General features: G+C 69.9%; 110 protein-coding genes (1 of these 110 running past the window's edge). 53 read left to right on the forward strand and 57 right to left on the reverse strand.

The window, feature by feature from the left end; all coding sequences use genetic code 11:
• Positions 1–521: 521 nt before the first annotated feature.
• The 3 genes from ON26_RS11560 to ON26_RS11570 form a co-directional block, all read right to left on the reverse strand.
• Complete coding sequence (locus ON26_RS11560; RefSeq protein WP_157171864.1) at positions 522–1487, reverse strand: SDR family NAD(P)-dependent oxidoreductase; 966 nt, start codon at positions 1485–1487, stop codon at positions 522–524.
• Positions 1488–1811: 324 nt separating this feature from the next.
• Positions 1812–2111, reverse strand: a complete 300-nt coding sequence (locus ON26_RS11565; RefSeq protein ID WP_040796082.1) for a hypothetical protein — start codon at positions 2109–2111, stop codon at positions 1812–1814.
• Between the two features lie 149 nt (positions 2112–2260).
• The gene (locus ON26_RS11570; RefSeq protein ID WP_040796083.1) at positions 2261–3043 is read right to left on the reverse strand and encodes a DeoR/GlpR family DNA-binding transcription regulator; all 783 of its coding nucleotides are present in this window, start codon (positions 3041–3043) and stop codon (positions 2261–2263) included.
• A 345-nt stretch (positions 3044–3388) separates the two neighbouring features.
• Between ON26_RS11570 and ON26_RS11575 the strand changes: the two genes are divergently transcribed.
• From ON26_RS11575 to ON26_RS11605, 7 genes are all read left to right on the forward strand, one after another.
• Positions 3389–4417 (forward strand): extracellular solute-binding protein, encoded by a 1029-nt coding sequence (locus ON26_RS11575; protein WP_040796192.1) that lies wholly within the window; start codon positions 3389–3391, stop codon positions 4415–4417.
• 18 nt (positions 4418–4435) lie between these two features.
• A complete protein-coding gene (locus ON26_RS11580; RefSeq protein WP_157171865.1) occupies positions 4436–5296 on the forward strand; it encodes an ABC transporter permease in 861 nt (286 codons plus the stop codon).
• Complete coding sequence (locus ON26_RS11585; RefSeq protein ID WP_157171866.1) at positions 5293–6147, forward strand: ABC transporter permease; 855 nt, start codon at positions 5293–5295, stop codon at positions 6145–6147. Before ON26_RS11580 ends, ON26_RS11585 begins: the two co-directional genes overlap by 4 nt.
• A complete protein-coding gene (locus ON26_RS11590; protein ID WP_157171867.1) occupies positions 6144–7238 on the forward strand; it encodes an ABC transporter ATP-binding protein in 1095 nt (364 codons plus the stop codon). Before ON26_RS11585 ends, ON26_RS11590 begins: the two co-directional genes overlap by 4 nt.
• Positions 7235–7975, forward strand: coding sequence for an HAD family hydrolase (locus ON26_RS11595; protein WP_051026963.1), 741 nt, complete (start codon positions 7235–7237; stop codon positions 7973–7975). The genes ON26_RS11590 and ON26_RS11595 overlap by 4 nt, the downstream gene beginning before the upstream one ends.
• Positions 7972–8787, forward strand: coding sequence for a metallophosphoesterase family protein (locus tag ON26_RS11600; RefSeq protein ID WP_040796085.1), 816 nt, complete (start codon positions 7972–7974; stop codon positions 8785–8787). Before ON26_RS11595 ends, ON26_RS11600 begins: the two co-directional genes overlap by 4 nt.
• Before the next feature lie 419 nt (positions 8788–9206).
• Positions 9207–9644, forward strand: a complete 438-nt coding sequence (locus ON26_RS11605; RefSeq protein WP_040796196.1) for an SRPBCC family protein — start codon at positions 9207–9209, stop codon at positions 9642–9644.
• Between the two features lie 59 nt (positions 9645–9703).
• Here ON26_RS11605 and ON26_RS11610 read toward each other — a convergent pair whose 3' ends face one another.
• Positions 9704–11197: a bifunctional aminoglycoside phosphotransferase/ATP-binding protein gene (locus ON26_RS11610; protein ID WP_051026964.1), complete on the reverse strand. Its 1494-nt coding sequence runs from the start codon at positions 11195–11197 to the stop codon at positions 9704–9706.
• A 313-nt stretch (positions 11198–11510) separates the two neighbouring features.
• Here ON26_RS11610 and ON26_RS11615 point away from each other — a divergent pair, with 313 nt between their 5' ends.
• Both ON26_RS11615 and ON26_RS11620 read left to right on the forward strand, forming a co-directional pair.
• A complete protein-coding gene (locus ON26_RS11615; protein WP_040796086.1) occupies positions 11511–12782 on the forward strand; it encodes a lipase family protein in 1272 nt (423 codons plus the stop codon).
• Between the two features lie 372 nt (positions 12783–13154).
• Positions 13155–14402, forward strand: coding sequence for an esterase/lipase family protein (locus ON26_RS11620; protein ID WP_040796087.1), 1248 nt, complete (start codon positions 13155–13157; stop codon positions 14400–14402).
• A gap of 99 nt (positions 14403–14501) precedes the next feature.
• On the opposite strand, the gene ON26_RS11625 is transcribed toward ON26_RS11620, so the two are convergent.
• The gene (locus ON26_RS11625; RefSeq protein WP_040796088.1) at positions 14502–15062 is read right to left on the reverse strand and encodes a TetR family transcriptional regulator; all 561 of its coding nucleotides are present in this window, start codon (positions 15060–15062) and stop codon (positions 14502–14504) included.
• Positions 15063–15154: 92 nt separating this feature from the next.
• Between ON26_RS11625 and ON26_RS11630 the strand changes: the two genes are divergently transcribed.
• Positions 15155–16051: an SDR family oxidoreductase gene (locus ON26_RS11630; protein ID WP_040796089.1), complete on the forward strand. Its 897-nt coding sequence runs from the start codon at positions 15155–15157 to the stop codon at positions 16049–16051.
• A gap of 111 nt (positions 16052–16162) precedes the next feature.
• Here the strand turns inward: ON26_RS11630 and ON26_RS11635 are convergent, their stop codons facing one another.
• Genes ON26_RS11635 through ON26_RS11645 form a run of 3 tightly spaced genes read right to left on the reverse strand, consistent with a single transcriptional unit; the run spans position 16163 to position 19620 of the window.
• The gene (locus tag ON26_RS11635; protein ID WP_083884017.1) at positions 16163–17431 is read right to left on the reverse strand and encodes an MFS transporter; all 1269 of its coding nucleotides are present in this window, start codon (positions 17429–17431) and stop codon (positions 16163–16165) included.
• Positions 17428–18489, reverse strand: coding sequence for an LLM class flavin-dependent oxidoreductase (locus ON26_RS11640; protein ID WP_040796090.1), 1062 nt, complete (start codon positions 18487–18489; stop codon positions 17428–17430). The genes ON26_RS11635 and ON26_RS11640 overlap by 4 nt, the downstream gene beginning before the upstream one ends.
• Positions 18490–18516: 27 nt before the next feature.
• On the reverse strand, positions 18517–19620 hold the full coding sequence (locus ON26_RS11645) for an acyl-CoA dehydrogenase family protein (RefSeq protein WP_040796091.1): 1104 nt from the start codon (positions 19618–19620) through the stop codon (positions 18517–18519).
• Positions 19621–19874: 254 nt separating this feature from the next.
• On the opposite strand from ON26_RS11645, the gene ON26_RS11650 reads away from it, so the two are divergent.
• Complete coding sequence (locus tag ON26_RS11650) at positions 19875–21482, forward strand: serine hydrolase (protein ID WP_040796199.1); 1608 nt, start codon at positions 19875–19877, stop codon at positions 21480–21482.
• Between the two features lie 10 nt (positions 21483–21492).
• On the opposite strand, the gene atzF is transcribed toward ON26_RS11650, so the two are convergent.
• From atzF to ON26_RS11675, 5 genes are all read right to left on the reverse strand, one after another.
• Positions 21493–23118, reverse strand: coding sequence for an allophanate hydrolase (atzF, locus tag ON26_RS11655; protein WP_040796092.1), 1626 nt, complete (start codon positions 23116–23118; stop codon positions 21493–21495).
• Between the two features lie 168 nt (positions 23119–23286).
• On the reverse strand, positions 23287–25467 hold the full coding sequence (locus ON26_RS11660; RefSeq protein WP_083884018.1) for a 5-oxoprolinase/urea amidolyase family protein: 2181 nt from the start codon (positions 25465–25467) through the stop codon (positions 23287–23289).
• 35 nt (positions 25468–25502) lie between these two features.
• Positions 25503–26120: an urea amidolyase associated protein UAAP2 gene (locus ON26_RS11665; protein WP_040796093.1), complete on the reverse strand. Its 618-nt coding sequence runs from the start codon at positions 26118–26120 to the stop codon at positions 25503–25505.
• Positions 26117–26869 (reverse strand): DUF1989 domain-containing protein, encoded by a 753-nt coding sequence (locus ON26_RS11670; protein WP_040796094.1) that lies wholly within the window; start codon positions 26867–26869, stop codon positions 26117–26119. The genes ON26_RS11665 and ON26_RS11670 overlap by 4 nt, the downstream gene beginning before the upstream one ends.
• Positions 26870–26914: 45 nt before the next feature.
• Positions 26915–28435, reverse strand: coding sequence for an amino acid permease (locus ON26_RS11675; protein WP_040796095.1), 1521 nt, complete (start codon positions 28433–28435; stop codon positions 26915–26917).
• Between the two features lie 223 nt (positions 28436–28658).
• Here ON26_RS11675 and ON26_RS11680 point away from each other — a divergent pair, with 223 nt between their 5' ends.
• Entirely contained in the window at positions 28659–29324 is a 666-nt protein-coding gene (locus tag ON26_RS11680) for a TetR/AcrR family transcriptional regulator (RefSeq protein ID WP_281032390.1), read from the forward strand.
• Positions 29325–29513: 189 nt separating this feature from the next.
• On the opposite strand, the gene ON26_RS11685 is transcribed toward ON26_RS11680, so the two are convergent.
• The gene (locus ON26_RS11685; RefSeq protein WP_040796097.1) at positions 29514–30716 is read right to left on the reverse strand and encodes an acyl-CoA dehydrogenase family protein; all 1203 of its coding nucleotides are present in this window, start codon (positions 30714–30716) and stop codon (positions 29514–29516) included.
• 160 nt (positions 30717–30876) lie between these two features.
• Between ON26_RS11685 and ON26_RS11690 the strand changes: the two genes are divergently transcribed.
• Positions 30877–31926, forward strand: a complete 1050-nt coding sequence (locus ON26_RS11690; protein ID WP_245545818.1) for a TetR-type transcription factor C-terminal domain-containing protein — start codon at positions 30877–30879, stop codon at positions 31924–31926.
• Positions 31927–32249: 323 nt separating this feature from the next.
• On the opposite strand, the gene ON26_RS11695 is transcribed toward ON26_RS11690, so the two are convergent.
• Complete coding sequence (locus ON26_RS11695) at positions 32250–32975, reverse strand: MerR family transcriptional regulator (RefSeq protein WP_040796098.1); 726 nt, start codon at positions 32973–32975, stop codon at positions 32250–32252.
• 62 nt (positions 32976–33037) lie between these two features.
• Here ON26_RS11695 and ON26_RS11700 point away from each other — a divergent pair, with 62 nt between their 5' ends.
• Complete coding sequence (locus tag ON26_RS11700) at positions 33038–33505, forward strand: DUF6194 family protein (protein ID WP_040796099.1); 468 nt, start codon at positions 33038–33040, stop codon at positions 33503–33505.
• Between the two features lie 19 nt (positions 33506–33524).
• Here ON26_RS11700 and ON26_RS11705 read toward each other — a convergent pair whose 3' ends face one another.
• Positions 33525–33755 carry a hypothetical protein gene (locus ON26_RS11705; protein ID WP_040796100.1) on the reverse strand — a complete coding sequence of 77 codons (231 nt, stop codon included), beginning with the start codon at positions 33753–33755 and terminating at the stop codon, positions 33525–33527.
• A 316-nt stretch (positions 33756–34071) separates the two neighbouring features.
• Between ON26_RS11705 and ON26_RS11710 the strand changes: the two genes are divergently transcribed.
• Positions 34072–34662, forward strand: a complete 591-nt coding sequence (locus ON26_RS11710) for a carboxymuconolactone decarboxylase family protein (protein ID WP_051026965.1) — start codon at positions 34072–34074, stop codon at positions 34660–34662.
• A gap of 19 nt (positions 34663–34681) precedes the next feature.
• On the opposite strand, the gene ON26_RS11715 is transcribed toward ON26_RS11710, so the two are convergent.
• Positions 34682–35656 (reverse strand): AraC family transcriptional regulator, encoded by a 975-nt coding sequence (locus ON26_RS11715; protein WP_051026979.1) that lies wholly within the window; start codon positions 35654–35656, stop codon positions 34682–34684.
• 68 nt (positions 35657–35724) lie between these two features.
• The gene (locus ON26_RS11720) at positions 35725–36345 is read right to left on the reverse strand and encodes an NAD(P)-dependent oxidoreductase (RefSeq protein WP_040796101.1); all 621 of its coding nucleotides are present in this window, start codon (positions 36343–36345) and stop codon (positions 35725–35727) included.
• Between the two features lie 250 nt (positions 36346–36595).
• On the opposite strand from ON26_RS11720, the gene ON26_RS11725 reads away from it, so the two are divergent.
• Positions 36596–37843 carry a PucR family transcriptional regulator gene (locus tag ON26_RS11725; protein WP_040796204.1) on the forward strand — a complete coding sequence of 416 codons (1248 nt, stop codon included), beginning with the start codon at positions 36596–36598 and terminating at the stop codon, positions 37841–37843.
• An 85-nt stretch (positions 37844–37928) separates the two neighbouring features.
• Here the strand turns inward: ON26_RS11725 and ON26_RS32240 are convergent, their stop codons facing one another.
• Positions 37929–38129: a hypothetical protein gene (locus ON26_RS32240; protein ID WP_083884020.1), complete on the reverse strand. Its 201-nt coding sequence runs from the start codon at positions 38127–38129 to the stop codon at positions 37929–37931.
• Between the two features lie 152 nt (positions 38130–38281).
• Between ON26_RS32240 and ON26_RS11730 the strand changes: the two genes are divergently transcribed.
• Positions 38282–38629: a histone-like nucleoid-structuring protein Lsr2 gene (locus ON26_RS11730; protein ID WP_040796102.1), complete on the forward strand. Its 348-nt coding sequence runs from the start codon at positions 38282–38284 to the stop codon at positions 38627–38629.
• 25 nt (positions 38630–38654) lie between these two features.
• Here ON26_RS11730 and ON26_RS11735 read toward each other — a convergent pair whose 3' ends face one another.
• The gene (locus ON26_RS11735) at positions 38655–39476 is read right to left on the reverse strand and encodes an alpha/beta hydrolase fold domain-containing protein (RefSeq protein ID WP_051026966.1); all 822 of its coding nucleotides are present in this window, start codon (positions 39474–39476) and stop codon (positions 38655–38657) included.
• Positions 39477–39950: 474 nt separating this feature from the next.
• Between ON26_RS11735 and ON26_RS11740 the strand changes: the two genes are divergently transcribed.
• The 3 genes from ON26_RS11740 to ON26_RS11745 all read left to right on the forward strand — a co-directional run bounded on the left by ON26_RS11740 (position 39951) and on the right by ON26_RS11745 (position 42567).
• Complete coding sequence (locus ON26_RS11740; protein ID WP_245545819.1) at positions 39951–41522, forward strand: flavin-containing monooxygenase; 1572 nt, start codon at positions 39951–39953, stop codon at positions 41520–41522.
• Positions 41523–41644: 122 nt separating this feature from the next.
• Positions 41645–41809, forward strand: a complete 165-nt coding sequence (locus ON26_RS33310) for a hypothetical protein (protein WP_157171868.1) — start codon at positions 41645–41647, stop codon at positions 41807–41809.
• A 329-nt stretch (positions 41810–42138) separates the two neighbouring features.
• Entirely contained in the window at positions 42139–42567 is a 429-nt protein-coding gene (locus ON26_RS11745; RefSeq protein ID WP_040796105.1) for a GAF domain-containing protein, read from the forward strand.
• 36 nt (positions 42568–42603) lie between these two features.
• Here ON26_RS11745 and ON26_RS33315 read toward each other — a convergent pair whose 3' ends face one another.
• A complete protein-coding gene (locus ON26_RS33315) occupies positions 42604–42771 on the reverse strand; it encodes a hypothetical protein (RefSeq protein ID WP_157171869.1) in 168 nt (55 codons plus the stop codon).
• A gap of 1052 nt (positions 42772–43823) precedes the next feature.
• On the opposite strand from ON26_RS33315, the gene ON26_RS34515 reads away from it, so the two are divergent.
• Positions 43824–45704, forward strand: a complete 1881-nt coding sequence (locus tag ON26_RS34515; RefSeq protein ID WP_040796106.1) for a hypothetical protein — start codon at positions 43824–43826, stop codon at positions 45702–45704.
• A gap of 46 nt (positions 45705–45750) precedes the next feature.
• On the opposite strand, the gene ON26_RS11755 is transcribed toward ON26_RS34515, so the two are convergent.
• Positions 45751–46734: a TIGR03557 family F420-dependent LLM class oxidoreductase gene (locus tag ON26_RS11755; protein ID WP_040796107.1), complete on the reverse strand. Its 984-nt coding sequence runs from the start codon at positions 46732–46734 to the stop codon at positions 45751–45753.
• Positions 46735–46928: 194 nt separating this feature from the next.
• Positions 46929–47480: an LppA family lipoprotein gene (locus ON26_RS11760; protein ID WP_040796108.1), complete on the reverse strand. Its 552-nt coding sequence runs from the start codon at positions 47478–47480 to the stop codon at positions 46929–46931.
• 245 nt (positions 47481–47725) lie between these two features.
• Here ON26_RS11760 and ON26_RS11765 point away from each other — a divergent pair, with 245 nt between their 5' ends.
• Positions 47726–48256, forward strand: a complete 531-nt coding sequence (locus ON26_RS11765; RefSeq protein WP_157171870.1) for a hypothetical protein — start codon at positions 47726–47728, stop codon at positions 48254–48256.
• A 189-nt stretch (positions 48257–48445) separates the two neighbouring features.
• Here ON26_RS11765 and ON26_RS11770 read toward each other — a convergent pair whose 3' ends face one another.
• Positions 48446–49000: a DUF8020 domain-containing protein gene (locus ON26_RS11770; protein WP_040796110.1), complete on the reverse strand. Its 555-nt coding sequence runs from the start codon at positions 48998–49000 to the stop codon at positions 48446–48448.
• 333 nt (positions 49001–49333) lie between these two features.
• On the opposite strand from ON26_RS11770, the gene ON26_RS11775 reads away from it, so the two are divergent.
• The gene (locus tag ON26_RS11775; RefSeq protein ID WP_051026967.1) at positions 49334–50809 is read left to right on the forward strand and encodes a DHA2 family efflux MFS transporter permease subunit; all 1476 of its coding nucleotides are present in this window, start codon (positions 49334–49336) and stop codon (positions 50807–50809) included.
• A 105-nt stretch (positions 50810–50914) separates the two neighbouring features.
• Here ON26_RS11775 and ON26_RS11780 read toward each other — a convergent pair whose 3' ends face one another.
• Complete coding sequence (locus ON26_RS11780) at positions 50915–51349, reverse strand: type II toxin-antitoxin system Rv0910 family toxin (protein WP_040796112.1); 435 nt, start codon at positions 51347–51349, stop codon at positions 50915–50917.
• Positions 51350–51464: 115 nt separating this feature from the next.
• On the opposite strand from ON26_RS11780, the gene ON26_RS11785 reads away from it, so the two are divergent.
• The 6 genes from ON26_RS11785 (at position 51465) to ON26_RS11810 (ending at position 56592) form a co-directional block, all read left to right on the forward strand.
• Positions 51465–52559: an LLM class flavin-dependent oxidoreductase gene (locus tag ON26_RS11785; protein WP_040796113.1), complete on the forward strand. Its 1095-nt coding sequence runs from the start codon at positions 51465–51467 to the stop codon at positions 52557–52559.
• Positions 52560–52642: 83 nt separating this feature from the next.
• Positions 52643–53194, forward strand: a complete 552-nt coding sequence (locus tag ON26_RS11790; protein WP_040796114.1) for a YceI family protein — start codon at positions 52643–52645, stop codon at positions 53192–53194.
• 642 nt (positions 53195–53836) lie between these two features.
• On the forward strand, positions 53837–55234 hold the full coding sequence (locus ON26_RS11795) for an ATP-binding protein (protein ID WP_040796115.1): 1398 nt from the start codon (positions 53837–53839) through the stop codon (positions 55232–55234).
• The gene (locus tag ON26_RS11800; protein WP_040796116.1) at positions 55234–55665 is read left to right on the forward strand and encodes a roadblock/LC7 domain-containing protein; all 432 of its coding nucleotides are present in this window, start codon (positions 55234–55236) and stop codon (positions 55663–55665) included. The genes ON26_RS11795 and ON26_RS11800 overlap by 1 nt, the downstream gene beginning before the upstream one ends.
• Positions 55662–56012 carry a DUF742 domain-containing protein gene (locus ON26_RS11805; protein WP_040796117.1) on the forward strand — a complete coding sequence of 117 codons (351 nt, stop codon included), beginning with the start codon at positions 55662–55664 and terminating at the stop codon, positions 56010–56012. Before ON26_RS11800 ends, ON26_RS11805 begins: the two co-directional genes overlap by 4 nt.
• A complete protein-coding gene (locus ON26_RS11810; RefSeq protein ID WP_040796118.1) occupies positions 55987–56592 on the forward strand; it encodes a GTP-binding protein in 606 nt (201 codons plus the stop codon). The genes ON26_RS11805 and ON26_RS11810 overlap by 26 nt, the downstream gene beginning before the upstream one ends.
• Before the next feature lie 67 nt (positions 56593–56659).
• On the opposite strand, the gene ON26_RS11815 is transcribed toward ON26_RS11810, so the two are convergent.
• Both ON26_RS11815 and ON26_RS11820 read right to left on the reverse strand, forming a co-directional pair.
• Positions 56660–57631 carry a proline dehydrogenase family protein gene (locus ON26_RS11815; protein ID WP_040796119.1) on the reverse strand — a complete coding sequence of 324 codons (972 nt, stop codon included), beginning with the start codon at positions 57629–57631 and terminating at the stop codon, positions 56660–56662.
• 94 nt (positions 57632–57725) lie between these two features.
• A complete protein-coding gene (locus ON26_RS11820) occupies positions 57726–58544 on the reverse strand; it encodes a uracil-DNA glycosylase (protein ID WP_083884023.1) in 819 nt (272 codons plus the stop codon).
• Between the two features lie 204 nt (positions 58545–58748).
• Here ON26_RS11820 and ON26_RS11825 point away from each other — a divergent pair, with 204 nt between their 5' ends.
• On the forward strand, positions 58749–59372 hold the full coding sequence (locus ON26_RS11825; RefSeq protein ID WP_157171871.1) for a hypothetical protein: 624 nt from the start codon (positions 58749–58751) through the stop codon (positions 59370–59372).
• Positions 59373–59424: 52 nt separating this feature from the next.
• On the opposite strand, the gene ON26_RS11830 is transcribed toward ON26_RS11825, so the two are convergent.
• A complete protein-coding gene (locus ON26_RS11830; RefSeq protein WP_051026969.1) occupies positions 59425–60063 on the reverse strand; it encodes a TetR/AcrR family transcriptional regulator in 639 nt (212 codons plus the stop codon).
• 106 nt (positions 60064–60169) lie between these two features.
• Here ON26_RS11830 and ON26_RS11835 point away from each other — a divergent pair, with 106 nt between their 5' ends.
• From ON26_RS11835 to ON26_RS11850, 4 genes are all read left to right on the forward strand, one after another.
• The gene (locus ON26_RS11835; protein WP_040796121.1) at positions 60170–60622 is read left to right on the forward strand and encodes a MaoC family dehydratase; all 453 of its coding nucleotides are present in this window, start codon (positions 60170–60172) and stop codon (positions 60620–60622) included.
• A 112-nt stretch (positions 60623–60734) separates the two neighbouring features.
• Complete coding sequence (locus ON26_RS11840; RefSeq protein ID WP_157171872.1) at positions 60735–61178, forward strand: hypothetical protein; 444 nt, start codon at positions 60735–60737, stop codon at positions 61176–61178.
• 73 nt (positions 61179–61251) lie between these two features.
• A complete protein-coding gene (locus tag ON26_RS11845; protein ID WP_040796123.1) occupies positions 61252–62799 on the forward strand; it encodes a phytoene desaturase family protein in 1548 nt (515 codons plus the stop codon).
• Positions 62800–62880: 81 nt separating this feature from the next.
• Entirely contained in the window at positions 62881–63672 is a 792-nt protein-coding gene (locus ON26_RS11850; RefSeq protein WP_040796124.1) for an SAM-dependent methyltransferase, read from the forward strand.
• A gap of 19 nt (positions 63673–63691) precedes the next feature.
• On the opposite strand, the gene ON26_RS11855 is transcribed toward ON26_RS11850, so the two are convergent.
• Positions 63692–65533 carry a serine/threonine-protein kinase gene (locus tag ON26_RS11855; RefSeq protein ID WP_040796125.1) on the reverse strand — a complete coding sequence of 614 codons (1842 nt, stop codon included), beginning with the start codon at positions 65531–65533 and terminating at the stop codon, positions 63692–63694.
• A gap of 141 nt (positions 65534–65674) precedes the next feature.
• On the opposite strand from ON26_RS11855, the gene ON26_RS11860 reads away from it, so the two are divergent.
• Positions 65675–66166, forward strand: a complete 492-nt coding sequence (locus ON26_RS11860; RefSeq protein ID WP_040796207.1) for a gluconokinase — start codon at positions 65675–65677, stop codon at positions 66164–66166.
• Positions 66167–66209: 43 nt separating this feature from the next.
• On the opposite strand, the gene ON26_RS11865 is transcribed toward ON26_RS11860, so the two are convergent.
• Together ON26_RS11865 and ON26_RS11870 are read right to left on the reverse strand one after the other, a co-directional pair.
• Positions 66210–67007: a M50 family metallopeptidase gene (locus ON26_RS11865; protein WP_040796126.1), complete on the reverse strand. Its 798-nt coding sequence runs from the start codon at positions 67005–67007 to the stop codon at positions 66210–66212.
• A gap of 63 nt (positions 67008–67070) precedes the next feature.
• A complete protein-coding gene (locus tag ON26_RS11870; RefSeq protein WP_040796127.1) occupies positions 67071–67823 on the reverse strand; it encodes a siderophore-interacting protein in 753 nt (250 codons plus the stop codon).
• A gap of 130 nt (positions 67824–67953) precedes the next feature.
• Between ON26_RS11870 and ON26_RS11875 the strand changes: the two genes are divergently transcribed.
• Entirely contained in the window at positions 67954–68790 is an 837-nt protein-coding gene (locus ON26_RS11875) for an NADPH-dependent oxidoreductase (RefSeq protein ID WP_051026970.1), read from the forward strand.
• 45 nt (positions 68791–68835) lie between these two features.
• Here ON26_RS11875 and ON26_RS11880 read toward each other — a convergent pair whose 3' ends face one another.
• Both ON26_RS11880 and ON26_RS11885 read right to left on the reverse strand, forming a co-directional pair.
• Positions 68836–69828, reverse strand: a complete 993-nt coding sequence (locus ON26_RS11880) for an LLM class flavin-dependent oxidoreductase (protein WP_040796128.1) — start codon at positions 69826–69828, stop codon at positions 68836–68838.
• Positions 69829–69912: 84 nt separating this feature from the next.
• On the reverse strand, positions 69913–71328 hold the full coding sequence (locus tag ON26_RS11885; RefSeq protein WP_040796129.1) for an MDR family MFS transporter: 1416 nt from the start codon (positions 71326–71328) through the stop codon (positions 69913–69915).
• A 165-nt stretch (positions 71329–71493) separates the two neighbouring features.
• Between ON26_RS11885 and ON26_RS11890 the strand changes: the two genes are divergently transcribed.
• From ON26_RS11890 to ON26_RS11905, 4 genes are all read left to right on the forward strand, one after another.
• Entirely contained in the window at positions 71494–71817 is a 324-nt protein-coding gene (locus ON26_RS11890; protein ID WP_040796130.1) for a hypothetical protein, read from the forward strand.
• A complete protein-coding gene (locus ON26_RS11895) occupies positions 71814–73166 on the forward strand; it encodes a hypothetical protein (protein WP_040796131.1) in 1353 nt (450 codons plus the stop codon). The genes ON26_RS11890 and ON26_RS11895 overlap by 4 nt, the downstream gene beginning before the upstream one ends.
• Complete coding sequence (locus ON26_RS31610; RefSeq protein ID WP_157171873.1) at positions 73153–74715, forward strand: DUF8176 domain-containing protein; 1563 nt, start codon at positions 73153–73155, stop codon at positions 74713–74715. Before ON26_RS11895 ends, ON26_RS31610 begins: the two co-directional genes overlap by 14 nt.
• A 146-nt stretch (positions 74716–74861) precedes the next feature.
• Positions 74862–75137, forward strand: coding sequence for a GlsB/YeaQ/YmgE family stress response membrane protein (locus ON26_RS11905; protein ID WP_040796132.1), 276 nt, complete (start codon positions 74862–74864; stop codon positions 75135–75137).
• An 85-nt stretch (positions 75138–75222) separates the two neighbouring features.
• Here ON26_RS11905 and ON26_RS11910 read toward each other — a convergent pair whose 3' ends face one another.
• Positions 75223–75840, reverse strand: a complete 618-nt coding sequence (locus ON26_RS11910; protein ID WP_040796133.1) for a TetR/AcrR family transcriptional regulator — start codon at positions 75838–75840, stop codon at positions 75223–75225.
• Positions 75841–75995: 155 nt separating this feature from the next.
• Here ON26_RS11910 and ON26_RS11915 point away from each other — a divergent pair, with 155 nt between their 5' ends.
• From ON26_RS11915 to fadD1, 3 genes are all read left to right on the forward strand, one after another.
• Positions 75996–76991, forward strand: coding sequence for an NAD-dependent epimerase/dehydratase family protein (locus ON26_RS11915; RefSeq protein ID WP_040796134.1), 996 nt, complete (start codon positions 75996–75998; stop codon positions 76989–76991).
• Between the two features lie 127 nt (positions 76992–77118).
• The gene (locus tag ON26_RS11920; RefSeq protein ID WP_040796135.1) at positions 77119–77463 is read left to right on the forward strand and encodes a histone-like nucleoid-structuring protein Lsr2; all 345 of its coding nucleotides are present in this window, start codon (positions 77119–77121) and stop codon (positions 77461–77463) included.
• A 422-nt stretch (positions 77464–77885) separates the two neighbouring features.
• Positions 77886–79493, forward strand: coding sequence for a fatty-acid--CoA ligase FadD1 (gene fadD1 / locus ON26_RS11925; RefSeq protein ID WP_040796136.1), 1608 nt, complete (start codon positions 77886–77888; stop codon positions 79491–79493).
• A gap of 25 nt (positions 79494–79518) precedes the next feature.
• Here the strand turns inward: fadD1 and ON26_RS11930 are convergent, their stop codons facing one another.
• The 5 genes from ON26_RS11930 to ON26_RS11950 all read right to left on the reverse strand — a co-directional run bounded on the left by ON26_RS11930 (position 79519) and on the right by ON26_RS11950 (position 84273).
• Positions 79519–80463, reverse strand: a complete 945-nt coding sequence (locus tag ON26_RS11930) for an alpha/beta hydrolase (RefSeq protein WP_040796137.1) — start codon at positions 80461–80463, stop codon at positions 79519–79521.
• The gene (locus ON26_RS11935) at positions 80460–81830 is read right to left on the reverse strand and encodes a flavin-containing monooxygenase (RefSeq protein WP_040796138.1); all 1371 of its coding nucleotides are present in this window, start codon (positions 81828–81830) and stop codon (positions 80460–80462) included. Before ON26_RS11935 ends, ON26_RS11930 begins: the two co-directional genes overlap by 4 nt.
• A 99-nt stretch (positions 81831–81929) precedes the next feature.
• The gene (locus ON26_RS11940) at positions 81930–82457 is read right to left on the reverse strand and encodes an SRPBCC family protein (protein WP_245545821.1); all 528 of its coding nucleotides are present in this window, start codon (positions 82455–82457) and stop codon (positions 81930–81932) included.
• Positions 82458–83093: 636 nt separating this feature from the next.
• The gene (locus ON26_RS11945; RefSeq protein WP_040796140.1) at positions 83094–83855 is read right to left on the reverse strand and encodes a 3-hydroxyacyl-CoA dehydrogenase; all 762 of its coding nucleotides are present in this window, start codon (positions 83853–83855) and stop codon (positions 83094–83096) included.
• Between the two features lie 160 nt (positions 83856–84015).
• A complete protein-coding gene (locus ON26_RS11950) occupies positions 84016–84273 on the reverse strand; it encodes a hypothetical protein (RefSeq protein WP_040796141.1) in 258 nt (85 codons plus the stop codon).
• A 272-nt stretch (positions 84274–84545) separates the two neighbouring features.
• On the opposite strand from ON26_RS11950, the gene ON26_RS34185 reads away from it, so the two are divergent.
• A complete protein-coding gene (locus ON26_RS34185) occupies positions 84546–84767 on the forward strand; it encodes a hypothetical protein (RefSeq protein WP_040796142.1) in 222 nt (73 codons plus the stop codon).
• Positions 84768–84829: 62 nt separating this feature from the next.
• A complete protein-coding gene (locus ON26_RS11960) occupies positions 84830–85171 on the forward strand; it encodes a hypothetical protein (protein WP_040796143.1) in 342 nt (113 codons plus the stop codon).
• A 67-nt stretch (positions 85172–85238) separates the two neighbouring features.
• On the opposite strand, the gene ON26_RS11965 is transcribed toward ON26_RS11960, so the two are convergent.
• Together ON26_RS11965 and ON26_RS11970 are read right to left on the reverse strand one after the other, a co-directional pair.
• On the reverse strand, positions 85239–85976 hold the full coding sequence (locus tag ON26_RS11965) for a TetR/AcrR family transcriptional regulator (protein WP_040796144.1): 738 nt from the start codon (positions 85974–85976) through the stop codon (positions 85239–85241).
• 6 nt (positions 85977–85982) lie between these two features.
• Complete coding sequence (locus ON26_RS11970) at positions 85983–87209, reverse strand: cytochrome P450 (protein ID WP_040796145.1); 1227 nt, start codon at positions 87207–87209, stop codon at positions 85983–85985.
• A gap of 192 nt (positions 87210–87401) precedes the next feature.
• On the opposite strand from ON26_RS11970, the gene ON26_RS11975 reads away from it, so the two are divergent.
• From ON26_RS11975 to ON26_RS11985, 3 genes are read left to right on the forward strand one after another with little or no spacing between them, the layout of a single operon-like run.
• A complete protein-coding gene (locus ON26_RS11975) occupies positions 87402–88346 on the forward strand; it encodes a metal ABC transporter substrate-binding protein (protein WP_040796146.1) in 945 nt (314 codons plus the stop codon).
• On the forward strand, positions 88343–89101 hold the full coding sequence (locus ON26_RS11980; RefSeq protein WP_040796147.1) for a metal ABC transporter ATP-binding protein: 759 nt from the start codon (positions 88343–88345) through the stop codon (positions 89099–89101). Before ON26_RS11975 ends, ON26_RS11980 begins: the two co-directional genes overlap by 4 nt.
• A gap of 41 nt (positions 89102–89142) precedes the next feature.
• On the forward strand, positions 89143–89982 hold the full coding sequence (locus tag ON26_RS11985) for a metal ABC transporter permease (protein ID WP_373280936.1): 840 nt from the start codon (positions 89143–89145) through the stop codon (positions 89980–89982).
• Positions 89983–90158: 176 nt separating this feature from the next.
• Here ON26_RS11985 and ON26_RS11990 read toward each other — a convergent pair whose 3' ends face one another.
• From ON26_RS11990 to ON26_RS12025, 9 genes are all read right to left on the reverse strand, one after another.
• Entirely contained in the window at positions 90159–90899 is a 741-nt protein-coding gene (locus tag ON26_RS11990; RefSeq protein WP_040796149.1) for an LGFP repeat-containing protein, read from the reverse strand.
• A gap of 172 nt (positions 90900–91071) precedes the next feature.
• Complete coding sequence (locus tag ON26_RS11995) at positions 91072–91425, reverse strand: hypothetical protein (RefSeq protein ID WP_040796150.1); 354 nt, start codon at positions 91423–91425, stop codon at positions 91072–91074.
• 74 nt (positions 91426–91499) lie between these two features.
• Complete coding sequence (locus ON26_RS33320; protein WP_157171874.1) at positions 91500–91646, reverse strand: hypothetical protein; 147 nt, start codon at positions 91644–91646, stop codon at positions 91500–91502.
• Positions 91647–91965: 319 nt separating this feature from the next.
• Positions 91966–94665: a fumarate reductase/succinate dehydrogenase flavoprotein subunit gene (locus ON26_RS12000; RefSeq protein ID WP_051026972.1), complete on the reverse strand. Its 2700-nt coding sequence runs from the start codon at positions 94663–94665 to the stop codon at positions 91966–91968.
• Positions 94662–95414: an ABC transporter ATP-binding protein gene (locus tag ON26_RS12005; protein ID WP_040796151.1), complete on the reverse strand. Its 753-nt coding sequence runs from the start codon at positions 95412–95414 to the stop codon at positions 94662–94664. Before ON26_RS12005 ends, ON26_RS12000 begins: the two co-directional genes overlap by 4 nt.
• Entirely contained in the window at positions 95411–96217 is an 807-nt protein-coding gene (locus tag ON26_RS12010; protein WP_051026981.1) for an ABC transporter permease, read from the reverse strand. The genes ON26_RS12005 and ON26_RS12010 overlap by 4 nt, the downstream gene beginning before the upstream one ends.
• A 95-nt stretch (positions 96218–96312) precedes the next feature.
• Positions 96313–97740, reverse strand: coding sequence for an ABC transporter substrate-binding protein (locus ON26_RS12015; protein ID WP_040796152.1), 1428 nt, complete (start codon positions 97738–97740; stop codon positions 96313–96315).
• A gap of 45 nt (positions 97741–97785) precedes the next feature.
• Positions 97786–98013 carry a 4Fe-4S dicluster domain-containing protein gene (locus ON26_RS12020; RefSeq protein ID WP_040796153.1) on the reverse strand — a complete coding sequence of 76 codons (228 nt, stop codon included), beginning with the start codon at positions 98011–98013 and terminating at the stop codon, positions 97786–97788.
• On the reverse strand, positions 98013–98768 hold the full coding sequence (locus ON26_RS12025) for a GntR family transcriptional regulator (protein ID WP_040796212.1): 756 nt from the start codon (positions 98766–98768) through the stop codon (positions 98013–98015). The genes ON26_RS12020 and ON26_RS12025 overlap by 1 nt, the downstream gene beginning before the upstream one ends.
• A 348-nt stretch (positions 98769–99116) precedes the next feature.
• Here ON26_RS12025 and ON26_RS12030 point away from each other — a divergent pair, with 348 nt between their 5' ends.
• The 3 genes from ON26_RS12030 to ON26_RS12040 all read left to right on the forward strand — a co-directional run bounded on the left by ON26_RS12030 (position 99117) and on the right by ON26_RS12040 (position 101853).
• Positions 99117–99716 carry a metallophosphoesterase gene (locus tag ON26_RS12030; protein WP_040796154.1) on the forward strand — a complete coding sequence of 200 codons (600 nt, stop codon included), beginning with the start codon at positions 99117–99119 and terminating at the stop codon, positions 99714–99716.
• A 203-nt stretch (positions 99717–99919) separates the two neighbouring features.
• Complete coding sequence (locus tag ON26_RS12035) at positions 99920–100894, forward strand: GlxA family transcriptional regulator (protein WP_040796155.1); 975 nt, start codon at positions 99920–99922, stop codon at positions 100892–100894.
• 125 nt (positions 100895–101019) lie between these two features.
• Positions 101020–101853: a dienelactone hydrolase family protein gene (locus ON26_RS12040; RefSeq protein WP_040796156.1), complete on the forward strand. Its 834-nt coding sequence runs from the start codon at positions 101020–101022 to the stop codon at positions 101851–101853.
• A gap of 10 nt (positions 101854–101863) precedes the next feature.
• On the opposite strand, the gene ON26_RS12045 is transcribed toward ON26_RS12040, so the two are convergent.
• The 4 genes from ON26_RS12045 to ON26_RS12060 form a co-directional block, all read right to left on the reverse strand.
• Positions 101864–102061 carry a hypothetical protein gene (locus tag ON26_RS12045; protein ID WP_040796157.1) on the reverse strand — a complete coding sequence of 66 codons (198 nt, stop codon included), beginning with the start codon at positions 102059–102061 and terminating at the stop codon, positions 101864–101866.
• Between the two features lie 167 nt (positions 102062–102228).
• The gene (locus ON26_RS12050) at positions 102229–102423 is read right to left on the reverse strand and encodes a hypothetical protein (protein ID WP_040796158.1); all 195 of its coding nucleotides are present in this window, start codon (positions 102421–102423) and stop codon (positions 102229–102231) included.
• A gap of 128 nt (positions 102424–102551) precedes the next feature.
• Complete coding sequence (locus ON26_RS12055; protein ID WP_040796213.1) at positions 102552–103175, reverse strand: LysE family translocator; 624 nt, start codon at positions 103173–103175, stop codon at positions 102552–102554.
• A 920-nt stretch (positions 103176–104095) separates the two neighbouring features.
• Positions 104096–105892 (reverse strand): acyl-CoA dehydrogenase, encoded by a 1797-nt coding sequence (locus ON26_RS12060; RefSeq protein ID WP_040796159.1) that lies wholly within the window; start codon positions 105890–105892, stop codon positions 104096–104098.
• Positions 105893–106417: 525 nt separating this feature from the next.
• On the opposite strand from ON26_RS12060, the gene ON26_RS12065 reads away from it, so the two are divergent.
• Both ON26_RS12065 and ON26_RS12070 read left to right on the forward strand, forming a co-directional pair.
• Positions 106418–107755: a TerD family protein gene (locus tag ON26_RS12065; RefSeq protein WP_218000570.1), complete on the forward strand. Its 1338-nt coding sequence runs from the start codon at positions 106418–106420 to the stop codon at positions 107753–107755.
• A 47-nt stretch (positions 107756–107802) separates the two neighbouring features.
• Positions 107803–108378 carry a zinc-binding dehydrogenase gene (locus tag ON26_RS12070; RefSeq protein ID WP_051026973.1) on the forward strand — a complete coding sequence of 192 codons (576 nt, stop codon included), beginning with the start codon at positions 107803–107805 and terminating at the stop codon, positions 108376–108378.
• Positions 108379–108478: 100 nt separating this feature from the next.
• Here ON26_RS12070 and ON26_RS12075 read toward each other — a convergent pair whose 3' ends face one another.
• From ON26_RS12075 to cysD, 3 genes are all read right to left on the reverse strand, one after another.
• Positions 108479–109225: a dienelactone hydrolase family protein gene (locus tag ON26_RS12075; protein WP_040796216.1), complete on the reverse strand. Its 747-nt coding sequence runs from the start codon at positions 109223–109225 to the stop codon at positions 108479–108481.
• Between the two features lie 160 nt (positions 109226–109385).
• Positions 109386–111224, reverse strand: coding sequence for an adenylyl-sulfate kinase (gene cysC, locus ON26_RS12080; RefSeq protein ID WP_040796160.1), 1839 nt, complete (start codon positions 111222–111224; stop codon positions 109386–109388).
• On the reverse strand, positions 111224–112136 hold the 3' portion of the coding sequence (gene cysD / locus ON26_RS12085) for a sulfate adenylyltransferase subunit CysD (protein ID WP_040796161.1). Its footprint extends 20 nt past the window's final position; 913 of the gene's 933 nt are visible here — the last part of the coding sequence; its start codon lies off the right edge, out of view; the stop codon is at positions 111224–111226. The genes cysC and cysD overlap by 1 nt, the downstream gene beginning before the upstream one ends.

Below are 112136 nucleotides of genomic sequence, written 5' to 3' on the forward strand. Positions count from 1 at the left end.
AGGAAGAAGGGCTGCCAAACGCTGACGAGTCGTCGTGTCATACCGAAACCCTAGGACTTGCGATGCCGTACCTCGTGCGATGCCTCCGGGACACTCCGATACTCGATCACAGCGAACGCGTATGCCCACGCACGGACAGCTCCGCCAGTCCGGCAGTTTCGGGTGGATCGGCGGCGTTGAGCCTGAGCAGGAGCTCACCGACCGGCCTGGCTGCCGATATATGACGGCGACGCAGATCAGCTCGGCGAGCCGAAGTTGACCTGCACCTTGGGGGCGGCGGCACTCTCGACAACGAGGATATTCCGTCGAGTATGGAGACGATGGTGGAGCTGCTTGCTATCAGTGGGTTCGGCCGGCTGGCTGGGCTGTCCAGGAAGGCGTTACTACTGTATGAGGAATCGGGGATATTGCTGCCCGCGCGGGTCGATTCGCATAGCGGCTATCGGTGGTATGCCCTGACGCACTCGAGGTTGCGTGCCCATGCCGGTATATCTGGCGGAACCACGAAGAGTTGCCGAGCGCTAACGCAGTTGTGTGGGTTCCTCGTCGGGAAGGAGACCGGCGAGCCGCTTCGAGTCGTTCCACAACGTCAGCGCGCGCTGCTCGTCGTAGGACGCTTCCGACGACCGCACCTTCGAGAGTTTTCCTTCCCGCGCTTGGAAGTACGCACCCGATTCTGTCCCGTACCGTGCGTCGACGGCCAGGTCGGCGAGCGCGGCGCCGGAGAACTCGAGTGTCGAAGTCGTGATGCCGACGTGCTTGGACAACCACTGCGTCAGCGCCGTTTTCGACAGCCACTGCACCGCTTTCGGCATATCGCGAACGAAGCCGGTGCCCGATACAGCGCCGGGGTCGTAGGCGATCGAGGCGATCGAGCTGCCCGACCGCTCGAGCCTCCTGGCGAGCTCGTAGGCGTACATGACGGTGCAGAGCTTCGACGTCGAGTATCGCTTGCCCGCCGACAGCGGCTTCGTTCCGTTCTTGCCGTCACCGGCGAGTGCGTCGGCGTTCGGCTCGACAGCGGCGCCGATCACCTTGCCGTCCATGGTGTCGGGATCGTGGGTGCCGCTGGCGGTGAACACGACGCGACCGTCCGTGGACATCATCGGCAGGAGGAGTTCGACGAGGAGGAAATGGCCGAGGCAGTTCGTCGCGAACGTCAGCTCGTAGCCTTCCTGGCTGTATTTCACCTCCCCGTCGAAGCGGCCGCCCGCGTTGCAGAGCAGCGCGTCCAAGGTGGGAAGTTCGCCGCGCTCGATCATCGAGCCGCAGGTGGCCGCCGCGGTGCGCACCGACGCCAGGGAAGAAGTGTCGAGTTCGATCAGGGTGATGTCGACGGCGTGGGCCGCGCGCAGTTCGTCGGCGACCGACTGCATGCGGGCCGGGCTGCGGCCGGCGAGAACGATGTCGGAACCTCGGGCGGCGAGCTGCCGGGAGCATTCGAGTCCGATGCCGGAATGGCCGCCGGTGATGAATACGGTGGTCACGCTGTCTCCTTCGATGCGGTCGGGTGGTGCGGTATGTCGGATCGGTTCCACGTTGCCCTGTCGGCGTGAGGTCCTCCAGAGACATCGGAGACTGGGAGTGGCGGTACCAGGACAGAAGGCATTCGGGTGAGGAGACTGGGCGGATGGACCGTCTGGAACTCGCCAACGTGCTGAAAGCCGCGCGGGCACGTACAGCGCCCGAAGAGGTGGGCCTGACGGTGGGGCCGAGGAGGCGGGGCGTCGGTCTGCGCCGTGAGGAGGTCGCTCAACTGGCCGGGCCCTCCGAGCGGCAACGCAACGTCATCTGGCAGTGGTTCCTCGGCGTCAGTCCATCAGGTCTTTGGCAGCGGCACGCAGGATGTCCGCGAACCAGGTGAGGACGAAGGGTGCCGGCAGGTCTTCGGCCAGGAATTTTTCGATGTTCTCCCACGTTTCGGACACTTTGCCGATCGTCAGGGGCGGATCCGAGTAGACGTCGGTCATTTCGTCCACCGGAATGGACCAGAACAAGTTCTCTTCGACGGTGAGGGCATCACCAGGACGGGTTTCCCGGACGTATGTGAGCAGGTGTTCGAATACTTCCAGCAGCCGTTCGTAGCTGATGGTTACGCCTTCTCGATTCATGTCGGCTCGGTTTCTCGATGATTCGGCGAAGAGTACGCGCGATAGTCGAGAGGGTACGCGCCGCTGTGGTCGTGATCGAAACGGATTTTCCGCTCGAAATCACGGGTTCCGGGCCGCACCGGGCGTAGGTGATCGGGGCCGTCGGCGGATCAGCACTGTTCGACGGTCACCTCGATGTCGCCGTCGCGCAACGCGTCGACGATATCGGCGGGCGCTTCATTGTCGGTGATCAGTTGTTCGAAATCGTCGAGTGGTGCGAGCCAGTGCAGGGCGGTTCGGCCGATCTTGCTGCTGTCGGCGAGGACGATCCGGCGGGTCGCCGCGCCGAGCATGGCGGTCTTCGAGGCCGAGACCGCCTGTTCCTGGTGGTAGACGCCGTGTTCGTCGATGCCGGCGAACGAGAAGAAGCCGATGTCGGCCCGGACACGGCGGGCGGCGTCCGCGCAGCCGATGCCGTGCATGCTCGCGTGGCGCGCGTCGTACTCGCCGCCGAGCACCATCAAGCGTACTTCCTCCCACTGCGCGACCCGGGAGATGACCGGGACGAAGTTGGTGATGAGGGTCAACGGCCGGATGGTCTCGAGGGGATCCAGTAGGTGCAGATTCGTGGTGGAGCTGTCCAGGAGAACCGACATTCCTGGCTCGACGAGTTGCGCGGCCCGCGCTGCGATTGCCCGCTTGTTGTTCAGTGCCGCTCCGGTGCGGTATTCGATGCTGCTCTCGAACACGCTCGACGGTTGCGCGGTGACCCCTCCGTGGAACTTGCGGACGACCCCCTTGCGGGCCAGTGCGTCGAGGTCGCGATGGGCCGTCACCAGGCTCACGCCGAATCGCTCGGCGAGCTCTTGCGCCGTGGAGGTGCTGCGGGTGAGCAGGTAGTTCGCGATTTCCCGCTGGCGTTGGGCGGGCAGTTCCCCCCGGCCTGGCGTCATGGTTTCCTCCTGCTGATGCGCGGGCTCGGTGATTGCGTCGTGCAGCAGGAGGTTAACACCGGGGCCTCGCGCACGGTCGGCGCGGATGTGCCTGCCGGGCAGCAGGATTCGCGTTTGCTTGACGGTAGCCCGGGCGTCATCTGTCCCATCACCTCGCGAACATTGGCTTAACAACTGCTCAAAATGTCGTTTGGGGACGAAAAGAAATCACATCGTGCGACATAGTTGCCGTGGCGCGTTCGCGAGGTCACCGTCAGACGGGGCCGGGGCGCGCAGTCGATACGACATTCACACCACAGGAGCAGCATTCACATGCGCGTTGTCAGCCGTGTCCGGAAGTACGGGATGAGAGGTGCCGGTGCGATCGCCGCTCTCCTCGTCCTGTCGGCGACCGGATGTTCGAGCGTGGTCGGCGGACAATCCGATCAGGCCGCAGCATCCACCGTCGTCCAGTACAACAGTCCGGACGAGTGGGCGAATTTCAAGGACATCCGGGCCGCGTTCCTGAAGGAATCCGGCATCACCGTCCCCGCCGACGTGAAGAACAGCGGTCAGTCGCTCAGCGCGCTGGCGGAGCAGAAGGACCACCCGCAGGCCGACGTCGCCTACTGGGGTTCCACCTTCGGTGTCGCGGCCGCCGCGCAGGGGCTGACCGTGCCGTACGAGCCGGCGGGTTCCGGCGAGGTGGCCGCCGATATGAAGGCGGCCGACGGCACCTGGACCGTGGCCCACTACGGCGTGGTCGCGATGCTGGTGAACAAGAAGGCGCTCGGCGGCCTTCCCACGCCGCAGAGCTGGGACGATCTGTTGAAGCCCGAATACAAGGACAAGGTCTTCTACGCCGATCCCGGCAAGGCCGCGATCGGCTACTACACCGCGGCGGCGATCAACCTGGCGAAGGGGGGATCTGCCGCCAACTGGCAGCCCGCGCTGGACTACTTCGCGAAGCTGAAGGCGAACGGCGGCCAGGCTCCTGTGAACACGACGCCGGCCAAGGCCGCATCGGGTGAGTACCCCATCCTCATCGACGCCGACTTCAACGGCTATGCCCAGAAGTACAACCAGAAGGCCGACCTGGACGTGGTCATCCCGTCCGACGGCACGGTGAAGGTGTCCTACGCGGTGAGCCTGGTCAAGAACGGCCCCAACCCGGCGGGCGCCAAGAAGTGGATCGACTTCCTGCTCTCCGACACCGGGCAGCGGTTGTTCGCCGAGTTCTACGTGCATCCGGTGCGCGGAGCCATGCCCGAGGCCATCGCGGCCCGCATGGCGCCGGAGTCGCAGTACGAGGCGGCGCGCACGGTCGACATCGCCGAACTCGCCGCCGCGCAGGACGGTTTCGTCAAGGCCTACACGACCGCGATCTCGGGCTGACCCATGCCCGTCGCTTCTGTGGAAGCAGGTGTTCCCAGGCTTCGCCTGCCGCGGAGCCTGGGAACGTTCCTGCTGATCATGCCCGCGGTCACCTTTCTGGTGCTGTTCATGGTCGCGCCGTTGGTGTCGTTCCTCGTGCGCAGCCTCACCGGCGCCGAAGGGGAATTCACCTGGCAGTACTACGCCGAGATCTTCACCACCGCGAACTACCGCGCGGCGCTGACCAATTCCCTGTGGCTGGCGCTCGCGTCGACGGCGGTCACGATCGTGATCACGCTTCCCGCGGCGCTGCATCTGGCCCGGATCGACGGCAGGCGAGCGCTCGCCTACGACGCGATCCTCACCTTCCCGCTGTCGCTTCCCGGCCTGGTGATCGGATTCTTCGTCATCGTGCTGTTCGGCCGTGCCGGGCTGGCGCAGGCGGCGAGCACGGCGCTCACCGGGCAGCAGTCCCTGGTACTGGCCTATTCGATGCCGGGGCTGCTGTTCGCCTACCTCTACTTCCAGCTCCCGCGCACCCTGGGCATCCTGCGCGGTTCGGCGAGCGCGCTGGACCCCGATCTGGAGTCCGTCGCGCGGACGCTCGGCGCCTCGCCTGCCCGGATCACCGCGACGGTGGTGTTGCCCGCGATGTGGCCCGCCATCCTGGCGGCCGCGGGCATCGCCGTCGCGAGCTCGCTGGGCGCGTACGGGACGGTCGCGGCGCTGTCCGAGGGATTCCGGGTGCTTCCGCTCGAGATCGCCGAACAGGGAACCGTGCTGCAGAACACCGCGCTGGCGGGTGCGATGGCCGTCGTGCTGGCAGCGGTGAGCGTGGTGTTCACGGCACTGAACAGTCTGGGGGAGAGGATGATCGAGCGAACGGAGGCACGCGGGTGAGCGTGGAGGTGGCGGCCGGACGACCGGCGCTGGTGGTTCCGGACCGGACGACGGCGAGCCTCGCACCCGCCCGGGTTCGACGCCGCTGGGTCACGGCATCGGCGGCCTGGTTCTGCCTCGTGCTGTCGGTACTGCCGATCGTGATCACCGCAGTGGTCGCGGTTACCAGGTACTGGAACAACGGTCCGTTCAGCGGGGGCCTGACGACTCAGTGGATGGGCGACGCGCTGACGAGCTTCCTGCCCGCGCTGTCGGCCAGCGCGCAGGTCGCCGCCTTCACGTTGCTGATCGGGCTTCCGCTCGGCCTGCCGCTGGCCTTCCTGTTCGCGCGGGGCGGACTGCCGGGGGCAGCGGTGATCCGGTGGATGACGAGTCTGCCACTCGCGGTACCCGGCATCGCCGTGGGTCTGGCCCTGGGCGCGATGTATCCGCAGCTCCAGAGGTCGGGATGGTTGCTGATACTCGGGCACGTCGTGGTGACCATGCCGTTCCTCGTCGCCGCGCTCGCTCCGGTGCTGCGGGACCCCGAGCTGCGTCAGCTCGAGCAGACCGCCGCGACCCTGGGAGCAGGCGCGATCCGGCGACTGGCGACCGTGACGGTGCCGCACGTCCGGCCCGCGTTGATCGCGGCCGCGCTGATGGTGCTGGCCCTGAGCTTCGGCGAGTTCAATCTGACCTACTTCATCGTCAATCCCGCTCAGCAGACGCTTCCGGTCGTGCTGTTCGGCGCGTTCATCTACGGGCAGACCTCGGCCGGTGCGGCCCTCGCCCTGTGGTACTGCATCGCCGTCATTCCGCTGGCTGTCGGGCTGCATCTGTTCGGGACGATCACCGTGAGGAGACACAAGTGAGAGCACACAACGGGTCAGCCGGTCCGCCGGTCGAGGCGGTCGCCATGACCCGGCGCTACCCGAAGGCGGAGCGTGACGCGGTGCGGGAGGTGAGCTTCACGGTGTCCGCGGGCGAGGTGCTCGCGCTCGTGGGGCCGTCCGGCTGCGGGAAGTCGACCACTCTGCGCATGATCGCGGGACTCGAGCCGCTGGACGGCGGTTCGCTCGCGCTCGACGGCATCGACGCGACCACCACCCGGCCCGAGGATCGCCGCATCGGCTGGGTGCCGCAGAGCTACGGGCTGTTTCCGCACATGAGTGTCGCGGCCAATGTCGGATACGGACTCGCCGCCCGCCGGATCTCGAAGGCGGAGCGGGTCGCGGCCGTGGACGAGGCGCTGCGTCTGGCGCGGGTGTCCGAACTGGCCGATCGTTCGCCCCGGCAGCTCTCCGGTGGCCAGCGTCAGCGCGTCGCTCTGGCCCGCGCGTTCGCGACCGATCCGCGGGTACTGCTGCTGGACGAGCCGCTCGCCGCGCTCGATCCGCAGCTGCGTGACGAACTGCGCGGCGAGCTGGCCACGATCCTGCGCGCGTCCGGCCGGGCGACCATCCTCGTCACCCACGATCAGCAGGAGGCGCTCTCCCTCGCCGATCAGATCGCGGTGCTGCGGGACGGCCGACTGGAACAGTGCGGCCCCGCCGAGGAGCTGTGGCGGCGGCCCGCCAACGCCTTCGTCGCCGCGTTCGTGGGCCGGGCGACGATGATCCGCGGTGAAGTGACGGCGACGCGCTCCGTGCGCATCGCCGGCGAATGGGAGCTGCCGGCCGACGTACTCGACGGTCCGGGCCTGGCTCCCGGTCGGGAATGCGAGGTCGTGCTCCGTCCGCGGGCGTTCGATCGCGCGCCCGCGAACGGTGGGCTTCCGCTGCGGGTGCGCCAATGCGAGTACCTCGGCGACACCGTGCGCCTGCGCGGGGCGATCGGCGATTCGGACACCGAGCTCGTCGTCGAACTGCCCTCCGACGCCCCGGTGAGCGACTGGGTCCGCCTGACCCCGCGCCCCGGTGCGATATCCGTCGATGCTGTTGCGCGAGAGAAGGTTCCGGCATGAGTGCGGCACTCGACGGCGAGGTGCTCCGGGATGTGGTGGTGCTGTGGGACCTCGACCACACGCTGCTCGACGCGGGCGGGGTCGACCGTGCGGTCTGGCTCGACGTGTGCGCCGAGTTGACCGGCGTGGCACCGGAATCCGCGCGGATCGTCCCGGGCAGTACGATCCGCGCTCTGCTCCGCTCGCTCCTGCGGCAGGCCGGGATCGGCGAGGACGCCGTCGACGAGTTGCTGCCCCGCGCCATCGAGCGTGAACGCGAACTGCTCGACGCGCGAAGGGATCGGCTGGTGCGGCACGGGCGCGCGTTGCCCGGGGCTCATGCCGCGGTCGAGTACTTCGCCGGCGCGGCGCACGTGACGCAGTCGGTCCTCACCGGCAATCAGATCGAGGCGGCGCGTATCAAGCTCGAAGCCTACGGGTTCTCCGACGGCCTCGACCTGTCCCAGGGCGCGTTCGGCGCCGACACGCTTCACCGCCCCGACCTGGTCGCGCATGCTCTGGACGCGGCGCGGCAGCGGCGCGGCCGGGCACTGCCGCCCGGCGACGTGCTGATGTTCGGCGACACGGTTCTCGACGTCGAGGCGGCGCGCAGCCACGGTGCGCGGGTGGTCGCGGTGGCCACCGGTGAAGTCCCCGCGTCGGCCCTGCGGGAGGCGGGCGCCGACCTCGTGCTTCCGGATCTCGTCGACCTGCTCCCCGCCATGGACTCCCACCCCACACTGAAAGGCTTCCTGTGACGACATACGACCGATACGAGCTCATCCAGATCTCCGACACCCATCTCGTCGGTGCGGGCACGCTGTTCGAGGGAATCGACAGCCAGGCCCACCTCGAGCTGGCCTGCGCCGCCGTCCGGGCCGCCGAGCGCACCTTCGACGCGATCCTGCTGACCGGTGACCTCGTCGACGGCGGTGGCGCGGAGGCCTACCGGCGCCTGTCGGCACTGGTCGACGAGCTGAGCGCGGAGGTCGGCGTCCCCGCGATCTACGCGCCGGGCAACCACGACGACCCGGAGCTCTTCAGCGACATCCTCGGAACGCCGATCGGAGCGGACGGCACCACGGATTACGTCACCACCGTCGGCGGCCTGCGAATCGTGGTGCTGGACAGCAACGTTCGTGGCGCCGGTCACGGTGAACTGCGTCCGCACCAGTTCCGGTGGCTCGCGGAGATCCTGGACGAGCCCGCCGACGACGGCACGGTGGTGGTCGTTCACCATCCGCCGCTGCCGTCGACCTCGCTGTACCTCGAGGACTACATCCTCGATCCCGCGCACCGGGCGCAGCTGGCCGACGTGCTGCGCGGGACGGACGTGCGCATCGTCGTCTCCGGCCACTACCATCAGCCGATCGGCGGAGTGCTCGCCGGAATCCCGGTGTGGGCCGGTGGCGCCGTGTCCTACACCGGCAGCGCCTTCGCCCCCGCCGGGCTGCATCAGGGGCTGCGGTTGCCGACGATCTCCAAGATCCAACTGCATCCGGACACCGCCTTCGGCATGGCGCACCCGCTGCTGACGGAACCGCCGGTCTACACCATGTCCACGCACTAGGCGGGACGAGCCGCTCCGGCCGGCAGGCGCCGCCGCGCGGCGAAGGCGCGGTGTGCAACAGGCGCAGCGGGATCCGAAGGCGCTCGGGCAGGTGGGCGTGCTGGGGCCCGCCGGTCGGATGTGGGTTCGTATCAGGTTGCGGGGGAATGGTTTCCGGGTGAGTACTGGAGACGGCGCGAACATCGGTCGGCTCGGTAAACCCCTTTCGGGTGTAGTGGACTACGCCCGTTCGTCGTCCACGATGAAGACCGGCTACGCACCCGGTGCGGTTCCGGGACTCGGGTGTGCGGTGGGAGTATCGTCGGCTGCAGACGCCTCGAGCCCGAGGACATCGGTATCTCCACCGCGAGGAGATCTCATGACCGGTAAGTATTCAGGCGCCGCGTCCGCAAGGGCGGACTGTGGGGAGGGCGGCGGCCGTGCCCACTGACAGCGCGACGAAGACCGTGCGTCTGCGCGCCCCGCGTGCGCGGGTGCTCGCCACCATCCGTGATGTGGGAAGCCAGCCGGAATGGATTCCGGAGATCCTCGAGGTCGACGTGCTGGAGGTGGACGAGCGCACCGGTTTGCCGGTCACCGCCCGGTTCAAGGCGTCGGCGACGGTCGGCACCGACAGCTACACCCTCACCTACCGGCACCGCGACGACGGCATGAGCTGGTCGCTGGTGGAAGGTCGGCTGCAAACCGGGCAGGAGGGGCGCTATCAGCTCGAGGAAGCCGGCCCGGATGCCACGTCGGTCACCCTCGAGCTGACCATCCGGCACAACCTGCCGTTGCCCGGCTTCATCCGCAATCGAGTGATCAAGGGACTGGTGGACAGCACACTCAACGGCCTGCGGAAGCGGGTCGAGAGCTGACCGACCGTGCCACGATGACGGGGACCGGCCACGATGACGGGGGACCGGCCGCGATGTCGTCACCGGTGCCGGACGACCGCCGGCCGACGGGGCGCCTCGTCCCAGGCCCGGCGGGCCAGGGACAGTGAGTCGTCGAGCGGCTGTGCGGTGTCGACTGCGGTTGCCTCGGGCCAGGGTGCCGCCTGCGCGGCCAATGCGTCGGCGATCGCGGGTGTCGCCTCCGAATATCCACCGGTCCGGGTCCGGATGCGCCGATGCGCGAGTTCCGGTGGGCAGGCGCAGTGCAGCGACACCAGCTCGCTGCCTGTCTCGGCAGCCAGTGACGCCGCGCGCTCGCGTTCCCCGGCCTCGGTCCAGCTCGCGTCCAGGATCACCGGGACACCGTGCTCGAGGCGCTCGCGCGCGAGGTCGAGCAGCGCGGTGTAGACCGCGCTCTTGGCTGCCGGTGTGTACGCGCCCGCACCGAATATCCCGGAGTCGCCGGACAAGGCGCCCGCGGCGCGCATCCGCTCGCGCACCTCGTCGGAGGACAGCACGACCGCGCCGACCTCGGCCGCCAGCCGGGTGGCGACGGTGGATTTCCCGGTGCCCGGCAGGCCGCCGACGAGCGCCAACCGCACCGCACCCAGCTCCAGGTGGCGCAGCGCCAGGTCCAGGTGCCGGCGGGCGTTGCCTGCGGCCGCTGGGTCGTTCTGGTCGTGGCGGACCCGATCGGTCTTGGCGCGGACCGTCGCTCGATAGGCGATGTAGTGGTGGCGCAGAGAATCCGGGGCGGGATCGTCGGCTGCCCGTGCGTAGGCGTCCAGGAACGATCGGGCGTGCTCGGGATGGCCGAGGAACTCGAGATCCATCGCCAGGAAGGCCGCGTCGTCGAGTGCGTCGACATAGCGCAGCTGGTCGTCGAAATCGAGGCAGTCCAGGATCCGGAAACCGTCGGGGAGCACGAAGATGTCCTCGGCGAGCATGTCGCCGTGACCGTCGACGATGCGTCCCGCGGCGATCCGATCGTCGAGAAGTGGCGGGCGGCCGTCGATATAGCGCATCGCCAGTGCGTCGACACGGGCGAGTACGGCGGGGTCGATGCCGGGGCACGGGCGCTCGGCGAGCGGGTCGAGCAAGGTGCGCCATCGGTGCCGCAGTCGCTCCGGCCGGCCTGCCTCGTCGATCTCAGGGGCGCGGCGGGCGGCACGGTGGAACCGCGCCACGGTCGTGGCCAGGGCGGGCAGCGGGGACGGTTCGCTCGACGGGTCGGCGAGCACCGACGACAGTCGGGTGGCCCCGGACATCCGGCGCATGACGAGCAGAGGTTCCGCTGGGCCGCCCAGGGGGTCGCTCACATGGGCCAGCCCCAGATAGATGTCCGGCGCGAGGCGCTGGTTCAACTCGAGTTCCCGCGCGCACGCACGTTCGCGCGCGGCGTGCGTGCCGAAGTCGAGGAAGTCGGTGACGATGGGCTTCTTGGCCTTGTAGGCGCGATCGCCACAGAGCATCACCACGCCGGTGTGGGTCTCGCGTACCTGCACGTACGGCTCGTTCTCCGGGGGTTGAGGCATAGGGTCCGTCCTCTCGTCGAGCGTGGATCCGTGCCGAGACCGACTCCGGCCCCGCGCGGGTGCCCGGCACCCGCGGTGAACAGAATCGCCTCGGTGAACAGAATCGATTGTGCGTCCGGCGCCGCGAGGACGGTCACCACACGGCCGTTACATCGAAAGGGGCAACCTCCGGGCCGTTGTCCGCCTCATGGCCTAGGCTGTGGCCGCGGCCATACGACGTGCGTGTGTGCCTGGTTCCCGTGCTCGATCGGATTATTCGCAGTTTCGATCTGGATCTCTGCCCTGCATGAACAACATCGCATGAAGGATCTATATGAAGAGCGAAAAACGTGTCTGGATCGCAGCTTTGACAGCCACCCTCACCCTGGTCGGAACCGCCGCGATCGCCGCGCCGTCCGCATGGACACAGCCGCAGGGTGGCGGGGGCGACCTTCTCCGGGCCGAACCGGCGCATCTGGCGTTGACGGTGCCCGGTGCATCCGGGGCGATACCGGCGAGGTCGACACGCCTGGTCTACACCAGCAGCGACACTCATGACGGGCCGACCACGGTGGTGGGAACGTATCTGGAGCCGACGTTGCCGTGGCCCGGCCCCGGGGAGCGCCCGCTGGTGGCGTATGCCGGCGGAACCCAGGGGCAGGGCCCGGAATGCGCGCCTTCGGCGATGTTGTCCCAGGTGGTCCGGTTCCAGCCGCCGGCGGACGCGGTCATCGAGTACGACATCATCGCGATCTATCAGCTGCTGTCCCGGGGCATGGCGGTGGTGATGACCGATTACCACGACTACGGCGTACCGGGCGTCCACAACTTCATGAACCGCAAGTCGCAGGGCTACGCGGTACTGGACTCCGCGCGCGCCGCACTGCGATTGGGCAATGCCGGCCTGCATCCCCAGTCGCCGGTCGTCCTCTACGGCTACTCGCAGGGCGGGATGGCCGCCGCCGCAGCAGCCGAACTGCAGCCGAGCTACGCCCCCGATCTGAATGTGCGCGGCGCCTACGTGGGCGGCCCCACGGTCGGGCTGCAGGAGTACATCGCGCGCAACGACGGCCGTCCCGGCGTCGCCCCGGCCATCGCGTGGATCCTCAACGGCATCGCCGCCGACTATCCGGAAACCCGTCCGGCGCTCGATGCCGCGCTGAACGACACCGGTAAGGCGATCCTGAACGAGTCGATGGGCAAATGCGGCGGCGGTCTTTCCAACACCCTCAGCCAGCCCCAGAACACGGCCCAGTGGACGAACAGCGGGCAGCCGCTCACGGTCGTCATCGACAGCTCCCCGGAATTGAAGAGGGCGTTCGACGAGCAGCGGCTCGGCGGGTCGGCGCCGTCGACGCCGGTGCGGGTCTACTCGGCCAGGAACGACGAGGGCGGGACCTACCCCAGCGTGCGGGACATGGCCGCACGGTGGTGCGGTGGCGGCACTCCTGTTCAGCTGGACGGGGACGGTTCGCTGCCCACCTTGGCCGGATTCCTTGGCACGCACAATCTGGCCTTCTTCCCGTCGCTGGCGAACTCGCAGCAGTGGGTGACCGATCGTCTCGCCGACGTGCCGCCTCCGGTCAACTGCGCGGCCCTGCCCTAGTCGTCCTGGGTCGTGACGTAGGACAACGGCCACCTGCAGTCGTCGGCGGTGCTCACGCCGCCGGTCCGGCACCGCTCCGACGGGCAGGCGGCCGGTCCGTCGGAGTGGCTGTAGCGCAGCACTTTTCGGTCGATCGATGCACGCGGGAAGCGTCGTTTCGCGGGGGGCTCGGAGAATCGCCCGGCATCCGGGCGAGGGACTGTCCGACGGGGTCCGCCTGTTGGATCTCGGTGCGGCCACCGTGCCCGGATGCGTATTCCCATCGTCGAAAAATAGCTCTACGCTATGACACGGTCGCGCGCTTGCTTCCATGGAGGCCGACCTCTCGGTGCAGTGAATCCGCACGTCAATCGACCAATCGAGGAGCAGGTCATGCCTGTTGTGAACGTTTGGGGTTCGCTCAGTCCCTCCACTCGCGCGGCCTATCCCGAGCCGCCCGAGCCGCACGACATCTGGCCCCTGACCACGGGCGCCGGGGGCACCGCTTGGGTCTACTACAGCCCGACGAGCCGCAATCGGCTCGTCGAGCCCGTCATCCTGGCCGACGGGTTCTCCATGGGGCGCAGCAACCTGGCCGAGCTGTGGGCCGGCCTGGAAGAGAACGGCCGCTACCGGTTCATCAGCGAACTGCACGCGATCGGCCGCGATGTGATCATCCTCGGCTACGACGACCGCAAGGCGTCGATCCTGGACAACGCCGAGACGGCCGTCGAATGTATCCGCGAAGCGCTCGCCGAACGCGTCGGCGACGCGAAGCTCGTGGTGGGTGGTTTCAGCATGGGTGGGTTGGTCATGCGCTACGCCCTGGCCAGGATGCAGCAGGATCCGGCCATGCCCGACCCCGAAACCGCGCTCTACCTGTCCTACGACACCCCGCACAACGGCGCCTGGCTGCCGGTTTCGATGCAGGCGTTCGCGCACTTCGTCAAGGACAACTGGGGCATGAACAATCCGCTCTTCGCCCAGTTCTCCGAGCTGATGAACAGCCCGGCCGCACGGCAGATGGCGCGCTGGCACATCGGCAAGATCGGCGACCGTGCCGACCAGAGCGCCGAGCGCCTGAACTTCCTGGACGCGATGGCGGCAGTCGGCGAATGGCCGCAGGGCATGCGCAGGATCGGCGTCGCCAACGGTGTCCGCACCGGGCAGGGCAACGGTATCGACCCCGGGATGACGGCGGTGAGCGGCAGCGGCGAGGTGCTGACCGATGCCTGCCTGTTCACCCAGGACATGGGCGAGCAGATGGTCGCGATCATGGACCGGGCCGACCAGCCGGCCGTCGAGGTGTACACCGGCGGCCTGCCCGACATCGACGGCGCTCCCGGCGGCATGTTCCCCGAAACCGCGCTGGTTCCGGGCAGTTTCGGGCTCGCCGGAGTGCTGATGCAGCTGCTCGGCTGCACCGATGTCGACGTCCGGTACGCCACCTCCTGCTTCGTGCCCAGCATCAGCGCGGTCGCCGCGGGGCCGATCGACGACGCCGACGCTCTCTACGGCGAGATCCGCCCCGGTGGCAGCCAACTCGACGCCTTCGCCTGCGCGAGCAGGAACGAAGGCCACACCACCATGACCGAGGAACTCGGCGCCTGGATCGTCGAGCAGATCGAGGCCTGCTCCTGACGGAGGCGATCAGCGCCGTCCGGGATCGAAGCGAGGCAGCCGCCCGAGATCGGTGCGGCTGCTTTCGGCTGTCCGCCATTGCGGGGCAGTCGAATTCGATCAGCCGGCGATGAGCTGATCGAATTCGGCTAGCACCTCGCGCACCGTGTCGGCGAGTGTCCTCTCGTCGTCGCGGTCCACCCACAGTTCGAAGGCGACCCGGAAGGCGGCTCCGGCGGTCTCGGCTGCCATCCGGGCCTGTATCGGCTCGATTCCCCGGTTGACCAGGGCGGTCGTCAAGGCGCGGGCGACGGTCACGAGCTTGAGCAGTTCGCGTTCCTGGAACCGCACATCGGCATCGATCACCCGCTGCCGCGCGCGGCACCACTCCCGCCGGGTGCCGGGGAAGGCCGCGGCGGCGGTGGTCAGCGCGGTCTCGGTCAATGCGCGCGGGTCGCGGCCGGGATGCCCGTCCAGGCCGGCCAGAAAGAGCGCGTCGAACTCGGCCTGCGGGGTGAACAGCGCCTCGCGCTTGTCGGTGAAGTGCCGGAAGAAGGTCCGCTCCGTGAGCCCGGCCTCGGCGGCGATATCGGCGACCGTCGTGCCGTCGAAGCCACGGTCGGCGAACAGCCGCAGCGCGGCGTGCTGCAGGCGTTCGCGAGAGGGCGGTGGCGATGTCATGCCCTGACAGTACTTGCGTCAGTCACTGACATCAACGTAGCGTGTCAGTCGCTGACAGCTCATGTCAGTGACTGACATCGAAGGGAATCGCCATGCGTGTATTCATCACCGGGGCCAGCGGCTGGGTCGGTTCCGCCGCCGTCGAGGAATTGCTCCGCTCCGGGCACGAGGTGCTCGGCCTCGCCCGCTCGGATGCCGCGGCCGAGCGGCTCACCGCCGTGGGGGCGGCCGTCCTGCGCGGTGACCTCGACGATCCGGACAGCCTGCGGCGGGGCGCCGATGGCGCCGATGCCGTTGTGCACCTGGCCAACAAGCACGACTGGGCCGATATGCCCGCCACCAATGCCGCCGAGCGCGCGGCGGTGCGGGCCCTCGGCGACGCCTTGGCGGGGTCGGGCAGGCCGTTGGTCATCGCGGCCGGCGTCGCCGGCGTGGTCCAGGGGCGGCCCGCCGAGGAAACCGATCCCTCGCCCGCGCACGGGCCGGACTCGCCGCGCGGCGGCAGCGAGAACCTCGCGCTGGAGTACGTCGAGCGCGACGTGCGGGTGATGGCGCTGCGGCTGGCGCCGTCGACCCACGGTCACGGGGACCACGGCTTCGTCTCCCTGCTCGCTGGAGCTGCTGTGCGACAGGGAGTTTCGGCCTATATCGGCGACGGGGCCCATGCCTGGTCCGCGGTGCACCGTGCCGACGCCGCCCGGTTGATCCGACTCGGGCTCGAGCATGCTCCGGCCGGGGCTTGGCTGCACGCGGTGGCCGAGCAGGCGGTGCCCACCCGGGCCATCGCCGAGGCGCTCGGCGCATCGCTCGGGTTGCCGGTCACCTCGATTCCGGCGGAGCGGGCGGCCGAGCACTTCGGCTTCATCGGCGCTTTCTTCGGCATGGATCTGCGGGCCACGAGCGAGGCCACGCGGAAGCTGGTGGACTGGCAGCCCACCGGCCCGACCCTGCTCGAGGACATCGCGAGCGGCGGCTACCCGGGGCGTTGATCCATCCGTGCGCTGTCGAGCGCGACCGGCAGGTCCGTCCCGAGCCGCGTCGTTCCGTCCCGAACGACTGCCGTGCCGGCCGTGTTCGGATCCATTCCGAGCCGGAGCGCGTCAGCCCGACCGGTCTGCCCGGGGCGCATTCGTGGCTTCGGTCGAGTCGACGAGGATCGCTTGCTCGGTAGGCGCGGATTTGCACAGGGGGACCAGGGCGGCGGCCGCGAGCAGGGTGCCTACGCCCATCAGCACGAGGAAGCGCCAGTCGGCGAGCCAGGCGGCGGCCAGCGGCGCGCCCGCGCGGGAGAGCGCGATCGGGACGGTCATCACCGCCAGGATGCTGGCGAACCGGGCGACGCCGAATGCGTCGGCCACGATCGAGGGACGTGCCACCACGCTGATTCCGTAGCCGAGGCCGAATCCGGCCACACACAACAGGGTCAAGGGCACCGAGGCGCCCGCCAGCGGCATGGCCACCAGGCCGAGTCCTTGGAGGGCGAACGACACGGTGGTCACCTGTGTCATGCCGAAGCGGCGCGCCAGTGGGGCCAGCGCCATGCGGGAGACGATCTGGAGGACTCCGACGGCGATGGGCATGGCGGCGGCGGTGGTGGGCGCGTGCCCGACATCGCGGAAGTAGCTCACCATCATGAGCAGGAAGGCCGCGGTGGCGCCGCTCTGTGCCACGAAAGCGATGACGAGCAGCCAGAATCGGGCGCTGCGCAGGGCACTGCCGACCGGTTCCCCACTGCCCTGGGCGACCCGGCCGAGGTGGGTGGCGCGGTCCGGCACCGCCCACAGGTGCAGGGGCACGGCGACCACCGCGAGCAGAGCGGCCAGCACCAGCAGGGTGCTGCGCCAGCCGATCAGGGTGTCGAGCCAGCCGGCCAGGAAGTAGAAGAAGCTGGTGGCCAGGCCGCAGATCATGGTGACGGCCACGATCGCGCCGTCACGGTGGCGGGTGTCGACCGCGACCACGAGGACGGCGAAGGCGGCCTCGTAGGTCGACATGGCCAGCGCCAGGCCGACGAGGACGAACGCCAGGTAGAGCTGGCCGAGGTTCTGGGCCTGTGACCACAGCAGGACCGCGCCGACGCCGATGGCCGAACCCGTCGTCATGAGCGCGCGCCCGCCGTAACGGTCGAGCAGGCCTCCGACCGGGACGGCCGCGAACGCCCCGACCAGGGTCGAAATGGTCGCGGCCACGGTGACTTCGGTGCGCGAGGCGCCCAGCGTCTGCGACATGGGGATGAGCAGGACGGTGAACGACTGGATCAGTGCGCCGTAGGCGACGGTGTTGGTGGCGGCGAAGACCGCGATCAGCCTGCGCCGACGGCGATCGTCGGCGCGACTGCCGGGACAACAGGCCGGGTCGCCGCCGCTCATGCGCGCAGCAGTGGCAGCAGTTGCTCGCCTTGGCGCTTGATCTCCCGCAGGTAGGGGGTGTCGGAGAGAACGAAGTGGGTGATGCCGAGGTCCTGGTACTTGCGCAGCGACTTGGCCACGTCCTCGGGGGAGCCGACGAGCCAGGTGGTGCCGGCGCCGCCGCCACCGACCCGGCCGGGGGCGGTGTAGAGGTTGTCGTCGAGCACATCGCCGCGCTCGGCCAGATCGAGCAGGCGCTGCTGGCCGACTGCCTTGCGGCGGGCCAGGTTCTGCTCGGGGCGATTCTTCGCCAGTTCGGCGACCTTCGCTTCGGCGTCGGCCCAGGCCTGTTCGGTGGTGTCGCGCACGAATGTGGTGATGCGCAGGCCGTATTCGAGCGGAGGATGCTCACGGCCGAGTTCGGCGCTCAGTGCTTCCAGCTTCTCGATGCGCTCGCGCACGCCTTCCAGCGGCTCGCCCCAGAACAGTTGCACGTCGGCCTCGGTGGCGGCGACGCGCTGGGCGGCCTCGGAGGCGCCGCCGAAGTAGAGCTTGGGATGCGGCCTGCCCTCGCGCGCCACGATGCGCGGCTGCACCGTCGAGTCCTTCAGCCGGTAGTACTCGCCGTTGTAGGTGACATTCTCCTCGGTCCACAGCTTGCGGACGACCTGCAGGAATTCCTTGGTGCGCGCGTAGCGGTCGGCCTGCGGGCCCTCGGTGTCGCCGTAGGCCTCGAGATGGTCGGTGCCGGAAACGATGTTGATGCGCACCCGGCCGCCGGTCAGGTGGTCCAGAGTCGCCGCGGCGGTGGCGAAGTTCGCCGGCTGCCAGTAGCCGGGGCGGATGGCGATGAGCGGCTCGAAGGTGGTGGTGCGGGCGGCCAGGGCGGCGGCGACGGTGAAGGTGTCCGGACGGCCCCAGCCGGTGCCGATCAGCGCGCCCTGCCAGCCGTGCTCCTCGAGCGCCTTCGCGTGCGAGGTGAGCGTGTCGAGGCTGTTGTGGTCGGGCGTGACCGTGTCGTCGCCACGGTGACCGGGGTCGACCTGATTGGGGATGTACCAGAGGACTTCGGGGCTCATCGGTGGTGCTTTCTTGTTCGGGTGGGTTCAGCGGGCGAGCTGGGTGAGCTGCGCCCGGCGAACATCGGAGTTCTGGCCTTGGACCAGGACGAACAGCGCGCAGCGCGCGTGGAGTTGGGCGGTGTCGTCCTCGGCGAGTCCGCGCCCGGCGCGCGCGATGAGCAGCGCGCGGGTCACGGTGGACAACGCGTCGCCGACGGCGATCTTGGTCTGCAGGCGCTCGGGGATCCGATACGGATCAGGGCCCGCGGTGACCGCCTCGTCGGCGAGCCGGTAGGCGGTGCGGCGCAGGTCCTCGATGCGTGGACGCCAGACCGCGGCGACTTCGCGGGCCTGGGGGTCCTCGGTCTGTTCGAGTTCGCGCAGTACGGTCTCGGCCAGGCCGAAATGCTGGCCGCGGGCATCGGAGGCGACGCCCTGGTCGAGGCGGCGCGACTCTGTCAGCGGCTGGACGGTCAGCACCTGATCGTCGGGGACGAACACCTCGTCGATGCGTACGCGGGCGGTCCGGCTGCCCGCGACCGCGCCGAGCGCCAACGGCCCGGCGCTGCGGGTGCGTTCGCCGACCGGAACCAGCGCGGTGACCACGTTCTCCGACTCGGGCTCGACGGCGGCCACGGTGAGCGCGGCATTGAGTCCCCAGCCGCTCACCCAGGAGATCGTGCCGTCGAAGACCCAGCCGCCGGGCACGCGTCGCGCGGCGATGTAGTGGTGCGGATACCGCCGGACATCGCTGACTCCCGCACCGAGCAGCAGTTCGCCGCGCAGCACCCGCTGCGCCAGTTCGCCGACGGCGCCCGCGCGCCGGACCTGCTCGGCGATCCGGCCTGCCAGCGGCGCGTGCTGTGCCCACACCAGCCAGGTGTTGAAGCAGGCTCCGGCGATGATCTCGTGCAGTTGCCGGTCGTGCGCGCGCCCGAGTGCGGCGCCGCCGTAGTGCGCGGGGGCGAGGTGGTTGAGCAGGCCCAGTGCCGCGAGTTCGCCGACGCGTGCGTTGTCGACCCCGTCGCGGTCGGTGACGAGTGCGCGCGGGCGCAGCTCGCTCTCGGCGTAGGCGCGGACGCGTTCCACGAAAGCGTCACCGTCCACGGCGTTTTCGGCAATCTCAGCCGTGCTGTCCGCCGTCGTCATCGCTTCCTTCCCTCCGCCGGTGCCCGACTCGAGAAGTATCGGCCGGGAAATCGGGGGTGAACCGGGAGCAGGGGCCGGAGGCCGTCCCTGGATATCGCTTCTGACCAGCGGAAATGGTGACGAAAGGGCAATAAAATCCGGCAGATTCGAGTGCGGGTGCACGCCGTGCGGCGCGGCGACATACCGGTCGGTGTGTGGGGGTTACGCTCGGAGGAAAACCGAGTCGTGTGTCACAACCCCAGGAGGTGTGGCTCGTGCGGAGAAGCAGATGCGGGGTGGTTGCCGGGTTGGTGGTGGTGGGATTGGTGGCAGGCGCGTGCACGGTGGGTGAGGACAGCGACGACGCGGCGGGGCCGAGTGCGACGCCCGCCTCGACGAGGCCGCACGAGGTGTCGCCGAACGCGGTCGCCGGGGTGGCGATCCCGGACGGGCAGATCGATCGGGCGGTCGGTGAACTGGATCGCCTGGCCGGTGCGCTGATGGCGGACTCGAAGATCCCAGGTATGGCCGTGGCGGTCGTGCACGACGGGAAAGTGGTGTACAGCAAGGGGTTCGGGGTGCGGGATGTCACCACCGGCGAACCGGTCGGCGAGCGGACGGTTTTCCAGCTGGCCTCGGTCTCCAAACCCCTCGGGGCCACCGTGGTGGCGCGGCAGGTCGGCGCGGGACAGGTGGCTTGGGACACCCCGATATGGGAACTGTCGCCGGGATTCGCACTCGGGGACGCGTATGTGTCCGAGCACGTGACGGTGGGCGACCTCTACGCGCACCGCTCCGGACTGCCCGACCACGCCGGCGACCTGCTCGAGGACCTGGGCTACGACCGGACGCAGGTGCTGGAGCGCTTGCGGCAACTGCCGCTGACGCCCTTCCGCGACTCGTATGCCTATACGAACTTCGGTCTCACGGCGGCCGCCGTCGCGGTCGCCGACAAGGCGGGCACCGATTGGGCGACGTTGTCCGAACGGGAGATCTACCGGCCGCTCGGCATGACCGAAACCAGTTCGCGCTACCAGGATTTCGTGAACCGTGCGGACCGTGCGGTCGGGCACATCCTGGTCGACGGCGAGTACCGGCCCGCCGATCCGCCCCGCGACCCCGACGCGCAGTCACCCGCCGGTGGCGCGAGTTCGTCCGTGCGCGACATGGCTCGCTGGCTGGCCATGCTGCTCGGCGACGGCACGTTCGAAGGCTCCGAGATCGTGCCGTCCGCCGCGCTGCTGCCGGCCATCAGCCCGCAGACCGTCTCCGCGCCGCCTGCCGACCCGGACAGCCGCACCGGTTTCTACGGCTTCGGCTTCAATGTGAGTTCCTCGTCCGCGGGCCGGGTGGTGCTGGGCCACTCCGGCGCGTTCAATCTCGGCGCGGGCACGGCGTTCACCGCGATCCCCAGCGCCGACGTCGGCATCGTGACCCTCACCAATGCCGCGGGCATCGGGATCCCCGAAACGCTGAACGCCGAGTTCGCCGACCTCGTGCAGTTCGGTGAGATCCGGGAGGACTGGCGCGAGCTGTACCGGCAGGCCTTCGAACAGATCGACGCCCCATCCGGCGCGCTCGTCGGCAAGGACGCGCCCGCCGACCCGGCGCCCGCCCGACCGCCGGGCGAATACGCGGGCTCCTATGCCAACTCGTTCTACGGCACGGCGACTGTGGAGGTGCGTGCGGGCGAACTGGTCGTGATCCTCGGCCCGAACAAGACGACCCTGCCGCTGCGGCACTGGGACGGCGACACCTTCGTCTTCACCCCCACCGGGGAAGGGGCCGACCCGGGCACGGTATCGAAGGCGACTTTCGCCGGCGACCGGTTGGTGCTCGAGTACTACGACCGCGACGGGTTGGGCACTTTCACCCGGTCCTGACCGCGCGTCGTCATATCGCGTTCGCGGCGAGTGCGGCCTTCCATCCGCCGAACGCGCTGATGTCGGTGGCCGCCTCGGCGGCCGCGCCTTCGCAGCCGAAGCCGGTGGTCCACCTGCCGTCGTCGAGTTCGACCGAACCCAGGTGCATGGGGGCGGGCAGGGCGGCGAGGAAGCGGCCGAGCGCGGCCGGGGACAGCAGCCAGCGTTCGCCGGCGACCGCGACGCCGGACTCGGCTTCGCCCACCCGGGTGACGGCCGGTTTGGGCGGGGTGGTCTTCATCGCCCCGAGCCGGTAGCGCGGCGAGGTGCGGACCGGTCCGGCCCAGCGCGCGCCGAGATCGGTGAGCTGATGGGCGAGCGGTTGATCGCGCAGGTGCGCGCCGAAGACGACCAGCTCCTGCACCGGCGCGACCCGGGCGGGCCAGGTGGACGCGAGTTGTTCGGTGACCGTGGCGCCGTTCGGCACGAGTGCGGCGATATCGATCGCGACGGCGTCCTCGAAGGGGCGGGCGAAGACGGTGACGCCGAACTGCGCTGCCCCCGCGGTCCCCGCGGGCACGGCGACCGCGCACAGGTCGAACAGGTTGCAGAAATTGGTGTAGGTGCCGACGCGGGAGTTGACGCCGATCGGGTCGGCGGTGACTTCGGCGATGGTCGGCTGGAACGGGGCGGTGGGAGCCAGGAGGGCGTCCGCGCCGTCGAGGCTCGCCATCGCCCGCGCGCGCAATCGCTCCAGCTCCGCGAGATCCGAGACGAGGCGATGGGCGGGCAGGTCGCGGGCCGCGCGGATGATCGCCCCCACGGTGGCATCGACCGTGTCCGAACCGCGGTCGACGAATTCGCCGACCGCCGAATAGCGTTCGGCCACCAGCGCGCCCTCGTAGAGCAGCTTCGCCGCTGCCAGGAACGGGGTCGGATCGATGGTCACGATCGCCACGCCGCGCTCTCGCAGGCCCGCCACCGTGCGCTCGAACGCGGCGAGCCACTCGGGGTCCATCTCCGGCAGAGTGTCGAATATCGCGACCACCGGCCGGGGCGGCGCGGCGAGGCGGGTGTCGGCGGGCCACGGCCTGCCCGGCGCGCCCGCCGCCATGACACCCATCGCCAGGTCCGCGGTGGCGAGGTCGGCGGCGAAGATCGTGACGCAGTCGAAGGAACGGCAGGCGGGGACGACGCCGTCGGTGCTCACCACGCCGACCGTGGGTTTGATGCCGACCAGGCCCTGGAATGCGGCGGGGACCCGGCCGGAACCGGCGGTGTCGGTGCCGATCGCGATGTCTGCCGCACCCAGTGCGACGGCCACCGCCGACCCGGAACTCGAACCGCCGCAGACATATTCGGGTCTGCGGGAGTCGGGCACCGCGCCGTAGGGGGAGCGGGTGCCGACCAGGCCGGTGGCGAACTGGTCGAGGTTCGTCTTGCCGGTCACCACCGCACCGGCCGCGCGCAGTGCGGCCACCGCCGCGGCGTCGGTCGCGGGCACATAGGCGTAGTCCGGGCATCCCGCCGTGGTCGGCAGGCCCGCCACGTCCACGTTGTCCTTGACCGCCAGCCGCAGTCCGGCCAGTGGACCGCTCGCCGTGGCGATCTCGGCGGCCACGTCCTCGTCGGCTCGCCGGTGGATCCACACGCTCATCACTTCTCTCCCATCCTTCGCCGGAGGTGTGTCACCACCGGCGTTCGGCGGCCGCGTCGCCGGTGGACGCGGACGCTCACGCTGTCGTTTCGGTCGGCTCGCGGAGGGCGCGCCACGACCGGAGTTCGGCCGCTGCGGCCGGCACGGATCACCGGGCGCGGCCGATACTCACGACTTCTCCCCGGTCAGCTCGCCGGAAGTCCGCCACGACTGCCGTTCGGCGGCGAAGGCCCCGGCCTGCTTCGCGCGGAACTCGCCGATCGATTCCGCGTTGTCGTCGAGGAAACGGCGGTAATCGGCGAGGCGGAACTCGCCGTCCTCGACGCGCAGTTCGCCGCGGCCGGCGGCGGTGTCGGCGCGCAGGTCGAGCAGTTCCTCCGCCGAGACCGGGTACCAGCGAATCCGGTCGAACCAGCGCAGCAGCCAGGGGTCGGCGTCGCCGGGGCCGCCCGGGGCGCGGTGGTTCCAGACCTGGGTGGTGCGGCCGACGAACTGGTAGCCGCCGGGGCCTTCCATCCCGTAGATGCACAGATAGGCGCCGCCGATGCCGACCGCGTTCTCCGGGGTCCAGGTGCGGGCCGGGTTGTACTTGGTGGTGACCAGGCGGTGCCGGGGGTCGGTCGGGGTGGCGACCGGCGCGCCCAGGTAGACATCGCCCAGTCCGAGTACGAGATATTCGGCGGCGAAGACGGTGTCGAAGACCTCGGCCACCGAGGCCAATCCGTTCATGCGGCGGATGAATTCGATGTTCCACGGGCACCACGGCGCGTCGGAGCGCACGCCGTGCATGTAACGGATGATGGCCTCGCGAGTGGCCGGGTCGTCCCAGGACAGCGGCAGGTGCACGGTGCGGCTGGGTACCACCAGTTCCTCGGCGGGTGGCAGGGTTACTTCGGCCTCGGCGAGCAGCGTCAGCAGTTTCGGCGTGGGGAGGCGGTCCGGATCGACACGCACCTGCAGCGACCGCACACCCGGGGTCAGTTCGGTGATGCCGGGTTCGTTCCGCTCGAGCAGGTGCTGGTGCAGAGCGTGCACGCGGGCGCGCAGGCCCAGGTCGAGGGTCATGTCGCCGTATTCGACGAGGACGCCGTCGTCGCCCGCGCGGCGGTAGGTGATCGAGGTGTGTTCGTCGGCCTCGCCGCGGGTGAGCACGCCGTCGTCGGCGTCGCCGCCGGGGGAGAGCACGATCGGCCAGTTCGCGCGGCGGGCGGCCCCGAGTTCGCGCGGGGAGGCGGCGTGCCCGGCGCGCACGGGGACGAAGCGCACCGTGTCGCCCGGGGTGAGCTGGCCGAGCTTCCAGCGTTCGGCGGCCACCACGGTCACCGGGCAGACGAAGCCGCCGAGGCTGGGGCCGTCCGGGCCGAGCAGGATCGGGGTGTCGCCGGTGAAGTCCAGTGCGCCGACCGAGTAGGCGGTGTCGTGGATGTTGGACGGATGCAGTCCCGCCTCGCCGCCGTCCGCACGAGCCCAGCGCGGCTTCGGGCCCACGAGGCGCACCCCGGTGCGATCGGAGTTGAAGTGCACCTCGTAGTCGGTGGCCAGGATGGTGTCGATGTCCTCGCGGGTGAAGAACTCCGGCGCGCCGTGCGGGCCCTCGGTGACGGCCAGCTCCCAGCGATGCGAGAAGGCCGGACGGTGGTCGGCGGGGACGGCGGTCGCGGCCCCGCCGTGATCGGCGGCGAGCGGCAGCACGTCGTCGGCACGCAGCGCCGCACCGGTCCGGCCGCCGAATCCGCCGAGGGTGAATGTCGATGCGCTGCCGAGGTATTCGTCGACGTCGATGCCGCCGGCGATGAGGATGTAGCAGCGCATCCCCGGCCCGCGAACCGTGCCGACATCGAGCACGCCGCCCGCGGGCACCGATACCGGGCGCCACTGCGGCACCGGAACGCCGTCCACCCGCACGTCGGCGGGCGCACCGGTCACACATACCCGTGTCGGGACCGCGAAGCGGAGCGCGGGCCCGGCCAGCGTGCATTCCAGACCCGGCGCACCCTCCGCGTTGCCGAGAGCCCGATTGCCCAGCCGGAAGGACAGGTCGTCCATCGGTCCCGACGGCGGAACACCCACATGCCAGTACCCGATCCGGCCCGGCCAGTCCTGCACGGTGGTGAGCATGCCCGGCCGCAGCACCTCGCAACTGCCCGCAGCGCCGTCGAGCCGGGCGGCCACGGCGGACCGGTCAGCGAGGTCGGCCGCCACCGGAACGGCGGGTCCGTCGGCGTCGAGCGATGCGCGAGCGGCGGCCGGCGCGGCACCGTCGCTCGCCTCGCCGGGGGACGGCGCGGCCGAGATACCGGGGGAGGAGGAAAGCGGCGCGGGTGCGGTGAGGGTGATGCCCGGGTTCATGTCGGGGCCTCCGTTCGGGTGCGGCGGGGAGTGGGCTAGCGCGTGACGACCATGCGCACCGGCGTCGGGTCGAAACCGTTGCAGGGGTTGTTGATCTGGGGGCAGTTGGAGACCAGCACCAGGGTGTCGATCTCGGCGCGCAGCGTGACCTTCTTGCCCGGCGCGGACAGCCCGTCGACGATGCCGAGGGTGCCGTCGGCCTCCACCGGCACGTTCATGAACCAGTTGATGTTGGACACCAGATCCCGTTTGCCGAGGCCCCATTCGAGTGCGGCGGTGAGGAAGTTCTCCACACAGGCGTGCTGGTGGCGGGTGTGGTGGCCGTAGCGCAGGGTGTTCGACTCCTGCGAGCAGGCGCCCGCGATGGTGTCGTGGTTGCCGACCTCGTCGTCGACGACCGTCATCAGGGCGGTGCCGTTGTCGGTGCGCAGCACGCTGCCGGTGGTGAGGAAGATATTGCGCTGAGCGGCGATGGTGGCCTGGGCGCTGTAGCGGTCGGTGTGGTCGGCGGCGGAGTAGAGCAGGCAGTCCACCGCCTGGTTGCCGTGCAGGTCGATGATCTCGAGCTGGTCGCCTGCCCGGACGACGGCCGACCACGGGGCGCAGGCGGGCACGGTCTCGTCGAGGACGACGGTGCGGGTGAGGGTGCTCATGCGTGGATCTCCTTCGTGCGGGCGGCATTCCAGGCCTCTTCGGTGTTGCGCACGGCGCGGCGGTATTCCGGATCGGTGTTGTGCTCGGTGAGCAGGTCGGCGGGCGCGTGCCAGGCCACCAGGTCGAGATCGGTGACGGCGGTGTCGTCGAGCGCGTGCTCGGCGTTGACCACCAGCAGCGTGACCGGCAGGTGCACGATCAGGTCGACCGTCGCGCCCGCGCCCGCGCTGCCGGTGGCGACCAGCCCGCCGTCGGCTTCGACCCGCACCCCGCGGAAGAACGACACGCTCGGCGCGACGTCGCGGGGTTCGAGTCCCTGCTTGGCCGCCGCCAGCCGCATCGCCTGCCTGGCACGGGGGCTCGGCCCGCACAGCGCGTCGTGGCGAGCCGATTCGTCGGCGAGCACGGTGGCCAGCACCCGGCCCTGGTCCGACAGCAGCGGATGGCCCGCGCCCAGGTAGGCCTGCCATGGCACCTTCACGGTGTCGGCGACATTGAGCCGCTCCCACGGGGCGTCGGCGCGCAGCAGCAGGACGTGGGCGCAGGCCGCGCCGTCGGGGTCGCCCAGCCGCACCCGGGTGCCGCGGCCGAGAACGACGTTCGCGTAGCCGCCCGCCGGGATGCGGCGCGCGAAGGTGATCTCCGCCGGATCGATGCCCGCGGGCAGTGCGGGCTCGGCGATGGTCGCGGCGGCCTCCTGCGCGCGGGCGTGCTCACGTGCGGCCACGGTGGATGCGGTACTGGTCATCGGGTCTTCCTCTCCGAGAGTGATTGCGGGAACCGGCGATCCGGGTCAGGCCGGGGCGACCGCGGGGACGGGTTCGCGGGCGGGGGCTGCGAGGGTGAGGCGCTGGACGACGACGCCGACGGCGACGGTCGCGACGAGGAACAGCGGCGCCGACCACAACATCCACCAGGAGCCGCCCTCGGGGGTGTAGACCTCCGGTCGCGGCCAGGCGAGGTTCACCACCATCGCCACGCCCCACACCACGGCGAGCAGGTTGATCGGGATGCCCATGCGGCCGAGGCGGAACAGGCCCGAGGGCACCTGTTCGTCGGCGGGCCAGCCGCGGAAGCGGCGCACCAGCAGCGGCACGGTCACCAGCAGGTAGGCCAGGTAGAGGGTGACGATGCAGACGCTGGCCAGCGTGGAGAAGATCGCCGCGTTGCCGAGGTTGACCACCAGCAGCGTGATGCCGAGGACGCCGATCACCACGGCGGGCAGCACGGGGGTGCCGAATCGGGCGTGCACGGTCGAGAGCTGCTGCGCGAAGGGCAGTTTGCCATCGCGGGCCATCGAGAACATCAGACGGGAGCCGGCGGTTTGGATCGCCAGGGTGCACACGGTCACCGCGACCGCGACGCAGCCGAGCAGCACCGTGCCCGCGGGGCTGTTCAGCTTGGCCGAGATGACGTAGGCGAGGCCCTCGGAGGCCAGCTTGCCGTCGGTCAGGCTCGGAGCGGCCATCAGCGCGCCCAGCATCATCAGCCCGCCGCCGATGGCCGACGCGGCCAGCGCGGTGAGGATGGTGCGCGGGGCGACCCGGCGCGGGTTCTTGGTCTCCTCGGAGAGTTCGCCCGCGGAGTCGAAGCCGACCATCACGTAGGCCGCCATCAGGCCCGAGACCAGGAAGGCCGCCCAGAAGGGTCCAGGCGCCGCGGTCGAATTGTCCAGCACCACATCGGGTCCGCGATCGACGTTGGCGAAGAAGACTCCGATGATGGCGAGTACGCCGACGATCTCGATGGTGACGCCGATGGAGTTCAGCCGCGCCATCCAGTCGATGCCGACCACATTGACCAGCGTGGTCAGGATCAGCAGCACGCTGCCCAGCAGCACCGCGTTCGCCGCGCCCGACGGCGAGGTGAGCGCGCTGTCCGCACCGATGATCTGGAATCCGCTCCAGATCGCGGGCAGCACCACCTGCAGCGCGATGGCCGCCGCCGCAGCGGTGACGACCTGGGCGATGATCATCATCCAACCGGCGAACCAGCCGATCGTCTCCCCGGCCAGCCTGCGTGACCACTGGTAGATACAGCCCGAAATCGGGTAGCGCGCGGCCAGTTCGGCGAAGTTCAGCGCGACCAGGAACTGGCCGGCGAACACGATCGGCCAGGTCCAGAAGAAGGCCGCGCCGCCGAATCCGTAACCGAAGCCGAAGAACTGGAAGATCGTGGTGAGGATCGAGACGAACGAGAATCCGGCCGCGAACGAGGCGTAGCGGCCGAGCTTGCGATGCAGGACTGGCTGATAGCCGAACCGTTCGAGGTCGGCGCTGTCGGTCGATTCCGACGGGGTGAGTGTGGTGGCCATGGCTGGCTTCCTTCGGCGTCGCGGCCAATATCTGTCACTCGATAGTTTTCGGTTTCCGATGACATCTGCGGTGACGGCGCTGCTTCGGGCTCGTTACTGCCGGTAACTTCTGGATTTCCCATGTTTCTGTCAGATGACAGGTATCGCGACGGCTGACGGCTCGGGCACTGAGCTCGGTGATCCGGCCGCCGCCGAGCGTTGAGTGATGGGCGAGAATGGGCAGGTGACCTCCCTTGGGCCAGGGCGTCCGCGTCTCGCGCCGCGGCGACGTGAGGGCCGGACCCCGCGCGCGGAGATCCTCGACGCCGCCGCCGAGCTGTTCACCACCCAGGGCTACGCCAGCACCTCGACTCGCGGCATCGCCGACGCGGTGGGGATCAGGCAGGCCTCGCTCTATCACCACTTCGGCGCCAAGGACGACATTCTCGAGGCGTTGCTCGCCGGAACCGTGAGCGGGCCGCTCGAGCTGGCCGAATCGTTGCGTGCGGAAGCCGTGCCCGCCGCGGTGCGGCTCTACGCGCTGGTTCGCTACGACGTGGCGCAGTTGTGTGCTGCGCGATGGAATCTCGGTGCGCTGTATCTGCTGCCCGAGCTGCGCTCCCCGCGCTTCGCGACCTTCCGCGCGCAGCGCGACGAACTACGCGGGCATTACGAGCGATTCGCCGCCGAAGTGATCGCGGAGGAGGGGCTGGCGAGCGCGCCCGGTGTCGAGGTGCTGCCGTTCCGGCTGGTGGAGAGCGTCATCAATATCCGCTCCGACGAGGGGCGCGCGCCGGAGTACGCCGAGCGGCTCATTCCGGAAGCGGTCCTGCAGATGCTGGGCAGGACCGAGATCGGCGCGGATGTGCGGGAAGCCGCCGCGCGGTTGCTGCCTCGCCCGGGGGACTGAACACGGGTGATCGCCGCCGCGTTCGCGCGCGCGTGGCACGAGCTCATCGACCATGACATGGGTCCGATCGCCGTGCCGAGTCCGGCGGCGGTGGCAGGAACGCGACCCCCGGCGGAACGTCGAAGCCCTCGTCCCCGGGGGCGGAGACAAGGGCTTCGACGTGTGGTCCGCCGGAAACCGGCGAAGAACTCAGCCGCGGGCGGCGCGGCGGGCGGCGCCGACGGCACGCTTGGCGATGGCCCAGCGGTGCACCTCGGAGGGGCCGTCGTAGATGCGGAACGGGCGGACCTCGCGGGAGAGGCGGGCCAGCGGCAGGTCGTCGGAGACGCCGAGGCCGCCGCACAGCTGGATGCTGTTGTCGACGATGCGGCCGATGGCCTCGGCGGCGAAGGTCTTGGCGATGGAGGTCGCGTTGCCCGCGTGCTCGCCCTGGTCGAGTTCCCAGCAGGCCCGCACCAGCAGTGCGCGGGTCGCGGCGATGTCGATCTCGTTGTCGGCGATCATCTTCTGCGCCATGCCGAGGTCGCCGATGCGCGAACCGAAGCCCTCGCGTTCGGCGACCCGCGCCACGGCGATGTCGTGACCGCGCCGCGCCGCGCCGAGCCAGCGCATCACGTGCGTCATGCGGGCCGGACCGAGGCGGACCTGTGCGTACTCGTAGCCGCGGTCGACCGCGCCGAGCACCGCCTCGTCGGGGACGAACATGTCCTCGAAGTACACCTCGCAGTGCCCGCCGATCATCGCGCGGTCCAGGGTGGTGATGTGGCGGCCGACGCGCAGGCCGGGGGTGTCGGCCGGGGCCAGGAACATGGTGGCGCCGCCGCGGTCGCCGGGCTCGCCGGAGGTGCGGGCCATGATGATGAAGAAGCCCGCGCCGTCGGCGCCGGTGATGAAGTGCTTGACGCCGTTGATGCGCCAGCCGCCCTCGACCTTGGACGCGCGGGTGGTCAGCGCGGCCGGGTCGGAGCCGGCGCCGGGGGCGGGCTCGGTCATGGCGAAGGCGGAACGCTGATCGCCGCGCGCGAGCGGCTCGAGGTACTGGATCCGCTGGTCGGGGTCGGCGATATGGGCGAGCATGTGCACATTGCCCTCGTCGGGGGCGCCGAGATTCAGCGCGATCGGGCCGAACAGCGAGTAGCCGGCCTCCTCGAAGACGGGCGCGCGGTCGGACATGTTCAGCCCGTGCCCGCCGAACTCGACCGGCGCGTGCGGGGCGAACACCCCGGCGTCCTTGGCCAGCTTCTGCATGCTCACACGCATCGCGTCGCCGCCGGCCGCGGTGATGTCGCCGCCGTGCTCGTCCTCGATCGGCAGCACCGTTTCCCGCACGAATGTGCGCGTGCGCTCGATCAGGTCGAGCACGTCGGCGGAATAGGTCAGATCGATCGGCATCGCAACTCCTCCTCGGCATAGGGAGGATCGTCGTACTCGACCGAACGATCGCTCCGACTGAACACTCTCACCAGACCGGTGGTGCTGTCAAATAGTTGCTCTGAACTGTGTTGATGAGCGGGTTGTCCGGAATCGGTAGTGTTCGGATAAGCTGAACATCATGTCCGTTCCGTCATCGAGTGCACCGCTGTCGAACACCGGGCCGCCCCCCGCGGCGACTCCCCGTGCGGTCGCGCCGAACGCCTCGATGCCGAGTGTGGCCGTGCCGGGGATACCCGTGCGGAGGCTGCCGGCGACCCCGACCGGCTCCGGAGCTGCTGCGCCGGGGGCGCAGGCGGGCCCGGGTGCGGTGCGGGCGCCACACGAGGCGATCCGTGCCGCGCGCGTCGCGGCGGGGCTCTCGCTGCGTGAGTTGGCGCGGCGCATCGCAGTGAGTCCGGCCACGCTCAGTGCGATCGAGAACGGGCGCACCGGGTTGTCGGTCGAGCGGCTCAACGATGTGGCCGCCGCTCTCGGCCTGACCGCCCCGCAACTGCTCGGCGGTGGTAGCCCTGCCGCGCCCGGCGGCGGCAGCACGGAGACCGCCGCCGCGGGGCGCAACCACGGTGCGCATCCCGACTGGCGGGTATTCGGGCCGCTGGACGCCGACCCGGTGCTGACCGCCGCCATCGCCTCCTTCGTCGACATCGGCTACCACGGCACCACCGTGCGCGCGCTGGCCGATCGCGCCGGCACCAGCGTGCCCGGCCTCTACCACCGCTATCGCGACAAACAGGATCTGCTGGTGCGCATTCTCGACCTGACGATGGACGAGTTGCATTGGCGGGTGCCCGCCGCCTGCGCCGACGGCGAGGATGCCGTGACCAGGGTCCGCCTGATCGTCGAGGCGCTCGCCCTGTTCCACACCCACCGCAGAGAACTCGGCTTCATCGGCGCCAGCGAGATGCGCAGCCTGCTGCCCGCCGACCGCACCCGCATCGCCCGCTCCCGCCGCGAGATCCAGCGCATCCTCGACGAGGAGATCGAATCCGGCCGTGCCGCCGGAGATTTCGACATCGAGGATCCGCAGGCCGCCGGTCGCGCGATCTCCACCATGTGCACCGGCATCGCGCAGTGGTTCTCCGACCGCGGCCCCTACACCCCCGAGCAGATCGCCGCCCAGTACGCCGATTTCGCGATCGGCCTGCTCACCCCCGCTCGTCCGGCCTGACGCCGGTTCGCTCGGTCTGTGCCCCGCCGGGGCGCAACGGTGCCCTTGTGTCCGGTTCGGTACCGGACTGCACCGTGTGCTCGTGCGTCGGTGTTCCCGAGCGCCGAGCCAGGATTCGGGGCGGGCCTTGCGGTGCTCTGCCGGCGCCTGCTGTGAGGTTCGCAGGTCGAGGATGTCGTCGGCGAGCTGCTCGACGACGCTCTGCTGATGGCTGATGGCTGATGGCTGATGGCTGATGAGCACGAGGGCCGGGCCGTCGCCGCCGGGTCGGTCGAGCAGATCGCCCGAGTCGAGATCACTCGTCGGGTCCGGGCGGGCGCCGGTCAGTCGGCGAGTTCTCCGGACGCGAGTACAGCGTCCAGGTGAGTGCCCGCGCCGAGCAGGGCGCGGGAGCGGCGGTGGATGTCGTCCTGGCGGGCTCTCAGCCCGGCGAGTACGTCGCTCCAGCGGCCGGTGCCTCGCAGGTCCGGCATGAGGGTGCGGAGTGCATCGATGCCGTAGCCCGCCCCGCGCAATTGGTGCACGATCCGGGCGTCGCGCACATCGGTGGGGGAGTACCGGCGCGCGCCGTTCGGTCCGGCGCGACCTGGTCGCACGAGACCGGACGCGTCCCAGTGCCGCAGGGTCGAGGTGCGGACGCCGAGTGCGCCGGCGAGTTCGGCGATGGTCATGGCGTCGGAGGGGTGCACCGCGTCGATGGGCTCGGCGGCGATGACGGCGGCAGCAGCTCGGGCGGCGGCGAGGTCGCGGCGTTGGATGTCGAGGCGGGCATGGGCGGTGTCCATCAGGGCGAGCAGGTCGGCCTCGGGACCGGAGTGGGCGGTGCGCACGATATGTGCCGCCTGTGTGGGGCCGGTGCCCGCGGCGAGGGCTCGGTAGGCGAGGGCGCAGTCGAGGTGCTGTTGCCCGTAGACGCGGTAGCCGCTCGGGGTGCGGCGCGCGGGCGGCAAGATGCCGGAGCGTTCGAGTTTGCGCACCTGCTCGGCCGAATACCCGCTGCGTCGCGCGACATCGATCGTGCGTAATGCCGTGCTGTGCCGGGTCGGCACGTGTCCACCTCCGGAAATCGCGGGCGAAGTCCACACAAGCACTTCAATGTAACGCTCGAAGCATGACCATCGACGAGATCATCGAGTTCACCGAATCCCTCGGCGCTGTGCTGACCCTGCGCCCGGGGCCGGGCGACGGCTCCCCGGAGATCGCCTGGGGCGACGTGTTCTTCTATGTCGCACCCGACGGGCAGGTACCCGCCGCGACGCAGCCCTTCGCGACCGTCGTGACGAAGGACTATCCCGGCGACGAACAGTCCCGCCTGGATCGGCCGGGCGCGTTTCGCCTCAACATCGACGCGGGCCGCGACAGCTTCGCGGCACACCTCGGCCGCAGTCCGCGGGAAAGCCCGGCGGCGCCGGAAGATCCGAGCATCGAGGACACCGTGGTCGCCCACCCCGTCTACGGCTCCGCGGGCTGGGTATCGGTGGTGAATCCGGGCTCGCGCACGGCCGGAGTCTGCCGGGAGCTCCTCGGAGTGGCACACCGGCGAGCGCGCGCACGACGGGAGCGACGACCCGCACGATGAGCGCGCCGTGGGAGGATGATCAGTACAGTTCCGCGGTCGCCCCGTTGGCGAGGTGCTCGACCACGCGCAACCGGTCGGTGACCGCGACGAGTAGTTCCTGGGATTCCTCGGTCAGGTCGGCGGCGGCGCGCAGCAGGTAACGCAGCCGTGGCTCGTGCAGGAGTCCGACGCGTTGCGCGTCGCTGTCGCCACCGTGGGCGGGGAGTTCGCTGAGACCGTTCGATCGATCTTCGAACTGCGCCGGCATCATGGGCTGTCCTTCCGTGCACCGGGCTCCGACATTTCCGGTCTGGATCCGGCCCGTCTGGTCGCTGGATGTTAGCCGAATGTGCTCGGATGTGGTCGACTTTTGTGGTCGCTGTCATGGGGGCTGGACACATCGTGGCACGGTGGGGCATCCGCGGGCGACCCGTATGGGGCCGTGGGCAGGTTGAGCAGCCCATCGAGCGGGGATTGCTGATCGATGTCCGAAGGGTATGACCGTGGGTTCGTCGGACCTCGGACGCTGATTCGGGCGGGGCGATCGGCGTAGGGTGAAGAGATCGTCGGACTCGGGGAGGTCGGTCGTGAGGACAGTCGAGCGGTTGCGGATATTCGTGCGCACCCTGGGACGTGCGCGGCGGCACCGTGGAGATCTGGCGGGCTGGCTGGCGCGCAGGCCCCAACTGGCGGCGGGCGTGCTGACCTTCGAGACGGCGCTGATGGTCAGCAACCGGGTCGACCCGCACCTGAAGGAGCTGGCCGAGCTGAAGACCGCCGCGTTGGTCAACTGCGAATTCTGCCTCGATATCGGATCGGCGATCGCGCACTCCGGCGGCGTCACCGAACAGCAGATCGCCGACCTGCCGCGTTATCGGACCAGCCCGGCCTACAACGACCTCGAGAAACTCGTGATCGCCTATGCCGAGGCCATGACCGTGACGCCGGCGATCGGACTGGACGAGTTGCGCGCACAACTGCTCGACCGTCTCGGCCGGACCCAGGTCACCGAACTGGCCGTGGCGATCGCATGGGAGAACCAGCGGGCCCGGCTCAACCAGGCGCTCGGCGTCCGGCCGACCGGGATGGCCGAGGGGATGGCCTGCGCGTTGCCCGAAGCCGGCGGCGATTCCGCGTCGCCGCAGCGCGATCTGCCGGTGACGCTGCGGCCCGAGTGATCTTCCGGTGGGTTGTATCTCACAGCCCGGGTGGTCGGTGCGCCGCGGTTCTTCCCGTGGACGTGCCGCGCAGGCGGTGCTGTTGCGGGCTCAGGCCCCTGGCGCGTTTGAACGCGGTGCTGAACGCGAACGGGGTGCTGTAGCCGACCCGGCGGGCGACGCTGCTCACCGTGACCTCCGGATCGGTGAGCAGATCGGCGGCCAGCGCGAGCCGCCAGTGCGTGAGATAGGCCATCGGCGGCTCGCCCAGCAGGTCGGTGAACCGGCGGGCCAGATTCGCCCGGGAGACACCGGCTTCCGCGGCCAGGCTCGCCACCGTCCACGGTCGTTCCGGCGCGCCGTGGATGCGGGCCAGCGCGATGCCGACGACCGGGTCCTGCTGCGCGAGATACCAGGACGGCGCGTGCTCGCGTTGCGCGGCGAACCAGGTGCGCAGCGCGGAGATGAGCAGTGCGTCGAGGAGCCGGTCGAGCAGGGCCCGCTGGCCGGGCGCGGTCACCGCCATCTCCTCGGCCAGCACGCCGACCAACGGGGAGCGCCACTCGTCGGCCCGCAGCACGACCAGGGCGGGCAGGGCCGAGAGCAACGGCCTGCTCGCTTCCCCCGCGTTCTCATAGGTGCCGGTGAGCAGCACGGTGCGGCCGTCCTTCGCGCCCCAGGTCCGGACGCCCAGTGACCACTCGTCGACGAGGCTGCGCCCGTCGTCGGCGCTGGTGCACAATCCGCCGGGCAGGACGACGACCGTCGGTGTCGTTCCCGGGTCGTCGGCGACGGTGTAGCAGCCGGGACCACGCACGATCGCCACGTCCCCGGTGGCCAGCCGCGCCGATTCGCCGTCGTCGAGCAGCAGGCAGGCATCTCCGCGCATCGGGGAGACCACCGTCAGCGGTGCGCCGTCCGCTATCCGCAGCGCCCACGGCGGGTCCAGCAGCGAGCGGAGCAGGAAGGCTCCGCGCGCCCGCGGTCCGTCGAGCAGCGCCTCCAGAACGTCCACTCCGGCGAGGGTACCCAGCTCCGCGCCTGCTGCCTGTGGCATCGCGACTCTCCGTGCTCGGCCCGGCCTCAGTTCGACACCGAGACCGCCCGGCCGATCCGGTCGTCGTCGGTAACCGCGCGCAGCAGCGCGTCGGCGACATCGGCACGCGACACCTTCAACGTGAGACCCGTTGCGTCGGAGCCGAATCCGTACCGGTACTCCCCGGTGTAGGGGCCGTCGGTGTACGCGCTGGGCCGGATCAGGGTCCAATCCAGACCGGAGGCGCGGACGACCTCCTCCTGTCGCAGGTGATCGGCGTAGGCCCGGCGCAGCAGCAGGCCGAACATCACGTACTTCCAGACGAAGTTCAGGTTGGCGCGGCTCTCGCCCGCGCCGAGCGTGGACAGGCACACCAGTCTGCGCACGCCGCTGTCGCGCATCGCCTCGATCGCGGTGCGGGTGCCTGCTTCCCGCACGCCGGCCGCGCGGCCCGAGCCCAGTGCGACGACGACCGCGTCCGCGCCGGCCACCGCCCCGGCGACATCGACGGGGACGGTCGCGTCGCCCGCGACGACGGTGACACCCGGCCGCGCGGGCAGTCGGTCGGGATCGCGGACCAGTGCGGTGATCTCGTGGCCGCCGTCGACGGCTCGGTCGACCAGATGTCTGCCGATGCTGCCGGTGGCTCCCAGGACAGTGATACGCATGCTGTTTCCTCCTCGGCGAGTTCGCTTTTCGTCGTCTTCGAGTCAACCGCCGGGAGCCGTCACGAGCCATCGCCGGGACGCGCAGTCACATACGCGATCGTCCAATCGGCGACGCGGTGGTGAACAGTCACAATCGGAAGGCGCGCGGACTGGGCCTTCTCACGCAACAGGGCGATCCGCCCCGTGCCACTCGCCCCGTCGTTAGTGTGAACTCGCCACACAGTAATTTCGGGTGCGCGAGGAGTCGCCGATGACCGTCGAAGATCGGATGGGGCCGAATCCGGCGCCGTCGAGCCTGACCCTGTCCGGAAAGCCGATGTCCTCTCCGCTCCAGGATGTCCGGAGCCTGTCCCAGCAGATGGTCGGGCATTTCGTCCGCACCGTCGCGCCCTGCGGCACGCTGCCGGGCGACGCCATCAGCGGTGACGTCACCATGGTCACCCGGGTCTGCCTCGAGGTGGCCGTCCACATGCTCGACGGGCGCGACGTCGGCACCCAGCTGCGCCGCCTCGAGGACGCCGCGGCGGGCTGGGCGCGGGAAGGTGTGCCCATCGGGACGATCCACCACTCGGTCCACGAGGGCTTCAAGATCGGCATGGACCTGGTGATGTCCCATGCGACGGCCAACGACTACGAGAGTCTCGTCGACGGCGCCCGGCGGATCGTCGAGATCCTCGACCAGATGACCACCGCGATCTCCTCCGCCTATGTCAAAGAACTGCGCGCGGTGGTCAGCGAACACCACACGGCGGTGCACACGCTCACCTCGGCGCTGCTCGGCGGTCACAGCAACTCGACCATGGCCCGCGAGTGTGGAATCGCCATCGCCGAGTCGTATGCGGTGCTGGCCGTGGCGATCGCGCCGCATCACGACGAGAACAATCCCGCGCTCGACGGTCAGGTCGTCGCCCGGCGCAAGCTGCGCCGGATCCAGGCCGAATTGGCCGATCGCTGCGGCCGGACCGCGCTGTCGCTGCTCAGCGTGGACGGCGGCACCGTGCTGATCCCCGCGGACACGGTGGACGACGAGGGTCTCGGCGAACTGGTCGCGGCACTCGCGAAGGCCGCGCACACCGGCATCACCGCCACCATGGTGCGGACTGCCACCGCGCGGATCCCCGACGCCGCCGACCAGGCGCACGAACTGCTCGACATGGTGCAGCGATTGCAGGCGGTGCCGGGGCTCTACCGCTTCGACGAACTCGCGCTCGAATACCAGCTGACCCGTCCCGGCCCGGGCCGCGAATACCTGGGCGCGCTGCTCGAGCCGCTCGACGATCACCCGGAACTGCTCGAGACCCTGCGCACCCACATCGCCAACAACCTGAACCGCCAGCGCACCTCCCGGTTGCTGCACGTGCACACCAACACCGTGGACTACCGGCTCAAGCGCATCGCTCAGCTCACCGGTTTCGACCCCACCCAGCCGTCCGGACTGTGGTACCTGCGCTCGGCGCTGGTCGCCCGGACCTACCGCGTGGCTAGAGCCGCCCGTTAGCCTCCCGTTCTTCTCCCGGTGCCCGGATCCTCCACCGGGCGAAATCTGCGCCGGGGTGAAATACTGCTGCGGGGGCGCATTTCCATCAGGACTCCGGCAGTGGGATCAGTTCCACCTGTCCGCCCGAGTCGTCACCCGGTCCCTCGGATCGGCCGTTGATCGCGGTGGAACCGCCGGAGTGAGCCACCACCCATTGTCCGCAGACGCAGCGCAGGTAACGGACCGAACCGTGTGTCGACACGAGCAGCGGTGCGGGCCAGCCGCAGGACGGGCATGGGTTGGACATGGGCTGAGCGTGGGGAATCTGGAGGGCTGATGCAATCACCGGTGCGGCGTGGCGCACACAATGCGGTAGATCGTGACCGGGGCGAGGTGAGCGCCGATGTGGCTACGGCGCACAATAGGATCGCATTTTCCCCGGACCGAGGAGGGCACGTAGTGGCACGCAAGGTGGTCGTGACGATCGTCGATGACTACGACGGCGAATCGCAGGCCGCGGAGACGGTTTCGTTCGCACTCGACGGAGTGGGTTACGAGATCGATCTCTCCGAGAGCAACGCCGCGGCGTTGCGGCAGGTTTTCGAGCAGTGGACGCCGTTCGCGCGCAAGGTCGGCAAGTCGTCGGGCCGCAGCCGCAGCGTCAAGCAGCGCGAGCGCGGCGATCAAGAGCAGGCGTCCGCCATTCGTGAATGGGCCAGGCGCAACGGGTACGAGGTATCCAGCCGCGGCCGGGTCTCCGCCGACGTGGTCGCCGCGTACAAGGCCGCCCACAACGGTCAGGACTGACGCGCCGGGGTGTGCGCGGCCATTGCTAGCCGAGCGTGCACACCTCCCCGGCGATCTCCGCCGCCGCGGTTCTGCCCTCCCGGACCGGTAGCAGCGGCGTGACGTGCAGGCCGCCGTCGACGACGGTCAGGCGTGCCGGCACGCCGGCGGCGACGGCCCGCTCCCGCAGCAGCTCGCAGTCGGGATAGGCGAGATCACGTGTGCCCGCGTGGATGTCGATGGCGGGTAGGCCGGCGAGCTCGCCGTTCAACGGGCTCAGCCGGGGATCGGTGGGGTCGTCGCCCGCCGCCCAGGCACGCCCCGCCTCCAGCAGTCCCTCGCGCACCAGCCACGGATCGTCCACGCCGGCGACCTCGGGATTGGCGATGGTCAGGTCGAGCCAGGGCGAGATGAGCATCAGGCGATCCGGCTGCCTGACTCCCGCGCCGAGGTCGCGCAGCGTCTGCGCGAGCCCGAGGGCGAGCCCGCCGCCGGAGGAATCGCCCATCAGCGTCAGCGGTCCCGGCAGGTCAGCGGCGTCGCGGTACACCCGCGTGACGAACGGGTAGGCGTCCCGGTACGAGAACTGCGGCGCCAGTCCGTAGATCGGCACCAGCACGCGCGCGCCCCGGTCGGCGAGCCGGGAGATGAAACGCCAGTGGTGGGCCGTGATCTCACCGATGTAGGCGCCGCCGTGCAGATAGACCACCGTGCAGTGCGGGTCACGGCCGCGCGGAGTCACGGTGTAGACGCCGAACTCGCCGCGCTCGCTTCGGGTGACGAGGTGGCGCCTGCGCAGGCGAGCGGTCGGTGCGGGCGAGGCCTTGGGTCCGTTCATGCGGTCGCGGGCGCGCTCGGCCGTCGTCATCCGCGGTCGGGCTGTCGCGCGGAGGTAAGCCCCGACGACCCTCGTTCCGATACTGCTCACCGCGCCTGTCCTCTCCTGCCCTGCCGGTGTCCACTCTGCCCGGCCGGACCGAACACGTTGCCACTTTCGCTCATCCCGCACGAGACCGGGGTCGCCCCGCGCGGCGCCGGAAGGGGCTGTCGCGGCTGGTCCGGGACCTGCCGTGCCCCGTGGCGGAGCAGGGGCCGGAGCGAGTTTTGCTGAGCGTCTGCTGTGAACGTGTTTCGGAACGACATGGTCGGTATGTGATTCCGCGCGGAAAAGGCTGGGCTTCACGCATGTGGGAAGCCGTGCGGGATTTCCCGTGAAAGTGCCCGTTCTAATCGGACACAGGTCTCGGATTCGTTCGTGTGCACCACTTCCACCTAGCATGTGACCCGCGTCACGGCGAGTTTGCTGAGTGTTGTCCATGAAGTGCGACCGGGAAGTGAGGCTGTGGTGGGCGCGGTAGGCGCGGTGCACGACGTGCACGTGGTGATCGTCGGGTCGGGGTTCGGTGGGATCGGTATGGGGGTGGCGCTGCGAAAAGCCGGGATCGAGGATTTCCTGATTCTGGAGAAGGGCGCCGATCTGGGCGGGGTCTGGCGGGACAACACCTATCCCGGATGTTCGTGCGATGTGCCAGGACACCTGTATTCGTTCTCTTTCGCGCCCTACCGCAGTACCCGTACCCGCTATCCCGGTCAGCAGCACATCCTGGCCTATCTGCGCCGGATCGCCGCCGACCACGGGCTGGTGCCGAAGCTGCGCCTGCGCACCGCGGTCGTCTCGGTGATATACCGGGAGGACCGGTCGCGCTGGGAACTGCGGACCGCGGCCGGGCAACGCATCGACGCCGAGATCGTCGTCTTCGCCGTCGGTCAACTGCACCGTCCGCGGGTTCCGCAGTTGCCGGGCCGCGAACTGTTCGCCGGGCCCGCCTTCCACACCGCGCGCTGGGATCACGGCGTCGATCCCGCCGATCGCGAGATCGCTGTGATCGGCACCGGATCCAGTGCCGCGCAGATCGTTCCGGAACTGGCGAAGTGCGCGCGGAAGGTGACGGTCTATCAGCGCACGCCGAACTGGCTGCTGCCCAAGCCGAACCCGGCGTTCGGCAGGCTGTGGCGGGTGCTGCTGCATCTGCCCGCGGCGCATCCGGCCTACCGCTGCATCATCGAACAGTTCGCGGATCTGGCACTGGCCCCGGTGATGCGCCGCGGGTGGTCGGCACGGCCCGTCGGCTGGATCGCGCGGGCCTACCTGCGCCGACGGATCGCCGACCCGGTCCTGCGGGAGAAGCTGACGCCCCGGCATCCGCTCGGCGCCAAGCGCATCGTCGTCGACAGCGACTACTACCGCGCACTGACCGAGCCGAACGTCGAACTCGTCACCGATCCGATCGAGCGGCTGACGGCCGACGGCGTGCTGACCGCCGACGGCGTGCATCACCGTGCGGACGTCCTGGTCTACGCGACCGGGTTCCACGCGCCGGAGTTCCTGGTGCCGATCGCGGTGCACGGGCGCGGCGGACAGTCCCTGCAGCAGCGGTGGCGCGACGGCGCGGACGCCTATCTCGGACTGGCGGTGCCCGGATTTCCGAATGCCTTCCTGATCGCGGGCCCGAACACCTTCAACCCCGCGGGCAGCAACCCGGGGATGAAGGAGCGGCAGATCGCGTTCATCATGAAATGCCTGCGCTGGCGTCGAGAGATCGGGGCGCCCGCCGTCGAGGTCACCGAGATGGCGATGCGGCGGTACCGGCGGTGGCTGAGCGGCGCGATCGAGCGGACTGTGTGGCCGGGCAACGACAGCTGGTACCGGCACCGGAGCGGGCGGGTGACCAACCCCTGGCCCGCGAGCGGGCGGACCTTCGCACGGATGCTGCGACGTCCGCCTGCGGAGTCGTTCGCGCGGGTGGATCCGGTGCGCCAGGCCGGGAGCGGGGCACGCGGCTGTGAGCCGGACCGGGTCGCGCGGATCCTGTCGGCCCGCTATTCCTCGCGCCCGCCGGAGCCGCAGCGATGAGGTCACCGGTCGGCGTAGGTGCCGTCACGAGACGGTCTACCCCGGGGTGTGCCGAGCCGCGCCCGCGGACGGGCGGGATACCTTCGCCGCTCGGCTGGTGACGGCGGCGAAGGGACTCGGCGGTGGATGCAGGCGCGATTCGGACAACGATCGCCATAGGGGTCGTGGCGGGCGTCCTCGCCGCCGGATTCGTCGTCTCCCAGCGAGCGGTCCCGGCCGAGACGGCCCGGTCGGTGGCCGAGGCCCAGCGTGCGCACGAGGGGGTGCGCCCGGCCCCGTTCCGCTGAGCCGAGCGGCCACGGCGAATTCCCGGCAACGAGACGAACCAACCGGTGTTATTGTTATCGCGTCATGCCGCCGGTCGGCGGATGACTCGCGTGCAGGGTGAGCGGAGCCGGATCTGCCCGGTGTCTCCACGAAAGATGCGGGCGCACTACCGTTCACGCCGGTCGTCGGTGTTGCCGAGGCCGGCCGGGCGTCCGGGGGAACCGGGCGCCGTGTGGCCGCGGACAGACGGCCCCAGCTGGACAGTGAATCGATGCGCCGGGCGGCGCGAAATCCGCGTCATCACCGGTACCCGCCCGCGCGCCGATACGACAACGAACGAGGTGTTCGTATGCTCGACGCCCGCGTCCTGTCTCCCGGCCCGACCGGCAGCGCCGGTCCGGAGCGCGATCCATCCGTCCCGCAGCGCGCGGCGCGTAATATCGCGCGCCTGCTGCCCGGTCATCCACTGGTCGGTATCGCGGCTTGGGAGAACGACGGCCTGGAAGTGCTCGGCTGGTCCAATCGGCTGGCCGAGGAACTCGAACGCGCTCAGTCGCGGTGTCCCGATACGCCGGGGCTGGATGTCGCCCGCACCGGGCAGTCGGTACTGGTCGGCGATCTCAGGACCGAACAGCGATGGGGCGAATATCGCGAGCAACTCCTCGCGCACGGAATGCGCTCGCTGTATTGCCAGCCGCTGGTGGCCGAGACGCAATTGCTCGGACTGCTCACGCTCTACTCCGAACGTGCGTACGCATTCCGGCGCCGCCGGCCCTGAATTCTCGCGATGGATGCCCGGGGACGGGACTGTTGTCTATTGTCCCCGGGTACCCTCGCGCAGTGGATCTCCCGGCGAACTCGCCGCCCGGCCGCTCGCGCCGAACACCACCCGTTCCCACCAGGCCTCGAGCCGGCTGGGTTCCGGCCAGATCACGATTCCGGGATCGGGTTCGGACTGATCGGTCACGACATCGTCGACCATGGTCGGCCTCCTCGGCAGGTGAAACGGTACCGGCCCGGCGGCGACGCGATGGAACAGCGGAGGCGCCGACGGCCGGGCGGTGGAAGCTCCCGTATCCGTAACTCGTTGTCACGGACGGAAATACCGGATCACATCGATTTTCCAGGTGCCGGTAATTTTAGCGTCTGTCGGCGGAACGCGCAGGAAAGATTCGGTCTTCCGCCCCTCGGGCCGCTCGTCTGTTCCGAAAATTGCCCGTGAATGTTTCAGGTCGGGGGTTGCGCGGCGGTATTCTCGTCGCCGATGTCGCCGACAATTGTGCGATCGGATGCACGCGAATATTTGCGATGTATTAGCGACTTTTTCCGGGTCTCGTGGGGAAATGTGCGATGTCCTGGTGGTACCGGTCAGGTGGGGGCCGGGCTGAAGCCGGACCCGGGCCCCACCTGACCAGCTAGGCGATGGCGGATCGCGTTCGGGGGGGCGTGCGACCCGCCCTGCAACCCCGGGGTGAGCCGGGTGCATTCAGGGTAAGCCGGGTGATTGCCGGAAAGTGGTGTTTCCGTCGAAAGACCTGTGGCTGTGACCGAGTGGATGTCCGCGGCCGGGGTGTCGCACGCCACATCGATACCTCGGTCGAAGCCGGTGTCCCGCCCGGGAGTATGGGACCGGGGTGCCGCCCCGACGGTTCACATGGAGCGGCGGACAGCGGTCTCGTGATCGCCCGGACTGCCGGCGGCGATCCGCCCGCCAGCCCACGGTCGCGGTGGGCGATGGCAAACGGACGAGGATGCCGGCCGAGCGAGGTCGGCAGGTCCGGCCGATCGACAGGGCGGCCGGGCGATGGCGGCCAGGGTCCGGGCGCCGGTCACTCCTCCGATCGGCGGCAGGGGGCGGTGCTCGCATCCGGGAGCATGCTTTTCCGCCCCGTGTGTCGTGCGCGGCGCGCCGGGTGCGGGGGACCGTGAATATCTATGGTTTTGCAGGAAACCCGGTATGGACTATGAATGTGGGGTGCTGTTCACACCCGTGATCACTTGTCTGCCATCGAAACTCCCCAGGGGGAGGTCGATATGACTGTCGAGCGTCCGATGGAGGACGAGGTCACGCAACTTGCCCTCCGGGTCGAAAAGGCCAGGGGACGGCTGGCCTACCAGTTCGATCCCGCGCTCACCGAGGCGCTGTCCGAAAGCGAACTGCAGGCCGAACGCGAGCTCGCCGAGCGCATTCGCGAGCAGGACCGAGAGCAGCGCTGGAAAGAAGTGCAGGCCGCAGCCGTGGCCTCCGACCAGGCTCGTCAAACTGCGGAAGTGATCGCGAAGGCCGACATGCGTGATCTGTTGCTCGCCCGCAAGGCGATCGCCGCGCAGCGGCGCGAATCGAGTCCGCACGCCAAACTCGCCTCGCTGTACCGGCATCGGGCCTGGTCGTTGCGCGCGCTGGCCGGCGTCGTCGCCGCGGGCATGCTGTGGTCGGCGGTCAACGTGCAGCACAACATCGCGCCGGGCGGTGCGACCGATCCGCTCTACTGGTTCAGCTACCTGCTGGAGGGGATGATCAGCGTCTGTCTGATCATCATCATGATCGGCACCAACAAGGTCGCCGAATGGGGTGTGGTCGACAATCGCAGACAGGTCGCGGCCGCCGAGATGGCGCTGCTGTCACTGACCGTCGTCCTCAACACCTACCCGTACATGCGGGCGGGGCAATGGTACGAGGTCGGCGTGCACGCCATCGCGCCGGTGATGATCGGCGTCGCGTTGCTCATCCACGATGCCGCGAGTTCCCGCTACGGCCTAGCCATCTACCGCGCCACCGAGCAGGTGCGCGAGCTGCCCGACCCGGCCGAGGAGATCCGCAACAGCCTGCCCTCGTTGATGGCGGTGCGGGCGCGCGGGCCGATCGACCTGGTGCCGCGCCACGCCGCCGAGGCCGAGATCGCCGAGCAGGTCGACCTCGCGGTCGAGGGCCCGGTCGATCCCGAGACCGGTGAGCCGCTCGTCCTGGACGAGAGCCTCGAAGTTCCCGCCGAAGGGGAACTCGTCGAGGTGGTGCACCAAGAGCAGGAGGACGAAGAACTCCCCGCTGCGGCCGCCGGGGCGCGTAAAGCCACCGAGGCCGTCCCCGCCGCCGATCCGGCGCGCAACGGAATCGCGATGAAGGAAGCGGTGTCGGCCAACGGGCAGTCGGCTTCGGTCGTCGCGAAGCCCGCCGCCAAGCCTGCGGCCAAGGCCAAGGCCCCCGCCGCGCCCGTTGCCGACTCGGTCGCTGCCGCCGCGCCCACGGTCACCAAGCCCGCGCCCGCGGTCACCAAGCCCGTGGCCGCTGCATCCGCCCCGGCGAAGCCTGCCGCGGCTCCGGCCCCGCCCAAGCCCGCGGCGAAATCCGCTGCCGCCAAGGCGGCACCGGCCGCCGAGCAGGCGGCGGTGGCTGCCGCACCCGCGACCAGAGCTGCCGCTCCGGCGCAGCCGGTCGAGAAGCCTGTCATGCAGCCGGTTCCGGCCACGGCGGGACAGCCCGCAGCGACCCGGCCGACGGCCGCGCAGTCGCCGACGGTGAAGCCCGTCGCGGCCAGGCCGACCGCACCGGTCACCACGCCGGTCCGCTCGGCGGGCTTCAACGATGCGCTCGCCCCGACCAGGTCCGTCACCGCCCGACAGGACGTCGCGCCCGCGCGGGCCTCGGTGCCGCCGGTACCCGCGCCGAAGCCGGAGGCGGCTGTCCAGGACAGCCGGTCGATGGCCAAGGACAGCCGGACCATGTCCTCACGCAGCAAGAAGAAGGAACGCCCCGCGCCGCCGCCCGATCCGGACGGCGCCTACCACGAGGTCGTGCGCTCCTCGGGCATCTACGACACCGGGCAGTTCCGCATCGCCGAGGCGCTCGAGCAGGAACTCGCCGAGATGGCCGAGGCCCGGCGCCGCGCGCGCAGCAGCAGGCAGCGCCTGAGCTGACCGCGGCCCGCGGACCCGGCCACAGCGGCTGATCGGCTTCGGCCGGTCAGCCGTTCTGCGTGCTCCGGGTCATCGACGCGTGCAGGGTCTCGCGCAGCGTCGATCCGTAGAAGTCGATGAAGCCGAACGGGTCGGGTCCGGCGTTCTGCAGGACGAGATGGTCGAACCCCACGTCGATGTAGGAGCGGACCGCCTCGACGTAGCGGTCGGGGTCCGAGCCGCAGGTGAAGTGCTGGCGGATATCGTCTTCGCGCACCGTCGCGCTCGCGGCGGCGAAATTGACCGGATTGGGCAGCTCGCTCATCACCTTCCATCCGGTCAACGCCCAGCGTGTGGTCTCCAGCGCTGCCCGCGCGCCCTCCTGCTCGTCAGGCGCCCAGGCCACCGGGATCTCCGCGTACCGGGGTCCGGCGCCGCCTCGCTCGTGATACTCGCGTACGAGTTCGGCGTTCGGTTCGGTCGCGAACAGTCCGTCGCCATGGCTCGCGGCCAGGCGCGCGGCCTCGCGCCCGCCCGCCGCGACGGCGATGACCGGCGGTTCCGGCGGCAGGTCGAAGATGCGCGCGTCCGACAGTCGCAGGTAGGTGCCCTCGTAGGACCGGTAGCCACCCCGCCACAACAGCCTGATGATCTCCAGCGCCTCGCGCAGCATCTCGTGACGTACGCGTATCGAGTCGGGGAACTCCCGCCCGACCACATGCTCGTTGAGTCGCTCACCGGAGCCGACCCCGAGCACGAATCTGCCGTCGCACAGCAGCGCCGTGGTCGCCGCGGCCTGGGCCACGACCGCCGGGTGGTAGCGCAGCGTCGGACAGGTGACGCCGGTGGCCAGGCCGATCCGCTCGGTGCGCGTGGCGATCGCCCCCAGCACGCTCCAGGCGAAGGGGGAGTGGCCCTGATTGTCGAGCCAGGGATGGAAGTGGTCGCTGATCTCCACGAAGTCGAATCCGGCCTGCTCGGCCGCCACGGCCTGCCGGACGAGATCGTTCGGGCCGTAGCCCTCGGCCGCGAGCTTGTATCCGATGGGCATTGCTGCCTCCTGGTCGGTACCGGTCACGATGGCCCGCCCGGGCGGTGTGCCGGGCGCACAAGCACCGCCTACCCCGGCGCACTCCGCGCAAACGGGCAGGTGATCGCCGTCCGGCCGAGCGAATGTACTGCGCTGCGCCGCACGGTATCCGACGTCCAGCCCTACCGGACGGCGCCGAACCCGTCCGCATGTGCTCAGGGAAGTCGGCAGCCGGTGGTCGCGGTGATGGTGGTGGAGGAATGGTCGGTGTAGACCGAAAGGCTCGTCCGGTTGCCGAGGAAGGTGCCGTCGGTGCCCTCGAAGTCGACGTAATGGTTGTCGGGCGTGCTGAGGTCGGGCTTCATGACCTCGGCGCCCGCGCCGGCGGCCAGGGCGGCTGCGGTCGCACGGAACTCCGGCCACGCCCTCGGCGGAACGGGGCCGTCGGCGACGTAGCGGGGCAGCGTGACGCGGATGCCGCCGATGTTCGCGTACTCCTCGGTGCACGGCCCCTCGCCGCCCGGCTCGCCCCACGACCAGACGAGCCGTGGTTCGACCGCCGAGGCGGCCGCGGCGATGTGGATCATCGCCTCGCGCAGCGATCGCACCGCCTCTGCCGAACGCGGCAGCGCGGCCATCTCCTCGGCAGCCGCGGCGATCTCCTCCGAAGAGGGCGGCGGCGGGGGCTCGTCCAGCAGGATCGTGCATCCGGCGGCCAGCCAGGCGACAGCGGTGAGCGCGAGGATACGACGGCAGCGCTCGATCATGGCGTCCTTCCGGTGTACTCGGAGCCCCGGCCCGCCCGCGCCGACGGCAGGCCCGAGCCGGGTTCACCCGCAATGATATTCAGGGTCGGCGCCGGTGCGGGTGGGGCGAAAGTTCGGGCGAAGGGGCATGTCGCGGGTCACTGCTCTGGACAGCGGGCCCCGGCTTGGCTACGTTGAGGCCGCGTTCGGTGACGGTGTGGTTCGGTGCATGGCAAACGTGGGCTGACAGGGAGGACACGGTCGTGGTGACCATCGCGCAACTGCGGGCGGTGCTGGCGATCCTGCGGGTGGACACGAGTGGGTCGGTCGGGTCGCATCGCGGACCGGCCGACGAGCAGGCCGATCTCGTCGGACTGCTCCATCGGGTGATCTCCGGGGAACTACGCCAGGTGATGGCGGACGAGCACGGGGTGGCGCCGGGCGGCGTGCCCGCGGCTCTCGACGAGAATCCGACCGAGCAGGCGTGTTTCGAGGCGCGCCTGCTGCACGATCGGATCGGCGTCCTCGCGGGAACGGCGGTCGCGGATCCGGCACCGGCCCTGCTCGACGCGGCGGTCCGCTCGGCGCACGCCACTGCGGCATTGCTCGCGCTGAGCCGCAGACCGGGAGGGGCGGCGGCGGAGGAACGGTGGCAGCGTGCGCTCGACGATCTCGGCGAGGCCTACCACCTCATCAACGACGAGTACATCGGCCGGGCGAATTCCGTGACGGCGCCGATGATCACACCGCAGGTGCTCGAATCCGCCTGCGTCGCGGACAGTTCCACGCCCCGATAGGTCCGGTCGGGCGTTACCCCGCCAATGGTGGCCGCACCCGGCGCGGCCTCTACACCAGCCGAGTCGCCGTGCGCCCGTACCGGTCGACGGGGCACGGCGACTCGCCGCGGGGTTCACGCCGCGATCGTCGGGGTCATCGAGGTCCCGGGGTTCGAAGCGGCCGGATCAGCGGTTGCCCGGACGCCTCGATCAGGGGGTGGAGAAGCCGATGAGGGCGCCGATGCCCGCGCCGATCGGGACGGTGATCAGCGCGCCGACGCCGCCGAGGAAGAACCCGAGCACCGCGCCGATACCCGCGCCGACCAGCGCGCCGACGACCGCATTGTGCTGCTTGCGGGCCAGCGTCTCGTTCTCGTCGACGAAGCTCGCCAGGCGTTCGGAGGCCGCGGGGGCGTTCACCGGGGTGAGCAGTAGTGTGCGGCCGTTGTCGGTCAGGCTGGGGGACAGACCGACGGTCGCGCCGTTGACGTGCACGGTGGTCGGGAAGGCGCTGACGGCCTGCCCCGCGGCGTCGGTGAGCAGGATGGTGCCCCCGGCGATCCGGAACGCGCCGGAATCGAGCGTGGTGACCAGGGCGCTGCCGTCCGCGTTCGGGCCGACGGTGTATCCGATGCCTTGTTCGACGCCCTGCACGGCGAGAGCGGGCGGGGCGGCGGGCGCGGGCGCGGCGTGTGCGGTGCCGGTGGCGAGAACGGTGGCCCCGGCGGCGAGCAGGGCGGGTGCGGCGAAGCGGCGGAATCTCATCGTTTTCCCTTACGTGTTGCGTACGGGCAGGAACGCCACGGGAAGACGAATCGTTGTCCCCCCGGCGTCGGACCGATGCACCGGTCCCCGGCCATTGTCTGCTGCGAAACCCCTACCAGCGCAAGCTTTTCGGAAAAGAAACCGCCGGTCGGTCGGGCGATGTCGCCAGGGTTTCCGGCGGGCAATCGCACGGTTGGCGCGGTCAGCGATGCGTGCGTGCTATCGTCGGCCGGGCATGCGAACAACGGGCAATCGGGACAGTCGCCCGCGGTCGGCGACATTCGGGCGGATGCCCCTGTGGTCGTTACCGATCCGACGTGGCACTCTTAAGCGGTGACAGAACCTCCACATACGTCGGCGGCCTTGCCCGGCCCCGCTTCGGACAAGCTCGACAAGGGCGTGCTGAAGATCGCGGGTGTCGTCGTGATCGGTGCGATCATGTCGATTCTCGACGTGACTGTTGTGACCGTCGCACTGCCGACGTTCATCACCGAGTTCCAGACAACCTATGCCATCGCCGCGTGGACGATGACCGGCTACACGCTGGCGCTGGCGACCGTCATCCCACTCACCGGCTGGGCTGCCGACCGGTTCGGCACCAAACGGCTGTACCTGACCGCGCTGATCCTGTTCGTGCTCGGCTCGCTGTTGTGCAGTGTCGCGTGGAGCATCGAGTCGCTGATCGCCTTCCGGGTGATCCAGGGCCTCGGCGGCGGCATGCTGATGCCGCTGGGCATGACGATCATGACCCACGCGGCAGGCCCGCAGCGGATCGGCCAGGTCATGGCGGTGCTCGGCGTGCCGATGCTGCTCGGCCCGATCGGCGGCCCGATCCTGGGTGGCTGGCTGATCGATGCGTTCAGCTGGCACTGGATCTTCCTGATCAACCTGCCGATCGGCGTGCTCGCGCTGACCCTGGCCGCGATCGTGCTGCCGCCGGACCGGCCCGAACCGAGCGAGTCCTTCGACTTCGTCGGCATGCTGCTGGCCTCGCCGGGTCTGGCGTTGTTCCTCTACGGCGTGTCGACGATTCCCGAGGTCGGCACGTTCGCCGACAAGAAGGTGATCATCCCGGTCGTGATCGGTGTCGCGCTGCTGGTCGGCTTCGTCCTGCACGCATTGCGCACCACCCATCCGCTCATCGACCTGTCGCTGTTCAAGAACCGGTCGCTCACCTTCGCGGTGCTCACCATGACGATGTTCGCCATCGCGTTCTTCGGCTCGGGTCTGCTGCTGCCGAGCTATCTGCAGCAGGTGCGCGGTGAGTCCGCGATGGCCGCCGGTCTGCTGATGGCCCCGCAGGGCATCGGCGCCATGCTCACGATGCCGATCGCCGGCAAATTCGTCGACCGCATGGGCCCGGGCAAGATCGTGATGACGGGCCTGGCGATCATCTCGGTCTCCATGGTCTTCTTCATCCAGCTGACCGACACGACGAACTATGTCGCCATGTGCGCGGCGCTGTTCGTCATGGGCCTCGGCATGGGCTGCACGATGATGCCGACCATGACCGCCGCCATCCAGACGCTGACCCACCAGCAGGTGGCGCGTGGCTCCACGTTGATGAACATCATCAACCAGGGCGCCGGGTCGATCGGTACCGCCATCATGTCGGTGGTGCTGTCCAACGAGATCGCCGATCGGGTCACCCCGGCCGGACCGCCCGGGCCGGCCGATGCCGCCGACGCGTTCGCGAACACCTATCTGGTGGCGCTGGTGTTCGCCGTGCTGACCCTGATTCCGGCGTACTTCCTACCGCGGACCAGGCCCGTGGTCAAGGATGCCGATCCGGCGCTCATGGTGCACTGAGCGCGATACACCCGGCTATCGCTGGCCACGGCAGCGCGCCGTGGCCGGCGATCGTCTTTTCCGGGCCTCGGTGCCGGGTTGCCCACGCTGCGTGAGGCGGCCTGCTCACGCTCCGTAGCGAGCGACGAAATTGCCCAGCGAGCGCTCGATGTCCCCGCGAATCGCCTTGGCCACGCCGGAGCCGATCGGGCCGAACAGTGGCGCGCCGCCGAGTTCGAGATCGACGGTCACCTCCGAGCCGCTGCCCTTCGCCGCGACGAGCAGTCCGAGGCTGAATCGGGTCCCGCCCTTGCCCGAGCCGTGCAGGACGAGTCGGCTCGGGGGCTCGGCGGTCTGCACCGTCCAGGTGACGCGATTGCGCAGGCCCTTCACCGTGGCCACCCCGACGAGCGTCGTCCCCGGCGTCAATTCGGCGGGCACCGCGCCGCGCCAGCCTTCGTGCATGGTCAGCCAGGTGCCCAGTTCTGCCAGGTCGGAGGTGTGTTCCCAGGCCCGGTGGGGGGCCACCGGAACGTCGACGGCGACCTTCAGTTTTGCCATGCGCGCATGGTATCCATCCGTGCCGCCGGAACACGCGCTCGTACCGGCGGAATAGACGGGACACCCCTTCGGTTGATATGGTTGCCAAGTCAACCAACAAGCCCGAGGAGTCCTCGTGCAGTTCGGAATCTTCTCCGTCGGAGATGTCACGACCGACCCGACGACGGGTCGGACCCCCAGCGAGGGCGAGCGGATCAAGGCCATGGTTCGGATCGCGCAGAAAGCCGAGGAGGTGGGTCTGGACGTCTTCGCCACCGGTGAGCATCACAACCCGCCGTTCGTGCCGTCCTCGCCGACCACCATGCTCGGCTACATCGCGGGCACCACCGAGCGCATCCAGTTGTCCACCGCGACCACGCTGATCACCACCAACGACCCGGTGAAGATCGCCGAGGACTTCGCGATGCTGCAGCACCTGGCCGACGGTCGCGTCGACCTGATGCTCGGCCGCGGCAACACCGGGCCGGTCTATCCATGGTTCGGCCAGGACATCCGCAACGGCATCCCGCTGGCCGTCGAGAACTACCACCTGCTGCACCGGCTCTGGCGCGAGGACGTGGTGAACTGGGAAGGCCGGTTCCGTACGCCGCTGCAATCGTTCACCTCGACCCCGCGGCCGCTCGACGGCGTGCCGCCGTTCGTCTGGCACGGCTCGATCCGCAGCCCGGAGATCGCCGAACAAGCCGCGTTCTACGGTGACGGCTTCTTCGCCAACAACATCTTCTGGCCCAAGGAGCACTTCCAGCGGCTGATCGAGTTGTACCGGCAGCGCTACGAGCACCACGGCCACGGCTCGGCCGATCAGGCGATCGTCGGGCTCGGCGGTCAGGTGTTCATGCGGCGGAACTCCCAGGACGCCGTGCGCGAGTTCCGGCCCTACTTCGACAACGCCCCGGTCTACGGCCACGGGCCCTCGCTAGAGGAGTTCACCGAGCAGACCCCGCTGACCGTCGGCAGCCCGCAGCAGGTGATCGACAAGACGCTCACCTTCCGCGAAACCTTCGGTGACTACCAGCGTCAGCTGTTCCTGATGGATCACGCCGGCCTGCCGCTGAAGACGGTTCTCGAACAATTGGATCTGCTCGGCGAATACGTCGTGCCGGTGCTGCGCAAGGAGTTCGCGGCCGGGCGACCGGCGCACGTGCCCGACGCGCCGACACACGCCTCGCGGCTGGCGGCACGGACCGAAACCGCGGCGGCGCGTCCGTGATCCGGACGTCTCCGCCGGCCACCCCTATCTCTTCGACCACCGATATCCCACCGCAGATCGAACTCACACAGGAGGAAACAGCTATGACCAACTCGACCGCCAAGGGCCTCACCGCGGGTACCTGGGTCATCGACCCGACCCACTCCACCGTCGGCTTCGCCGTCCGTCACCTGATGGTGAGCAAGGTGCGCGGCCGCTTCAGCGATTTCGACGGCAAGCTCGTCGTCGGCGAGGACGGCTCGGCCTCGGCCGAAGCCGCCATCCGGGTGAACTCGCTCACCACCGACAACGAGCAGCGCGACGCGCACCTGCGCTCGGCGGACTTCTTCCATGCCGAGGACTTCCCGGAGATGACCTTCCGCTCCACCGGCTTCCGGGTCGACGGCGAGGATTTCGTGGTCGACGGCGAGCTCACCATCCTGGGCAAGCCCAAGGCGGTTTCGCTGAATGTCGAATTCCTCGGCGTGAACCCGGGAATGGGCAACGGCCCGGTGGCCGGTTTCGAAGCGTCCACCACCATCAGCCGCCGTGAGTTCGGTCTCGATATCGACATGCCGCTGCCCGACGGCGGCGTGGTGATCGGCGACAAGATCACGCTGACCCTCGAGATCGAGGCCGTGCAGCAGCAGAGCTGACGATCACCGGCAGATCACGCCGGCCCCTCGAAGACCTGCCCGCCCGGGAGACCGGGCGGGCAGGTCTTTTTTGTCCGCAATGCGCGTGATTCACCGAAAATCCGGAAGCGCAAATCGTCTTTCCGTTACCGCCGAGTAGGTTGCTGGCGGCGGGCTGCGCGGGGACGTCGGGGCGTGCGCGCGGCGTGTCGCGGGCGTGTGAGAGTGCCCGCGTCTGGGGGTGCAGACGCCGGGCAACGCGTAGAGCTGCCGTTTTCCGCCGACGGGCGTCGCGCACGGGCGTAATTCGCCTGCCCGTCACCAGGTTACGTCGAGACCTTGCCGTAATGCTGCTAATGTGGGCGCGTCGTCGGGTTCCGGTTCGATCGGATGCTGCGTCCGGACGGTGATCGTGCGTTCCGGATCGCCTGTCCCACAGGCATTGTGAGGTGAGCGGTGAGCCTCATATGCCGCCTCGGACCGGCTGTGCCGCTCGGAAACGGCCACCTTTCGGCAGGAAACCGAACCGATCGAGTACAACAGGTCGGAAAATCCCGAGGAAAGGCGCAACGAGTTCTGTGGTCGCAGACTGGGGGTCGACACGGGGACCGTGACGTGCTGTTTCCGGGTGCAGGCTCGTAGCCGTTCATGACGAGAGAACTGATGAATTTGGATATCGCCGTATTACTTCCGTGGATTCTGGCCCCCGTCCTGGTCCTGGCGGTGGCCGTGTACGCCTCGATCGCGATCCGCAAGGAACGCGCTCGCGTCGCGGAGCTCACTCGTGAGCAGAACGCGCGTGACGAGGCGCTGGAGCGTTTCGCCTCGCAGACCGTTCCGTCGATCACCGACGCGGTGCGACGTCGGGAGACGCCGAGCGTGAGCATCGAAGTTCCTGTGGAGCTGCAGGATTCGCGTTTCGCGCAGGTGCTGAACTGGGCCGGTGAGCGGTACGCCGACGGCCTGCGCCTGGTGCAGGTCGAGACGACCGAGCGGGTCACCGCCGAGGCCGAGACCCGAACCAGACAGGCCGTGGCCGAGGCGGAGGCCGCGGTGCGGTCGACCGCCCGCGAGGCCACCAACGGCGCGGTGCGCTCGTTCGGCACCGCGGTGGTCAGTCTGGGCGCTGATGTCAGCCAGGTGGTCAGTATGGCGCTGCGCCAGCACCGCGGCGACGACGTCTACGCCACGCTGACCCATATCGATCACACCGTGCAGCAGATGATCCGGCAGGCCCAGTCCTACGTGATCGTCTGTGGCGGTCTGCCCGGCAGGCGCTGGCCCGCCCAGGTGCTCACCGACATCGTCGGCGGCGCCACCGGCCGGGTTCGCGACTACCTGCGGGTGCGGGCCAACCAGTCCGATCGCGTCGTCATCAGCCGCGCGGTCGAGCCGCTGGTGCACACCATGGCGACGCTGCTGGACAACGGTCTGCGCTACTCGCCGCCGACCTCGTTCGTGGACGTGACCTTCCAGGAAGGCCATCACGGCGTCACGATCATCGTCGACGACGCGGGCGTGCGGATGAACGCCGAGCAGATGGAAGAGGCCAGGCAGGTGCTGGCGGGCGAGCGCTCCGTCGACGTCCACCAGCTCGGGCCTTCGCCCAAGGTCGGCTTCCCCGGCATCGCGGCCCTGGCGCGACGCTACGGGTTCACCGTGTACATCGACGGCCCGAACGCCTACGGCGGTATGCGTGCCATGGTCTACATCCCCGAGGCGCTGCTGCAGCCGCGCAAGCCGGGTGATGCGGCCGAGGCCGACGAACCGATCCGCGAGGTGATCGAGCAGGCGGCGCCGGAGCGTGAACCGGTCGCGGTCGTCGCGGCGCCACGTTCGGACCAAGGGGAGGAGAAGCAGTTCGCCGTGCATGAGATCACTCAAGGCGGGCTGCCCAAGCGGCGGCGCAGGACCGTCGCAGCACCTGTGACCGGTGCGCGGCCGCGCCGGTCCGATGCCGAGGGGACACCGGGACGACCGGATATCGCAGCGGCCTGGCATGCCGGTTCCAAGAGCGGTCGCGCAGCAGCGACCGACCACACGGAAGGGACGACACCTTGATGGGCTCGACGAATACTGCCGTTAGCGACAGCAGCAACAAATTGGGGTGGTTACTCGAGGATCTGAGCATTCCCGGGGTGCGTTTCGCTGTCCTGCTCTCCGACGACGGACTGCGTATCGCGCACTCGTCGGGCATCGTCCGCGACGATGCCGAGCGTTTCGCGGCGGCGGCCTCCGGGCTGCGTTCGCTGGGCAAGGCGCTCGGCGAGTTCTGCGGCGGCCCGGAAAGCGGTGTGCGCCAGAACATGACCGAGTACGACGACGGGATGATCTTCATCACCGCCGCCGGGGAGAGCACCCTGCTAGGGGTCTCGACCACCAACGACATCGATGTCAGCTTGGTCGCGCATCGGATGAACGAGCTGGCGGGCCGGGTCGGCCACGAGCTCGGTAGCCTGCCGCGGCAGAGGCCGGACAGCGACCTGTCATGAGCAGGCACCGCCGCGACCCCGACCTCGTTCGGGCTTACGTGCGCACGGGCGGTCGTTCCCGACCCACCCGCGACCTGGATCTGGTGACCCTGGTCGTGGCAGCGTCCGACCCGCCCACCGGTGCGAGTCCCGACGTCCGCAGGGTGATGAGTCTGTGTAGTCGCCGCGGCGCCCTGTCCATCGCGGAATTGGCCGCATACCTGGACATGCCGCCGTCCGTGGTGAAGATCGTGGTGTCCGATCTGCTCGACGGCGGCAATCTCAGCACTCCCACTCCGGCGGAACTGTTGCCGGAGATCTCCCTGTTGGAGGAGGTACTCAATGGTCTCCGGGCTCTCCCGGCCTGATCGTGTGGTCGAATATGTGCCGGAGACGGTGACCCGATCGGTAAAACTGCTGGTGGCAGGCAACTTCGGTGTCGGCAAGACCACCTTTGTGAACAGCATCTCCGAGATCCGGCCGCTGCGCACCGAGGAAACGATCACCGAGGCCAGCATCGGCGTCGACGACATGGCCGGTCTGCCGGGCAAGACGCAGACCACCGTGGCGATGGATTTCGGGCGTATCACCCTGAATCCGACCCTGGCGTTGTACCTGTTCGGTACACCGGGCCAGCAGCGGTTCGTGCCGCTGTGGGAGGAACTGGCGCGCGGTGCGCTCGGCGCACTGGTGCTGGTCGACACCCGGCGTATCGAGAAGTCCGACGAGGTGTTGTCGGTGCTCGAGGAACGGGGAGTGCCCTACTCGGTGGCGGTCAACCAGTTCGACGACGCCCGCCCCTACCCGCTGGAGGAAGTGCGTGACGCGCTCGACCTCTCGCCGGACACTCCGCTGACGAGTCTCGATGCCCGGCATCGGGGGACCTGTCTGCAATCGCTGATCACGCTGGTGGAATACCTGTTCCACCGCGTCGAAGCGCCGGTCTGACAGCCGTTCCGCACGGCCGGTGCGTCGCGTTCGAATCGCGGCGCGCCGGCCGTTCGCGGCGGTGGGCTCAGGTCCGTTCGCGGCTGGTGAGCGCGCGCAGGAAGAAGGCGAGATTGGCGGGCCGTTCGGCCAGCCTGCGCATGAAGTATCCGTACCACCGATCGCCGTAGGGGACGTACACCCGCATCCGGTGACCGGCCGTGACCAATCGCGACTGCTCGGCATCGCGGATGCCGTAGAGCATCTGGAATTCGAAATCCGTCCGCCCGCGCTGGGATTCCTCGGCATACGAACCGGCCGCGGCGATCATCGCCGGATCGTGGGTGGCGACCATCGGGTAACCGCTGCCGCTCATCAGCACCCGCAGGCAGCGCAGATAGGAATCATCGACCTCGGACGGGCGCTGGAAAGCGACGGACGCGGGCTCGCGATATGCGCCCTTGCACAACCGGATTCGCGAACCGGGACCGGCGAATTCGCGGCAATCGGCCTCGGTGCGTTTGAGATAGGCCTGCAACACCGTGCCCACCGAGGGGAATTCGGCGCGTAGCTCGCGCACGATGGCGAGCGTGGAATCGGTGGTGGTGTGGTCCTCGGCGTCGACGGTGACCGCTATGCCCGCATCGGTGGCGCTCGCACAGATCTCGCGGGCGTGGTCGAGGGCGATCCGTTCGCCGTCGCCGGGCAGCGCCTGTCCGAGCGCCGACATCTTCATCGAGACTTCCAGCGGGCGAACGTTGCCCGGGTGCCGCGCGGCGGGCAGTTCGGCCAGCGCCGCGATCAGTCGCTGATAGTGCTCGACGTTGTCGCGGGCCTGGGCGCGATCGGTGGTGTATTCGCCGAGGTGGTCGATGGTGACCCAGCGACCGGAGTTCAGCAGCGCGGTGGTGGCCGAGAGCGCGTCGGCCTCGGCGGTGCCCGCGACGAAACGGTCCACCAGTGTCCGGGTTGCCCGCATCGAGGTCACCGTCCGCTCGACCCGCGGTGAGGCCGCGGCGGCCAGCAGGGCGGGGCGAAGCAGCCGGGTGAAACCGCTCATGCTGGGACCAACGCGAGTGTCAGCACGAGCTCACGATACCGGTCGTGGCACTCCGCAAATCCGCTCCACGCCGCCGGACCCGCGGGATTCTCCCTCACTGCGGGCTCCCCGCGTCCAGTCCGGCCGCGGTGGCTGCCCGGGCGAGGACGTCCTGGAGCATCGCCGGGGTGAGCCGCCCGGTGAAGGTGTTGTGCTGGCTCACGTGGTAGCAGCCGAACAGTTCGAGCGGGGCGCGGTCGGGACGCGCCGGCTCCAGCCGGAACCTGGCGCCGTGGCCGAACTTCGGGCGTGGGCGCGGCACAGCCCAGCCCGCGCCCGCCAGCGCGGGGAGCAGGGCCTGCCAGCCGAAGGCGCCGAGCACCACGATCGAACGGGCGGTGGGCGCCAGCAGGTCGAGTTCGGCTTCGAGCCAGCCTCGGCAGCGGTCGCGTTCGCTGACGGTGGGCTTGTTGTCCGGGGGAGCGCAGTGCACCGGTGCGGTCATCCGCACGCCGAGCAGTCGCATGTCGTCGTCGGCACGCAGAGCGACCGGCCGGGTGGCCAGGCCGACGGCGTGCAGGGCCGCGAAGAGCACGTCGCCGCTGCGGTCGCCGGTGAACATACGGCCGGTGCGGTTGCCGCCGTGCGCGGCGGGGGCCAGGCCGATGATGAGCATCCGCGAATCGTCGGGGCCGAATCCGGGCACCGGACGGCCCCAGTAGGTCTCGTCCTGGAAGGCGGCGCGCTTGGTCCGCGCCACGAGTTCCCGCCACTGGACCAGGCGGGGACAGGCGCGGCAGTCGGTGAGGGCCTCGTCGAGCGCGGACACGGTGCGGTAGGGCCTGTGCGCGGGCACTTCGCCCGCGAGGGACGAATGCGGCGGCGGCCGGGTGCCTGCCCGATTTTCGCTGGAAGATTTCTCGCCCGCACGCATACCCGCAGGATAGGCCGGTCCTCGCCGGATTCACATGGTTGCCACGTCCGGTTCGGGCGGGTACTTTGCGCGGTGCGGGCGGCCCCCGGTGGCGGGTGCCCGCGTGCGTGGACGACAGCGCCACCGGGGGCGGGCCGCCGACACAGTGAGGTGAGACATGGCCGAGCGCCGGTGCGGATCCCGAGCACCCCGGGCGGTGAGGTGATGAGTTCCGACGAGCATCTGCTGCGCCGGATCCGCGATCTGCTGAGCGAATTGCCCGACGACGAACGGATGGTTCCGGTGTCGCGCGCCGGTCGGCACGCTCTCGCGGACCCGGCCGACCGGACGCGCCTGGTCGGCGAATTCCTGGATCGGGTGTCCCGGGTGGGCGCGCAGGGGCTGCAGGCCACCGAGGACGAGGTGCCCGCCGCGCTCCGGGAGGTGCTGGAGATCGCGGGAGTGACCGGTGTGCTCGTTCCCGACGGCTTGCCCGGCAAGCTGCTCGGGGCGTGGGCGGTCGGGGGACGCCGGGTCGTCACCGACAGCCCGATGGCGGCGGCGGGCGATTACGACGGCATCGGCGCGGTGGTGACGGTCTGCGCGGGTGCGGTCGCGGACTCGGGGGCACTGGTCTTCGACGGTGGTCCCGGGCAGCTGCGCAAGACCACGAGGGCCGAGACGGCGTTGCACGTGTGCCTGGTGCGTGCCGAACAGATCGGCCCCTCACTGCCGGAGGTCGTCGACCGGCTCGATCCGCGCCGGTCCATCACGCTGTTCGGCGGTCCCGCCGGGCCGGACGACGAGGCGTCCGCGGACTCGCGGCTGATCGTGCTCGTCGTGAACTGACCAGGCGGTCCGCCACGCGACCGGGGGTGATGCGCGATGACCGGCTGTCCGATCAGTTCGGTTCCGGGGCGTCCTGATCGGCGCGGTGCGGCGCGATGCCGAGGAGCACGGAGTACACCTCGCGCAGGCGGTCGACATCGTTGCGGAGGCCCGCCGCGGTGTCGGTGTAGAGGAACGCCTCGCCGATGCGCACCAAGGTGTAGGCGAGCAGGTCGCGCGCCAGCGGCAGAGGGAATCCGTCTTCGCGTTCGACGCGGGCGAGCAGCGCGCCGACCGCGGTGACCGCGTGCGGCTGCACCGGGCCGTCGCTGGCGGTGAGGATGCGCAGGCCCGAGCGCGGCTCGTTCTCGAAGTAGCGCCGGAACGGCTCGTTGACCGTCTCCCAGCGGGCGACCCGGCTGAGTACCTCGACGATGCGGTGCGCGCCCTCGGCCCGGCACTTGGCGTCGGCCTTGGCGATCATCTGGTTGTACTCCTGCACCAGCATCGCGCCGAGCAGCCCCTCGCGCGAGCCGAACCAGCGGTAGACCGAGGCGCGACTGAGGCCCAGTTCGGCTGCGATGGATTGCACATCGACGCGTTCGCCCGCCAGGAAGGCGCGGCGGGTGAGGGCGATGACCTGCTCGCGGGTCGCCGACGCGGGACGGCCGGGGGAGCGGGCGCCACCGGTGGGGGAAGCGGAAAGGGTCATCCTCGAACAGTACACAGATCGATACGTGTCCCAAAAGGAAACGGTGCCGCAGCCTGGACCGGTAGTGTACGTCGCTGGCTGGTCCACCGACTGAAGGATATGAGCTATGCGGGTTTTCGACGGGATCGCCGACTTGGAGAAGGCGGTCGGCGAGCATCTCGGGTACAGCGACTGGTACACCGTGACACAGGAGAAGGTGAATCTGTTCGCCGAGGCGACCGGCGATCACCAGTGGATCCACGTCGACCCCGAGCGCGCGGCGCAGGGGCCCTTCGGCGGACCGATCGCGCACGGCTTCCTGACGCTGTCGCTGTTGCCGGTGCTGAGCAAGCAGGTCTTTCGCGTCGACGGCCTGAAGATGGGCATCAACTACGGTCAGGACAAGGTGCGATTCCCCTCCTCCGTCCTGGTCGGCAGCAGGCTGCGGGCCGGGATCGAGCTGCTGTCGGTGGAGCGCAGCGCGGCCGGCGCCCGGGTGCGTACCCGGGTGACCGTGCAGGTCGAGGAGGCGCCGAAACCGGCATGCGTGGCCGAGCACATCTCGGTGATGGTCGACTGACGGTGGACGCCACGCGGTAGCGGGCGTGACGCGAGATCACCGAAACGGCCGTCCGCGTCACGTCGCCGCCCTAGGATCGTGGACACCCTGACAGCTCGCCGAAGGGATCCCGATGACGACGACGTCCGAGAACGCCCCCTCGCCGAACTCTTCTACGTCCGGCCGCCGGGGCACCCGGTTGGCGGCGGTGTGCGCGTGCGCCGCGGGGCTGTCGCTGGGCGCGGCGCCATCGGCGTCGGCGACGGTCACCGGTGTCGAGGCGCTGCCGAATCTGAGTTTCGGCATGGCGACCAACTACGGCACCGACTGCACCGCCACCATCCAGGCCTTCGTCACCGACCCGGTCGCCCCGGTGCACTTCTACGACGACGGGACGCCGCTGGCGACGGTCGCGCCCACCGGTGGCGTCGCCCTGCTGACCTGGATCCCGGCCACGCCGGGACTGCACCGGATCAGCGTGGCGCAGTCCTCGGATCCGGCGGTCTCCTGGTATGTGGATCTGCCGGTCGGTTACGGCGAGCCCGTGGGCGTCGGCTGCGCGGTCATCGGCGGCTGAACCGGTCGGTCTCGGCCGCTGCGGGCCCGTGTCCCTCGGCGCGGATGTCACCGGGGCGTGATATCCAGTTCCGATGAGACCGGCGCGGGATTTCTATGACGTCGTCGTGGTCGGCGGCGGGCACAACGGCCTGGTCGCGGCCGCTTACCTGGCGCGGGCCGGACGTTCGGTACTGGTGCTCGAGCGGCTCGACCACACTGGCGGGGCGGCGGTGTCGCAACGTCCCTTCCCCGGCGTGGACGCGCGCCTGTCGCGCTACTCGTACCTGGTGAGCCTGCTGCCGCGCCGCATCGTCGAGGACCTCGGGCTGCGTTTCCGGCTCCGGCCCCGGCGGATCTCCTCCTACACCCCGGTCGGCGAGGCCGGCCTGCTCGTCGACACCGCCGCACCTGAGCGCACCAGGGCGAGCTTTCGGCGGCTCACCGGTTCGGACCGGGATTACGAAGCGTGGCAACGTTTCTCGGTGACCACCACCCGGCTGGCCGAGCGGGTCTTCGCGACGATGACCGAACCGCTGCCGACCCGCGCCGAACTACGCCGCCTGATCGACGACGAGGCGACCTGGGAAGCGATCTTCGAGCGTCCGCTCGGCGAGGTCGTCACCGGTACCTTCGCCGACGACACCGTCCGCGGCGTCGTCTTCACCGACGCGCTGATCGGCACCTTCAGCCACGGCGCCGACCCGTCGTTGCGACAGAATCGCTGCTTCCTCTACCACGTCATCGGCGGCGGCACCGGCGACTGGAACGTGCCGGTGGGTGGCATGGGCGCGCTGACCGACGCGCTGGCCGACGCCGCGCGAGCAGCGGGCGCGGAGCTGATCACGAGCGCGGAGGTGACCGCCATCGGCAGTGACGGGCGCACGGCCGACGTCGGCTGGGAAGGCGGTACCGTGGGTGCTCGCCATGTGCTGGTCAACGCCGCGCCCCGCGAACTGGATCGACTGCTCGGCAGGCAGGCGCGCGACGAGCCGGAGGGTGCTCAGCTCAAAGTGAACATGGTGCTGCGCCGGTTGCCGCGACTACGTGATCCGCGGGTCGATCCACGCGACGCCTTCGCCGGTACCTTTCACGTCGCCGAGTCCTACAGCGGGCTCGAGCAGGCCTATCGGCAGGCAAACGCCGGGATACTGCCCGAGGTGATTCCGTCCGAATTGTATTGCCACACACTGACCGATCGCTCGATCCTTTCCGGCGCGGCCGCCGACTCCGGCATGCACACCCTCACTCTTTTCGGCTTGCACACTCCGGCAAGGCTTTTCCGCGGCGACCCCGAAGGGGCGCGTACCGCGGCGCTGGACGCGGCCCTGGCCGGGCTCGATGCCGTGCTCGGCGAACCGCTGGCCGACTGCCTCGCCGTCGACGCCGAGGGCAAGCCGTGCCTCGAGGTCAGGACGCCGGTGGATCTGGAGCGCGATCTGGGTCTGCCCGGCGGGCACATCTTCCACGGGGACCTCCGATTCCCCTGGCAGGAAGGCGAAATGGGCGACGCGGCGCACCGTTGGGGCGTGGCCACCGATATCGCCAACGTGCTGATCTGTGGCGCGGGGGCGGTCCGCGGCGGCGGGGTGAGCGGGCTCGGCGGCCACAACGCGGCGATGGCCCTGCTGTCGGGACGATGACCGAAGACTCTGCCGTGGCAACCTCGATCAGTTGTACAGTCCGCACGATATCGCCGGATTATCTGTATTCAGGAGTTCTGCATGATCGACCAACCCCGCCCCGTTCGCACCGACGTACCGACCTCGGCGCGCATCTGGAATTACTGGCTGGGTGGCCGTGACTATTACGAGGTGGATCGGCAGGCCGGGGAGGCCGGGGTCGTCAGTTATCCCGAGATCCGGACGATGGCAGTGCAATCCCGGCAGTTCCTGATCCGCACGGTGCGCTGGCTCGCCGCCGAGGCCGGGGTACGGCAGTTCCTCGATATCGGCACCGGGCTGCCCACCATGCAGAACACCCACGAGGTGGCGCAGGCCGCCGCGCCCGATGCCAAGGTCGTCTATGCCGACAACGATCCGCTGGTGCTCGCTCACGCCAGGGCGTTGCTGGTGAACTCCACGCCCGAGGGCACGACCACCTATGCCGAAGCCGATTTCAACGATCCCGGGCCGCTGATCGATGCCGCCCGCGCCGTGCTGAACTTCGACGAGCCCGTCGCGGTGCTGTTCATCGGCGTTCTCGGGCACGCCGACAGCTACTCCGACGCGCAGCGCGCGGCGCGGGCGATCATGGCGCCGCTGGCCTCCGGCAGCTACCTCGCGCTCTACGACGGCAGCACCGACGACCGCGACTACGTCCGGATGTGCGCGAACTACACGAAAACCGGTGGTGCGCCGTACACTCCGCGCACCGCCGAGCAGATCCGTGGTCTGTTCGACGGATTGCAGATCGTCGAACCGGGCGTGGTGCCGATCAATTTCTGGCGCACCGACGACGCCGAGCAGGGCATCCGCCCCGCCTCGGCCTGGGGCGGGGTGGGGCGCAAGCCCTGACGCGGCGGCACGGGCTGGTTCAGCCGCGGCGCAGGGTGCCCGCGATCTCGCCGCCGAACAGGCCCGGCGTGCTGTAGGCCAGCGAGCCGTCCGGTTGCAGGCGGACGGTGGAGACCGAGCCCTCGTCGGCGCAATCGCGCGGGCTGTCGGGGCCGAGCCGCGCGACGAAGGTGAGTTGGTCGCCGGTCACGTCGGTGAGCCGTTCGATGCGGCTGCACCGGTGGCCGGTGATCTTGCCGGTATTGGTCGATCGGGCCAGTTCGGCGCCGATCTCGCCGTCGTCGATGGTCAGCTGGATGTCGAAGGTGATCAGGCCATCGGCGGCCGTGCCGCGCCAGGTGCCGACGAACTCTGCCGGGACCGCCGAGGCGGGGGATTCGGTGGTGGTCGCGGCGGCCGAGGTGGTCGTGGTCTCGGACGTGGTCGTGGTGTCCTGCACGATCGCCGAGGGGCTCGCTTCGGTGCCGCCCGGCTGATCGCCACGAAGCTCGAGGCCGATGAAGAACGCTCCCGCCGCCACGGCCACGGCCACCACGGCGAGCGCGGCGATCAGCGGGCCACGCCTGCCCGGGCGTTCGGCCGGCCGGGAGTCCGCGGAGCGATCGCGGCCCGGCGGTCCGTATCCGGGTGTGGCCTGCCCACCGTGCCGGCCGGAGTCGGGCGCACCGGCGCCGGGCGCGGCATAACCGGACGGGCTCCGCTCGGCGCTTCCGTGCCAGCGCTCGGCCGGGGTGTGCAGGGCGGTGGGGTCGGTGCGACCGGACGGGACGCCTGCGTTCCATCGGTTGGTCGCCGGCTGTGCGAGCGGGTAGCCGTCGGCCGGATTCGCCTGTGTCGCATACGAACCGGACGGCGACCGGGTGCCCGTCGAGTCGTGACCGAGGGTCGGGCGCCGATCCTGCACGTACCGAAGGGGCTGGGAATGTGGTGGTGTGCCGACGTGCTCGGTGGGGTGGCCCGGGAGATCGCCCGGACCCGAATCGAGGTCGAGCAGTCGCACCGCGCGCTGGCTGACCTCCTCGAGCACGGCGGCGGGCAGCCAGCCGCTGCGCTCGCGGGCGCCGAGGTGATCGAGATGCTCGAGCACCTGGCGGGGCGATGGCCGGTCGGCGGGGTTCTTGGACAGGCAGGCGGCGACCAGCCCGCGCAGCGCCTCCGGGACGGCGTCGATGCGGGGTTCCTCGTAGACGATGCGGAACAGCAACTGCACGGTGTCGCCGCCGCCGAACGGACCCTGGCCGCCCGCGGCGTAGGTGAGTACTCCGCCCAGGGCGAACATGTCGCCCGCCGGGCCGACCGTCTCCCCGGTCACCTGCTCCGGACACATGAAAGCCGGTGAGCCGATGACCTTTCCGGTGGTGGTCAGCGCGGTGTCCTCGACGGCGCGGGCGATACCGAAGTCGATCACCTTCGGCCCGTCGACGGCCAGCAGCACGTTCGACGGCTTCAGGTCCCGGTGCACCACCCCGGCCTCGTGTACCGCGACGAGTGCCTCGGCCAGCCCGCGCGCGAGCACGATCAGACTGCGTTCACCGAACGGGCCGAATCGTTCGACGGCATCGGAGAGCGCGATCCCGGCGACGTATCCGGTCGCCAGCCACGGCGGGTCGGCGTTCACGTCGGCGTCGAGCACCGGCGCGGTGCAGGAACTGCCGACCCGCCGCGCCGCGGCCACCTCCCGCTGGAATCGGGCGCGGAATTCCGGGTCGGTGATCAGATCGGGGCGGATCACCTTGACCGCGACGGTGCGGCCACCGGCATTGCGGCCCAGGTACACCCGGCCCATGCCACCGACGCCCAGAACGCCGAGGAGCCGGTAGTCGCCGATCCGGCGGGGGTCGTCATGGCCGAGCGGTTGCATCGCGAACGAGGGTCCCTTCGAATAGAACTGACGAAAGGCTACCCATGCGCGCGCAGTGGTCGCGACACGCACCGGGCCGGGCGCCGCGGGACGCATCATGGAGTCGTGGCCGACGAAGCGACACCGCCCAGGGTGGTGGTGATGGGAGTGTCCGGCTCGGGCAAGTCGACGGTCGGATCGCGGCTGGCAGCGGCCGTCGGTGTGCCCTTCGCCGAGGGCGACGACTTCCACCCCGCCGCGAACATCGCCGCCATGAGATCGGGCGTCGCGCTCACCGACGCCGACCGCGCGCCCTGGCTCGACCGGATCGCCGCCCGGCTCGCCCGAGCCGGCGACGGCGCGGTGATCAGCTGCTCGGCGCTGGCCCGCGCCTACCGCGACCGGCTGCGCGCGGATGTGCCCGACCTCGTCTTCGTCCACCTCGATGTGCCACGCGCCGAACTGGACCGGCGGCTGCGACAGCGATCCGGCCATTTCATGCCGGCGGCCCTGCTCGACTCACAGCTGGCGACGCTGGAAGCGCTCGAGCCGGACGAGGCCGGCATCGTTCTGGACGGGACCAGGACACCGGAGGAACTGGTGGACCGAGCGGCGAGCCGGCTGCTCGACGGCCGGACGCGGCGGGATCACTGAGCGGGCAACCATCGGCTCCGGACGAGCCGCGGTGTCCCGGTTCTCAGCCGAAATCCGGGGCGGGGCAGTTGCCGGACGAGACCAGCGGCACGCAGATTCCGGTCGCCTCCGAGAACAGCAGTCCGCCGCCGTAGACGAGGGCGGCGACCGCGATCGCGGCGAAGACCAGCACCCAGAACAGGCCGGGCAGCTTGGTGAGCCCGGCGAGCTGGTCGGCGTCGGAGCCGACGCCACCGGGATTGCCCCAGTTGCGCCTGCGGCCGCGCTGCATCTCGATCACCGGCCGCAGCCCGGCGAAGAGCAGGAACCAGGCGGCCAGGTAGGCGAAGGCGGCCTGCACGATGTCGGTGCCGAACCAGGAGACCACGAAGATCAGGCCGCCGAGCGTGACCACGGTGAACGCGCCGTAGAGGTTACGCACTTTGATCAGCACCGCGGCCAGCAGCGCGATCGCGGTCCAGAGCATGAGGGTGATCCGGTCGGCGCCCAGCAGCGCGGCGAACCCGAGACCCAGCAGCGGCGGCGCGGGGTAACCGGCCAGGGCGGTCAGAATCATGCCGGGGCCGTAGGGCTTTCCGCTGGAGACCGTCAATCCGGAGGTGTCCGAATGCAGGGTGATGCGGTCGAGCCTGCGTCCGGTGAGCAGGGCGGCCAGCGCGTGCCCGCCCTCGTGCACGATCGTGACGACATTGCGGGCCATCCGCCACAGCGGTCCGTAGGAAACCAGCACCACCGCCAGTGCCCCGGTGACGAGCACCAGCTGCCACGGCGGCGGTTCCTGGGTGGTCGTGAGCCGGTCCACGATGGACGCGCCGCGCTCGAAGAATTCGTCGGTCTGCACCCGCCGAACCCTAGCGACCACACGCGTGCCCCGCAGCGGTGCAGCTCAGCCCCACCCGGCGGTTCAGCCCGCGGCGGGCACGGCCTCGGCGTCGGCGAGTTCGGCCTTCCACGTGCGGAAGCCCTCCTCGGTGCGGCCGCGCCGCCAGTAGCCGGAGATCGACGAGGCCCACTGGGCGGGCACTTCGCGCTCGCGGCGGATGTAGCGACGCATGTCGTGCATCACCGCCTGGGCCTCGCCGTGGATGAAGACCTGCACCTGCCCCGCGCGCCACTGCGCGGCGCGCACCGTAGCGGCGAGCAGTTCGCCCGCGGGGCGCTCGCCCCGGTGCAGCCAGGTCAGTTCGATGCCGTCGGGCTTGATCAGATCGAGTTCGTCCGCGGGACCGGCGATCTCGACGAAGGCGAGACCGACCGCGTCGGCGGGCATGGCCTCGAGAGCGGCCGCGATGGCGGGCAGTGCGGCCTCGTCACCGGCCAGCAGGTGCCAGTCCGCGTCCGGTCGCGGCGAGTACGCGCCGCCGGGGCCGTAGACGTCGATGGTGGTGCCGGGAGCGACACCGGCCGCCCACGGCCCGCCGATGCCTTCCTCGCCGTGGTGCACGAAGTCGACGGCGATCTCGCCGGTCGCCGGGTCGACCTTGCGGATGGTGTAGGTGCGCAGCACCTCGCCGCCGTCGCGGTCGAAGACGAACTTGACATAGGAATCACTGAATTCGCTCGGACGGAAGTCCTCGCTGGTGAAATACACCCGGATCAGGTGTTCGTTCAGGGGTGCGGAACGCAGGACCGTGAGGGTTGCGCGCTGGCGGGCCAAGGGGACCTCCGAAACAAGGAATATAAGGATTGCCTAACCAAGGTACCCGGCTCCGGCACCTCATGGGGAACGGCGGGGTTCGGTTCATCGTGAGAGTTACCGCTGACTCCCGCGGTAGGCGCACGGGATCATGACGATCATGACGCAGATCGCCCCGAACCCGACCGACAGCGTGCGTAGGCGCTACCGTGACGCCGACGCCGCCGGACCCGCCGAGTGGAACCCCACCCTGGCGGTCCTGCACGACCATCGTTCGGTGCGTCGCTATCTGCCCGACGACGTCTCCGACGACACCCTCCGCTTGCTCGTCTCGGCCGCCCAGTCCGCCCCGACCTCCTCCAATCTGCAGGTCTGGAGCGTCGTCGCCGTCCGTGACCCCGAGCGCAAGTCCCGCCTGGCCGCCCTGGCCAACAACCAGGCGCACATCGAGCAGGCGCCGGTGCTGCTGGTCTTCACCGCCGATTTCGCCCGGCTCCGGCAGCTGGCCGCGGACAAGGACGCTCCGCTGGCGGGCGCCGACTACCTGGAGTCCAGCTATGTCGGCTTCATCGACGCGGCGCTGGCCGCTCAGAACGCCCTCGTCGCCGCGGAATCCCTCGGCCTCGGCACCGTCTACATCGGCGCGCTGCGCAACAAGCCCGAGGAGGTCGCGGCCGAACTCGGCCTGCCGCCCGGCGTGTTCGCCACCTTCGGCCTGGTCGTCGGTCACCCCGACCCCAGCGAGAACGCCCAGGTGAAACCGCGCCTGCCGCAGGAGGCGGTGCTGCACCACGAGACGTACGGGCTGCCCGCGCAGCGCGAGCACATCCAGGCCTACGAGACGCGCATCGCCGAGTTCTACGCCGAGCAGGAACTCGAGCACTCCTGGACCGATCGGGTGCTGAAGCGCCTGGCCTCCGCGCAGAGCCTGTCCGGTCGCGACCGGCTGCGCATTTCGCTCGAGAAGCAGGGCTTCCCGCTGTTGTGAACCCGGCCGCCGGGCCGACGTCTCCGGCTCGGCCCTTCCGGGTCGTCAGCTCGCGGCGAGCTTGGCGATGAGTTCGTAGGACCTGGCACGGTCCTCGATGTCGTAGACCATGGTGTTGAGCATCAGCTCGTCGGCCTCGGTTCGCCGCAACAGGTCGGTGAGCTGGTCGCGCACGGTCTCCGGGGAGCCGAGCACCTGACCGGCGCGGCGCTGCGCGATGAACAGACGCTCGTGCTCGGTGAACTCGTAGGCCGCGGCCTGCTCGGGAGTGGCCAGCGCGCGGGGGCGGCCCGCGGCCAGCTGCAGGAACACGAGATCACGGGGACGGGCCAGCTCCTCGGCGCGCTCGTCGGTGTCGGCGGCCAGCGCGCCCGCCGCCACCATCGCGTACGGCGCCTCCAGAGCGGCGGACGGACGGAATTCGGATCGATACAGCGCCAGCGCGGGCTCGGTCGCCGCCGGGTTGATGTGATGGGCGAAGGCGAACCGCAGACCCAGCGCGGCGGCCACCTGCGCGCTGTAGCCGCTGGAACCGAGCAGCCAGATCTCCGGCTCGTGATCGCGGCCGGGGGTGGCGGTGATGCCGCCGGGGCCGACACCGCGGAAGAAGCGCAGCAGATCGGCCAGCTCCTGCGGGAAGTTCTCCGCCGACAGGCCCGCCTCGGTGCGGCGCAGCGCGCGTGCTGTCGCGTGGTCGGTGCCGGGAGCGCGGCCGATGCCGAGGTCGATGCGTCCCGGATGCAACGCCTCGAGCGTGCCGAACTGCTCGGCCACCACCAGCGGCGCGTGGTTGGGCAGCATCACCCCGCCCGAGCCCACCCGAATCCGGCTCGTCGCCGCGGCCACGTGCGCGATGACCACCGCGGGCGCGGAGCTGGCGATGCCCGGCATGTTGTGGTGCTCGGCCACCCAGAAGCGCCGGTAGCCCAGCTCCTCGGTGCGCCGGGCGAGTTCGGTCGTCGCGGCCAACCCGGCCGCCGCGCCGGCGCCTTCCTGCACCGGCGCGAGATCGAGCACGGACAGCGGGACGTCGATCATGGGGCTCCTCGGGCATAGGCGAATCCGACGGCAAGTCTGTTCAGGACAACGCCGCGTGCCCGGGCGGGCATTCCACGGGATCGGTCACACCGTGCCGTCGACGGCACGCCCGGGCAGCATCGCGGCGGCGGCCAGCAGCAGCGCCGCCATCACCGCGATCGCCACGAACACCAGGTGCACGGCCTCGGCCAGCAGCGCGGGCGCGGGCTGGCCGGTCCCGCCGACCCGCGCGTTGACGATCGCGCCGAACACCGCCACTCCGACGGCACTGCCGATCGAGCGCGAGAAACTGTTCGCCGAGGTCACCACGCCGCGCTCGGACCACTGCGCGCTGGTCTGGGCGGCGATCAGGCTCGGCGTGGACACCAGCCCGAGGCCCGCGCCGATCACGAAGCACGACAGCGCCACCCGCCAGACCGGCGAGTCCTGGTCGATGAGCACCGCCGACAGCGCGCCGAGGGTGGCCAGCCCGCTGCCGATGAGCGCGCTGCCGCGGAAACCGATGCGCAGATACACCTTCCCGGCCTGCGAGGCGGCCAGCGGCCACCCCAGGGTCAGCGCGCCCACCGTCAGGCCGGCCACCAGCGCGCTCGCCCCGAGCACGCCCTGGCTGAAGGTCGGCACGTACGAGGACAATCCGAGCATCACCGCGCCGACCGAGATGGCGATCAGGCTGCTCGCGATCACCACGCGCCGGGTGAACACCCACAGCGGCAGGATCGGATGATCCGTGCGCGTCTCGACCCAGCCGAACACCGCCAGCGCCACCCCGCCGAGCGCGAAGACTCCGATGCTCTGCGGCGACGACCACGCCCAGGCCTGCCCGCCCTCCAGCAGGCCGAGGATCACCGCGCCCGCGCCGATGGTGAGCAGCACGGCGCCCGGATAGTCGATGCGCTGATCGCCGCGCTCGGCTTCCTCCCGGAAGTTGCGCGCCAGCGTCCACAGCGCGATGGCGGCGAGCGGCAGATTCACCAGGAAGATCCAGCGCCAGCTCACGAAATCGACGAACACCCCGCCCAACAGCGGCCCACCCACCGCCGAGATCGCCCACACGCTCGCCAGATAGCCCTGCACCTTGGCGCGCTCGGCCAAAGTGTAGAGATCACCGGCGATCACCATGGTCATCGGCTGGATCGCGCCGGCGCCGACGCCCTGCACCGCGCGGAACACGATGAGCGCGGTCATGCTGGTGGCCAGACCGCACAACAGCGACCCCACGGCGAAGGTGGTGATGCCGAAGAGGATGACCGGCTTGCGGCCCACGATGTCGGCCAGCTTGCCGTAGACCGGGACCGTGACCGCCTGCGCCAGCAGATAGATCGAGAACAGCCACGGGAACTGCGAGAACCCGCCGAGCGAACGGGTGATCGAGAGGACGGCGGTGGCGATGATGGTGGCGTCGAGCGCCACCAGTCCGGTGGCCAGCATCAACGACCCGAGGATCGGCCCGCGGTCGGAGCGCAGACCGACGTTGGGCGATCCGATGTCTGTTGCCACCTGTACTCCTGTTCCGGCGGGCCGTCGTCGGGCGAGACCGCGCCGCCCGGGTTCTCTGTGTATACCGGCACCAACTTTCCGGTTGCCAGGGGTTATTCCGGGCGAGAGCATGCGACTATGGACGGGTCGCGTAGATCACCAGGGGTTTCCGTCAAAGGGGGAACAATGGACACGCTGAAGCTCGATCCGGCTGCGGTCGCGGCATATACCGCCATCGCCGACACCGTGTCGGAACAACTCGCGAACGCGGCGCAGGCGGGCGCGGGCGCGCTCGATCGGTCGCGGCTGGAGGCCGATCTCGGCATGCTCGGCGCCGGATTCGCCGCCAAGTTCACCGCCGCGGTCGCCGAACACACCCAGGCCCTGTCGACCGCCGGTCAGCTGGTCGGCGCCTACGGTCAGGCCTTGCGCGACTACAGCGCCGCGATGACCACGAGCGACGCGGCCTCGGCGGCCGAGCTGGCGAAGACGAGCGAGGAACTGGCATGAGGCCGCTGACCGCGCTGCGCAGGCGCCGCCCCGCTGATACCGTCGCGAGCGATTCGCTTCCCGTCACCCCCGACCCGGCGGTCGATCCGCCGATGATCGCCGCGCTGGTGCGCCCGATGCTGCAATTGCGTTCCACCCTCGGTTCCGGCGCGACCATGCCGGATCGCACCATCACCGCCGCACTGTCGGCGGCCAGTACGCAGGCCGCCGATTCCGAGGGCCCGCATCGCAACGGCCTGCACGCGCTCGAGTCCACCTGGACCTCGGCCGGAGCGGACGCCGCGGTGCCCGCCTTGCGTACCACCCAGACCGAGATCGGCGAGATCTCCGATCGCGGGCCCGCCTATCTGTCGGTGCTCTCCGACGCCCAGGCCACCAGCGCCCGCGCCGCGCGCAAGGTCGACCAGATCATCGCCGACTTCCGCGCCGACGCACGCGTGATCCTGGCCAACTCCACCTCCGCGCCGGAGACCGACGCGGTGATCGACCGCGCGGCTACCGCGCTGCGCGAGGCCATCGAAACCGTCGAGGCCGCGCAGACCGAGATGGACGGCCACACCCAGCGGATCGACACGATGGGCCCGCTCACGGTCACCACGCCGGCGGGGCTCACCGACCGCAGCGGCGGTATCGGCGGAACAGCCACGCCGGCGACCTATTACTCGAACCTGCCCGCCTCGGGTATCCCGCAGACCACGGCCGACGGGCAGCCGCTGGACCCGGCGCTCATCGCGCAGATGCAGCTCCAGCAGCAGCTGATCGCCGCGGGCGTGGATCTGGGCACCGCGGCCATCACCGCGGGCGTCGATATCGGCACACACCTGATCGACAAGATCGCCGAGACCGGCATGCACGCGATGGACACCGTCGCCGCCTCGGCGGACGCGGCCATCTCGCAAGCGATTCCGGAACTGATCAATCCGGGCAGCACCACCACCGCCGGTGCGGGCACATCCGGCTCGACGCCGAACAAGCTGTTCGACTTCGGCGGCGGCACCGGTCCGTCGAATCCGTCGGCGATGACCGCGGCACCGGGCACCCTCGGTGGCACGCCGAAGGCCGATACGCCGAAACCCGCTGTGCCCGAACCGAGCCCGGGTCATTCGATCACTCCCGATCCGGCCGACAAGCCGGTCGCCCAGGCGCCGTTCTCCGGTAACTCGGAGCCGTCCAGGCCGGTCTCGCCGGGCGGTGCGGCAGGCGGTATGGCCATGCCGCCGGGCGCGGGCGACCAGGACCGCAAGCGCGACGGTCAGCTGGGGGTGACAGTGCCCGCGTCGGAGATCCTGCCCGAATCGAGCACCGTTCCCGCCGCCGTGATCGGCGATTTCGGCGATGACGCCCTCTGACCGAGACCCGAACGCGCCCGGCCCCGCCAACCCGTTCGACACGGGCCTGCCGATGCTGCGTATGCCGCCCCCGGCGGCGTCCAAGAGCAAACGCAAACGCAAACGTCAGGCGGGCCGGGTCATCGGCCGCAATGTCGGCGCCGCCCGCGCCGAGCCCGGCGTGATCGACTCCGCGGGCACCGCCGACGAGCCGATTCCGCCGCTGCCGGTGCCCGAACGCTCACGGCCGAGCGGGGATTGGGCGCAATGGCTGGAGCCGCGCTCGACATCGGCGCGGCCGCCCGCGCGTGCGTGGGCGGGTTCCCGCGTGCCGACGGATACGGGCGCGTCCGCGGCGAAGCCGTCGCCCGACCGTGACTACCGGGATTCCGATGGGAACATCGACGGCGACCGCGGTTCGGGTGCGAGCGCTGATGTCCACCGCGGCGCGGGCGGGACTGCCTACCCGGACGTGGGTGGAGACGCCGACGGCGATCGCGGCTCGGGTGCAGGCGCCTACGACGACCGGGGCGCGGGCGGAGAAGCCGACGACGACCGGGACGCGGATGCAGGCGCGTACGACAACCGGGAAAGCGGCGTCGGCTACGGCAGCGGGGAATTCGGCGGAGATGCCTCCGACGCCCACGGCTTCGGTGCGAGCCCCTACGCCGACAGGGGAGACAGCGAGAACCGCTACGACGGGGATGCTTTCGGCGATGCCGGGGCGTTCCAGCGGGAGGCGACCGTCCGCGACTGCGAGGAGTACGACCTCGGCGACGAGCCGCCCGCTCGCGGAGCGGGCCGCGGCGGGGCCGCCGACCCGGATTCGTCCGGTGCCGATGTCGCCGATCGACGGTTCGACCGGAAGTACGCCGCGGCGAACATCTTCGACGAGGCCGGTCCGGACGAGCCGAAGCGGCTGCCCTCGCTGATCGATCGCACCGGCGGCAATCCCGGCCCGTCCCTGCGCAGGCCGCGCCCGCAGGGAGCCGACAGCGGGTCCGGCAATGACCGCCTGCCGGCGGTACTCGTGGTCGTCGGCGTCCTGATCGCGGTCGGGTCGATCGTCTGGGCGCTGCTGCCCGGTGCGCCGCCCGTGCAGCAGGCCGAGGCGCCGGTCGAGCAGGCCACGCCGCCGCCGGCGCCGACCACCACCGTCGCCCCCGAAGTAACCGCGGTCGCCACGCCCGGCTGCGAGCAGCGCAATTCCGCCGATGTCGTCTCCGGAACGCAGCCGGGCGGCACCACCGACGGCCCTTCGGCCATCCTGGCGTTCGAGCACGCCTACTACGTCCTGCGCTCCGGCGCGGCCGCGCGAGCGGTGGTGACCCCGGACTCCACCGTGCCCGCCGCCGACCAGATCCAGCGCGGCATCGACCAGGTGCCCGTCGGCACCCGCTATTGTGTGCACATCACCAAGCTCCAGGCTCCCTCGGCGGACGGCCTGACCCGCTGGGAGGTGCGGCTGACCCAGCAGTACCCGGACGAGCAGCCGAAGACCTTCCTGCAGTCCATCGCCACCCGCAGCCACACCGGGAAGACGTTGATCGCCTCGATCTCGATGGCCTGACGGATCTCGATGGAACAGCGGTCATTCGGTCCGCTCGAAAATTGTGGGCAGTGGCATCGATCGGGCCGGTTTGTGCCGCGCTGCCCGGGTATTACCTCGGCATCGCACGCCGTCGGGCGTGTCTTTGCTCGAGGATAGGAGAAGTGATGCTTGGTCTCGGAATCATCGGCTGGATCATCATCGGAGGCCTCGCCGGTTGGATTGCCAGCAAGCTCATGAAGACCGACGCCCAGCAGGGCATCCTGCTCAACATCGTGGTGGGCGTCCTCGGTGGCCTGATCGGCGGCTTCCTGCTGAAGCTGTTCGGCGTGGACGTCGAAGGCGGCGGTCTGTGGTTCAGCTTCTTCACCTGCCTCGCCGGCGCGGTGATCCTGCTGGCCTTGGTCCGCGCGTTCACCGGTCGTCGCGGCGCCCTGCACTGACGCACCGAGCCCGGTGCCGGCGGCACCGAGCTGAGACGAGCCCGACCACCGTCCCCGGATCGCCGGGGGCGGTGGTCTCGTCGTGTCAGGACCCCGAAGCGTCCGTGTCGGCGCTGCCGTTCTCGGCGGTAGCCGCCAGGATCAGCCGGCTGATGTGGGCGTGGATCGCGCCGTTGTCGTCGTCGGCGACCAGTTCCAGGAACAGGGCCGATCCCGCCGCCATGGCGATGAGCGCGCGGGCGTGCAGATCGGCGTCCTCGGGGGAGAGGCCGGGCGGCGCGAGCAGAGCGGCCGCCGGTCCGCTGAACCCGGACCACAGCCGCCTGCGCAGGTCGGGATCGCGGTCGAGGGCGGTGAGCAATCCGGGGACTGCCGCTCTGACCTCGGGGCGGGCGAACAGTTCGCGGCTGCCGCGCAGCACCCACTCGACCCAGCCGCGGCGGTCGGCGCCTGCGAAGGGGGACAGATCGGGGACTTCGCCGAGGACGGCGTGCAGGACCAGTTCGGGCTTGGTCGCCCAGCGGCGCTGGATGCTGGCCCGGCCGACGCCCGCGCGAGCGGCCACGCCCCGGACACTGAGGTCGTCGTAGCCGTCCTCGACCAATAGCTCGCGCACGGCGGGCAGGACCCGCTGCTCGATCGACTGGTCGCGCGGTCTGCCCGCGGCGCGCACAGGTGGCCTCCTATCGGCCGATGTCGTCATCCGGCTTCCCATTCGATATTACGATGCCAGTGGTATCGATTATGGTGTCGAGATCGTGAGCGTCGATTGTCGCGCCTTTCGCGATGCGATGTGGGCGACCGGCACCGATCCGGAGAGGAAGAGGTCCAGATGCGACTGTCGAGAGAGACGCTGCCGTGCTGATCGCGGTCACCGGGGGCACCGGATACCTGGGCGCGCACACCGTCGCCGCCCTGCTCGCCGACGGGCACGCGGTGCGACTGCTGGTGCACCCCAGCGAGGACGTCGCCGCCGCGCTCGCGCTGTTCGAGGCGCAAGCCGATCGCATCGAGACCGTGACGGGCGACATCCGCGACCCTCGGGTCGTCTCCACGCTGCTCGACGGCTGCGACGCGCTGCTGCACGCGGCGGGCATCGTCGGCACCGACGACCGGCGCGAGGCGCTCATGTGGGAGGTGAATGTCGAAGCGACAGGCCGGATTCTGGCCGAGGCGACCAAACGCGGCCTCGACCCCATCGTGCACGTCGCCAGCTACAGCGCGCTGTTCCCGTGCCCGGATCCGGTGATCACCCCCGACAGTCCGACCGCGCCCGGCCGCAGCGCCTACGGCCGCACCAAATCGACCGCCGACCGGATCGCGCGGGCCCTCCAGGCGGCGGGCGCGCCGGTGGTCGTCACCTATCCGGCCTCGGTGGTCGGCCCCGCCCTCGGCCCGCAGGCGGGCATCACCGCCGACGGCTGGGCGGTCATGCTGCGCAGCGGCCTCGCGCCGAGCGTGCGGGGCGGGATGCAGATGGTGGATGTCCGTGATGTCGCGGCCGTGCACGCGGCGATCATGGAGCCGGGCCGTGGCCCGCGTCGATATCTGGCCGGCGGGCATCTGCTGACCTTCGATCAGATCGTCGACCTGCTCGAAGAGGCGGGCGGCAGACGCATCAGGCGAATCCCGATATCGCCCGGCATGTTCCGGGGTATCGGCCGCGCCAGCGATGTGGTCTCCCGTCTGACGCCCATCAGTGCCGGACTCAGCTACGAGGCGGCCTGGTTGCTGACCGCGGCCACGCCGACCGACGATTCCCGTACGCTCGCCGATCTCGGCGTGCGCTGGCGACCGATCCGCGAATCGATTTTCGACGCGCTGGGCAGTGTGTCGGCGTCCGTGGAGGTCTGAGCGCGACGCGCCCGGAGGTCGCCGTCGGGCGCCCTCGCGCGTCGCTGCCCATTCCGAGTGGAAGTGGGCCGGTCGCACTGGCTACGCTTGTGTCCTTTGCTCATTCGTGTCCAGGTAAGGGGAATTGATGGCCCGCAAGGTGACTGTGTTGCTCGTCGACGATATCGACGGCACCTCCGTCGCGGACGAGACCGTGGCGTTCGCACTCGACGGTGTGAACTACGAACTCGACCTCGCCGCGTCGAATGCCGAACAGTTGCGCAAGATGTTCGCGCAGTGGACCCCCTACGCCCGCCGGGTCGGCAAGGCGCCCGGGGCCAAGACCGCGGGCAAGGCGCGTCGTGACGGCGAGCAGGACCAGACCCTGGCCATCCGGAAATGGGCGCTGAGCGAAGGGATGCAGGTCTCCAGCCGTGGCCGGGTCTCGGCCAAAGTGGTTGAGGCCTACCACCGCGCGAATCCCCAGGGCTGAGCCCGCTCCCGGTCAGCGACCGATTTTCGCGGGGAGTTCGCCGAACACGTTTGACTTTCCGCCGATGTGCAATCCGAATGCTGTGGGCCACCGTCGATCACCGTGAGGCCGGCGGTCGGTTCCGGGGCCGATAGGTTGCCAGAAGGAGGTGAGTCGCATGATTCTCGATTTCGTCTCTGATTTCATCGATGCGATCCGGGCGCTGATCGGGCTGTGACCCGAGCACCGTGATCGCCGAGCACGTGATCGCGGAAGATGCCGCACTGTCGACTCGCTCCGTCCGGGAGGCATCCCGGGGCGGGGCGAGTCCTTTGTGAAGCGCCGAAATGAGCGGGGGCAGCCGGAAATGCCGGCGAGCGTCTCGGCGGGCCATTTCCGTGAATCCGCATCCCTGGGATGAGAACGCGTTCTAGATTTTCGGCATGGCCGATACAGTCACCGCACTTCTCCACGCTCGCGCGGAAGACGACAATCTTGCCGTCGCCTACGAGGACAGCCGCTGGACCTGGCGCGAATACATCGACGGCAGCAGGCGACGGGCCGCCGCCGTGCTGGCGATGCTCGATCGGCAGCGGCCGCCGCACGTGGCGACGCTGCTGGGCAATACCGCGGAGATGCTGTTCGCGCTGGCTGCCGGAGCGCTCGGCGGCTATGTCACCGTCGGGCTCAACGACACCAGGCGGGGTGGGGCGCTGGCCGACGACCTCGCGCGCGCCGACGTCCAGATCGTGCTGACCGACGCCGCGCATCGCGACCTGCTGGCCGGTCTCGAGCTCCCCGGTGTGCTGGTGGTGGATACCTCCGGGCCGGAGTGGGATGACCTGGTGGCGGGCGCGGGCGAGCTCGAGCCGCTCGGCACGCCCGGCCCGATGGACACTTTCATGCTCATCTTCACCTCCGGTACCAGCGGCAATCCGAAAGCCGTGCGCCTGGCGCACATGATGGTGCCGTTCGCGGGACCGCCGCTGACGAACCGCTTCGGAATCGGCCCCGAGGACGTGTGCTACCTGTCGATGCCGCTGTTCCATTCGGCGGCCATCCTCGGAGGCGTCTGTGTGGCGTTGACCAGCGGCGCGGCCATGGTGCCCGCGAAGTTCTCGGCCTCGACCTTCCTGGCCGACATCCGCCGCTACGGCGCCACCTACATGAACTACGTCGGCAAGCCGCTGGCCTACATCCTGGCCACCGAGGCGCGTCCCGACGACGCCGACAATCCGCTGCGGGTCGCCTTCGGCAACGAGGCCACCGATCGCGATATCGCCGAGTTCTCCGAGCGTTTCGGCTGCACGGTGTGGGACGGCTTCGGCTCGACCGAGCTGGCGATCATCATCACCCGCGAAGGCCCCACCCCCGACGGCTCCATCGGCAAGGGCTTCCCCGGTGTGGCGGTGTACGACCCGGAGACCGGGACCGAGTGCCCGCCCGCGGTTTTCGACGACAACGGCGCGCTGGTCAATGCCGACGCCGCCATCGGCGAGTTGGTGAACACCCAGGGCGCAGGCCTGTTCGTCGGCTACTACAACGACGAGGAGTCGACCTCCGACCGGCTGCGCGACGGGATGTACTGGTCCGGGGATCTGGCCTACAAGGACGCCGACGGCTTCATCTACCTGGCGGGCCGCACCGCGGACTGGATGCGGGTCGACGGGGAGAACCTCGCCGCGGGCACCATCGAGCGCGTCCTGCAGCGCCTGCCCGCGCTGAATCGGGTCGCCGTCTACGGCGTGCCCGACGAGCAGGTCGGCGACGCCGTGATGGCCGCGATCGTTCTGGGCGACAACGAAACCCTGACCCCGGAGGAGTTCGCCGACTTCCTGCGCGCCCAGGTGGACCTGTCGCCGAAGGCGTGGCCGCGGTACGTGCGGTTGAACACCGATCTGCCCTCGACCGCGACCAACAAGATCCTCAAGCGCGAACTGAAGTCCGAGGGCGTGACCGCGGGCGACGGCACGTTGTGGGTCCGCCCGGCCCGCTCGCTCGAATACCGGCTCGCCGAGGGGCAGGCGCTGGAAGACAGCGCGGCGCGGTGAAACTCGTCATCGACGCGACCGGGTGTCAGGCACCTCCGGTCGCGCGCTCGGCGCTCGGTCGCGCGGCCACTTTCCGGGTGAGGAAGAGGATCTGGTCGGCCACGGCCGGTTCGAACCAGTCGTTGCCGGCGAAGATGTCGAAGTGGTCGCAGGGATAGTGCCTGACCTCGGCGCGCGCGGCGAAGGCCACCTCGGCGGCGGCCTGTGGCGGCGCGGCCCGGTCGAAATCGGCGATCTGCACCAGCACCGGCGCGGTGATGCGGTCGACGCGCCGATCCGCGCGATAACCGCCGATCTCCAGCCCCACCGACGCGTCGACCTCGTTGCGCCAGGTCGGCCCGGCCAGCGCCAGGTAGCTTTCGTAGTACCCCTCGGCGGTCAGGGCCGCGCGCTCGCCGGGCCTGCCGACCAGCGGCAGCATCGTCGGCGCCGCGCCGAAGCGGGTGGCCAGCGCGCTGCGCACGCCGGTCACCGTGGACGCCGCCATCGCGAGCGGCCCGTGCTGGGCCAGCGCGTGCCGCCCCGCCGAGAGGCCGCTCACCATCGGCGCCACCGAGATCGCCGCGCAGACGTCGGCGCGCTCGGCGGCCAGGGTGAGCACGTGCCCGCCGGACTGCGAGACGCCCCAGAGCACCACTCGCGACCGGTCCACACCCGGCTGCCTGCCCGCCGCGGCGATCGCCGAGCGGTAGTCCTCGACCTGCCCCGCGAGGTGGATGCGCTGGCGAGGTGTGCCGTCCGAGGCGCCGAACCCCCGGTAGTCGAAGGCGAATACGGCCAGGCCCGCTTCGGCGAGCCTGCGGGCGAAGGGCTCGAGGCCGGAATCCTTGGTGCCGCCGAATCCGTGCGCCATCACGACCACCGGCCGGCCCCCCGGGGCGTCGAACGGGCCCTCGACGCCGGAGGTGAAGAACCAGGCGTCGCACTCGGTGCCGTGCGAGTCGAACCGGACGGTGCTGCGCGCGTTCATCGGTTCTCTCCCGCCGTGACCTCGGCGACCCGCGCCCACGAAGGCGGGCCCTGCAGACGCGCTCTCGTCGCGCCCGCGGGAAGCTCCCTGACGCGCATGTCGTGCTCGTAGAGGAAGTAGTCGACCTGCTGGGTGTGGCGCGGCGTGGGGAGCATGTGCCCGGTGTAGCGCTGCTGGTCCTCGGCGATCACCTGCCGCATCCGCTCCGGCGTGGGCAGCCGGTACCGTCCGACCGCGTAGGCGCCGATCAGCCGCGCCTGCGCCTCGACGAACGGGAACAGCGTCGGGGTGGCCTGGGCGAATCCGGCGAACACCAGGTCGTCGATTCCCGGGGCGAACATCCGCTTGTACAGATCGATCCGGTTGTCCGGTGCGCTGAGGAATTCCGGATCGAAGAACGGGAAGGTGATGTTGTAGCCGGTGGCGTAGATGACGATGTCGAAATCGTCGTGACTGCCGTCGGTGAAATGCACGGTGTGCCCGTCGAATCGGGCGATATCGGGTTTGGCCACCACATCACCGGAACCGAGCCGCAACGGCAGTTCGACCGATTGGGTCGGATGCGCCTCGAAGAACTTGTGATTGGGCGTCGGCAGGCCGAAGGATTCCGGCCTGCCGCCCATCAGCGGCTGCCCCCATTGGATGAGCTTGCGCTGCCACGAGGCGGGCAGATACGGCGACGTGCGGTAGTACTTGTCGGCCGGCTTGCCCGCGACGTACTTCGGCACGATCCACGCACCCGAGCGCGTCGACAACGTCAGCGAATTGCCCAGCGCCTTGGACGACAGTTCCACCGCGATATCGGCGGCGCTGTTGCCCAGCCCGACGACGAGGATCCGCGCGCCGGTGAAATCGTGCGGCGTCCACGGATCGATGTAGTGGTGGGCGTGCAGGGTCGTGCCGCTGAACTCGCCGGGGAAGTCCGGCAGGCGCGGATCCCAGTGGTGGCCGTTGGCGACGACGAGCAGGTCGAACACGCGGCGTTCACCGCGTCCGGTGGTCAGCTCCCAGCCGCCACCGGGCAGTCTGCGGGCGTGCTCGACGGGATTGCCGAATTCGATGGACGCGGCCAGCCCGAACGCCTCGCAGTAGTCGTCGAGGTACTGCTTGATCTGGCTGTGATGCGGGAAGTCGGGGTAGTGCTCGGGCATCGGGAAGTCGCGGAAGGACAACCGATGCTTCGAGGTGTCGATGTGCAGCGAACGGTAGGCGCTGCTGTGGCCGTTGGGATTGCCGAAGGCCCAGTTGCCGCCCACCCGGTCGGAGGACTCGAAGCAGACATAGGGCACCCGGTAGTCGGTGAGCATCTTGCCCGCGGTCAGGCCGCTGATGCCTGCACCGATGACAGCCGTGCGAGGCAGATACATCCGATCCCTCCAACGAACAGAATTCCCTCGTGTGTCCGACGAGTAGTCACATTCGCAGATCTGGGCACCGCTGTCGGGGGTTTTGGCCGAAGGGGAAGATCAGGCCGAGCCGGCCTCCGTTTCCAGCTCCGATTTCAGTCGATCCAGGGTGCGCCGGATGTTGCCGCGCTGGAATACCGCGAATCCGGCCCGCCCCGTCGCCAGCCGGTCGAAGACGGCCGCCGCCGCATCGGGCCATTTCACGCGGTCGTCGCGCCAGATCTCGGTGACCAGGGTGCCGCCGTCGACGGGCTCGAAGCGGTACTCCCAGGTGGCGATCGCGACGGGCAGGATCGGCGTGCCGATGCCGAATTTGCGCACCGCGAAGGCGAATCGGCTCCCGGGTTCGGCGACCGTCACCACGCATTCGGTATGCCAGCGGAAGCCGCGGCGCACATTCGATCCGACGAAGCGCGTGCCGGGGCCCACCGGCGCTTCGGGGGCGGTGAGTACCGCTCCCGTGTTCTCCGGGCTCCATCGCCCCATCCGGGTGACATCGCTGATCCGGGCGTAGGCGGTCCGCGGATCCACGGCGACGACGACGCTGTCGGAGATTTCCATGGTCCGGGACGTTCTGGTGCGCGGCACGCCCCGACCCTATCGGCCGCCGACCTCCGGCGACAGACCTCGCGCACAGCTGCGCGCGCTCGTCGACACCTATGCCGACCGTCGCGGCCTGGATCGCGCCGAGATCGGCTTCCTGCGGCTCGACACCCCCGGGCGGGTGCTGCCCGAAGTGGGGAGAAACTGGGCGGCAAGGTGCTCGAGGTGCTGCGTTCGCGTGGCATCGAGATCAGGTTGCGAGCAAGGGCATATACCGGCGGGCCGCTGATCGAAGTGCGCAGATCAGACCAGGGAGTTTGGTTCTTCGGGTAAGGTGGTAGTCGGTTCAGGTATCGCTCCGTCGGCGCGGCCGGAGCGGATCTCATCGTTGAATGGGTAGGCCGAAGAACGGGTAGGCAAAGATGGACGACACCACCGCGCGTAGCCGGGAACCGAAGGAAACAGACAGGGTGATCTGGCCCGATCCCAGTCCGCTGGCGGACTGGTGGGCCGACATCATGGGCACCGCGACTCCCTCGCGGAATCCGAAGACCTCGAGCTCCGCGTCCCAGCGCTGACCGGTAGGTCGGCGATCGCCTGGTGATGCCGGGCGAAGACGACGACGGCCCCTGCACCCGCCGAGCGCGGGTGCGGGGGCCGTCTGTGTGTCTACGGCTCGGCTTACCGGGGAGCCATGCGGATCGCGCCGTCGAGGCGGATCGTCTCACCGTTGAGCATCGGGTTCTCCACGATGTGGCGGGCCAGCGCGCCGTACTCGGCCGGGTCGCCCAGGCGCGAGGGGTGCGGGACCTGCGCGCCGAGCGAGGCGATGGCCTCGTCGGGCAGGGTGGCGAACAGCGGGGTGTGGAACAGGCCGGGCGCGATGGTCAGCACGCGGATCTTCTGGTCGGCCAGGTCGCGGGCGATCGGCAGGGTCATGCCGACGATGCCGCCCTTGGACGCCGAGTAGGCGGCCTGACCGATCTGACCGTCGAACGCGGCGACCGAGGCGGTGTTGATGATGACGCCGCGCTCCTCGCCCACCGGATCGGTGGCGGCGATGCGCTCGGCGGCCAGCCGGATCACGTTGAACGTGCCGATGAGGTTCACGTTGATGATCTTGGTGAAGTCGGGCAGCGGGAAAGCGCCCTTCTTGGACACCGTCTTGATCGCATTGCCGATGCCGGCGCAGTTCACCGCGATTCGCAGGTCACCCAGCTCCTGGGCGGCGTCGAGGGCCTCGCCGACCTGCTCTTCGCTGGTGACATCGGCCGCGACGAACACGACGCCGTCGCCGAGTTCCTTGGCAACGGCCTCACCGTTGGAGGAGGGCAGGTCGATGATGACCGCCTTGCCGCCGTGGGCGTGCAGTTCCTTCACCGTGGCCAGGCCGAGGCCGGAGGCGCCGCCGGTGACCACCGCTACGGTGTTTTCGATCCGCATCTCGAATTCCCTTCTGCGTGACCGGTCGTGGCGACCGGATCCGTGCGCTGCCGCGCGCGGCACCTCGCGGTGCGTGCGGCGTCCGTAATATAGCGAGCCCGTTGCCTATAAGTAAACCAGCGTTCTCATAATTTCGGCGAACGCACGGTGTCCGCGGCGATCACAGCGGCGCCGGACTCCACCACAGGTCGTAGAGGTCCTGGCCGGTGTGGCCGTCCCAGCTCGCGTCGATCACGATCCACTGCCGGTCCGGATCGTCGAAGACGACGGTCAGCAAACCGGTGCCGACCTCGGTGTAATGGGTCCAGCGGACCCGGCCGGAGCCCGACGCGGTGCGGACGACGACGTCGAGGCCGGGAGGCAGGCCGGGCACCTTCTCCGAGGGGCGGGGTGGCGGGGTGAGCAGGTGGGCCTGCACAACCTCCGCCGTCGTCGTCCTCGACGCTCAGCGCACCTTTCCGCTGCCCGACGGGCGGGTCCAGGTCTCTTCGCGCAGCCCGGCCAGTCCGGTGGTGTCCGTGCGGTAGACCAGAGGCCTGCGGTCGGCATCGCAGCCATTCGCCTGTGTCGTCGTTGAGCGCGCAGCGCATGCCCTGGTAGCCGACGCCGGTCGGCTCGTCCGGCAGCAGTCCGGGGAAGGCCGCCACGATATAGGCGGCCGGACCCCAGGCGCAGGATGCGGGCGCGACGGTGGTCGACATCGTGGCCGACTGCGTCGCGGTCGGGGTGGACACACTGGACGGTGATCCGGTACCGGTGGACGGGACGGCGACGGGCGGGGCATCCGCCCCACGGACCAGGACTGTCGCCACTACCGCCGACACGATGCCGAAGTCGGCGATACGCACCGAGTCCGAGCCGTCGTCGGCGCGCGCGACCACCGCGGCGGCCATCTCGCGCTCGCCCCAATAGTCCGGATCCGGAAGTCGTGGATCCGAATCCTCCCGGCGCGCAATTCCTTCTACACTGAGCGGGTGCGTCTGCGTCGGCTCCTCGTCTCGTCCCTGTTGATCCTGCTCGCTCCGCTGGCCGTCGCCGCCTGCACGGTCGAGGGACCGGGTTCGACGGCCGAGTGCCATGTCGACGGCTGCACCGTCACCTTCACCCGCGGCGTGGATGCCGAGGCCAGCGTGCTCGGCATCGACGTCCAACTGGTCTCCGTCGACGGGAACACGGTGACCATCGGGGTCGCGGGCAAGAACGTCCTGGTGCCGATCGGGGAGACGCAATCGGCCCAGGGCTTCGACATCGCCGTCACCGAGGTGACCGATCAGCAGGTGGTCGTGCGCATCTCCACCGGCATCGTCACCGAATAGCGCCGTCACCGAGCACCCGGTCACCGGACAGCGCATCGGCGAACATGCCGTCGGTGAGCGGTCTCGCTCACCGGGCGCCGTCGGCCACCCCGAAATCGCGCGCCAGATCGGCGAGCACCGAGTCGAACAGGGCATCCGGATCGCTGACCGGCAGCGGGTAATTGCCGAACACTTCGAGTGTGACGTGGCCGTAGAGCCGCGCCCACAGCGTGATCATCAGGTAGGTCAGACCGAGGTCGAGCTTGTCCGCGGGGAAGCTCTCGCCGGTTCCGGCCAGCATTGCCAGCAATTCGCCGCGATAGCGGATCAGGTCGTCGCGCACGCCTTCCGGGACGGTGTCGGCAGCGGGCAGCACCGGATCGTAGGCGGTGAGCAGACGGCCGGCGGCCGCCAGGAACACCCGGCCGAACGGCTCCTCGTAGCGGGGCGGACCGGCGGTGCGGGCGCGGTGCGGCGAGGCGAACACCAGGGTGAACTCGTGGGCGTGCGCGAGCGCCCAGCGCCGGAAGCCCCGGCAGATGGCGAACAGTTGCAGCAGTCCGTCGTCGGGCACCGCGGCGGCTTCGGCGGCCAGGCCCTCGGCCAGATCCAGGCAGATGTCGGTGCGCAGCGCGTCGGCGAGATCCTCGTGTGATGCGTAGTGCCGGTAGAGCGCGGGCGCGGTGACCCCGAGCTCGCGGGCGATGGCCCGCAGCGTCATCGCCTCGGGCCCGGCCTCGGCCAGCAGCGTCCTGGCCGCGCGCCGGATGTCGGTGTCGGCGACCGAGGGCAGCCGACCGCGCCGGACCGGCTGCCCGCTCACCATCGCGACTCATTCATAGGCGACCTGCCAGCTCTTGATCCCGTTCAGCCAGCCCGAGCGCAGTCGCACCGGCGCGGAGACCTGTCGCAGGTTCGGCATCACATCGGCGATCGCGTTGAAGATCAGATCCAGTTGCAGCCGGGCCAGATTCGCACCGACGCAGTAGTGCGTGCCGGTGCCGCCGAAGCCGACGTGCGGATTCGGATTACGGGTGATGTCGAAGGTGTGCGGCTCGGTGAAGTGGTCTTCGTCGAAGTTCGCCGAGGAATAGAACAGGCCGACGCGCTGGCCTTCGCGGATCGCCTGTCCGCCGATCTCGGTGTCGCACAACGCGGTCCGTTGGAATGCGACCACCGGTGTCGCCCAGCGCACGATCTCGTCGGGCGCCGTACGGGGACGCTCGGCCTGGTAGAGCTCCCACTGCTCCGGGAAGTCGACGAAGGCCTTCATGCCGTGGGTGGTGGCATTGCGGGTGGTCTCGTTGCCCGCCACCGAGAGCATGATGACGAACCAGGCGAACTCCTCGGAGCCGAGGCCTTCGCCGTCGATGTCGGCGGACAGCAGCGTGCTGACGATGTCCTCGGCCGGGCAGGCGCGGCGCTGTTCGGCGAGGTTCCAGGCGTAGCCCATCATCTCGGCGGTGGCGACCATGTGGTTGCCGTCGAACTCCGGATCGTCGTAGCCCATCATCTGGTTCGACCAGTCGAACAGCTTGCTCCGGTCCTCCTGCGGCACGCCGAGCAGTTCGGCGATCGCCTGCAGCGGCAGTTCGGCGGCTACCTGCTGGACGAAGTCGCCGCCGCCGGTCTCGGCCGCCTCGTGCACGATGCGCTCGGCCCGCTCGTGCAGGGCGTCGCGCAGTGACTGCACCGCGCGCGGGGTGAAGCCGCGGGAGATGATGCGGCGCAACTTGTCGTGCGCGGGCGGGTCGGTGTTGATCATCATCGCGCGCTGGATGTCGATCTGGTCGCGGGTGATGTCGCCGTTGAAGCGGATGACCGCGGTATTGGCATTGCTCGACCAGATCTCCGGAGTCTTGGAGATCTCCTTGACGTGCTCGAGCTTGCTCACCACCCAGTAGCCGCCGTCGTCGAAGCCGCTGGTGCCGTCGGGCTGGTCGACCCACCAGACGGGGGCGGCTCGGCGCAGTTCGGCCCATTCCTCGACCGGGAGCCGGGTGGCGAGCAGATCGGGATCGGTGAAGTCGAAGTCGTGCGAAAGGGACGGCGCGGACACGGCTACCTCCTCGGGGCAGTGGGCTCTCCTCGGAGTGAACCACACCACAGCCTGCTTTGTGAACGGTATTTAGTAAAAGGTGTTCATTCACTTTTCCCGATCGCGTGCTGCGGGTTTGCGGAAGCTTCGTCGATGTCTCCACGTATAATCGAAGTTGAAAGTTAGGGTGACCGAAACTTAGAATCCGGTCGTATGAAGCTCGTTGTGCTCCGCCGGTCCACCGCGTCGGCGCGCTCGCCGATCGCGGCGCTGTTGGCCTGCCTGCTCGCGGTCACGCTCACCGCCTGCGGGGCCGCCGACGGCGACGACGATCCGCGTCCCACGGTATTGACGACCTTCACCGTGCTGGCGGATGTCGCCAGGAATGTCGCGGGCGACCATCTGCGGGTGGAGTCCATCACCAAGGTCGGCGCGGAGATCCACGGCTACGAGCCGACGCCCGGCGACATCAAGAAGGCCGCGCGGGCCGATCTGGTGCTCGACAACGGCCTGAACCTCGAGGCATGGTTCGAGCAGTTCCTCGCCCAGATCGACGTCTCGCGGGCGGTGGCCAGCGAAGGCGTCGAGCCGATCGACATCACCGGCGACGCCTATGCGGGCAAGCCGAACCCGCACGCCTGGATGTCGCCGCTGAACGTGCGCGTCTACGTGGACAACATCGTGCGCGCCTTCACCGAGCTCGACCCCGCCCACGCCGCGGACTTCCGCGCCAACGGCGAGCGCTACCAGGCCGAACTCGACGCCGTGCACCGCGACCTGGTGAACGCGCTCGCCGCCCTGCCCGAGCATCAGCGCGCCCTGGTGACCTGCGAGGGCGCGTTCTCCTACCTGGCCAGGGACGCCGGCCTGACCGAGAAGTACATCTGGCCGGTCAACGCCGAACAGCAGGCCACCCCGCAACAGATCACCTCGGCCATCGACTTCGTCCGGGCGCGCTCGGTGCCCGCCGTGTTCTGCGAGTCGACGGTCTCCGACGCGCCGATGCGGCGCGTGGTGGAGGCGACGGGCGCGGCCTTCGGCGGCGTACTGTACGTGGATTCGCTGTCCGAACCGGACGGTCCCGTGCCCACCTACCTGGACATGATCCGGCACGACGCGCGCACCATCGCCACCGCACTGACCGGGAGGCCGGCATGAGTGAACTCGCCACCGAGACTTTCGCCGTCGAGGTCGACGACGTCACCGTGCGCTACGGCGAGGTGCTCGCTCTGGACGGTGTGTCGCTGACGCTGGCGCCGGGCCGGATCTGCGGCCTTGTCGGCATGAACGGCTCGGGTAAATCGACGCTGTTCAAGACGATTGTCGGCCTGGTGAAACCCACGACCGGCGCGGTGCGGCTCTACGGTGACTCGCCGCGCGCGGCCCGCCGGAGCGGGCTGCTCGGATACGTCCCGCAGAGCGAGGACGTCGACTGGACCTTCCCGCTGACCGTGCGCGATGTGGTACTCACCGGCCGGCACGGCCGCATGGGATTCCCGCGCAGACCGCGCCGCGCCGACAAGGAGGCGGTGGATCGGGCGCTCGCGCGCGTGGATCTGACCGACCTGGCCGACCGGCAGATCGGCGCGCTGTCGGGCGGTCAGCGCAAGCGGGCGTTCGTGGCCCGCGCACTCGCCCAGGAGGCGACGCTGCTGCTGCTCGACGAACCCTTCGCCGGTGTCGACAAGCGCTCCGAAGCCGCCATCACGGCCTTGCTGCGCGAACTCGCCGGCGAGGGTGCCGCGATCCTGGTGTCGACCCACGACCTGCACGCCCTGCCCGGCCTGGCCGACGAAGCCGCTCTGCTCATGCGCAAGGTGCTCGCGCGCGGCCTGCCCGAGGACGTGCTGCGGCCGGAGAATCTCGCCGCGGCCTTCGGCCTGGACGTTCTCGACCGGGAGGTCAGCTCGTGAATCCGATCGACTACGTCGTGGAACCGCTCGGCTACGAATTCATGGTCCGCGCACTGATCACCACCGTGGCGGCGGCGACCGTGTGCGCGGTGCTGTCCTGCTGGCTGGTGCTCATCGGCTGGTCGCTCATGGGCGACGCGGTCTCGCACGCCGTGCTGCCGGGCGTGGTGCTGGCCTATATCGCCGGGCTGCCGTTCGCGGTCGGCGCGGTGGTGTTCGGCTTCGCCGCGGTCGGGGCGATCGGGGTGGTCCGCGAGACCAGCCGGGTCAAGGAGGACGCGGCGATCGGCATCGTGTTCACCACGTTCTTCGCCGCGGGCCTGGTCATGGTGTCGGTCACGCCGAGTCAGACCGATCTCAACCACATCGTCTTCGGCAATCTGCTCGGTGTCGATCGCGCCGACCTGATCCAGGTGGTCGTGCTGGCCGGGATCACCCTGCTCGCGCTGGTGCTGCTGCGCCGCGACTTCACCCTGTTCGCGTTCGATCCCACCCACGCCCACGCCATCGGCCTGAACCCGCGCCTGCTCGGCAGCGCCCTGCTCGGGCTGCTCGCGTTGACCGCCGTGGTCGCCCTGCAGGCGGTCGGCGTGGTGCTGGTGGTGGCCATACTGATCATCCCCGGCGCCACGGCATACCTGCTGACCGACCGCTTCCAGCGCATGCTGCTCATCGCCCCGGCCATCTCGGTCGCCGCGGCGGTGACCGGGCTGTATCTGAGCTACCACCTCGACACCGCCTCGGGCGCGATGATCGTGGTCGTCCAGGGCGCGGTGTTCGTGCTGGTCTACCTCTTCGCCCCGAGACACGGCGTGCTCGGCCGCAGGTTCACCGCGGGCCGGGATCGCCGCCGGGACCCGGTCGGCCTCGACGCGGCGTAGCGACGGCCACGGCAGCCGCCGTGGCCGTGGCAGGCACTGCGGCGTAGGCGGACGGGGCCGAGGCCGGGCCCGTCACTCGGTTCGCTGCGGCCGGGCGGACGGCCCTTGGGCATGGGCGCCCGGCGCACGCAGATGCCCGGCGTCGGTACTCGCGACGCCGGGCATCGGGTGCGGGGTCAGGGCTCCCAGGTGATGCGGCCGCCCTGGAAATCCTGGGCCTTGCCGTTCTCGTAGTCGTACTCGTCGCTGGTCGGGTAGCCGTAACGGCCGCCCTCCGCGCCCGCGGCGACCCACTTGTCGCGGATCACGCCCCAGACGGGGTGCGCGCCGGTGCGCTGGGTGTAGTAGATCGCGCCGCCGTTGAACAGGTTGTAGCGGCCGTTGTTCGTGGTGCCCGCCTCGTCGGTGACCGGGAATCCGAGCGGGCTCGACTCCCAGCCCAGCTGGCCCCACTTGTCGCGGATCTTGCCGGCGACGGTGTGCGCGGCGGTGCCCAGCGACCAGTAGATGCTGCCGTTCTGGAAGTGCGTGAACACACCGGAGTTGCCCGGGGTGTTCAGCGTCCGCGATACCGGATAGCCCAGATTGCCGCCCTCGGCGCCCAGGCTGTTCCATTTGTCCCGGACAAAGCCGCCGACCTGGTGCGCCCCCACGTCGCCGCGCCAGTAGACGGCGGCGTTGTTCGCGAAGACCTGATAACGGCCGCCTGCCGCGGCGTCCAGCTCGGGACCGGTGGGATCACCGAGGGCGGCCGGTCCGCCCGCCTGGTCGAACTCCACCTCGATCGCCCCGCCGACGTCGAACGCGCCGACCGGGCGGGCGGCGGCCACGCCCAGGGCCGAGGTGAACAGCACCGCGAACGTCGCGGTGGCGGCCGCGGCGCGACGGGCCGCGCGGGACTCCGGAAGCCGTGTCATGGGGGTAACTCCTGATCAGGTCGATGCCGCGACGGCGCCGAGGAGTTCGGCGAGAGTATCGCAGCGTAGCGGACAGGGACCGACGACATCGACATCATCGGATCCGCTCCGATGGGCGTTAGCCGCAGGTGGCGCGACTCACCTTCTGCCGTGGCGGCTGCCGATGACGTGGTCACCCACCGATGACGCCGCCGCCGATGGAGAGGTAGGCGAGCAGCAGGAAGAAGAAGAACCAGCCCACACCCTGCCAGATGGGCCAGACCTGCCCCCGGCGCCAGCGCAGGAAAGTGATCACGAACGCGCCGATCCACCCGGCCGCCAGCACCACCGCGGGGCCGACCACCATGGTCACCTGCGAGGTGGTGTCACACAGCATCCGTTGTGCCTCGCAGGCGTCCCTGGCCGACGCCCAGATCGCGATGACCACCCCGGTCAGCACGGCCAGAGCCAGGACCACGACACCGAATCGCATCGCTTCCCGCGATCCCTTGGGATCGGACCAGCGCTTCTCCACATCGTCGACCATGAGTACCTCCTCTGCCCGGTAGTTGCCGATGGGGGCGGTCCCAAACCGGGCGGGAGGATCAGCGGGCGGGAGGATCAGCGTGCGGTGGACAGGTCCGGCGGTTCGGGACGATCGTGGCGCATCTCGAACCAGTAGGTGAGGACGACCGTCGCATACGCGGAGACGACGACCAGCGCGGTGACGGCGAGAAGGATGAACAGAAGGGCGACCAGCAGAGCCATGTTTGCTCCCGGGAACGGGTCGTGACGGTGTCCGCTCCAGCGAGGGGTGCCGCGTCGCGCCCCTCGAAACGACGGACTCACCTCGAATCCTAGAACCCCGGCGTCGCTGTCGCATGTCGGGCGCGCTGTGAAGCCCGTCATGTCCTGTTACTTCGGGACGTGAAGCGACCCCGCCCGCGAGAAGTCGGGCGGGGTCGCGGACGATCACGCGGGATCGGCTACGCGCCCGCACTTTTCGGTGCCATCGGCGATGCCCGGTCGGGTCGGCTGCGTAGATCGGGCCGCCAGCTGTCGATGACCGGCAGCCGCGGCCGAGATGTCAGGCGGTGACGGCCCTCCTGGCGTAAGCGCGCACGTCGGCGTCGGTATCGGCGGTGGCACTGGTGAGCCCGTCGTGCGCACCGGGATGCTCCGGCCAGCGCGCCAGCGAGAGCACCGCCGCCTTGCGCACGTCCAGATGCGGATCCGACAGGGCCCGAACAAGCGGCGGCACAGCGACTTCCGGTGCCGCGCCGGCCAGCCCACGGGCCGCGCCGACCCGCACCTGCCAGGCGGACTGGGTGAGCGCGGAGGCGAGATCGGCGGCGTCCGCGTCGGTGGCGCCGATCGCGGCGAAGGCGGTCAGCGCGGCCGCCCGCACCAGCGGATCGCGATCGCCCGAGAGCGTGCGGATGACCTCGTGACCACCCGTGCCGATCACGGCCAGCCCGTTGGCGACGGCGATCCTGACCTCCCGATTACCGTCGTCCGCCAGTCGCGACACCCCGTCCACGTCGTCGAGGGCGACGAGCGCGCGCACCGCTTCGATACGCACGCGGTGATCGGGATCGCCCAGCGCCACGGTGTAATGCTCGGCCGCGCCCGCACGCAGCGCGCGCAGCAGATCGACCACGGTGGCCCGGACCAGCGGGTCGGGGGAGCCGAGCCGGTCGGCCAGTCCGTCCGCCCGCGGCAGCACTTCCACCAGTTCGCGCAGGCTCTCGGCGGCCGTGCGGCGCACCGAGGCGGCCGGATCGTCGAGCGCCTCGATGAGCGGACCGGCGAAACCGTCCGGGGTGTTCTCGGTGAGCACCGCAAGCGCCGCCGCCCGCACGCCCGCGTCCTCGTCGGCCAGGTAGGACGAAAGATCCTGCACCGTGGGCGAATCCAGCGCGAGCAGAGTGACGATGCGGGGCGAGGGCGGGGTCGCCGGCCTGGCCGGTCGCGCCGCCGCGGGCTCGTCCTCCCGGTCGGGAGCCCGGCCCGCGCGCACCGGCGGCTGCTCGACCGCGAGATCGGGGCCGGAGGAGGGGATGTCGTCGAGGCCCGGCACCGGCACCAGATACGGCGCGACCGGACGCTTGAGGAACTCCATCTCGCCCGCGTCGTTCTTGCGCAGGTTGAGGTGGTAGCGCCAGTCGGCATCGTCGCGCTCGGGGATGTCGGCGCGCTCGTGGTAGAGGCCCCACCGGGATTCGGTGCGGGTCAGCGAGCTGCGCGCCGCCATCTCCGCGCAGTCGCGGATGAACGACACCTCCACCGCGCGCATCAGCTCGTGCGGCGTGCGTGCGCCGATGCCCTCGACCTCGGCGCGCATCCGCTCGAAGGTCTCCACGGCCAGGCCCAGCTTGGTGGCCGTCTTCGGCGGCGCCACATAGTCGTTGACGAACCGGCGCAGCTTGTACTCGACCTGCGGCTGCGGCGGGCCGTCGGGATTGCGCAGCGGTCGGTAGATCAGCTCGTGCGCGGCCTCGATCTGGTCCTGCGGCAGTTCGGCAGGCGCGGGCACGTCGGCGAGGGTGCCCGCGGCGTGCGCGCCCGCCAGGTCGCCGAAGACGAACGCGCCGATCATGTAGTTGTGCGGCACGCAGGCCAGGTCGCCGGCGGCGTAGAGGCCGGGCACGGTGGTGCGCGCGTGCTCGTCCACCCACACGCCCGAGGCGGAATGCCCTCCGCACAAACCGATCTCGGAGATGTGCATCTCGATGTCGTGGGTGCGGTAGTCGTGCCCGCGATTGGCGTGGAAGGTGCCGCGGGTGGGGCGTTCGGTGGTGTGCAGGATGGATTCGAGGGTGCTCAGGGTCTCCTCGGGCAGGTGCGAGACCTTCAGATAGATGGGTCCGCGGGCGGACTCGATCTCCCGCTTCACCTCGGCCATCATCTGTCCCGACCAGTAGTCGGAGTCCACGAACCGCTCGCCCTCGGCGTTGACCTGATAGCCGCCGAACGGATTGGCGACATACGCGCAGGCCGGGCCGTTGTAGTCCTTGATGAGCGGATTGATCTGGAAGCACTCGATCCCGGACAGCTCCGCGCCGGCGTGGTAGGCCATCGCGTAGCCGTCGCCCGCGTTGGTCGGGTTCTCGTAGGTGCCGTAGAGGTAACCGCTGGCGGGCAGGCCCAGCCGCCCGCACGGTCCGGTCGCCAGGATCACGGCCTTCGCGCCGACCACCACGAACTCTCCGGTGCGGGTGTTGAGGGCCGCGACACCGACAGCGCGCCCTTCGTCGGTGAGCACCCGCACCGGCATCAGCCGGTTCTCGATGCGGATCTTCTCCCGGTTCTCCCGCTTGCGCAGCACCCGGTAGAGCGCCTTCTTGACGTCCTTGCCCTCGGGCATCGGCAGCACGTAGGAGCCGGAGCGGTGCACCCGGCGCACCGCGTACTCGCCGTACTCGTCCTTCTCGAATTTCACGCCGTAGCGTTCGAGGCGCTGCACCATCGCGAAACCCCGGGTGGCCGTCTGGTAGACGGTGCGCTGGTCGACGATGCCGTCGTTGGCGCGGGTGATCTCGGCGACGTAGTCCTCGGGTTCGGCCTTGCCGGGGATCACGGCATTGTTCACGCCGTCCATGCCCATCGCCAGTGCGCCGGAGTGCCGCACGTGCGCCTTCTCCAGCAGGATCACGTGCGCGCCCTGTTCGGCGGCGGTGAGCGCGGCCATGGTGCCCGCAGTGCCGCCGCCGACGACGATCACGTCGGTGTCGAGCCGGACGGCTGCCGAGAGGTCGGGAATGCTCGCGATGTCGGGGGTGCTCACAGATACTCCAGGATCTCGGCCCGAAGCGCGGGCCGGTCGACCGGCGTGCGCGGATCGGGGGCCTCGACGACGGCCCGCAGCGCGCCCGCTCCGGAGCTGTCGCGTCCGAGCACGGCGATGCGGTCGCCGAGGCGAAGGGCCTCGTCGAGGTCGTGGGTGACGAACACGACGGTGGTGGGATGGGCCTGCCAGGTGTCGACGAGCAGACGCTGCATGGTGGCCCTGGTCTGGGTGTCCAGCGCGCCGAACGGCTCGTCCATCAACAGCGCGCGCGGCGCGCCCGCCAGGCCGCGGGCCAGCTGGACGCGCTGGCGCATGCCGCCGGACAGGTCGCGCGGCAGGTAGTCGGCATAGGGCGTGAGCCCGACTTCGTCGAGCCAGCGCAGCGCGCGGGTGCGGCGCTCGGCACGGGGAACACCGCGCAGCTTCAACGCCAGCTCGATATTGCCGCGCGCGGTGCGCCAGGGCAGCAGCGCGTCGTCCTGGAAGACCAGCGCGCGGTCGGCGGACGGCCCGGTGACCGGCACGCCCTCGGCGAGGACCGTGCCGCCCTCGGGGGCACGCAACCCGGCCAGCGCACGCAGCAGACTCGACTTGCCGCAGCCGGACTTGCCGACCAGCACCAGGATCTCGCCCGGCACGATCTCGAGGTCGATCCGCTCGAGGACGGTGCGTCCGCTGTAGCCGAGGCGCACCCCTCGCAGGCTCAGCCCCATGCCGGTGGTGGTGGAGTTCAGGGTGCCGGTCATCGTCGGTCCTCTCTCGGCAGCCAGCGGGTGACCCGGCGTCCGGCCAGTTCGACCAGCCCGGAGGTGGCGAAGCCGAGGATGCCGATGGTGATCATGCCGACGAACACCCCGGGATAGTCGACGATCGTGTACGCCTGCCAGGTGCGGTAGCCCAGGCCGAGCCGGCCGGAGATCATCTCCGCCGAGATCAGGCAGATCCACGCCACGCCCATGCCGACCGACAGGCCGCTGAAGACGCCGGGCAGGATGCCGGGGAACACGACCCGGCCGAGCACGTCCCAGCGCGAGGCGCCGAGCGTGCGGACCGCGTCTTCCCAGATGGTCGGCAGTGCCCGCACCGCGTGCCTGGTGCTCACCAGCACCGGGAACAGCGACGCGGTGAACGTGATGAACACGATGCCGGACTCGTCGCTGGGGAACAGCAGGATCGCCACCGGCACCAGCGCGATCGCCGGAATCGGCCGGACCAGCTCGGTGAGCGGCCCGAAGACGTCGCTGAGCAGCCCCGAGCGCCCGAGCCCGATGCCCGCGAGCACGCCGACCACCGCGGCCAGCCCGAACCCGGTGATGATGCGGATGAGCGACTGGCCGATGTCGAGGAAGTACTCCTGCCTGCCCAGCTGCTCGCCGAACTCGGCGAGGATCTCGGTGACCGTGGGCAGCGCGTCGAACCGGAGACCGGCCCGCACATCGTTGACGGTGAGCAGTTGCCACAGTCCGATCGCGGCGAGCACCGAGGCGACGCGGATCAGGCGGGACCGCCACTGCGAGCGGCGCGCCGGGGCGGACCGGTCGGCCGCCACAGCGTTCGCGGCGTCCGTGGGCCCGACGGCCGGGGGCTCGGCTGTCACCGATCCGGCAGCCCTGGATTCGGTCAGCGCGGACTCGGCGACGGTACTCACGGACGCACCTCGGCGATGGCCTGCTCGTAGCCGACCGGGACCGCGCCGGGATGGGCCTGCCGGTACCGCTGGGCGGCCGACTCGGTCGTGAACGGCAGGAACTTCTCGCCGTCGCGCAGCCAGACCGCCTTGTCGGCGAACCAGCGGGTGCCCAGCTCGGCATCCGGGATGTAGGCGGCCCGGACCTGTGCGCCTGCGGCCTTCGCCTCGCGCACCGCGCGCAGCAGGCAGTTCGGGTCGGCGGCAGGCTGCGGCTCCTCGGCCCCGTCTAGCCACACCTCACCGGCGGCGGCCGGATCGCCGGCCTCCACCTTGCACACCGGGTCGGTGCCGCTCACGCGGCTCGGATTGGCCCTCTCGGCCAGCGCCCGGTCGTAATCGCCCTGGCCGGTCGCCGCGAAGGCCTCGCGCAGCGGGGCGTCGTCGACGAAGCCGGCGATGTCGAGTTCGGCGAAATCGCCGATCGACTTCAGGTACGGCACATCGCCCTCGAGCGCCTCGACGAGACTCGGCTTGAGCGTGGTGTCGAAGCTGGTGCCGCCGGGACCGTTGTAGAGGTAGACGACCTCCTGCGGCAGACCCGAGCCCTCGGCGACGATGCGCGCCGCCTCGAAGGGCTGCTCGTTGAGGAAGTTGGTCGCGTCGAGTTGCGCTGCCAGGAAGGCCTGCAGCACTTCGGGATGCTCGGCGGAGTAGGCGCGCCGGGCGACCACGCCATGGAAGGTCGGATAGTCCAGCTCGGCGCCGTCGTAGAGCAGCTTGGCCTTGTCCTGGAACACCAGCAGCCCCGGCCAGGCCACGAACTGCGAAAGCCCGCTCACCTGGTGCGATTCCAGTGCGCTCGCACCCACCTGCGGCTGCTGATTGACCACCTCGACACCGCTCGCCGGGTCGATGCCCGCCCGCGACAGCGCCTGCACCAGCGTGCCGTGCCCGGCGGAGCCGACGCTCGCCGACACCTTCCGGCCGGCCAGATCGTGCAAGCCGGTCGCGGTCGAATCATTGGGCACCACGACCATGTTCAGCGCGCCCTTGGGGTTGTACCCGGTCACCGAGACCAACGAGGTGGCCGACCGCTCATTGGCCTGCGTGCGCGAGCCGTTGATGAGCAACGGGTAGTCGCCCATCGAGCCGATGTCGATCTTCTCGGCCACCATTTGCGCGGTGATCGGCGCGCCGGTGTCGTAGTCCTGCCACTCGACCTGGTACTCCGCGCCGCCGGATGCGGTGATCGCGGCGAGCCGCTGCTCCAGGAATCCCTTGGCGCGCAACAGTGTTCCCGCGGTCACGGTGTTGATGGTCTTGGACTGGTAGCCGATGACCACCTTCACGGTGCCCGCGGGTGCGTCGTCGGAGGGCTCCAGAGAACAGCCCGCCGCGGCGAGGGCGGCGGCGAGCAGGACGGGGACGAGGCGTGCTTTCATCGTTCTCTCTTGATCGTTCTCTGGGACTCGGGTCGATGTGCGGGCTCAGCGGAGCAGATAGGGCATGTTGACGGAGACGGCGCCGGTGGGGCAGCGGGCGGCGCAGGGCCCGCAGTACCAACATTCGTCGACGTGCATATAGGCCTTGCCGTTGTCCGGGTTGATCGCCAGCGAGTCGAGCGGGCAGATCTCCACGCAGAGCGTGCAGCCTTCGATGCACAGCGATTCGTCGATCGTGACGGGGATGTCGGCGCGCTGGTTCACCAGTGCCATTACAGGACCCTCCATTCGGGATTGCCGCGGGACAGGCTGCCGCGCATGGTGATTCGGTCGCCGCGCATGCGGATGTACTCCAGGTCCACCGGCCTGCCGCCGTCGAGGCGCGAGAGCCGCTCGAGCATGAGCAGCGGTGCGCCCGCGGGCAGGTCGAGCGTGGTGGCGGTGTGCGGATCGGCCGCCACCGCCTCGAGTGCCAGGTCCGCCGAGCCGAGCGAGCAGCCCGCGATCTGTTCGATGAGCACGAAGATGTCGGTGTTCTCCAGGTCGTGCTCGAGCACCTGTGCGCCGATGTCGGGGGTGAGGTAGGTCAGGTCCAGGCTCAGCGGCATGTCGGCCAGGTAGCGCAGCCGCTCCACGTGCACGACCCGCTCACCCGGAGCGAGTTCGAGCCTGCGGGCCACCGCGGGCGGGGGAGTGATGTGGGTGGCGACCCGCACTTCGTTGCGCACCGTGCCGTGGCCCTTGAGCGTTTCCTGCAGGCCGAGCAATTCGTCGAGTCCGTGGTCGTATTTGCGGCGCGCGACCCGCGTGCCCAGCTTCGGGGCGCGTTCGATCAGACCCTCCTCCTTGAGCAGGGTCAGCGCCTCCCGGATGGTGTTGCGCGAGGCCGCGTATTCCGCCGCCAGTTCCTGCTCGCCGGGCAGCGCGTCGGCGAACGCGCCGACATGGATCTGATGGCGCAGCAGGTCGGCGACCTGGCGCGCCTGATCCGCGCGCAACCGCCGGATCGGCGCCGGTTGGGCTCCCATTCGCTCCGCCTCTCCCTCGCTGACCTGCACGAACAGCGACGATAGACCCGTTCGGCAGGCGAAAATCACCCGCGGGGAGATGGTCGTGACCTTGCGCTCACTTTGCGCCAGGCGGGGGCGCGCATCGACCAGCGCGAACATCGAGGCGCCGGGTTATTACGCCACCCGGCCGCTCAGGTCTCGAGTTTCGATCACGCCGATTCGAATGCCCGGTTCGGGGGGCGGACCGCGCCACCGCGCGCCGAGGGCGCCGGGACCGATCCAGGAAATCGGTGGCAGTGCGGCGGCCGAGCGTGATCAGCTGGACCGTTCGCGATTCTTGCGGACGCTACCGGAGGAGAAGACATCATGGGTGAGACCTGGTTCACAGCCGACCTGCACCTCGGCCACCGCCTGTGTACCCGGCTCCGCGGCTTCGGCGAGGACACCGAGGCGCACGATCGCGCCCTCGCCGAGCACTGGGACGCCGTGGTCCGCCCCGATGACCAGGTCTGGGTGCTCGGCGACATCTCCATCGGCTCCGGCGCCGCCGAACGCCGAGCTCTCGCCTGGATCGCGCACCGCCCCGGCGTGAAGCACCTCGTCGCGGGCAACCACGACCCCTGCCATCCCCTGCACGTGCGCTCCCATCTCGCCCAAGCCCGCTTCCTGGCCGTCTTCGCCTCGGTCCAGTCCGCCGCCACCCGCAAGATCGAGGGTGAGCGAGTGACGTTGTCGCACTTCCCTTATCGCGACGACGCCGACGGCGACCACTCGCCCGAACTCCGCCACAACGAATGGCGGCCCGTCGATCTCGGCGGCTGGCTGCTGCACGGACACACCCACTCGGAGATCGCGCAGCGCGGGCGGCAACTGCACGTCGGCGTGGACGCCCACGGGTTCGCGCCGGTGCCGTTGCGGTGGGTGGAGGACAGGCTCGCCGATCGCGCGAACGCCGGCGCCCGCTGAACCACCGGATACAGCAGCCGGTTCGTGAGCCGAGAGGTCGGAGGGGATTCTCCGGTCGACGGAACGGTCTCGCCCGGCGCCGAGGTGCCTGCCCATTCACCCACGGGGCGCGGCAACGGCGGGGGTGGACGCCGAACCCGCCGAGTTCTGTATCGTCGCTGCGTTCTGTGTCGTCGTTGACGGCCGTCTCGGAAGTGGGTGCTGTGCGGATCGCAATTCTGGCCTACGAGGGCTGTTTCGCCTCCGAAGTATTCGCAGTCTCCGATTTTCTGCGCATCGCCAATCATGTCGCCAGCGGCAACGGCGCCGCTCCCGCCGATCTGTTCCGGACGTCGGTGGTCGCCGCGTCGCCGGAGCCGGTGGCCGCAGCGGGCGGGTTCACGATCGGGGCGAGCGCATGGCATGACCGTTTCGATCTGCTCGTGGTACCAGGGTTCGAGCTCACGCCCGCCGCCGACCTGGACGCCCGGCTCGGCGACCGCGGCCGCGAGATCGCCTTTCTGCGCACCGCGGGGCGCCGCCGCACCCGGATCGCCTCGGTGTGCGTCGGCGCCTTCCTGCTGGGTGAGGCCGGTCTGCTGAACGAGCGACGGTGCACCACGTCCTGGCTGTTCGCCTCGGCACTGGCCAGGCGGTATCCGCGGTCGACGGTGTGCGCGGAGTCGCTGATCGTCACCGACGAGCACATCACCACCACCGCCGCGTTCACCGCGTCACTCGACCTCGCGACCAGCATCGTGCGGGACCATCTCGGCGCCGACGTCGCGCGGGCCGCCGCACGCATCACCCTGGTGGCGGAGAACCGGACCAGCCAGGCGCCGTACGTGGTCGAGTCCATGGTGCAGACGACCGCGGGGCCGTTCGCGATCGCGGTCCAGCACTGGCTGGTCGATCACCTGGCCGAGCCCTACAGCCTCTCCCGGCTGGCAGAGGCGTTGCACGTCAGCACCAGGACGGTGCTGCGGCGCTATGCCGAGGAGACCGGCTGTTCACCGCTGCACTTCCTGCAACAGGCGCGGATCGGCGCGGCCAAACGACTCCTGACCGACACCGATGTGCCGATCGGCGAGATCCCGCGACGCGTCGGGTATCAGGACCCGAGCACGTTGCGCCGACTGTTCTCCGATCGCGTCGGCATGGGGCTCGGCGACTACCGCCGCCGGTTCCGCACACGCTGAGGGCCGAGCGACGCGGTGGCCGGATCCCCACGAAAGGTGGCGATCGCGCCCCTGCCGCACCGTGCCCCCGGCCGCGAGGATCGAGCCTGTTCACCCGAGCCACCCGACGAACAGGACTATCCGCCATGGCAACTCGCGCGCTGACCGAGGACGATCCGCTCGACGATTTCGAGCGCCGTCACCTCACCTTCGACTCGGTGACGAAGGTGGTACTCGTCTCCGGCTCGGGTCCGGCCGTCGTCGTGATGCCGGAGATGCCCGGCATCAGCCCTCACGTCGCCCGTTTCGCGCGCTGGGTTCGGGACGCCGGGTTCACCGTGTACCTGCCGTCCCTGTTCGGCCGCGACGGTGCGGTACCCGCCGCCGAGGAAGGCGCGGCGGTGATGCGGCGCGCGTGTGTCAGCGCCGAGTTCCGTGCGTTCGGCGCCAACCGGACCAGCCCCGTCACACGATGGTTGCGCGCCCTGGCCGCCGCCGCGCACCAGGAGTGCGGCGGCCCCGGCGCCGGGGCCATCGGCATGTGCTTCACCGGCAACTTCGCCCTGACCATGATGCTCGAGGCGTCGGTCCTCGCGCCGGTGCTCTGCCAACCCTCCCTGCCGATCGACGACCCCACCGGCCTCGAGATCGCGCCCGAGGACCTCGAGGCGGTGCGAGAACGACTCGACCGCGACGACCTGACCGTGCTCTCGTACCGGTTCGCCGGCGACAAGTGGTGTCGCGCCGAGCGTTTCGCCGCCTATCGGTCCGCGCTCGGCGACCGATTCGTCGGCACGGTGCTCCCCGACAGCGCGGCCGACCCCACACCGCCGCCCTTCTTCGCGGAGGTGGTGGCGAGTCCGCACAGCGTCGTGACGGCGCACCTGATCGACGCCGCGGGCGAGCCGACTCTCGCCGCCCGCGACGAGATACTGAACTTCCTCGCCGCACGGCTGGCCCCCGGACGCGGAATGCCGTGACGACGCGGTATCAGTTCCCGTCGCCCGGCCGATGCGTGGTGCTGAGCGGAACCGTCCACGGTGCCACGCTGATCTGCCCGGGCGACACATCCGCGGTCGGGTCGACGGCGAAGATCAGCACCACCATCAAGACGGGGACCAGCGCGAGCCCCGCTGCCAGGCTGATCAACGGCTGCCGCCAGAATGCCCAGCTCCGTGGGTTGTCCACTGCGCGCTCCCCTCACGATCCGACACGCGATCAATCGCATGAAGGCCGAAGTATTGCATGCTTGCCGATACCCGCGCGCGGGCGTTCACTGCCCACTGTCGGCGGACGGATCACGCTGTGCTGCACGACATCCGCTGCGCGGGCGCGATTACCGGCACGGCGGGACATCAGTTCCCGTTGCCCGGCCAGCGCGGCGTGCTCAACGGCACCGTCCACGGCGCCTCGCTGATCCGGGCGGGGGGTACGTCCTCGGTGGGCTCGCCGACGGAGAACAGCGCCGTCCCGGCGGCGATCAGCGCGAGTGCTACTGCCAGGCCGGCCAACGGCTGCAGCCAGAACTTCCAACTCCTTGGGCTGTGCACTGCGCGCTCCCCTCACGATCCGACATACGGTCGATCGCGTGGAGCGCCGGGGTATTACACGCCGCGGACACGGGTGCCCAGGTGCTCACGGCTCCTCGTCGGGGCGCGGCGCCCGCAGTCGGCCTCGTTCAGGCCTCGGTGGCGAGTCGCACGCCGAAGCCGACGAGCACCAGGCCGGTGAGCCCGTCGATCCGGCGACGGATTCGCGGTGTCTGCATCCAGCCCGCGATCGTGCCGGAGGCGATCACGAGAGTGGCGCAGTAGATCGCGGTCAGGGCGACGTAGAACAAGCCCAGCCCGAAGGTGGTCCAGGCGACGGGGTAGCCGTCCGGGACGAAGCCGGGCAGCAGACTGATGAACAGCACGCCGATCTTCGGATTGAGGATGTCGGTGAGGAACCCGGCGCCGAACCCGCCCGAGCGGCTGGGCGCGGGGCTCCCGACGGGGTCGGTGAGCTGCGGGGCGGTGGTGAGCAGCGAACGCAGCGACTGCACGCCGACCCAGATCAGATAGCAACCGCCGACGAGTTTCAGCGCCTCGTACCCGATCTCGCTGGCCTGGAGCAGCGCCGACAGCCCGAGGACGGCGGCGGCGATCCACACCAGCAGCCCGCACAGCACGCCCGCCGAGGTGAGCAGGCCCTCCCGCCGCCCACCGCGGACCAGCCCCCGAACGACGACCAGGGTGTCCGGACCGGGCAACACCACCAGGAGCACCGCGGCGACGGCGAACGACAAGAGCATGGCGAGCACCGGCACATCCTATGTCCGGGCTCGTGGCACTGCTCATCGTTGTCTTGCGGTGTCAGGACAGCCCGGCGTCGGCCTGTCAGAGGGGCTCGCGCGTCGCTCACAGCTCGCCATGGTCGTGGCCGGAGGTGGGGACTCATTCCCTGGTCCGTCCGGCGGTGAAGTAGGCGAGCTCCACCGCGTCCAGCCTGCTGGTCGAGCCGCCGTTCGTAGATGACGGGTTCCTGTCCGCCTGCGGTGGAGATGTCCCAGCCGTGCAGCCGTTTGAGAGTGATGGCTATCGATTGGAGCGTGAAATAGGCTGGCGTGAAGTGCAATTCAGGAATATCCTCCTCGATGGATCTTCTGAACCCGCCTGGCGATATGGGAGCAGTATGTGCGTCAACGCGTAGTGGTGTTCATGGAGTACCGAGGTGGCGCCGACCCTCGAGTCGTCTATCACGATCCTCGGCGAGACGGTGGACTCACGTACACAGACGGGTGCCCGCTGCTGAAGCTCGAGCGTGGTCTGTCTCGGATCTGTGGGGGCGATGGGTGTGCCGGAAGGCGTTTGTTCAGGCGTGTGCCCGATGCCTGGATCGCATGTCCGGTTTGCTTGGATCGTGAGAAGTGCCCGCCCCGGTGGACTCCGTGCCGAGTGAGCGTCGGCGAGGATTGGTTGCCCGCCAGCTTGCTACGTTGGGGCCGCACTGGCAACGGGGGATGGCGGGGGTTGATCTGCCGGCGAGTGGACGGGCGCTTGATCTGCGAGGCGAAGGACTCCGTCGAACTACGACTCGATGACGATCCGGTCCCGTGGCCTTCCCCGTCGATCGAAAGCATTCGGAGGGGTTTCGCCGAGTTGCGTGAGGCACCGCGCAAAGAGGACTGCTGACGGCGCAAGGCCGGGCGATGACAGTCCTCGATGTGCGTCGTTGATCAGCTCAGAACCAGGCGTCGTCCATCTCCAGGGTGGTGCGGTCGAGGGAGGCCAGCAGGTCGAGCTGGGGGCCGGTGCGGGGGAGTTCGTAGCGGAAGAAGTAGCGGGCGGCGGCCGCCTTGCCCGCGTAGAAGTCGCCGTCGCGGCCGTGCGCGGCGACAGCCTGTTCGAGCCAGATCCAGGCGACGACGATGTGGCCGAAGGCTTCCAGGTAGGCGGTGGAGTTGGCCATGGTGACGGCCGGGTCGCCCGCGGTCAGGACCGTCATGGTGACGGCGAGCAGGCGTTGCCAGGAGGATTCGAGCGCGGCGGCGAGTGCGGCGGGCTCGTCGCCGAGTTCGCGGGCCGCGGCGATCGTGGCGGTCACGCGCCGGTCGAGCAGCTTCAGTGATGCCCCGTCGTGCTGGATCACCTTGCGACCCAGCAGGTCCATGCCCTGGATGCCGTGGGTGCCCTCGTGGATGGGGTTGAGGCGGTTGTCGCGGTAGTGCTGTTCGACGTCGTACTCGCGGGTGTAGCCGTAGCCGCCGTGGACCTGGATGGCGAGGTCGTTGGCCTCGCGGCACCACTGGGAGGGCCAGCTCTTGGCGACGCCGGTCAGGATCTCCAGCAGCAGGGTGTGCTCGCGCGCGGCCTCGGGGCTCGCCGCGGTCTTGGCGAGGTCGACGAGGCGGTGGCAGTAGAGCAGCAGCGCCAGCGCGCCTTCGACATAGGACTTCTGGGCCAGCAGCATGCGCTTGACATCGGCGTGTTCGATGATCGGGATCTGCGGCGCGGCAGGGTCTTTCGCGGTGACCGGGCGGCCCTGGGTGCGTTCGCGGGCGTAGCGCAGCGACTTGAGGTAGCCGGTGTAGCCGAGCGCGGTGGCGCCCAAGCCCACGCCGAGGCGGGCCTCGTTCATCATGTGGAACATGTACGACAGGCCGCGGTGCGGTTCGCCGATCAGGTAGCCGACCGCGCCCGCCTCGCCGCCCGGAGTGTGCCTGCCCTCGCCGAAATTGAGCGCGGTGTTGACGGTGCCGCGGTAGCCCATCTTGTGGTTGAGCCCGGCGAGATTCACGTCGTTGCGCTCGCCCAGCGAGCCGTCCGCCTCGACGAGGTACTTGGGCACCACGAACAGTGAGATGCCTCTGGTGCCCGCCGGTCCGCCGGGGATCTTGGCCAGCACCAGGTGCACGATGTTCTCGGTGAGGTCGTGTTCGCCGCCGGAGATCCACATCTTGGCGCCGAAGATCCGGTAGGTGCCGTCCGCGCGGGGCTCGGCGCGGGTCACGATGTCGGCCAGCGACGACCCGGCCTGCGGCTCCGACAGGCACATCGTCCCGGTGAACCGGCCCTCGACCATCGGCTTGACGAACCGCTCCACCTGATCGGCGGTGCCGTGGGTGGCGAGCAGGTTGGCATTGCCGATGGTGAGGAAGGGATACGCCGCGGTGCCCACGTTCGCGGCCTGGAACCAGCTGAAGCCCGCGGCCTCCACCATCGAGGGCAGTTGCATGCCGCCGACGGCCTCGTCCATCCCCGCGCCGACGAGATTCGCCTTGCCGAACGCCTCGATCGCCTCTTGGACTTCGGGGATGATGGTGACCTTCTCGCCGTCGAAGGTCGGCTCCTCGGCGTCGTTGCGCTTGTTGTGCGGGGCGAAGTAGCGGGTGGCGAGGTCTTCGCAGAGATCGAGGAAGCCGTCGAAGGTCTCCCGCGAGTGATCGGCGAACCGTTCGCGCTCGGTCAACTCCTCGGCGCGCAGCCATTCGTAGAGCAGGAACTCCAGGTCGCGACGGGAGATCAGGTCGGAGCGCACGGCTGGTCCTCTCGTGGGTGGTCGGTTCTCGCGGCCGGTCGGTGGCGACGGCGATTGATACATTACCCCCGCCGTGTCGCCAATGTGGGTGGTCGGCGGCAGCGGCGCATTCGTCCGCTTTCGCGCCGTGTCGCCGGACGGCGCGACTATCGGGGCCGAGTGTGTCACAGCCCCGGGCAAGCATCGGGGCCATTCGGTCCGAAGGGGGGATCTGTGCGACGCGACGTGATGGCGGGTGGAGCGCGGCTCCTCCCGGCCGTGCCCGCGTCGGCGGGCGGCCTGCTCTGGGGGCTCGAGGCGTTCGCCGCGTGGATGACATCGCGGGAGCGCGAGGCGGCACTCCCGTAGCTCGGGACGGGCTTCTCCGTCGCCGAATGGACCGAGGCGCAGGCGCTCGCGGGTGGCCTGGTCGCCACGCTGCTCTTGTCCGGAGCCGCGCTCATCGGCTGGACGGGCGCCGTGATCGCGGCCGGACCTCTACGGTGAGGGGCACGCGACGCCGGTGCGGGGTCGAACGGTCCACGGGTGGGCGATCATCGGGAACGAAAGGGCGAGGCGATGGAATTGATGAAGGGCGCGAACGCGCCGATCGGGGTGGGGGAGGTTCGGGTCGCGGTGTCCGCCGCGACGGCGGTGGACGTCGCCGCGCTCCTGCTGACGGAGGCGGGAAAGGTGCGCTCGGACGCCGATTTCGTCTTCTACAACCAGCCCAGCGCACCCGGCGTTGACGTGCTGCCGCCGGACGCGGTGCGCATCGTCCCGGGCGCGGTGCCCGCCGAGATCGCGAAGGTCGTCGTCACAGCGAGCCTCGACGGGACCGGCCCCGCGAACTGGGGACAGGCCGGGTCCCTGCGGATCTCGTTGAGCGACAACGCGACCGGGGCCGTCCTGGCCACTTTCGCGCCGACCGATCTCGGCGCCGAGACCGCGTTGGTCGCCGTCGAGCTCTATCGGCGTCAGGGCGCGTGGAAGGTTCGGGCGGTCGGCCAGGGCTATGCCGACGGCCTGGCCGGTATCGCCACCGATTTCGGTATCACGGTCGACGACGAGCCGCCCGCCGCCGCCCCGGGCCACGCCGCGCCGCCACCGTCCGTCCCCCCGGGGGCTGCGGGCGTGCCCCTCTTCCAGCCCCACGCAGCCACCCCCACACCTCCTCCGCCGCACACTCCGTACCCAGCACCGGCGATGGGCTCGCCGAACCCCTCGCACGCGCCGGGGAGTGGCCTGCGGCAGCCGGTCGCGCAGTCTCCCGCGGCCGCGCCGGCATTCGGGCAGCCGACTGTGAGCCTCGACAAGGGGCCGGTCGCCCTGCGCAAGAACGAAACCGTGTCCCTGACCAAGCGCGGTGCACCACTGCTGACCCGTGTTCGCATGGGGCTGGGGTGGGACCCGGCGACCTCTGGGCGCCAAGTCGATCTGGACGCCTCGGTGATCGCCTACGACCGCGGAGCGAAGAAGCTCGTCAATGTCTGGTTCATGAAGCAGGAGGCCTACGGCGGGGCCATCCGCCATTCCGGGGACAACCTGACCGGCCACGGCGAGGGCGACGACGAGGTCATCGCCATCGACCTCGGCGCGCTCCCGGCGGAGGTCCACGCTCTGGTCTTCACCGTGAACTCCTTCGCGGGCCACAAGTTCGACCAGGTCGGCCGGGCGCATTGCCGCCTGATCGACGACCACACGAATCAGGAGCTGGTGCGCTTCGAGCTGTCGAAGGGGGAGCCGACCACCGGGGTCTTCATGGCCATGCTCGTGCGCGGCCCGCAGCACTGGAACATGACGGGGCTCGGCGTCTACTCGAAAGGCGCGACCGTGCGGAAGATGGTCGATCCCGGCAAGCGGTTCGTCCTCGACGCGGGCTGAGTGGCGGCTTCGACCGCGACTACGGCGCTCATGCCGAGCAGGTCGTCGTGGCGGCGGCCGATCTCGCCGTGATCCCCGACGATCTCGACCTGGCCACCGCCGCCACCGTCGCGCTGAACGGGGTGACCGCCGCTCAGATCGTCGACCTGCTCGGCGCCGGCGAGGGTCGGCGGCTGCTGGTGACGGGCGCGGCGGGGACGGTCGGCGGGTACGTCGTCGCGCTCGCGCAAGCCGGAGGCTGGCAGGTGACCGGCCTGGCCAGGCCTGCGGACGAGGGGTTCGTCCGCGGCCTCGGCGCGGAGTTCACCGCCGCGGCCGACCCCGGGTGGGATGCGGTCGCCGACTGCGCCGCGCTCCTGCACGCGGGCGTCGCGCTCGTCGCGGACGGCGGTCTGTTCGTCGGTGTGCGGCCGGGCTTCGCGCCATCGGACAGCCGGGAGGTCACCGTGCGAACGGTGGAGGTGCGTCCCGATCGCGCCGTACTCGCACACCTGCTCGTCCTGGCCGCGCAGGGCGAGCTGCCCGCCCGGGTCCATGCCGTGGTGCCGCTGGAGGAGGTCGCCGCCGCCCATCACGCGGTGGCCGCGGGCGGCGTGCGCGGCAAGTACGTCGTCCGGCCGTGAGCGGCCGATCACGGTGATCTGCCTGGAGAAGCCGCCACCGGTGGCCGGAGACGGTGAGTTCGCGCCGAGCCCCGTCCGGATTACCCGATCGGGCTTCCGCTCAGCGGGTGAGTGTGCCGCTCAGCAGGGGGAGCAGGCGATCCCAGTGCCGCTGCCGGGCTTCGGGGTCGAACGCCTCCGTGTCGGCCATCGTGAATCCGTGCACGGTGCCGGGATAGGTCTCGATGGCGTAGTCGACACCCGCGGCGTCCAGCGCCTTCTCCAGCTCGCCGCGGATCTCGGCGGGCAGATCGCCTTCGGCGAGGCCGAGATGCACACGGGCGGTGAGCGAGCCGAGCTGCCGGTGCGGGCTGTCGGGCGCGTCGGTGACCAATCGGCCGGGGTGGAATCCGCCGACGGCGGCCACCCGGCTCGGATGTGCCGCAGCGGTGCGCATCGCCAGCACGGCGCCCATGCAGTACCCGATCGCCGCGACCGGCCCGGCGGCCACTTCGGGCCTGGCTCGGAGAAATCCGAGGTAGGCGTCGGCATCCCGCAGTGCGAACTCGGGGGTGTGCGCCTCCAGCAACGGCCGCAGCCGGGCGACGAGGCCGGGCCGCGCCTCCTGCCCGATGTGCTCGGGAAGCTCGACCACCGGGGCCGACCCGTGCCGGTAGAAGACATTCGGCACGAGCACGTAGTACCCGTGTCCGGCCAGCTCACGGGCCATCTCCTCGATCACCGGCCGGATACCGAAGATGTCGGTGTACACCAGCACCCCGGGATGCGCCCTGCCGTCGTCGGGAAACGCGGCGAAAGCGTCGGCGACGCCGTCGGCCGTGGGGATCTCGAATGTCTCGGTGGGCATGCCGGCTCCTGTCGTGGTCGATGTGTCCGCCGAGCCCGCCGGGTCGCCGATCCGTGCGCGGCGTGCGGCCGTCCCGGTGATCATCGCGGCACAGCATAGAGCACGGCTCGGCCTGCTCACCCACTCGGCGCATCGAACTGCCCGGAGGCCGCGGATCAGCTCACGAGATGTCCTCGAGCAGGGCGAGGATCGCCCGTGCCATCGCCCCCGGATCGCCGTCCTCGGGCCGCAGCACGAGCGCCGGGTGCTCGGGCGCTTCGTAGGGATCGTCCACGCCGGTGAAGCCGCGGATCTCGCCGGCACGGGCCTTGGCGTACATGCCCTTCGGGTCGCGGGCCTCGCAGATCTCGAGCGGCGTGTCCACGAAGACCTCGAGGAAGGGCAGGCCTGCGGCTTCGTGGACGGCGCGGGCCCGGTCGCGGTCCGCGCGGTAGGGGCTGATGAGCGAGACGACGGCGATGACGCCCGCGTCGGCGAAGAGCCGGGCGACTTCGCCGACGCGGCGGACGTTCTCGGCGCGGTCGGCGGCGGAGAAGCCGAGGTCGGCATTCAACCCGTGGCGCAGGTTGTCGCCGTCGAGGAGGAAGGCGGGACGGCCTTCGGCGACCAGACGGCGCTCCAATTCCACCGCGACGGTGGACTTTCCGGAGCCGGAGAGCCCGGTGAGCCAGACGGTGGCGCCGCGGGTGGCGCGCTCCTGGCGGCCGACGGCGGTGGCGTGCCACACGACCTGGGTGGCGGGCAGGGTGGGACCGTTGATCATGCCGCCCGCGACGGTCGCGCCGGTGGTGTCGTCGACCAGCAGGAAGCTGCCGGTGGCGCGCAGGCGGCGGTAGGGGTCGAACAGCAGCGGCCTGCGGGTGTGGATCTGGACGCGGCCGATCTCGTTGAGCGACAGCGATTCCGCGGAGTCGTCGCGGTGCAGGGTGTTGATGTCGAGGCGGTAGTCCAGGCTGCGGATCTCGGCCGGGACGGTGCGGGTGGTGTGCTGCAGGGTATAGCGGGCGCCGGGGGTCAGCCGGGCGTCGTCGGCGAACCAGCAGACCATGGCGTCGATGTCGCGGCCGGCTTGCGGGCGGTTGGCGGGGCGGCAGATCAGGTCGCCCCGGGAGATGTCGAGGTGATCGGCGAGTTGCAGGGTGACCGCCTGGGGTGGGAAGGCCTGGCCGATCGGCGTGCCGCCGGGCCCCCAGATGGCGGCGACCGTGGTGGACAGGCCCGAGGGCAGCACCATCACCTCGTCGCCCGGCTTGAAGACCCCGCCCGCGACGGTGCCCGCGTAGCCGCGGAAGTCTCTGGCGTGGCTGCGGGTCACGTACTGCACCGGGAAGCGCGCGTCGATGAGATTGCGGTCCGAGGCGATGTGCACCTGTTCGAGATGGTGCAGCAGCGGCGTGCCCTCGTACCACGGCATGTTCGCGCCGCGATGCACGACATTGTCGCCCTGTAGGGCCGAGACCGGGATGAAGGCCAGGTCCGAGACGTCGAGTTTGGTGGCGAAGCCGGCGAATTCCTCGCGGATCTCGGCGAAGCGCTCGCCGGACCAGTCGACCAGGTCCATCTTGTTCACGCACAGCACGAGGTGCGAGACGCCGAGCAGGCTCGCCAGGAAGGCGTGGCGGCGGGTCTGCTCGATCACGCCCGTGCGGGCGTCCACGAGGATCAGCGCCACGTCGGCGGTGGAGGCGCCGGTGACCATATTGCGGGTGTACTGGATGTGGCCTGGGGTGTCGGCGATGATGAAAGTTCTCGCCGGAGTGGCGAAGTAACGGTGCGCGACGTCGATGGTGATGCCCTGCTCGCGTTCGGCGCGCAGGCCGTCGGTGAGCAACGCTAGATCGGTGTGCTCGTCGCCGCGCGCCCGGCTGGTGCGCTCCACGGCGTCGAGCTGGTCGAGGAAGATGGCCTTGGAGTCGTAGAGCAGCCTGCCGATGAGCGTGGACTTGCCGTCGTCGACGCTGCCCGCGGTGGCCAGTCGCAACAGAGTGGTGGCGGACATCAGAAGTACCCTTCCCGCTTGCGATCTTCCATGCCCGCCTCGGAGACGCGGTCGTCGGCGCGGGTCGCGCCGCGTTCGGTGACCCGGGTAGTGGCGACCTCGGTGACCACCTCTTCGGGGGTGGCCGCGGTGGACTCCACACAGCCGGTGCAGGTGGCATCGCCGACGGTGCGGAACCGCACGGTCGCCTCGGTGGGCTCTTCGCCGTCCGCCAGGTGCAGGAAACGGGTGTGCGCCAGCAGCATTCCGTCGCGGCGGACCACGGGCCTGCGATGCGCGTAGTACAGCGCGGGCAGGTCGATGCCCTCGGCGGCGATATAGGTCCAGATGTCGAGTTCGGTCCAGTTCGACAGCGGGAAGACGCGGATGTGCTCGCCGCGCCGGTGCCTGCCGTTGTAGAGGTTCCACAGCTCGGGACGTTGCGCCCGCGGATCCCACTGGCCCTCGGCGTCGCGGAAACTGAACACCCGCTCCTTGGCGCGTGCCTTCTCCTCGTCGCGACGCGCCCCGCCGAACACCGCGTCGAAACCGCCCTCGCGAATGGCGCGCAGCAGGGTGGTGGTCTGCAGGCGGTTGCGGGACGCGCGCGGACCGCTCTCCTCGGTGACCCGGCCCGCGTCGATGTCGTCCTGCACCCGGGCGACGATCAGGCGCAGGCCGAGACGTTCGACGGTCCGGTCGCGGAACTCGATCACCTCGTCGAAATTGTGCCCGGTGTCGATGTGCAGCACCGGGAACGGCAGTGGCGCCGGCCAGAACGCCTTGGCCGCCAGGTGCAGCATGACCACCGAATCCTTGCCGCCGGAGAACAGCAGCACGGGACGTTCGAAGGTCGCGGCGACTTCCCGGAAGATATGCGCCGACTCGGCCTCGAGCATGTCCGGGTGGGACAGCTCGTAGGTGTTCGCCGTC

This window comes from Nocardia higoensis NBRC 100133 (assembly GCF_000308595.1).
Classification (GTDB): domain Bacteria; phylum Actinomycetota; class Actinomycetes; order Mycobacteriales; family Mycobacteriaceae; genus Nocardia; species Nocardia higoensis.

Excerpts from the sequence above, each read along its gene's own strand:
- ON26_RS11565 (WP_040796082.1), bottom strand. The coding sequence starts at position 2,111 with ATGAATCGAGAAGGCGTAACCATCAGCTACGAACGGCTGCTGGAAGTA.
- ON26_RS11570 (WP_040796083.1), bottom strand. The coding sequence starts at position 3,043 with ATGACGCCAGGCCGGGGGGAACTGCCCGCCCAACGCCAGCGGGAAATC.
- ON26_RS11575 (WP_040796192.1), top strand. The coding sequence starts at position 3,389 with ATGAGAGGTGCCGGTGCGATCGCCGCTCTCCTCGTCCTGTCGGCGACC.
- ON26_RS11595 (WP_051026963.1), top strand. The coding sequence starts at position 7,235 with ATGAGTGCGGCACTCGACGGCGAGGTGCTCCGGGATGTGGTGGTGCTG.
- ON26_RS11610 (WP_051026964.1), bottom strand. The coding sequence starts at position 11,197 with ATGCCTCAACCCCCGGAGAACGAGCCGTACGTGCAGGTACGCGAGACC.
- ON26_RS11615 (WP_040796086.1), top strand. The coding sequence starts at position 11,511 with ATGAAGAGCGAAAAACGTGTCTGGATCGCAGCTTTGACAGCCACCCTC.
- ON26_RS11620 (WP_040796087.1), top strand. The coding sequence starts at position 13,155 with ATGCCTGTTGTGAACGTTTGGGGTTCGCTCAGTCCCTCCACTCGCGCG.
- ON26_RS11625 (WP_040796088.1), bottom strand. The coding sequence starts at position 15,062 with ATGACATCGCCACCGCCCTCTCGCGAACGCCTGCAGCACGCCGCGCTG.
- ON26_RS11630 (WP_040796089.1), top strand. The coding sequence starts at position 15,155 with ATGCGTGTATTCATCACCGGGGCCAGCGGCTGGGTCGGTTCCGCCGCC.
- ON26_RS11635 (WP_083884017.1), bottom strand. The coding sequence starts at position 17,431 with ATGAGCGGCGGCGACCCGGCCTGTTGTCCCGGCAGTCGCGCCGACGAT.
- ON26_RS11640 (WP_040796090.1), bottom strand. The coding sequence starts at position 18,489 with ATGAGCCCCGAAGTCCTCTGGTACATCCCCAATCAGGTCGACCCCGGT.
- ON26_RS11645 (WP_040796091.1), bottom strand. The coding sequence starts at position 19,620 with ATGACGACGGCGGACAGCACGGCTGAGATTGCCGAAAACGCCGTGGAC.
- atzF (WP_040796092.1), bottom strand. The coding sequence starts at position 23,118 with ATGAGCGTGTGGATCCACCGGCGAGCCGACGAGGACGTGGCCGCCGAG.
- ON26_RS11660 (WP_083884018.1), bottom strand. The coding sequence starts at position 25,467 with ATGAACCCGGGCATCACCCTCACCGCACCCGCGCCGCTTTCCTCCTCC.
- ON26_RS11665 (WP_040796093.1), bottom strand. The coding sequence starts at position 26,120 with ATGAGCACCCTCACCCGCACCGTCGTCCTCGACGAGACCGTGCCCGCC.
- ON26_RS11670 (WP_040796094.1), bottom strand. The coding sequence starts at position 26,869 with ATGACCAGTACCGCATCCACCGTGGCCGCACGTGAGCACGCCCGCGCG.
- ON26_RS11675 (WP_040796095.1), bottom strand. The coding sequence starts at position 28,435 with ATGGCCACCACACTCACCCCGTCGGAATCGACCGACAGCGCCGACCTC.
- ON26_RS11685 (WP_040796097.1), bottom strand. The coding sequence starts at position 30,716 with ATGCCGATCGATCTGACCTATTCCGCCGACGTGCTCGACCTGATCGAG.
- ON26_RS11690 (WP_245545818.1), top strand. The coding sequence starts at position 30,877 with ATGTCCGTTCCGTCATCGAGTGCACCGCTGTCGAACACCGGGCCGCCC.
- ON26_RS11700 (WP_040796099.1), top strand. The coding sequence starts at position 33,038 with ATGACCATCGACGAGATCATCGAGTTCACCGAATCCCTCGGCGCTGTG.
- ON26_RS11705 (WP_040796100.1), bottom strand. The coding sequence starts at position 33,755 with ATGATGCCGGCGCAGTTCGAAGATCGATCGAACGGTCTCAGCGAACTC.
- ON26_RS11720 (WP_040796101.1), bottom strand. The coding sequence starts at position 36,345 with ATGCGTATCACTGTCCTGGGAGCCACCGGCAGCATCGGCAGACATCTG.
- ON26_RS11725 (WP_040796204.1), top strand. The coding sequence starts at position 36,596 with ATGACCGTCGAAGATCGGATGGGGCCGAATCCGGCGCCGTCGAGCCTG.
- ON26_RS32240 (WP_083884020.1), bottom strand. The coding sequence starts at position 38,129 with ATGTCCAACCCATGCCCGTCCTGCGGCTGGCCCGCACCGCTGCTCGTG.
- ON26_RS11735 (WP_051026966.1), bottom strand. The coding sequence starts at position 39,476 with ATGACGACGGCCGAGCGCGCCCGCGACCGCATGAACGGACCCAAGGCC.
- ON26_RS11745 (WP_040796105.1), top strand. The coding sequence starts at position 42,139 with ATGCTCGACGCCCGCGTCCTGTCTCCCGGCCCGACCGGCAGCGCCGGT.
- ON26_RS33315 (WP_157171869.1), bottom strand. The coding sequence starts at position 42,771 with ATGGTCGACGATGTCGTGACCGATCAGTCCGAACCCGATCCCGGAATC.
- ON26_RS34515 (WP_040796106.1), top strand. The coding sequence starts at position 43,824 with ATGACTGTCGAGCGTCCGATGGAGGACGAGGTCACGCAACTTGCCCTC.
- ON26_RS11755 (WP_040796107.1), bottom strand. The coding sequence starts at position 46,734 with ATGCCCATCGGATACAAGCTCGCGGCCGAGGGCTACGGCCCGAACGAT.
- ON26_RS11760 (WP_040796108.1), bottom strand. The coding sequence starts at position 47,480 with ATGATCGAGCGCTGCCGTCGTATCCTCGCGCTCACCGCTGTCGCCTGG.
- ON26_RS11770 (WP_040796110.1), bottom strand. The coding sequence starts at position 49,000 with ATGAGATTCCGCCGCTTCGCCGCACCCGCCCTGCTCGCCGCCGGGGCC.
- ON26_RS11780 (WP_040796112.1), bottom strand. The coding sequence starts at position 51,349 with ATGGCAAAACTGAAGGTCGCCGTCGACGTTCCGGTGGCCCCCCACCGG.
- ON26_RS11790 (WP_040796114.1), top strand. The coding sequence starts at position 52,643 with ATGACCAACTCGACCGCCAAGGGCCTCACCGCGGGTACCTGGGTCATC.
- ON26_RS11795 (WP_040796115.1), top strand. The coding sequence starts at position 53,837 with ATGAATTTGGATATCGCCGTATTACTTCCGTGGATTCTGGCCCCCGTC.
- ON26_RS11800 (WP_040796116.1), top strand. The coding sequence starts at position 55,234 with ATGGGCTCGACGAATACTGCCGTTAGCGACAGCAGCAACAAATTGGGG.
- ON26_RS11805 (WP_040796117.1), top strand. The coding sequence starts at position 55,662 with ATGAGCAGGCACCGCCGCGACCCCGACCTCGTTCGGGCTTACGTGCGC.
- ON26_RS11810 (WP_040796118.1), top strand. The coding sequence starts at position 55,987 with ATGGTCTCCGGGCTCTCCCGGCCTGATCGTGTGGTCGAATATGTGCCG.
- ON26_RS11815 (WP_040796119.1), bottom strand. The coding sequence starts at position 57,631 with ATGAGCGGTTTCACCCGGCTGCTTCGCCCCGCCCTGCTGGCCGCCGCG.
- ON26_RS11820 (WP_083884023.1), bottom strand. The coding sequence starts at position 58,544 with ATGCGTGCGGGCGAGAAATCTTCCAGCGAAAATCGGGCAGGCACCCGG.
- ON26_RS11825 (WP_157171871.1), top strand. The coding sequence starts at position 58,749 with ATGAGTTCCGACGAGCATCTGCTGCGCCGGATCCGCGATCTGCTGAGC.
- ON26_RS11830 (WP_051026969.1), bottom strand. The coding sequence starts at position 60,063 with ATGACCCTTTCCGCTTCCCCCACCGGTGGCGCCCGCTCCCCCGGCCGT.
- ON26_RS11835 (WP_040796121.1), top strand. The coding sequence starts at position 60,170 with ATGCGGGTTTTCGACGGGATCGCCGACTTGGAGAAGGCGGTCGGCGAG.
- ON26_RS11840 (WP_157171872.1), top strand. The coding sequence starts at position 60,735 with ATGACGACGACGTCCGAGAACGCCCCCTCGCCGAACTCTTCTACGTCC.
- ON26_RS11845 (WP_040796123.1), top strand. The coding sequence starts at position 61,252 with ATGAGACCGGCGCGGGATTTCTATGACGTCGTCGTGGTCGGCGGCGGG.
- ON26_RS11850 (WP_040796124.1), top strand. The coding sequence starts at position 62,881 with ATGATCGACCAACCCCGCCCCGTTCGCACCGACGTACCGACCTCGGCG.
- ON26_RS11855 (WP_040796125.1), bottom strand. The coding sequence starts at position 65,533 with ATGCAACCGCTCGGCCATGACGACCCCCGCCGGATCGGCGACTACCGG.
- ON26_RS11860 (WP_040796207.1), top strand. The coding sequence starts at position 65,675 with ATGGGAGTGTCCGGCTCGGGCAAGTCGACGGTCGGATCGCGGCTGGCA.
- ON26_RS11875 (WP_051026970.1), top strand. The coding sequence starts at position 67,954 with ATGACGATCATGACGCAGATCGCCCCGAACCCGACCGACAGCGTGCGT.
- ON26_RS11880 (WP_040796128.1), bottom strand. The coding sequence starts at position 69,828 with ATGATCGACGTCCCGCTGTCCGTGCTCGATCTCGCGCCGGTGCAGGAA.
- ON26_RS11890 (WP_040796130.1), top strand. The coding sequence starts at position 71,494 with ATGGACACGCTGAAGCTCGATCCGGCTGCGGTCGCGGCATATACCGCC.
- ON26_RS11895 (WP_040796131.1), top strand. The coding sequence starts at position 71,814 with ATGAGGCCGCTGACCGCGCTGCGCAGGCGCCGCCCCGCTGATACCGTC.
- ON26_RS31610 (WP_157171873.1), top strand. The coding sequence starts at position 73,153 with ATGACGCCCTCTGACCGAGACCCGAACGCGCCCGGCCCCGCCAACCCG.
- ON26_RS11905 (WP_040796132.1), top strand. The coding sequence starts at position 74,862 with ATGCTTGGTCTCGGAATCATCGGCTGGATCATCATCGGAGGCCTCGCC.
- ON26_RS11910 (WP_040796133.1), bottom strand. The coding sequence starts at position 75,840 with ATGACGACATCGGCCGATAGGAGGCCACCTGTGCGCGCCGCGGGCAGA.
- ON26_RS11920 (WP_040796135.1), top strand. The coding sequence starts at position 77,119 with ATGGCCCGCAAGGTGACTGTGTTGCTCGTCGACGATATCGACGGCACC.
- fadD1 (WP_040796136.1), top strand. The coding sequence starts at position 77,886 with ATGGCCGATACAGTCACCGCACTTCTCCACGCTCGCGCGGAAGACGAC.
- ON26_RS11930 (WP_040796137.1), bottom strand. The coding sequence starts at position 80,463 with ATGAACGCGCGCAGCACCGTCCGGTTCGACTCGCACGGCACCGAGTGC.
- ON26_RS11935 (WP_040796138.1), bottom strand. The coding sequence starts at position 81,830 with ATGTATCTGCCTCGCACGGCTGTCATCGGTGCAGGCATCAGCGGCCTG.
- ON26_RS11945 (WP_040796140.1), bottom strand. The coding sequence starts at position 83,855 with ATGCGGATCGAAAACACCGTAGCGGTGGTCACCGGCGGCGCCTCCGGC.
- ON26_RS11965 (WP_040796144.1), bottom strand. The coding sequence starts at position 85,976 with ATGGTGAGCGGGCAGCCGGTCCGGCGCGGTCGGCTGCCCTCGGTCGCC.
- ON26_RS11975 (WP_040796146.1), top strand. The coding sequence starts at position 87,402 with ATGAAGCTCGTTGTGCTCCGCCGGTCCACCGCGTCGGCGCGCTCGCCG.
- ON26_RS11980 (WP_040796147.1), top strand. The coding sequence starts at position 88,343 with ATGAGTGAACTCGCCACCGAGACTTTCGCCGTCGAGGTCGACGACGTC.
- ON26_RS11985 (WP_373280936.1), top strand. The coding sequence starts at position 89,143 with ATGGTCCGCGCACTGATCACCACCGTGGCGGCGGCGACCGTGTGCGCG.
- ON26_RS11990 (WP_040796149.1), bottom strand. The coding sequence starts at position 90,899 with ATGACACGGCTTCCGGAGTCCCGCGCGGCCCGTCGCGCCGCGGCCGCC.
- ON26_RS11995 (WP_040796150.1), bottom strand. The coding sequence starts at position 91,425 with ATGGTCGACGATGTGGAGAAGCGCTGGTCCGATCCCAAGGGATCGCGG.
- ON26_RS33320 (WP_157171874.1), bottom strand. The coding sequence starts at position 91,646 with ATGGCTCTGCTGGTCGCCCTTCTGTTCATCCTTCTCGCCGTCACCGCG.
- ON26_RS12005 (WP_040796151.1), bottom strand. The coding sequence starts at position 95,414 with ATGACCGGCACCCTGAACTCCACCACCACCGGCATGGGGCTGAGCCTG.
- ON26_RS12015 (WP_040796152.1), bottom strand. The coding sequence starts at position 97,740 with ATGAAAGCACGCCTCGTCCCCGTCCTGCTCGCCGCCGCCCTCGCCGCG.
- ON26_RS12020 (WP_040796153.1), bottom strand. The coding sequence starts at position 98,013 with ATGGCACTGGTGAACCAGCGCGCCGACATCCCCGTCACGATCGACGAA.
- ON26_RS12025 (WP_040796212.1), bottom strand. The coding sequence starts at position 98,768 with ATGGGAGCCCAACCGGCGCCGATCCGGCGGTTGCGCGCGGATCAGGCG.
- ON26_RS12030 (WP_040796154.1), top strand. The coding sequence starts at position 99,117 with ATGGGTGAGACCTGGTTCACAGCCGACCTGCACCTCGGCCACCGCCTG.
- ON26_RS12040 (WP_040796156.1), top strand. The coding sequence starts at position 101,020 with ATGGCAACTCGCGCGCTGACCGAGGACGATCCGCTCGACGATTTCGAG.
- ON26_RS12075 (WP_040796216.1), bottom strand. The coding sequence starts at position 109,225 with ATGCCCACCGAGACATTCGAGATCCCCACGGCCGACGGCGTCGCCGAC.
- cysC (WP_040796160.1), bottom strand. The coding sequence starts at position 111,224 with ATGTCCGCCACCACTCTGTTGCGACTGGCCACCGCGGGCAGCGTCGAC.